The organism is Arsenophonus sp. PmNCSU2021_1, assembly GCF_036919435.1.
In the GTDB taxonomy this organism is placed as follows: domain Bacteria; phylum Pseudomonadota; class Gammaproteobacteria; order Enterobacterales; family Enterobacteriaceae; genus Arsenophonus; species Arsenophonus nilaparvatae.
Genome location: NZ_JAZHPL010000007.1, coordinates 115,344 through 230,686 on the forward strand (window position 1 = coordinate 115,344; position 115,343 = coordinate 230,686).

Genomic DNA, 115,343 nt, shown 5'->3' on the forward strand with positions numbered 1-115,343 from the left:
ATCATTACTTTTAAGCCATTTCTAGAATTTTATAGGCCTGTGCGAAACTCGTGAACTAGTCAAACAAGAGGAAATTAAAGGTGTTTTTGGTGATTATGAAGCCAATGCCGATTGGGCAGATAAACATGCAGCAAATTACCTACTTTTATCACCGACAAAACCAGGAAGAACGTTAATCGTTTCTGAAAATATTCTCAATAACATGCTACACCCTAAGCAGGACACTAAATGGGATAACATCGTTCTTTTTCAGGATGGTAAATGTTTAAGCCCGACTGAATACAATCTGACATAATGTTATCAACAAGAATTTCCGCTGTTCTCAATTCCCTTCAAAGATGGGCATTATCAGGCCCCATTGCATAAGCTGATTGAAACACTGGATTTAGGTGAACGCTTTAAGCCACTATTTCTTGATGCGCTTAATTCCAAGAGCCATAACACCAAGCTAGTAGATGATATTGTTCAACAGGAATTAAATAAAATATTTTCTCGTGTGATAGATGCCGAAGAGTATCGATTAAAAGAGCAAAATTATGACCAAATTATCAATTTATTTCATTTAACATCTAGTACCAATAGAGAAAAAGCGGAACATCTGTTCTCATTAGCCACTGTTTTTAGCCGGTATACAAGTAAGGTATTCTTTGGTACCGAAGTTAACTCCCCAATAATACTTAGATATTATGCCTACGCTTTAATGGAAAAAGCCCATCAAATTGATCCCTCTTTACTATCTGATAGGTTTGCTGAATGGAAGAAACAATTACTCGGTGTCACCGATCATGCAAAACTGATCCACTAACGATCATCTAAAACTGATCCACTTGGTATTATTCGCACATTTTTGTACGGATAATTTATGTTAACCAAGGAGATATTTGTGGATATTCATGTTCGCTTTGCACAAGGACAAAGCCTTCGAAAAATTGCCCGTGAATTGGGCATATCCCGTAACACCGTAAAACATCATTTACAACAACAGACAATGCCAACTTATGCTAAAAGAAGTCAACAACCGACTAAATTAGCACCCTTTAAACCTTATTTGCTTCATCGAATTGAACTGGCTAAACCTGATTGGATCCCTGCAACAGTCTTATTTGATGAAGTAGTTGAAAGCGGCTATCAAGGCGGTATTGCTCAATTACGCCGATTTGTTTGTCAATTTAAACCAAGCATTGTTCCCGAAGCTGTCGTCCGTTTTGAAACACAGCCAGGTCAACAAATGCAAATCGACTTCACCAGCATCCGGCGAGGTAAAAAATCACTAAAAGCGTTTGGTGCAACGCTAGGCTATTCGCGTGCGAGTTATGTAAAGTTCTTTGATAATGAACGAGCAGAATCCTGGCAACAAGGTTTACGAGAAGCTTTCGACTATTTTGGTGGTGTACCACAGGAAATATTGTGTGATAACGCAAAATCCCTCATCATCGAACGGGATGCTTATGCAGAAGGTGAACATAAATTACATGTCGAAATGCTTCAAATGTCGAAAGATTACGGGTTTAAATTGTGTGCTTGCAAGCCCTACAGGGCAAAAACTAAAGGGAAAGTAGAGCGCTTTAACCTCTATTTAAAAAACAGCTTTATCGTACCATTAAATACCGACCTTCGTGCTCATAATCTTGAACTGGATATTGAGATAGCTAATGCAAGAGTGGGGCCCTGGTTACAACGCGTTGCCCATCAGCGGATTCATGGAACAACGTTAGAGAAGCCAGCAGATAGACTAGCTAAGGAAGTTAAGTATCTTCTACCCTTACCAGCAAGGGTTTGCCAATCTATCCCGCAGACTGATACGCTTAATATCCGTATCGTACCGCCCCTTGAATCTGTCAGTTTGCAACACTCAATCAGCGTATACGAAGCATTGCTGGGAGGTGAACATGTTATTGCATGAACAAATTGAACACCTGTGTGAGTCATTGAAATTAAATTCTATTCCGACTCATTGGTCATCACTTGCCGAACAATGCATTGCCCAAGACAAAAGCTACGGAGAGTTTTTACTGTGCCTATTAAAATGTGAGCAACAACAACGAGATGAACGAACCCGTAATCTTTTGAGTCGGATGGCAGGATTCCCAGCACATAAAGAACTTAATACGTTCGATTTTAAGTTTGCAACGGGGATCCCCAAACAACACATACAGGAATTAAGCGCATTAACGTTTATTGAACGTAATGAAAATGTCGTGTTGCTTGGCCCAAGCGGTGTAGGCAAAACGCATTTAGCTATTGGGTTAGGATTAAAAGCAGTACAGGCCAAGAAGAAAACCCGCTTTACCACGGCAGCTGAACTGATGTTGCAACTCTCAACTGCCAAACGACAAAATAAGCTCAAACAATATCTATCACGTTCGGTGATGGCCCCGAAATTGTTGATTATCGATGAGATTGGATACCTGTCGTTTGGGCGAGAAGAAGCAAACCTGTTTTTCAATGTGATTACCAAGCGTTATGAGCATGGCAGTGTCATATTGACGAGTAACTTATCATTTGGGCAATGGCCAAATGCTTTTGCTGATGACGCAACATTAACTGCCGCTATGCTTGATCGTTTACTTCATCATTCGCATGTACTGCAATTAAGCGGTGAAAGCTATCGGTTGAAAGATAAGCGGCGCTCAGGAGCAATGACTGAGTAAAAGTGGATCAATTTTGATTGATCGGATTTAGCTAAAAAGTGGATCAGTTTTCGGTGATCGTTGACACTCGGAATCGGAGTAACAAACAATTCCACTTGTACCAATATTTTATCTGACAATATGACTATTTACGCAAGACAGCATTGTAATCACGAGTTTCGCAATCTCCAAAAAAGAAGTATAAATTTAAAAACAAGAAAAAATCAGGGTGTTCATATTTTGTCGGGTTATCCATGTATTAAAGATATCTATAAAACATTCTTACAAGTAAGCAGTTTAAGATACTCTGGTTTAGCGTTATCAGAAGTAAGCCCATCGCCTTTATCTCATGACACTGTTAGCCGATGGCTAAAAAGTAGATGTTTTAGACCTAAAGACCTATGGCGATTAGTTGAACCTTCTATAGACAAAAAAAGCCCTTGCGTACTAATTGCCGATGATACATTGATTGCCAAAACACGTAGTAAAAAAATAGAGATGGTCCATTATCAATATTCAGGTAATGAACATGAGGTTATTGCTGGCATAGGTTTAGTTAATTTGCTTTGGCATGATCTGACGAAGGTTGAATCAATTCCTATCAATTATCGTATTTATGATAAAGATTCTGATGGAAAAACAAAAAACACGCACTTTTCCGAAATGCTCACTCTTGCTAAAAAAAGAGGGATCATGCCAGAAGCCGTAGTGATGGATGCTTGGTATTCTAGCCTGGATAACCTGAAATCAATTCGCTCTCATGGTTGGATCTGGGTAACCACGCTGAGGAAAAATAGGATTGTTAACCATAACAAACAACTGAACAAGTTAGACATCTCAGAAGAAGGAACGTCAATACACTTGCGAGGATATGGTTGGGTAACCGTTTTCAAATTTACAGCCAAAAACGGCCGTATTGATTACATAGTAACAAACAAAGAGAATCCCACCCGTCAATACCTCAAATCTATCATGGATGCCCGTTGGTCTGTTGAAGTTTATCATCGAGAAGTTAAACAAAACTGTGGTATTGAACGCTGTCAGGCTCGCACGAGCCGAGCGCAAAGAAATCATATTTTTCTCGCTATTTCTGCGTGGTTTGAACAACATAAACGTCGTATATCTGAAAAAATAACCCTTTATCAACAAAATTGGGACGTAATCAAAAGTGCTATTACTGAGCAAATCCGTGTTTTATTAGCGTACCCAAATTAGTTTTGTGCGAAACTCGTGGTAATGACACGTTTAAAAAAATTATTCCTCCCGCCTGGCGATAATGCTATTAAAGCTAAATGCTAATGAAACACTTAATAAAAAAAGCCCCCTCATCGAGGGGGCAATCGTTAAATTTAGTCGATATATCGTTATCAATATAAATAACTGTTTATTCCATTACATTCATCAGATAGTGGCTAGCGCTAAGTGATGCCTTCGCCCCTTCTCCTGCCGCAATGATGATCTGTTTATAAGGCACAGTTGTGCAATCGCCGGCAGCAAAGATACCTTTTATATTGGTCTCACCTTTTTCATCAACCTTGATTTCACCGATTGCATTACGTGCAATTACGCCATCTAACCAATGGGTATTAGGTAGTAAACCAATTTGGACAAAAGTTCCAGCAACCTCTAAATCATGGATTGAACCATCCTGCCGATTTTTATATTGTAAGCCAGTCATTTTGATACCATCCCCTTTGACTTCGAGGGTTTCAGCCTGCAAAATAATATCCACGTTACTTAAACTCGCTAGTTTCTGTTGCAATACTGCGTCGGCTCTCATTTCTGGAGCAAATTCTAATAAAGTAACATGCTCAACAACTCCGGCAAGATCAATCGCGGCTTCAACGCCAGAATTACCTCCACCAATCACAGCAACTCGTTTACCCTTAAATAATGGCCCATCGCAATGGGGGCAATAAGTTACTCCTTTGGTACGATATTCTTTTTCGCCTGGCACATTCATATCACGCCATTTAGCCCCTGTGGCAATAATAATGCTGCGGGAACGCAAAGTAGCACCCGATACTGTTGCAATTTTATGCAACTTATCAGCCGCATCGGCGGGAATGAATTTTGCTACCATTTGTGAGTCAATAATATCAATATCATAATCATTGACATGGCCACGTAGTGCAGTAGCTAATTTGGGTCCTTCGGTTTTTGACACAGAAATATAATTTTCAATATCAATAGTATCTAAGACCTGCCCACCAAAGCGTTCGCCGATAATACCGGTACGAATACCTTTACGAGCCGCATAAATAGCGGCTGAAGCACCGGCCGGTCCGCTACCAACAATCAAGACATCATAAGGCAGTTGCTGATTTAATTTTTGGACAGTATTTTTTTCAGCATTAACATCAATTTTAGTGACAATGTCACTTAAAGTCATCCGCCCCTGCCCAAACTCTCTTTGCCATTTAGAAACACAGCAGGCACTGCCATAATATTCCGTTGCTGAACTTCAGACTGAAAAATAGGGCCATCGATGGCAGTATGCGTAATATTAGGATTCAAGACCGCCATTAGATTTAAAGCTTGAATTACATCCGGGCAATTATGACATGACAATGAATAATAGGTTTCAAAATGAAACTTTCCCTCTAATTGACGGATCTGATCTAACAATTCTACCGCTTCTTTCGCTGGATGGCCGCCAACTTGCAATAATGGCAAGCCGTAATCCGCTATCTTTACCTGGATTAGTAATTAAAAACGAGGGTTTACGTACTGTTAGATTATTGTCTTTATTAAAAGTTATTTTATCTGACAGTGTACTAATGTCCTGTAATAATGTGCTTATCTCGGTAGATTTTTCACTATCATCTAAGGTTGCTATCAACTCAACTGGCTGGGTTAATTTTTCTAAATATAGTTTAAGTTGAGATTTCATGTTGCTATCAAGCATTGCTTTATCCCCGAAAAAAACGGGTGCTAATGCACCCGAACACAGTAAAATTATTCACAAAAAATTTTAATTAAATTTTTCCTACCAAATCGAGTGAAGGTGATAAGGTTGCTTCCCCTTCTTTCCATTTAGCTGGACATACTTCCCCTGGATGGCTTGCTACATATTGCGCCGCTTTAATTTTACGTAATAAATCGGATGCATCACGCCCAATACCTTCCGCAGTAATTTCAACTGCCTGGATAATACCTTTTGGATCAACAATAAATGTGCCACGATCTGCCAATCCTAATTCTTTTTGTTCATCATTTTCTTGATATTTGCGCATCACTTCAAAATTACGCGTTAATGTCCAACTAGGATCGCCAATCATGGTATATTTAATTTTACCAATCGTGTCTGAATGACTATGCCACTCTTTATGAGTAAAATGGGTATCCGTTGAAACAGAATAAATTTCGACGCCTAGTTTTTGAAACTCGTCATAGTGATCAGCTAAATCACCTAATTCAGTTGGGCAAACAAAGGTAAAATCAGCAGGATAAAAGAAAAAAATGCTCCATTTGCCTTTAATATCTTTTTCAGATATATCGATAAATTTTCCATCTTTAAAAGCGGTATTTTGAAAAGGTTTAATTTCTGTATTAACCAAAGACATTTTGCTGCTCCCTTCTATTTGATAGGTATTTAATATATAAACATAAAAGTATTACGTCTAATTCCTTTTTACTATTAATTCAATAGGTATTACCTATTGTAAATAAATATAATATAAAAAACCGATGAATAAATCGATTTTGATTTGAGAAATAATGCATCAGATTAACTTTAAGAATATCAATTAGAACATGATAAGCGCCAGCGCAGACATGACTAATTACTGGCAAAGTTATTAGACGATTTATGTGCAGTGACCAGAATATTAAAAATGACTGCTTTGGCACATGATAAAAACTTTGAGGCTGGCTAACAGGTTGAATAACAATGTCACCGGCACGCAATAATTGCTTTTTTCCGCAGCTATTAATAAAGGTAAACGCCGATTCGGTTTCAGGTACAATAAAATAATTCATCATTTTACCGGTCGGAATAAAACGTAAATAATTGGGCTTACTTGATACGGTAACAGGATCATCATAATACTGGTGAAATTTTGCTTTTTCAACCAAATATTGCTCATTACCTGTGGCAGGACAAATATTTTCCACCACCCAATCACCCTCCTCGGCGGGCGACGATATTACCTCAGTTCCAACACCTTTAATGATTGTCTTAATAATTTCACCCGGCGCAGCAAGTCGCGCATAGACCGACTTACTTTTTTGAGCAATGCCAGTTAAACCTTTTTGTTGTGCTTGCTTGAAATAAACCACAATATCTTTAGTTGGATACTGTTCTAACGAAGCTTGTTCATCATAGGCTAAAGCTGGTAAAGGTAATAATATTAGAACTAATTTCAGGTAATTAGACTGTTTATTCATATAATTTAACCATAAATTTTTAACTACAGAGTAGCTCTCAATAAAGTGAAAATAATGCTTAAAATACCAATATTAAAAGTGTTCATTAACTAATACTAATTTACCAATTAAAGCTCCTGACTCCATAAAACGATGCGCTTTTTCTGCTTGTTCTAATGGATAAGTTTTAGCAATAATGGGTTTTATCTTACCTGAATTAATCAGCGGCCAAACCTTATTTTCTAACGCTGTTGCAATCGCTATTTTTTCCGCTAAAGTTCTTGCTCGCATTGTTGAACCAGTATGAACTAATTGTTTAACCATTAATGGCATTAAATTTAACTGCTGAGGTGCCCCACGCATCATACCAACTTGAATGATACGGCCATGTTTAGCGGCAATTTGATAATTTTTATTAACATAATCGCCACCAATCAGATCAACCACCATATCGACCTCTTTATTTTGGGTATATTCAGCTATTTTTTCAGCAAAATCTTCTGTCATATAGTTAATAACTTTATCAGCACCTAAAGAAGATGCCACCTTCATTTTTTCCACTGAACCAACAGTAGTAAATACTTTAGCACCAAAAATTTTTGCTAACATGATGGTAACACTACCAATACCAGAGGTGCCACCATGAACGAGAACAGTTTCATTTTTTTTGAGTTGACCAATTTGGAAAACATTAGCCCAAACAGTAAAAAAGTTTTCTGGCAATGCCGCCGCTTCGATATAACTAAGATCACCAACAGGTAAAGCGATTGCTTCATGTACCAGACAATATTCAGCATATCCTCCACCGGCAACTAAAGCACAAACTTTATCGCCTTTTTTCCAACGCTGACAACCTTCTCCAACACTAACTACCTGACCGGCAATTTCTAATCCTGCTATTGGAGATGCATCCGTTGGTGGTGGATAAACCCCCATACGCTGAAAAATATCAGGACGATTGACACCCGCGGCGGCAACTTTAACAAGTAAATGTGATTTTGGTGGTTTTATTAGTGGTAATTGGGTGGGACTAAGCTTTTCCGGCCCGCCAGGTTCAATAATTTCAATAGCAAGCATCGTTTTTGGTAAAGGGTCTATGAGGTGCGGCATTCAATAATAACTCCATTGCTGAGTCAATCAACTAATTATTGTACTTGAGAGCCGTAAAATTTTCCTCTAATAATTTAACCAATATTTAATATAATATTTTGGTAAAATAGAAAAATAAAACAATAGTTTGATTAGAAATACCACTGCGCAATTAAATCAAATTCAGTTAATTTATAATTAATACCATCTATTTCATTAAGAAATCTCGTCCCAAAACTAACTCTATGATTTATTTTATAATTTATATTAAATTCAATCTCCATAGCATCAAAATTTTTCATTCTATTTAATTCTTTGTGACTAGAAAACTGGCTTAAATTATTAAAATAAAATTTCTTTGTGCTATTGGTAGTAATAAAATTGCCGTTCAACTTATCATTTATATTATTTTTTTGTTGTTTTAAACTCCTTTTAGTGACGGCGTCACTTACCGAGTTACATATATTATTTATTGTTAAACTGGATAGCAGATTATATTGGTTTTTAATATCAATGAAATAACTTATATAACATTTCATTGACATGGGATTTATTTGCGTTTTTTGGTTAGTATGGAAAGTTGGCATTAGCCTTTTTTTTGACTAAAAATGTCTTTTTCATTACTACACGAGTTTCGCACAGGCGTATAAAATACTAGAAATGGCTTAAAATCGATGATTAATCTTCAAGTTACTAAAACACATAAATTTTATTAAATTACAATAAGTTGCTTTTGATTTATAAGATTTTTTCTATTTATATATTATGCTGAATTAAACTTAAAGATAGAGCGTTTATTTATTGGTGCGAAACTCGTGTACTAATCGAAGGATCAAAATTACCAGACCAGTGTTGCCGCTCTGAGAATGGACATGATATTGTTTGCGCAGAAGAAAAAAACAGCATTGCAGCATAGCAGTTGTTAATCTCACGAGTTTCGCACCAATAAATAAACGCTCTATCTTTAAGTTTAATTCAGCATAATATATAAATAGAAAAAATCTCATAAATTAAAAATAACTTATTGTAATTTAAGTAAATTTATACGTCTTAGCAAGTTACAGATTAATTATTGTTCTGAAGCCATTTCTAGAATTTTATATGCCCGTGCGAAACTCGTGAATCTGCAACACGATGATAATAGCAATGCCTAATTGCCAACCTTTCACTCTTCACTACATGCTTAGCTATTTTCTATAAAAAAATAATAAAAAACCAATAAAACTATTTCTATAAGTTATTAATTGATAAAATTTAAAAAAACGTCGGTTTTAATCATATATTGATTAATAAAATCTATCGATATCAATATGTTTTATAATAAAAAACTTTATTAAGTAATATTATTAGAAAATAAATTTTACTAAAAACAAATAAATAAAGTTTAAAGTGAAAAATAATAACATTTTTAAAACTAATTAAAATTTAATATATTATTAGACAAAATTTGATTTTATTTTTACTTTTCTATAAGTTATACAATTAGTTTAAGTAAAATAAATGACTGTCAAGTGAACTGCATATATTGATAATATTAGTTAAATAACAATATAACTAATTATTAATTCTTTTACTCAAGCTTAGAATATGTGTTAAAATTGACTAAAATCAATATTTCTTATCATAATGAGTCAAGTAATCTGATCCCAGAAAAACGCGTTGTTCGCCGAATCCAGTCTGGTGGCTGCGCTATCCATTGCCAGGACTGCAGTATTAGCCAGCTTTGTATTCCATTCACATTGAATGAACATGAACTGGATCAACTCGATAATATTATTGAACGTAAAAAACCAATCCAAAAAGGACAGACTCTATTTAAAGCAGGTGATGAGTTAAAATCACTGTATGCCATTAGATCTGGTACCATAAAAAGCTATACCATTTTACCGAGGAAGGTGATGAACAAATTACCGGTTTTCATTTAGCAGGTGATCTTGTAGGTTTTGATGCTATTATCAATCATAAACACTTAAGTTTTGCCTAAGCTCTTGAAACTTCAATGGTTTGTGAAATACCTTTTGAAACACTAGACGATCTTTCCGGTAAAATGCCTAATTTGCGACAGCAAATAATGAGGTTAATGAGCAGTGAAATTAAAGATGATCAAGAAATGATATTACTGCTTTCGAAAAAAAATGCTGAAGAAAGATTAGCTGCTTTTATTTATAATCTGTCACTCGGTTTTGCTCAACGTGGTTTTTCAGCTAAAGAATTCCGCCTAACAATGACTCGAGGTGATATTGGTAATTATCTTGGATTAACCGTTGAAACAATTAGTCGTCTGTTAGGTCGCTTCCAAAAAAATAATACTCTCAGCGTTAAAGGTAAATATATTACAATTAATGATATGTATAAGCTGACCCAAATTGAAGGTAAAACCTCAGCCTAAACAACAATATAAATGCAAGTCAGATCACATTAACATATTATTTTTTTGTGATTTGGCTATGTTACTATCTATTATCCCAACTCATATTGGTTTATATTTAGTGATATAAATGTTGCCTAGCCTCTAAGAGGAACCATTATGGCTAATTACCGTAATCTGTTAGTTGCTATTTATCCAAATCAGGATGACCAACCTGCACTTCGACGTGCTGTATATATAGTACAACGCAATGGTGGACGCATTAAGGCTTTCTTGCCCATCTATGATCTCTCTTATGATATGACAACCTTATTATCCCCTGGAGAACGCAATGCTATGCGCAAAGGCGTTATTAGTCAGCGAAAAGTATGGATAAAACAGCAAGCACACTACTATTTAGAAGCCGGTATTGATATTGAAATTAAAGTAATATGGCATAACAAACCATATGAAGCGATTATTCAAGAAGTTATTGCTGACAAACATGATTTATTATTAAAAATGGCGCATCAAAATGATCGTTTTGATGCCATGATATTCACTTCCCTTGATAGGCATCTACTTCGTAAATGCCCTTGCCCAGTCTGGATGGTAAAAGATAAAGTATGGCCTAATGATGGCGCTATTGTTGTTGCAGTTAATTTATCTAATGAAGAATCCTATCACGATAAACTTAATATTAAACTCATCAAGGAAACGGAAAATATCAGCCATCAGATTGTTAAAAATCCACATATTCATCTCGTTAGTGCCTACCCTGTCGCGCCAATAAATATCGCTATTGAATTACCAGATTTTGATCCAAATATCTATAATCAGGCTCTGCAGGCACAGCATCTTGTTGCAATGAAAAAATTAAGGCAAAAATTTACCATTGATGAAAAATATACCCATGTTGTTGAAGGGGCCGCTGAGAAAAAAATTCCTGAAACCTGTGACGAATTACATGCAGGTATTGTTGTATTGGGTATTTTAGGCAGAACAGGTATTTCAGCGGCGTTTTTAGGCAATACTGCTGAACAGATCATTGATAAGTTAAAATGTGATTTATTGGCCATTAAGCCGGATGGTTTTGTCTGTCCAATAAATCCAGCAAATAATTAACGACCCAATGGCCCATTCAAATAGGGCCATTATTAGTAAAAACTTATAAAGCGCGCAAAATAGCTTCTACGCTAACTTTGGCATCACCGAAAAGCATTTGGGTATTTTCCTTAAAAAATAACGGATTCTGAACGCCTGCATAACCGGTATTCATTGAGCGTTTAAATACAATAACATTTTGCGCTTTCCAAACCTCCAGGACGGGCATTCCCGCTATTGGGCTATTGGGATCATCTTGTGCGGCTGGGTTAACGGTATCATTTGCCCCGATCACTAATACCGTGTCTGTATTAGCAAAATCATCATTTATTTCATCGAGCTCCAACACGATGTCGTAAGGTACTTTCGCTTCAGCTAATAATACATTCATATGACCAGGCAGGCGTCCGGCAACAGGATGGATCGCAAAGCGAACATTAATCCCTTTTTCGCGTAATTTTGCCGTAATATCGTGAATCGGGTATTGAGCTTGAGCCACCGCCATACCATAACCGGGAGCAATAATTACCGAATGGGAGTTTTTTAACAACTCAGCTACTTCATCCGCTGTAGTTTCCCGATAATTTCCCAAGCTATGTTCATCATCGACTAATATCCCGTCCGTGCCAAACCCGCCGGCTATAACACTAATAAATGAGCGATTCATGGCTTTACATATAATATAAGATAAAATAGCACCTGAAGAACCCACTAGCGCGCCAGTAACAATTAGCAAGTCGTTACTTAGCATAAAGCCTGCAGCAGCAGCGGCCCATCCTGAATAAGAGTTTAGCATTGATACCACAACCGGCATATCTGCACCACCAATTGAGGAAACTAGGTGCCAGCCAAATGCTAACGCAATGATGGTCATCATTAATAAGACAAATACTTGCAAACCAGTAGCTGTCGTTTTTACGAAAATAAATAGCAAAATAAATGAAATTAATAACGCCAATAAATTAAGTTTATGACGATTAGGAAGCATTAAGGGTTTAGACGCTATTTTGCCGCATAATTTACCATAAGCAACAATTGAACCAGTAAATGTTACCGCCCCAATAAAAATACCCAGGAAAATTTCTGTCAGATGAATATTCTCCATGATCCTATCTGAGAATACATCGTGAGCAATAAAGCTATTAAAACCAACTAAAACAGCAGCCAAACCGACAAAACTATGTAAAATAGCAACCAATTCGGGCATCTCAGTCATGGCGACTTTATTTGCTAAACGCACCCCAATAAGTCCACCAATAACCATTGCAATAATAATCCAGCCAATATTATGCGCATCGGGACCTAAGATTGTTGCAATTAAAGCGATTGCCATTCCGGTAATACCTAATATATTACCCCGCTTAGAACTTTCGTGACGAGACAAACCTGCCAGGCTGAAAATAAATAAGATGGCCGCCACGATATATGCAGCTGTTACCGTTCCACTCGACATCATTTTAACTCCTTATCCTTTACGAAACATTTTCAGCATACGTTGCGTGACTGTAAATCCACCAAAAATATTGATACTGGCTATAAGTACTGCAATAAATGAGAAGAAAGTGACCCAACCTCCACTACCAATTTGCAGCAATGCGCCCACCACAATAATACCGGAAATCGCATTGGTTACTGACATAAGCGGTGTATGCAGTGAATGGCTGACGTTCCATACTACGTAGTAGCCAACAACACACGCCAGCGCAAACACGGTAAAGTGAGAAAGGAAGTCTTTAGGCGCTATACGCGCAAAACTACCAAAAAGTATAATCGCCAACAGAAGAGAAATATATTTTAACCAAGGAGAGATTTTTTTTACTGCTGGTTTTTCTTCATATTTTATCAGTTGATTTTTTGTTTGTGGTTGTTGAGATACAGGAATAGGAGGAGACGGCCAGGTAATTTCACCTTCTTTAATAACAGTGATTGTGCGTACAACAATATCATCAAAATCAATGGTTAGTTGCCCATTGTTTTCTTTACAAAGCAACTTGATTAAATTAACAATATTAGTCGCATAAAGTTGTGAGGATTGTGTCGGTAAACGGCTGGGTAAATCGGTATAGCCAATAATTTTAACCTCATGATCAGTAACAATCAGTTTATCTGCCTCGGTTAACTCACAATTACCGCCCGACTGCGCTGCTAAATCAACGATTACACTACCAGGCTTCATCGAGTCAACCATCTCTTTAGTAATCAACTTTGGTGCAGGTTTTCCTGGTATCAATGCGGTGGTAATAATAATATCCACTTCTTTTGCTTGCTTAGCAAATAAAGCCATTTCCGCTTGAATAAATGCCTCGGACATCTCTTTAGCATAACCATCACTGCGTGCCTGATCCTGTTTAAAGTCCAATTCAAGATACTCAGCCCCCATGCTTTGTACTTGTTCTTTTACTTCTGGCCTGGTATCAAATGCCCGCACAATAGCCCCTAGACTACCCGCTGCGCCTATCGCTGCTAAACCGGCAACCCCGGCGCCAATAACCATAACTTTAGCTGGCGGTACTTTGCCGGCGGCAGTAATCTGGCCAGTAAAAAAACGTCCAAATTGATAAGCAGCTTCTACCACCGCCCGATAACCTGCAATATTAGCCATAGAGCTTAAAGCATCAAGTGACTGAGCCCTGGAGATACGTGGCACTGCATCCATTGCTAATACAGTGATTTTACGAGCTGCTAATTTTTGCATTAAATCTGGCTGTTTTGCCGGCCAAATGAAGCAAATTAATATTGCACCTTCTTTAATAAGGGAAATTTCAGCTTCTAGCGGCGCATTAACTTTAAATATAATATCTGCATTCCATACAGATTGTTGCTCGACAATTTCAGCACCTGCTTGCACGAAAGCAGTATCTTCAAAACTAGCAAGCTGACCAGCTTCTCGCTCAACGATGACAGAAAAACCTAATTTTATTAGCTGCTTTATTGTTGATGGTGTTGCTGCAATACGTGTTTCATTGGTAATTCTTTCTTTTGGTACACCAATATGCATAATGATCCCTTATCTAGTCCAAAATTGCTTGATGTTTATTCCCTACTAACATAACTAATTATATTATATATATCTGTCATATTGAGTGAAAAAACATTATTGAAACCTACTGAAAATAGTAATCATGAGCCATAATCTATCGGATTCCTACGACATTAAATTAAATTTTTTTGTCAAAAAATGATATTAGTCAAATAGCTTAAGACTTGATATTAATTTATAAAAATAATTAGCAAAAGTAGTGAGTATTCAACTAAATTAATAGTTTCATAAGAAAACAATGGGACAATTGCAGTTATTACATGTAATAATTATTATCTGTATGATACGACTATTAATTCAGCATTTTGATAGTAAATTGTGTAATGCGGAAGGATTTTGTATGAAGCTGAAAATAACGGCCATCACAACTGCGGTACTTTCACTAAGCAGTATAATAACTGTGCAAGCCGCTGTAGAATTAACACCGGAACAAGCTCAAGAATTAAAGCCTTATCAAAGGATCGCTGTCACAGGCCGCTTTAATGCCATCTATGAAGCATCCGATGCAGTTTCTCGTCGAGCGGATAAAGAAGGCGCCTACTCTTACTATATTCAAAGCCTAGATGATGTAGGCGATAGTGGTAATTTACGAGTAGTTGCTGATTTGTATCGTAAAGATGCTGTAAAAGTAACCAATCCCCCCTATCGTATCTTTGCTGGCATCAAAGAATTGCCGAAAGCAGAAGCAGTAAGATTATTGCCATTTGATACTGTTACTGTCAGTGGTTTGTATAGCTCTGAAGCCGCACTTAATGAGGCGCTAGCTAAAAAAGCCAAGCAAAAAGGTGCTGCTTATTTTTATGTCGTCCGCAGTGTTGCTTTAAATGATGGCGGTAACACACTTGCTACTGCTTATATTTATGCCGCAGATGCACCAAAACGAATAGTGCAAAATGATAATGCCGTAGTACCTGCCGATATAGAAACGGGGAAAGCTTTATTAGCTAAAGGAGGTGAAGAAGCTAAAAAAGTTAAAATACCTGGTGTGGCTTCATCTTCAGCGCCAAAGGAAAACGTAGGCCGCTTTTTTGAAACGTCAATGTCAGGTCCGGGTAAAACGGACGTAACGCTACCTAGTGGATATCATATTGAAGAAGTAAATAAAGCAGCAGCTGCGCAAATGGTTCCTTTCGATTCAATTACTTTCTCCGGTTTCTATACTTCCACTCCAGAGATAAGATATCAAATTGCGAAACGTACAGAGAAAAGAGGGGCAAAATATTTTCATATCACACGTGAATGGCAAGCTAATGGTGGTAGCGTTACTATTAGTGCAGATCTCTATAAATAATAAAAAATCACAATATTATCTTATAGTTAGATAAATAAGTATTTAACGGACTCAATTGTCCGTTTTTCTTTTCAGTAAGAGATAAAATAATAAATAACTGTGCTTTAATAACCAACAAAACGAATATTTTTTTCTTTTTTATGCATATTCAACGATTGCATATCATGTTCCATAACCGTAAAATTCTGCTAAATTTTCTCTTTCTATCTAATTCAAGTCAGTTTGGTTTTTTACTATCTAAACAAGTTGTTATTAATGGCATAAACCAAATTATGGCAAATAGATTTTAGGATATTTTCTTTGAACAATAAAAAATTAAATTTGACGGCTTTAACCGCATTAGTATTAAGTTCAATGGTTGGAGCCGGTGTGTTTAGTCTGCCGCAAAATATGGCTGAAGTCGCTAGCCCCCTAGCACTTATGATAGGCTGGAGTATCACAGGTATTGGTATTCTATTTCTTGCCATATCTTTGCTATTACTTTCACGTATTAGACCGGATCTAGATGGAGGAATTTATACATACGCCAAAGAAGGTTTTGGTGAACTAGTTGGTTTTTGTTCAGCCTGGGGCTATTGGCTATGTGCTGTTATCGCTAATGTTTCCTATTTGGTGATCGTCTTTGCAGCCCTGAGTTTTTTTACTGATCACTCAGGTAATGTGGTTTTTGGTGATGGTAATACTTGGCAATCTTTGATCGGTGAGTCTATCTTACTATGGATCATTCATTGGTTAGTATTAAGAGGTACACAAACTGCCGCCGGTATCAATAAATTAGCGACTTTAGCTAAATTAATTCCCCTGAGCCTGTTTATCATCTTTGCTATTTTTGCGTTTAAGATAGATATCTTTAAATTTGATTTTAGTGGTGCTGAAATGGGCATACCAATTTGGCAACAAGTCAAAAATACCATGCTAATTACGTTATGGGTATTTATTGGTATCGAAGGGGCTGTGGTTGTTTCAGCACGCGCTCGAAGACGTAAAGATGTTGGTTTAGCAACGTTACTTGCCGTAATCTCAGCCTTAAGTATTTATATATTAGTTACCTTGCTCTCCTTAGGCATCGTTCCCAGAGCAGAACTTGCTGCAATGAAAAATCCCTCAATGGCATCACTTATCATCCATATGATGGGAAATTATGGCGAGATTATTATTGCAGCGGGTTTGATTGTTTCTGTTTGCGGTGCATATTTAAGCTGGACAATAATGGCGACAGAAATTCCTTATATTGCTTCGCTTCATGGTTCATTTCCTAAAATATTTAAATCTCAAAATAAAAATAATGCCCCCTCTTCATCTCTTTGGCTTACAAACGGTGCTGTACAATTAGCGTTAATATTAATTTGGTTGAGTGGCAGTAACTATAATATGTTATTAACGATAGCCTCAGAAATGATTTTGGTGCCTTATTTTTTAGTCGGTGCTTTCCTAATCAAAATCTCTTTTGAGCGTGCTAGCAAAGGATTACTTATTATTGGTGCAGTAACTAGTTTATATGGCTTATGGCTACTTTATGCTTCAGGAACAATCAATCTACTGTTATCTGTTATTCTATACATGCCCGGTTTATTTATCTTCCTCTATGCGCAAACCCAAAACAATAATAAAAAATCACTCAGCCGATTAGAAAGAAATGCAATAATTATAATTATTTTCTCTTCTATCCCCGCATTTCGGTATTTACTTCATATTTAATTAACGAGATTTAACAATAACCAATATAGTTGCCATTAGGTGACTATGCTGGTTTTTTTATTAATATGGTAAATTTTCAACTTAAAGCTTCTATCTTGCTGGTTAGAGAGGAGTTTATTTTTTTTATTTACAAAAGCATGTTGTAACTAAATAAAGCTTAAACTCTGATTTTGTAGGCCTTCTATTAATAACAAGCAAAATTGGCTATCTATTATAAATGGTATTAACAAAATAATTTTTTAGTAAAATTAAAATAGATTAATGTCTATCTTGCATATTTTATAAAATAACTATTGTTTAATAACTACAGAAAAAAAATAATTTTATAATTAGAAAATTAGTTTTTTAATTCAATGTATTTAATATTATTTTAATACCTTATATTCTTTATTTTACTCAGCTTAAAGAAAAAACAATTATTATTTCTATACTAAAATACCTCTTGTTTAAAATAAAAATAACAGTATTCTTAAAAAGAAAAATAGCAATGATATTTTTATTCAAAAAATAAAAGGTTAAAACTATGCGTAACTTACTAATGACTAGCTTTTTATCAATTTTTTATTTGACCCAATTTACTGCTCATGCATCAGATGGAAATATAAAATTCACCGCTGAAATTATTCAATCGTCTTGTACGTTTAAAGCACTTACTAAAGATCAAACCGTATCATTAGGCACTGTGGCAACAAATAGTTTTAAAAAAGTACATGACACAGCCTCACCAACCGTTTTTAATATTGAAATCAATAATTGCCCTAATAATAGTCAAGAGGTTTTTGTTATATTTGATGGCGTTAAAGATGAAATAAATAATGAGTTGCTAGCTATTAAGGAAGGAGATGGCTATGCAACAGGTGTTGCTATTGGAATATATAATAATAATAGTGAACGTTATATTCCGTTGAATCATAAAACTAGCGTTTATCCTATTACCGATAAAATAGCTATCTTAAAATTTATTGCAAAATATGTTGCAACAGAAAATATTGTTTTACCAGGGAAAGTAGAAGCTAATGCTAATTTTACATTAGTATATAACTAATAAAATTATCATATAGAAATAAGATTATTTTAGCATTTGCATATTTTATCATTTTATAGAATATAAACACGTTAATTTAATTCAAAAAGAAAATAATATTAAAATAAAAAATAAATAACTCAATATTAATTTACGATTAAAATTTAATGTTACTCTATCTAGCTATAATTTTATTTTCTATAATTATATTTTTTTATGAAAAATAGCATTAATCATTAAATAAAAATTGTGATCTATTAAAAAATATCTATTGTTTAAAAAAAAACATTAATATTCCCCTGATTGAAAATAATTTATTATGTTTTTACAAAATTAATTAGTTTTGTAATCATATAATATAAATCATTTAGTTGAATTATGTTTTTATTAAATAAAGGATAAGTTAATAATATGCGTAAGTTATTTATGGCATTATCATTGTCAGTGGTTTCTTTGTGCCAATTTTCTGCTTATGGCAGTGATGGCTCTATCGTTTTCAATGGAGAACTTACTGGTTCTACCTGCCAGGTCACCGCAAATAGTAAAAATCAAACAGTTATCTTAGACACACTATCAATAAATAATTTTCAAAAGAAAAATGATACATCTATTGGCAAACCTTTCAATATTGCTCTATCCAATTGCCAATCAACAGACAATATCAGTGTTATATTCCATGACGCTACACATGGTCTTACAGATGATGGGTTGATAGCCAATCAAACTGGTGATGATTATGCAAAAGGTATCGCAATTGGTGTTTATGATACTAAAAATAACCTTATCAAAATGAATGAAAAAATATTTACAGATAATAACAATAATACCCACAATTTAGCACTTATCGCAAAATACGTAGCTACAGCAGATAAAGTTGAAGCAGGACTAGTCGCTTCAGCGGTCAGCTTTACCATAACTTATTAACAAGCTAAGAGTAGGAACAATAAAAATTTTTTTATTGTTCCGATCTTACGAGATAAAAAGATGCGATATTTTTTATTATCATTAATTATGGCCATGTTTTCTTCGTTATCATTTGCTAATGTGATTATCGGAGGTACCCGCGTTATTTATCCTTCTGATATGCGTGAAGTTTCTATTGCAATAAACAATTTAGACAAAGAGACTTTATTTTTAATTCAATCATGGGTTGAAGACGAAAATGGTAATAAGGTAGATGATTTTATTATAACACCACCTTTATTCAAATTATTGCCAAAAAAAGAAAATAAAATAAGAATTATAAATTCAACGAATAAATTACCAAATGATAGAGAGACTGTCTATTGGTTAAATATAAAATCAATTCCAGCATTGAAAAAAAGCGACCAAAACCGCTTAAGCATTATATTAAAATCACGAATTAAACTTTTTTATCGTCCTAAAGAAATAATTACAGAATTGGCTGAAACATATAAAAAAATAGAGTTCAAACGACTAAACAAACAACTTATTGTTCATAATCCTACTGCATTTTATATTAATTTTAATTCGATAAAATTAGGAAACTTTAAAATTGAATCGCCTGGTATGTTGCCACCTTACAGCCAGAAAAAATGGCCAATTAAGCAACATGGTAATAACAAAATTGACTGGTCATATATCAATGATTACGGTGCTGTTATCGAAACACATACCCTATTAAATGATAATAATGATGAATATAAAAAATAGAATTAAATATTACACTTCTCCAATCTACTTTAGTCTATTATTTAATATTTCATTTAATTTGCATGCTAAAAATGATGACTATTATTTTGATTTGGAGGCAATAGAATATGATAAAAAATCGCCCATTAATCTTACTCACTTTCTGAAAGATGAAAATCAATTACCTGGTGTATATAGAGTTGATGTTTTTCTTAACAACAAAAATGTAGCCACCCAAGATATTACTTTTATCAATGATGAACAAGGTAAGCTCTACCCTGTTGTCAATAGTAGTATATTAAATAGCTGGGGAATTGATGCTAATTTTATTAAGCAAAAAATTATCGATCAATTAGCTAACGATACCATGATTGATTTTTGGCAACAAAATAAACTAGCGATTAGTGCTGAATTTGATTTTCATCAGCAAAGTTTATATCTCACTTTTCCACAAATAGCAGTTATAAAAAACCAACAGGTATCATCATTGCAATCAGGGGTGCCAGTATTTTTTGTTAATTATCGTTATCAGGGTGCCAATACATGGATAAAAAAAGTACTGATAAGCAAAATCATTTTATTGGCTTGCTCATCGGCGCTAACTGGCAAGCCTGGCAATTGCGCCATTATGGTAGCTACTCTTCTCATTATCGATGGCAAAATTATCGCACCACGCTTTCCCGTGATATTCATGCAATCCATAGCCAATTAAATCTCGGTGAAAATTATACCTCTTCAATACTGTTTGCTCGCTTTCAATTTAAAGGCTTACAATTACAAAGTGACGATAGCATGGTACCCGACAACGCCAAAGGTTACGCTCCAGTGATCCATGCTATTGCCGAAACATATGCAACTGTCACTGTATTGCAAAATAATATTCCCATCTATCAAACTTATGTGCCGCCGGGCCCTTTTGTCATTAACGATCTGCTTCCCTCTTATTCTAACGATAAACTTAAGATAATTATTGATGAAAGTAATGGTAAACAAAGAATAATTTATCAACCCTACGCAACTTTACCCAATATACTACGGGTTGGTCGTTTTCGCTATGCACTTAATCTTGGGCAATATTCCCCCTCGAAGATCAATGCCTATAAAGCCAAATTTATACAGTTTGATTATCAATATGGTTTATCAAATTACCTAACTCATTATGGTGGAATTATTATTGCCAACAATTATTGTTCAAATGCGTTAGGATTTGGTGTTAATGTCGGTCAACTGGCTGCTGTTACTTTCGATGCTAGCTATGCAAAAGCAAAGGAAGTAATAGGTTCATATGACGGAGGTTACGCCTATCGTTTTCAATACGGCAAGTATTTTTCTACCACCAGTACCCAATTAACGTTAGCAGGCTACCGATATAGTGAAAAAGACTTCTTAACATTTAGTCAAGCTAATCAACTTAAAAATGCCTCTTTTCCGCTTTATTACCACGCTAAGAAAAGCCAATTGCAATTTAATATTAGGCAATCTTTAGCTAGTTGGGGTACTCTATATTTCACGAGTTTCGCACGGGCATATAAAATTCTAGAAATGGCTTCAGAACAATAATTAATCTGTAACTTGCTAAGACGTATAAATTTACTTAAATTACAATAAGTTATTTTTAATTTATAAGGTTTTGTCTATTTATATATTATGCTGAATTAAACTTAAAAATAGAGCGTTTTTTTATTGGTGCGAAACTCGTGTATTTATCAGCTTATCAGAAAAACTATTGGAACTATGATGATAAAGAAGCAAGCTACTCGATTAATTATAGTTCTCGGATCTGGGACTTAGATTATACAATCAACTATAGCTATACTAAGTCCAGACGAGAACAATCAGCTGATCAGATCCTGTCTATCAACTTGCAAATTCCCTTTAAGCGATGGTTAAAGCGAACCTGGGGAAGCTATGGTATACAAAATAGCTTTAATCAGCGTCTTCTTCAGCAAATAAATATTCACCACTCTCCATTTGCTGATGAAAGCTTATTTTTAACCCTTCAACAAAACTATGAACGACAGTATGAAAATCATACTAATTCTATTAGTAGTGCACTTTATGGCCAATATCGAAATCAATATGCAATCCTCAATTTAGGCTACAATCACGACCCCCATCAAAACCAATTAAATTATGGTCTGCAAGGCAGCTTGGTTGCCCATCCTTATGGATTAACCTTAGCCCAACCTATCGGTGAAACAGCAGCATTAGTGATTGCAAAGGACGCAGTTGAGGTAAAACTAGAAAATCATTCAGGTATAAAAACTGACTATCAAGGTATCGCTATCATTCCCAATATTAGTAGTTATCGGACAAACCAAATTACTCTCGCAACCGAAACACTACCAGATGGTGTTGATATTGAATCTAATATACAAACAGTGACCCCTCTAATTGCCGATGATACATTGATTGCCAAAACACGTAGTAAAAAAATAGTGATGGTCCATTATCAATATTCAGGTAATGAACATGATGTTATTGCTGGCATAGGTTTAGTTAATTTGCTTTGGCATGATCTGACGAAGGTTGAATCAATTCCTATCAATTATCGTATTTATGATAAAGATTCTGATGGAAAAACAAAAAACACGCACTTTTCCGAAATGCTCACTCTTGCTAAAAAAAGAGGGATCATGCCAGAAGCCATAGTGATGGATGCTTGGTATTCTAGCCTGGATAACCTGAAATCAATTCGCTCTCATGGTTGGATCTGGGTAACCACGCTGAGGAAAAATAGGATTGTTAACCATAACAAACAACTGAACAAGTTAGACATCTCAGAAGAAGGAACGTCAATACACTTGCGAGGATATGGTTGGGTAACCGTTTTCAAATTTACAGCCAAAAACGGCCGTATTGATTACATAGTAACAAACAAAGAGAATCCCACCCGTCAATACCTCAAATCTATCATGGATGCCCGTTGGTCTGTTGAAGTTTATCATCGAGAAGTTAAACAAAACTGTGGTATTGAACGCTGTCAGGCTCGCACGAGCCGAGCGCAAAGAAATCATATTTTTCTCGCTATTTCTGCGTGGTTTGAACAACATAAACGTCGTATATCTGAAAAAATAACCCTTTATCAACAAAATTGGGACGTAATCAAAAGTGCTATTACTGAGCAAATCCGTGTTTTATTAGCGTACCCAAATTAGTTTTGTGCGAAACTCGTGTTCTATAGAATCGAAGTGCAACTGATAAAAACAGCTGAACAGGTAGAGGCCTGTGATATTCCCCAACATCAGCTCACTGAAGCAACTATTGGTAATTTACCGATAGTAAATTTCAAATTGAGAAATGTTAAAATTATCGTTCCTAAAGTAAGCTGTTTTATCAATAATAAAGCATTAGAGATAAATTTAGGTCGCCTAAAAACAACTGTTTTTAACGGCATGTATAGTACGGCGAGCAAAAAAACATTTTATCTCGAATTAAGCTGTACTCAACCATCAACAGTTGAAATAAAAATGGAAGGAGATACATTACCGTCAACTGATGATAAAATTTTAGCGTTAAATAAATATAATGCGGCAAAAGGTATTGGCTTACAGATTATATATGAAGATAACCCCATCCAATTCAACCACTGGTTTTCATTAAAAAAAGTGCCTGATATCGAAAGTATTCCACTGCCTTTTTACGCGCAGTATATCCAAGTTGCTGAACGAGTAACACCAGGTCAAGCGAACGCCCTAGTCACTTATCATATTAAATATCATTAAAAAGGGGTGGTAACACCACTTTTTTACCCTACTCTGGCAGTAATGAAATTTGCGCCATTGCCTGTAGAATACGTTTATCTGAAATAGGATAAGGGGTGCCCAGTTGTTGAGCAAATAGGCTTACCCGTAATTCTTCCATCATCCAGTATATTGCTTGTACTTCAGGCAACTTTCTTTGTACGCTAGACCACTTAGCTAACCAACCCTGCCATTGCTGTTTAATATGCTCAATACGCAGCATATGCGCGCGATCACGGTTTGGATCAGCGACTAACTTTTCCAAACGACGCTCTATCGCATTAAGATAACGAATAATATCAGGCAGTTTTTCCCAGCCATGAGATGTAACAAAACCTTTAAATATTAATCCACTAAGTTGGGTTTTAATATCAGAAAATGGCAGTGCCAAATGAATGTCGACCCGGCCTTTTAAACGCTTATTAATTGCAAATACACGAGTTAAAATCATTTCAACCTGTTTAGCTATCTCAACCACTACCTCATTAAGCTCAGCACGAACATAAATTTCCAATCGCTGATAATCTTCTGCTGTCCATATCAGCCCACCAAATTGAGCAATTAATTTATCCACTCCACAGCTGATACAATCATCAATTAGCTCAAGAACTTTGCCAAAAGGATTGAAATAAAGCCCGAGTTTGGATTTATTTGGCAATTTTTCATGCAGGTATTTTATCGGTGAAGGAATATTCAGCAGCAATAGTCGCCTTAATCCTTTATTCATCGCCTGTTGCTGCTCTAGTTGAGTTTCAAACATGCGAATTGCAACGCTATTTTTTTCATCCACCAGCGCCGGATAAGCTTTAACCAGATAACTACCACGCTTTTGTTCATAAAGCTGAGGCAAAGTACCAAAATTCCATATGTGTAACCCACTTTGCTCAATACTTTCATTAACAACCGCAGCTAATGTTTGTTGAACTTGCTGTTTTAATTGTATTTTCAACGATGTTAAATCACGGCTTGCGGCAATAGTCTGGTTATTTTCATCGACAATATGAAATGTCATTTTTAAATGATCAGGTAATTGATCCCATTGCCAGGCGTCGGCGTCAATAGTAACACCTGTCATACGACGCAATTCACGGGTTAGACAATCTAACAATTTTCCTTGCGGCGCAGGTATTCTCTCTAAAAATGCTCTAGCATAATTTGGGGTCGGCACAAAGTTACGCCGTAACACTTTAGGTAAGGATTTAATCAGCGCGATAACTAACTCTTCTCGTAATCCCGGTATTTGCCAATCAAAACCTTCATCTTTCACTTGATTGAGTACCGATAGTGGAATATGAACCGTGACGCCATCAACCGCACTACCAGGCTCAAACTGATATGTTAACTGCAATTTAAGCGCATCTTGTTGCCAATAATTGGGGTATTCTGCCAGGCTAACGTTATTAGTTGTTGCCCGCATTAACATATTTTTGTTAAATGTCAGTAGCTCAGGCTGTGTTTTACTCACCACTTTCCACCAACGATCAAAGTGACGGGAAGAGACAACCTGACTACTAATTCGCTGTAGATAAAAATCAAACAGCGTGTCATCGTCAACCACAATATCGCGGCGACGGGATTTATGCTCTAACTCTTCTACTTCAGCTAATAATTTTAAGTTTTGTTGGTAAAAGGTGTGGCTGGTTCGCCAATCACCCTCAACCAATGCATGGCGAATAAAAAGCTCACGACACAATTGCGGATCAATTTTACTGTAATTAACCTGACGGCCAATTACGATAGGTAAACCCAATAGCGTTACACTTTCCGACGCCATAACCGCACCTTGCTTTTTTGACCAGTGCGGCTCGCTGTAATGATATTTGACTAAATGCCCAGCCAGTGGCTCGATCCAGTCAGGTTCGATTATCGCCGCAGTACGTCCCCAAAGCTTATTCGTTTCAACTAATTCTGCCACCATGACCCACTTAGGTGGTTTTTTAAATAAGCCAGAAGCAGGAAAAATCATAAATCGCGCATTTCTGACAGCTAAAAACTCTGCTTTATCAACCCCTTTTTGGCCAATATGAGAAAGCAGACCTGCCAGTAGCGAAATATGAATAGCCTGATAATCAGCAGGTTCGCTATTTACCGCAATACCCAACTCTTTAATCACTTGCCGCAGCTGGCTATAGATGTCCTGCCACTCCCTTAAGCGCATAAAATTAAGTAGATCTTGTTTACATTGCTTACGAAATTGCGCATTGGATAAAATAGTTTGTTGCTGTTTAACAAAATCCCATAAATTTAAATAGGCCAGAAAGTCCGAACGTTTATCGATAAAGCGATGATGCTTTTCATCTGCTATTTGCTGTTTATCAAGTGGCCTTTCACGAGGATCCTGGATAGAAAGCGCGGAACTTATCACCATAATTTCTCGCACACATCCATGCTTTCTGGCCTCTAAAACCATACGTCCCAAACGTGGATCGAGCGGCAGTTGTGCCAACTGACGACCAATTTCAGTCAGTTGATAATCGCCAGCAGTAGCGGTTTTATTAGCAATAGCGTTTAATTCTTCGAGTAATCGAATGCCGTCTTGAATATTACGTTTATCAGGCATTTCAATAAAAGGAAATTGATTAATATCACCTACTCCAATCGCCATCATCTGCAAAATAACCGAAGCCAGATTGGTACGTAAAATTTCAGGATCGGTATACATCGGGCGGGCTAAAAAATCTTCTTCCGAGTACAAACGAATGCAGATCCCTGTAGAGACGCGGCCACAGCGCCCTTTACGCTGTTCAGCCGAAGCTTGTGAAATTGGTTCAATTGGCAAACGCTGTACTTTTGTGCGATAACTATAACGGCTAATGCGCACATAGCCGGTATCTATCACATATTTAATACCAGGAACGGTCAATGAGGTTTCTGCCACATTGGTCGCTAATACGATCCTTCTGCCTGGATGAGATTGAAAAATACGGTTTTGTTCGCTGTTAGACAAACGAGCAAAAAGCGGTAATATTTCGGTATGTTTTAAATTCAGCTTATTTAGTGCTTCGGCTGTATCCCGGATCTCACGCTCACCACTCATAAAAATCAAAATATCGCCAATAGCATGTTGACTTAATTCATCAACCGCATCGATTATGCCATCAAGCTGATCGCGATGACTATCGTTGCTGTCACCACTAATTGGCCGATATCTAACTTCTACTGGATAAGTTCTTCCTGATACCTCAACAATCGGCGCGTGATCAAAATGTTGGGAAAAACGCTCGGGATCGATGGTCGCGGAGGTGATAATAACTTTTAAATCAGGGCGTTTAGGTAATAATTGGCGTAAATAGCCCAGAATAAAATCAATATTTAAGCTGCGTTCATGCGCCTCATCAATAATTATCGTGTCATATTGCAGTAATAATTTATCATTAAGTAATTCTGCTAATAAAATTCCATCTGTCATTAATTTAATGAACGTATTATCACTTACCTGATCATTAAAACGGACTTTATAACCAACAGTACTAACTAAAGGGATATTAAGCTCCTCAGCGATCCTGTTAGCAACTGAGCGCGCAGCCAATCTACGAGGTTGGGTATGACCAATTAAGCCTTTTATCCCTCGGCCAAGCTCTAGACAAATTTTGGGGATCTGGGTTGTTTTGCCCGACCCCGTCTCACCAGCAATAATGACCACTTGATGATCACGGATCGCCTGATAAATTGCCTGTTTTTTCTCAATGACAGAGAGATTTTCTGGATAAATAATTACTGGAAGATCGCTTTGCCGCTGAGCAATTTTTTTCTGCCCGGCAGCAATATCTGTTTTAACTAATTCAATAACCGATTGGCGGGATTTTACATTTTTTATTTTCTTTATCCCTGCCAAGCGTTTTTTTAATACCAATTGATCACGCAATAATAGCTTTCCAATATCAGCATATAATGCTATTAAATCAGAGTTCACGTTTAATTAGACCTTACTGAAGGGGCATATTTGCTGAGTTGACCATCAAAACACGATGTCACTGACACATACTCTTCTTTGCCAAAATAATAGAGTGCTATAGTATCTTATTTTTGTGTCCAGCGACCATTAATACCTAATACATATTCACCTTTTTTCGCACCATCTATTAATTTTTGGCCAGCAATTTTGGCCACTTGCTCAGTTTTAAGTTGATTACTTTGCGCAATTTCAGCATATTTTTGTTCACGAGCCTGATTAATGCTGTTAACCAATGCGTTCACTTCAGCATTATCTTTTGCCACTGCTGCCAGATAACCGGTTAAGGTTTCGCCGACCAGCCCACGCTGCTTAGCTTCGCTAATTGATAAGCTCAAGGCGGAAAAACTGACAACAACACTCATCAATATCAATAAAAAAGGTAAAATATATTTTTTCATCATGTCATTTGTTATCCAAAAAGATCACTATTATTTTTTAGTAACCCCTCAACCTGGAGATCAACTTTAATTTTAATTTCATGTTCAATTTTGACATTCATATTAATATTTATTGGCTTATCGGGTGTTGCCACCTCTAACCGAACACAACTTGTTAATAAAATGCCGCTGATAAGATCAGCATATACCAAATTTGCCTTTTCATTACTGATTTTCACCTTTTTTTAGCGAAATATTTTTTTCTAACCAATCACCTAAATTATTAGCAAATTGTAGACTGCGCCACAATTGAAAGATATTTTCTTGATGGCGATAATTTAATCTAACTTGCCGATTTTTGCTTTCTAAAGGATTAACGCCATGAATTTGAGCATTGAGCGTGATATCCCCCAGATTACTCAGACTAATTTCGGTTTGGCTACGATTTATTTCCAAATAACGTAACCAGGCCATAGCAACTCTAGCAGATAAATTATTTTCACCGATAGAATCCACTAACTCTTTTCCTAATCTTAAGGTAATATTGCCTGAGTTTGCTAGCCACCCTTCTTTCACAATCCAATCCGGGTTATTCAGGAAGAAAGGTAATTGACCACTTATTTTTCCTGACATCGCAACCTGAGTCGTGGTTCTAAGGCGAGTTAATAATTGACTTAAATCTATTCGATCAATAGTGAGTATGGCTGGCTCTATTTGCGGCCAACGTAATTTAGCTAACCGAACAGCGCCGCCTAACAAATCAACATTAACTGCCCGTAACACTAAAGGGAATTTTGCGCTAGCTGGATAATAGCCATAAAGATCAGCCGTTATATTACGCATATCAAACAGACTTTTTACCTGTTTGATCCTAATTTGGATCGGTGACTTGGTCCCCAGCTGCCAGCGACTATTTTGTAAACGCCAGGGTAAAATAAAATCAACTCCATCAACACTACCATCTTTTAACCACAATCCAGCATTAGTAACCGACCAATGGCCACCAGCGATCACCCCTTGGCCTTGCGCCACAGAAAACGCAACTTGAGCATAAAAATTACCTTCTCGCAAGGTGATAGCCAAATCTGCCGGGATCAACGATTGAAATGCTAATACACTCTGATTTTGCCAACGTGCATTTCCTCTTAATCGTATACCATCCCAACGGATAAAAAATGGAATTGGACCTATTTGTTGCGCTGATAGTGCTCCGGATAATTGGAAATCTGCTGGATTGCGACCAGTTACTTTAGCTGTGATCGCGGTTGCTGGTAAAAAGCTCTCTTGACCAAACTGTATTCGATTAGTACGTAAAATAAGCTCACCAGTAAAATTAGCGCGCTTAGCATCACGTTGCCATTTTAAGGGTTTTGATAGCGTTAAACGGGGATGAAACATATTAACCATCTCATACTGAATTTTATCAAATCCGGTATTCAATCTGTTTACCACCAATAAAGAGTTAATCCAGTAACCATCACCGCTAAGATCCCAATTGGCATTAAGGGGGGGGGTAATTGTGCATGGCCCCAATAACGCCATCGCCATTGACCTTGGTCTGGTTTAAAATTATTGGCTTGTCCATCAAAATGTAATTTTACCTTACCCCAATAACTATCAGTTGTATCAGCAATTGCCTGCAAACGCCCAGTTACCCCTTGTGCCGTCAAATAAGTACCCGCTAACGGCAGACGTAATTCATCAAGCATTAATGTTTTATTTATCTTGCCATACATTCTAATTAATGATGATGGTAAAAAAGTAATACGCGGAGAGAGCAATGGACCTGAAATCAGGGTTGGGGTTCGCATATCAATAATCAGATCATTAATTTTAACCTGTCCCATTAATTGAAATGGAATATGGCTATTTAGCCAATCTAATTTACCCTGCTCAATAGTCAGCACCAAATTAGCTTTGCCTTCCCCGCCCGTCGTCAACATATTAGCGCGACCACTAATACGCATATCAGCTAAATTATCACGCCAATTAGCCAGACGAAGATCGATTTTTCCTGATAATAATTGATCACCATTTTGCCAACGCCAGTTTCCTTGCTTAATAGTCAAATACTGGTCATCTAATTGCCAGGGCAAAAAGAGTAATGGCATTTGAGACTGCTGTTCTGTTAGCTGTAAAATCCCTGAGCGATTTGCCCAATTTAATTGCGCAATCACCGGTTTAGTATAGTGATTAGTCGTAAAAATCGCGTCAATTTTTCCCTGTTGGGGAATTAATGTCGAACTCAAGGGTTGCGAGATATTACCGGTTAAATTAACCGTATCTTCATTCAGCCGAAGAAACATATGCTCTATATTGAAATAATCTGCCATGGTTGTTCGTGCCAAAAATTGCACATTTTGTCCTTGATAATCGATGTGCAAGTGATGACTTTGACTTACTTGTAACTGAAGTTTGCCTGCTAAAAATGGCCAAGGATGTAAGACGAGTTGTTCAATTGTTAATTCCATTGACGGGATTGTGGTTAAGATCTGTTTTATATCTATTTCAGATTGTGTAGCTTGATCGTCTGTTAACTGGGATAAGCAATTATTGTCACTCACTAACGATTGAGCATTAATTATCCATTTTGTTGGCCATTTAGTTGCTGAAGAAACCGTTAATTGATCCACCTTGACCCATTCACAGCTGCCTAGTGCAATTTTCATATCGGCTACAACAATCCCTTGGCCGGTGATTTTCGGTAACGTCATTGACAATGTTGCACCTTTGGGTAGCCATAATTGACTGACTCTAGGTAACCAATGCGGGATTGAAAACCAGCTGGTGATAACAATAAAAAACAAGATTATGAATAGCAAAATAATATATTTTATTAATTTAGGCACTCTACTATTCCTTTGTTTTAATTAACCTCATTAAAACCATAATAATGGATCTTTAATATTGATCCATCTTATTAATAGATTTACAACACAACTACATTAGCGATGTTATCAACAAATTTTTATCCATCGATTCATATAATCCTCTATTTGTGCCATTCTATTAACACTAAGCACATTTATCGCTATAGGTGCAAAAGTTACACTCATTTTATATTGGAGCCTCCAATGAAAGTCGTTTCTTATAGTACAAAACAATACGACCGCATTCATTTCGATCAAATCAATAAACAGGGTCATTTTAATTTTGATATCGAGTACTTTGATTTTCCACTCACCCCACAAACTGCTAAAAATGCTGCAGGTGCTGATGCGGTTTGTATATTTGTTAATGATGATGCCAGTCACGCAGTACTTAAAGAGCTTGCAAAGCTGGATGTTAAAATTTTAGCTTTACGTTGCGCCGGATTTAATAATGTCGATTTAGTTGCTGCAAAAAAATTGGCCATTCAAGTTGTGCGCGTACCTGCATATTCTCCTGAGGCTGTTGCTGAACATACAGTGGGTTTAATGCTTTGTCTAAATAGACGTATTCACCGCTCTTACCAACGTACTCGGGATGCCAATTTTTCACTGGAAGGATTAACCGGTTTTAACATGCATAATCGTACTGCTGGCATTATCGGTACCGGTAAAATCGGTTTAGCAACATTACGCATTCTTAAAGGTTTTGGCATGAAACTACTTGCCTATGATCCCTATCCCAGTGAAGCCGCATTAAAGCTTGGTACTGAGTATGTTGATTTAGATGCTTTATTAAAGCATGCCGATATTATTAGCCTCCATTGCCCATTAACAAAAGAAAATCATCATTTACTCAATGAACAATCTTTCAATAACACCAGTTTCGCAATCTCCAAAAAAGAAGTATAAATTTAAAAACAAGAAAAAATCAGGGTGTTCATATTTTGTCGGGTTATCCATGTATTAAAGATATCTATAAAACATTCTTACAAGTAAGCAGTTTAAGATACTCTGGTTTAGCGTTATCAGAAGTAAGCCCATCGCCTTTATCTCATGACACTGTTAGCCGATGGCTAAAAAGTAGATGTTTTAGACCTAAAGACCTATGGCGATTAGTTGAACCTTCTATAGACAAAAAAAGCCCTTGCGTACTAATTGCCGATGATACATTGATTGCCAAAACACGTAGTAAAAAATAGTAATGGTCCATTATCAATATTCAGGTAATGAACATGATGTTATTGCTGGCATAGGTTTAGTTAATTTGCTTTGGCATGATCTGACGAAGGTTGAATCAATTCCTATCAATTATCGTATTTATGATAAAGATTCTGATGGAAAAACAAAAAACACGCACTTTTCCGAAATGCTCACTCTTGCTAAAAAAAGAGGGATCATGCCAGAAGCCGTAGCGATGGATGCTTGGTATTCTAGCCTGGATAACCTGAAATCAATTCGCTCTCATGGTTGGATCTGGGTAAACACGCTGAGGAAAAATAGGATTGTTAACCATAACAAACAACTGAACAAGTTAGACATCTCAGAAGAAGGAACGTCAATACACTTGCGAGGATATGGTTCGGTAACCGTTTTCAAATTTACAGCCAAAAACGGCCGTATTGATTACATAGTAACAAACAAAGAGAATCCCACCCGTCAATACGTCCAATCTATCATGGATGCCCGTTGGTCTGTTGAAGTTTATCATCGAGAAGTTAAACAAAACTGTGGTATTGAACGCTGTCAGGCTCGCACGAGCCGAGCGCAAAGAAATCATATTTTTCTCGCTATTTCTGCGTGGTTTGAACAACATAAACGTCGTATATCTGAAAAAATAACCCTTTATCAACAAAATTGGGACGTAATCAAAAGTGCTATTACTGAGCAAATCCCTGTTTTATTAGCGTACCCAAATTAGTTTTGTGCGAAACTCGTGAATAAAATGAAAGATGGGGTTATGGTGATCAATACCAGCCGCGGCGGTTTAATTGATTCTAATGCAGCAATCGAAGCACTAAAACAACAAAAAGTTAGCGCCTTATGGATGGATGTATACGAAAATGAACGTGAGTTATTTTTTGAGGATAAATCGAATGATGTGATCCAAGATGACGTTTTTCGCCGCTTATCTGCCTGCCATAATGTCCTATTCACTGGACACCAAGCTTTTTTAACCGAAGAAGCGCTCAATAATATTAGCGAAACAACGCTACAAAATATTAAACAGATTGCTCAAGGAGAACCGTGTGCTAATAAAATTGAAGGTTAATCTTTAACATTAAGACAATATTTATTGCTAGGGTTTCTGGCAGCTGATTGCCATGAGTGCTTTAGGGCGCTTATTGCACAAAACTATCGCTAATTAACCAATGAATAATCCAAAATGGAATACCACCAGCAACTGCCGCCAACGGCCTAGTAACTTCCAGTTGTCGATTACTGAATATAACCGCCATAATTGCTAATTGGTTTCTTAGTTAACTTGAGTGAATTAGCCATCACAACGGATACTATTAACCAATTTTAGATGACTAATAAAATAATCAAGTTAATAATATTAATTAATCAACTTTTCCAGTCGTATTTCTCCATTTTGCAAATTTTCAACCGGCAACCAACCCAGTTTTTGATAAAAACCGCAGGCACGACTCGCAGCATCAGTCGTTAACCAAATTTTTTTATATTGTTGAAAAAGAAACGTTTCAGCTTTGGTTAATAAAATTTTGCCGAAACCTTGCCCGGCAAACTCAGGACGAACAAATAAAGCAAAAATGCTGCCTTGTTCCATATCCATCATAGAGAAACCGATAGGATTGCCAGCTATTTCCGCAATCCAGGCACAAGGTGACACAGACAAAATATCGCGTAATGCGTCAGGTGTAATTCCTTTATCAATGAGTTGTTTTTTGGAAAGGTGATTTTCTTTTACACTGGTTCGAATAGCAAAAAGTGATGCAATATCATTAACATTAGCTAATCTGACATGTTGTTCTAAATAATAGTTTTCCATTTTTTTCTCTAGGATCAAAAGGTATTAATAATATGATCTTCCCAATCCATCACCTCAATTTCTCTAACCGCAATATGCCGAACGGATATTTTAGCTTGGTGCATGGCTAATTTTGAACCGGTTTTTAATGGATGCCAGGCTGGCAGCGGTTTTCCTTCAGCAATTAAACGATAAGCACAGGTGTTAGGTAACCAACGGAAGGTAGTCAAATTATCCCTTGTCAATTTGATACAATCTGGTTCATAACGAAATCTTTCTGCATAGTTTTTGCACTGACAGCTTTTAAGATCTAATTGATCACATGCCACGTTGGTGAAATAAATTTCATCGATATCGGCATCCAGTAACTTATGCATACAGCATTGCCCACAACCGTCACATAATGATTCCCACTCTTCATCGGTCATCTGTTCTAACGTTTTGCGCTGCCAAAAAGACTCAGACATATAAAATAAAAATCCTCTTATTAGATAACTCGTGTTTTTAAAATTCGATCATTTAAATGAAGAGTAAGCTCGTCGTTCACTTCTAGTGGGCCAACACCTTTGGGTGTGCCTGTTAAAATAACATCCCCAGGGCGTAAAGTAAAAAAACGCGATATATAACTGATCAAAGGTAATATGGCTGTCAGCATATCGGCGGTGTTTCCTTCCTGCCGTATTTCGTTATTAACCAATAAACTTAAGCTCGCTTTTTGTGGGTCACCAAACTCATGAGCAGCAATAAATCCGGATATTGGGCAAGCACCATCAAAAGCTTTGGATTTTTCCCATGGCTGGCCAGATGTTTTTAATGTTTGCTGTAAATCACGTAAAGTCAAATCAAGTGCCACGGCAAACCCTTTAATTGCTGATTTAATTCTCTCTTGATCATTTTCCTGTTTCAGCGTCGTGCCAATCAAAACAGCTAACTCGATTTCATGATGTACTGTGCCTAGCCCTTTTGGCAACAAAATAGGTTGAGTGATATCACAAAGCGCAGTTTCCGGCTTAATGAAAATGACCGGCTCTTTATGCTGCTTTGCGTTCATTTCTTGCACATGTTCGGCATAATTACTGCCTACACAAACCACTTTATTAGCAGATACATCCAGCAAAGCGCCCTGCCAATCATGGTGTTGATACATAGTCTTACTCTTATTTATTGTTGCTTATACTACTCAATTTATTATATTTGTTGAGCAATACCGTCAGCCATTATACAGACAGATAATGAAAAATAGTAAGAACGATTCCAATGCATAATGGTGCGAAAATTATCGGTCCCCAGATAGATCCTGCCTTGCGGATCTTTTGGAATAATTAACCAAGTCTGTGTAGTTAACGCCAAATTAGCCATCACAGGAACTTCTATGCCAAGCTTTTTCCATTGTTCTACCGATTTTCCTTTTTTCTTTATCCCTGCGAAACCAACATCAAAACCTATTGGTAACTTAACCTGTGTGCCCCAAGGTAAATAAGTTTGCCAACCTTCATACCTAAGGTAATTGGCAATTGAAGCAAAAACATCTGCTTTATTGTGCCAGATATCAATCTGACCTTTACCACTACCATTTATAGCATATTGTAGATAAGAGGTGGGCATAAACTGAGTTTGTCCCATTGCACCGGCCCAAGAGCCTTTTAAACGCTGGTTTTTCGACACATAGCCTTTATCCATAATTTTGAGTGCGGCCATCAGTTGTTTACTAAAAAAAAGTTCTCGGCGGCCATCAAAGGACAAAGTGACTAAGGCGAAAATCACATCTTCTTGCCCTTGGATTTCACCAAATTTACTCTCTAATCCCCAAAGTGCAACAATATATTGCACCGGAATACCAAACCGCTTACTGGTTATATCCAGTTGATGCTTATTATTATGATATTGCTGTATTGCCATGCTAATACGGGATGATGGTAAAACTTTTTGTAAATAATTTTCTAAATTGACGTTAGCACGCTTTTCCGGCTGTCTACGATCTGCGGCCACAATTCGCTGAACAAAACAAATACACGAGTTTTGCACCAATAAAAAAACGCTCTATTTTTAAGTTTAATTCAGCATAATATATAAATAGAAAAAATCTCATAAATTAAAAACAACTTATTGTAATTTAAGTAAATTTATACGTCTTAGTAAGTTACAGGTTAATCATTGTTTTGAAGCCATTTCTAGAATTTTATATGCCCGTGCGAAACTCGTGAAATATTGGCAAAAGCCCTAGCGATCGTTGCTTCACTTATTCCTTGTTGCCTTGCCATTTGCTTTAAATATTGAACATAAGCTGGAAATTGCGCCAAACTACGTTTTTTATGCGGAAATACCTTACTTAAAGAAACTTCACTAGATTGCGCTGCTATTGCTTGCGGTACTGATATCAAGAAAATCACTTTAGGCATCATTGCGATGAGCAAATCACCTATCAATAAGAAACTACCAATTACTGTATAAATAAGTTTGAGTCTCATAGCGATAATCCTCAAAAATTTTTAATTCAGTATTATCTTATTTTTGCTCTGCCAGTAGTTGATTTTCCAATTTGTCAATCAGATAGCGATAATCTTCCATTATATTTTCAACCGGAGGCGGAAACTGGAGATAATAACCAACCTCGATAAGCTCCCGTTTAACCCTATCAATATCAGCATTGGCTAATTTTTTTCGATCTGTCAAACTGAGAGTCATGACAAATCGGGGAGTACCAAATTGCTGTAATAATGGTTTGGGAACGCGGGAAAAATTGTCTTTTTTTCTACAAAAAGATAAGTTTGTTCCTTCTTTGCACTACAATAAATGACACAAAACATTCAATTTAGCTCTTTTTTATTAACACTTTTGACTTGCCTGACTAATTAAGTAACTATAACATAATATTGTATTTCCTTATATCATCGTCCAAAATTCCACTATGGGTCAGTTCAACATGCTGAGTCGAATGCAGATGGCACAATCACCAATCGAACTAAAAGGCAGTAGCTTCACTCTCACCGTTCTTCATATTCATAATGAAGATACTGAAGCTATTAAAAAAGCAATTCAGGAAAAAATTGACCAAGCGCCTGATTTTTTGAGAAATGCCCCTGTTGTCTTCAATGTTGCTGGTCTATTAGATGTAAATACTATTTTATCCTGCTATAAAATTATTAGTCAGGCAGGTTTAAAGATAGTTGGTGTTAGTGGGTGTACCAATACTAAATTGCGCCAGGCTATCACTGATATTTGCCTACCTTTACTTCGTGAAGGTCAAAATCAAAAAACACAAAATAAAAAAACTGCCAATATCGCTACCACTGTACATGGTAAGACGCGTATTATTACCACCCATGTTCGTTCAGGACAACGCATATATGCCGCTAATTGTGATTTAATTGTTAACGCTAATGTTAGTGCTGGTGCTGAATTGATTGCTGATGGCAATATACATATTTATGGCATGATGCGTGGTAGAGTACTTGCTGGCGCATCTGGCGATAATGATTGTCAAATTTACTGTACACACTTACAAGCGGAATTAGTTTCTATTGCTGGACAATTTTGGTTAAGTGAACAAATTCCTGCAGATTTTATCGGGAAAGCAGCTAGACTTTGTTTGGTAAATAATGAATTGACGATTAATAATATCATTTAGACCTTATTACAGGAATGACTTCATGGCACGCATTATTGTTGTAACCTCAGGTAAAGGTGGCGTAGGCAAAACTACTTCCAGCGCAGCCATCGCTACCGGCCTGGCCCAAAGAGGAAAAAAAACCGTTGTGATCGATTTTGATATTGGTCTACGTAACCTCGATTTAATTATGGGATGCGAACGCCGGGTAGTGTATGATTTTGTGAATGTGATCCAAGGTGATACCACACTCAACCAAGCACTTATTAAAGATAAAAGGACTGAAAATCTTCATATACTTCCTGCTTCACAAACGCGTGATAAAGATGCATTAACACGCGAAGGCGTTGAAAAAGTGCTAAATGGACTGAAAAAATTAGATTTCGAATTCATTATCTGCGATTCACCCGCAGGTATCGAAAGTGGTGCATTGATGGCACTTTATTTCGCCGATGAAGCAATTATTACCACCAACCCTGAAGTCTCTTCTGTACGTGATTCAGATCGCATACTCGGTATTATCGCTTCTAAATCACGCCGTGTAGAACGTGGCGAAGAACCCGTCAAGGAGCAACTTTTGCTTACCCGTTATAATCCAGGTCGTGTCACTCATGGTGATATGCTGAGTATGGAAGACGTACTTGAAATTCTGTGTATCCCACTGATTGGTGTGATCCCTGAAGATCAATCCGTTTTACGTTCCTCTAACCAAGGAGAGCCTGTTATTCTCGATGCCAAATCTGATGCAGGCAAAGCATACAGTGACTGCGTTGATCGAATTTTAGGTAAAAACCGCCCTATTCGTTTTATTGAAGAAGAAAAAAAAGGCTTCTTAAAGCGCTTGTTTGGAGGATAAAATATGGTCTTATTAGATTTTTTCCTGTCGAAAAAAAAATCAACGGCCAATATTGCCAAGGAAAGGCTACAAATTATTGTTGCCGAACGCCGACGTAATGACTGTGGGCCGGCTTACCTACCCGCAATGAAACGTGATATTTTAAAGGTCATTTGTAAATACGTCCAAATTGATCCAGAAATGCTCACAGTACAATTTGAACAAAAAAATGATGATATCTCGGTTTTAGAGTTAAATGTAACTTTACCTGAAACGGACGAAAAAAATAAAATAGCTAATTTTTAACACCAAGTGCCCATCAATAATGATGGGCTTGTGCCATAATGACTTAAAAATAAATATTTTCATTGCTTAATTTTAACAATTCCATTTCCTTTGTTTATCATTTCACTAGTAAAAGCATTTCCATTTACAAAATCACCTGTGATTATTTTTCCCCTATTAACAATAAGATAATTTTTCCTGGCTTGCTTTAAGATCTGGTACTCACTTTTTATTTGATTATTAAATTGATAATTTTTTGTTATTCGATTAATGACTTCGCTAATATCTCTTACTTTATAAACATTAAAATAAAATAATGAATTAATATCTATCTCAGCAGCATTTCTAAATGAACCACCTGTTACATAAACATTCATTTCATTAGCACTTAATTGACTACCTTGTTTTATTTGAAATTTTGAATAACCAAAATCATCAACTAACCAAGGTTTAAAATAAGATAAATTTATATGAGCATTTTTATCATTAATATTATTATACTCTATAAAAAACGGCATATTACCTGTTCGATAAGTTATTCTATCTGCTTTAATTTGCGTGTTAGCATTAATAATATTATTATAAGCCGATACCTCAATATCTTTAATATTATTAAAATTAATATTTCCGGAAAAACTAATCGACTTATTGATTGATTTAATTTAATATTATCAATTTTTTCATATAACCCAAGATTAATTTTGCCAGCCAGCAAAGTTACCCGATCAGTGCCAGAAAATGAACAGCTTATGCAACTAATTCCCTGCTGGTTAGCAATCAGAATAGCTGCTTTTGTTCCTAGAATAGCTAATTCTCCCAACAGCCTGGTTTTTTCATTGCTATCAATTTCAGCAATAATCAATTTAGCACTGTACTCAATATTATTATTAAAATAAATCCCTTTTTTGCCTATATCCATTTTGTTAAAAAAAATATGGGATACTCCTTTATTATCAACAAGATTAATATTAATAACTGGTTTATTTTTACTAGTAGAGTCGGATAGTAACCTAACCTGAGTTCGGGATAAGAAATAAAGAGAAAGTCTTGATATTCAAATAGTTGAATGAGCCTGTTTTGTTAAAATACTCTAACAGTCTGGTTAAAGAGTAGAGCATTGTTAAACAATTATGGAAAATCTTACTGAACTTTATTGCCTGATGGATGATTTTTGCAAAGACTTCGAGCCAAAAATGCATGAATATTTGCTGACTAACGGTACTAAGCGTCGTAGACGGTCTACTCAGCTTTCGTTGGCGGAAATGATGACACTGGTTGTGTTGTTTCATCAACTCCGATTCAGGCAATTCAAGGTATTTTATCTCTATTATGTCCGCTTATATCTCCGGAAGGAATTTCCTAACTTGCCATCCTATTCACGCTGTGTAGAGTTACTTCCGCGTAGTGCCTTAGCGTTAACGGCACTGTTTGAGTCAATTAAGGGAAAATGCACGGGGCTATCGGTTGCCGATTCTACTCCGATAGCGGTGTGTGATAACTTACGGATCCGCAGACATAAAGTCTTCAATGGGATAGCTGAACGGGGAAAAAATTCAACAGGTTGGTTCTTTGGTTTCAAGCTTCATGTAATTATCAATCATTTGGGGGAAATACTCAGTTTTCGACTCACACCAGGAAACACCGATGATCGGAAACCATTGCCTGAGCTGACAAAGGATCTTTCTGGTTGTTTGTACGCAGATAAAGGGTATTTATCGGCTTCACTGAAACAGCAACTCAAAACGATGGGAATTAGCCTTATAACGAATATCAAGAAGAAAATGAAGCCTATTAAACAGACTTGTTTCGACAAAGCCATCTTGCGTCATCGTTCTGTCATTGAAACGGTATTTGATGAGTTAAAAAATCTTTGTCAAATAGAGCATACGCGACATCGCTCTCCGGCTAACTTTGTAGTGAATTTATTAGGCGGACTGGTTGCATATTGTTTAATGCCATCTAAACCAAAGATACCTGTTGCAGGTACGTATCTTCAAGTATAATTGATAATGCTTATCCCGAACTCAGGTTAACCTATTTAATTTACTATAGCTTTTATATTTAGTGATACTAGCAGTAGAATTTTTTATATTATTTTCATCAATAATGATATATGTACCATCATCTTTATATTTATTATTTATTATTGATTTTTAATTTTCCGTTGGTAACCTATCTTTTATAAGATGGAGATCATCAGCATAACTATTAAAAATTATTGTTATCGCCATTATAAATATCAGTGTTGTTTTCATTCCAGCCTCGTAATAACCTGGTTATAATAAAATAAAATTATTTATATTGTTATAAAAAATAACTTATTTAAATTAATAGAAAGAGAAACCCAGAAAGAAAAGATATTTTTAATCTCATGTCTCAAGATACAGCTTTAAATTAATTACACTATACCTCAGACAAACTAATTCAAAGATTTATTACAAATCAATGAATTAGTTCAATTAATAAAAAGATAACAAAAAATACATTTTAAAAATAAATCAGCTAACAATATAATTCCAATAATCGCTTTAAAGGAACACTTAATAATTGCCCACGCCAGCCAGCCAGCCAACAAGTCGGGCTTATAGTCTGATTTTTTCAACCCCCAATGGAACGCTAGCAGTTGATTAATCTGACGTCGAGAAGCTAATAACTCTGAATTCAACTCTGCTTGTTCACCAATTTGTTTAGTTAAAGTTTTAACCGCCTTAAATGCCTCTCGATATTGAGGATGATTGATAAGATGATAAAGCAGCTGTGGACAGGCATTTTCCTCAATATCACAACAGTTTGAGACAATTTGCAACGCATCCTGACCATGGCAGCGGATCTCCTGCCCAGTTAAACCAAGAGTATGCAGTTGTGTCAATGAATTAGGCAAATAACGCGCTATTTTCCATAGATGTTCTTATCTAACAATAAAATTGACCGCTAAATCACGCCGTCGAGCCTGATTAAGACGCCAGGCTGCTAATTGTTTAAGACAGGCAAGCTGTTGAGCCCGCAATTGCCAACTATTTTTAATACTTTTATATGCATCTGCGGGTGATAATATCTCTTGTCGACGTAACAAAATCCGCTGGCATTCATCGGTTACCGCCGGTAAATAGCCTAATTGATTAATCAACGACAGTAGTTTTTCGGCTAAAGATAATAAAAAAACACATCAGCGGCCGCATAAGCCAATCTGTTCTTGATTCACTCTTATCTAACGTAATCGTTAAATATTCATTCACTAAGCTTGCAAACCCGCTAGAAATGTGCTGCCATAATCTGGGTATCTAACATCGGCTGTGGAACACAAGCCAAATGATGTAAAAATACTTCTATATCTTCACTACCAGCATGCAAGATTTTAGTCACTTTGCCATCTGTTAATAAATTTCTAAACGGCTCCATATTAGTAATGGCAATAGGATCAATTAATGACAGTTGCTCACCGTCATATAGCTGAATAAGACCAAACTGTGGATAATAAGTTTTTACTCGTACAAATTCTGTATCTAAAGCTATTTTGTTAGCCTTCGCTGCTGCTTGACAAACTTTCTTAAGTTGAGCATCTGTGGTAATCAACTGATAATTCAAAACGTCTTTCTCTTTGTGATTTATTTTTAACAACATCACTCTTGGCCGCCATTTTAGCGATGCTGTTTATCAAAATTTACTATCTAATGTTTGTGTTACTTGATGATTTTCTGTCGCTGTCAGATATTTTTTCTGCTCTTCTTCTCTTAATTGTCGTCGTAAAATTTTACCTACATTCGATTTAGGTAACTCAGAGCGAAACTCAAAAAACTTAGGCACTTTATAGGCAGTCAAATATTGACGGCAATAAATTTTTAATTCTTCAGCAGTCAAAGCAGGATCAGTCGATACCACAAAGACTTTGACCGCTTCACCAGTATTTTCATCTACCACACCAATTGCTGCATTTTCAATGACTTTGGGATGATTAGAGATAACTTCTTCAATTTCACTCGGGTATACATTAAAACCAGAAACTAAAATCATATCTTTTTTGCGATCAACAATTTTAATAAAGCCTTTTTCATCGATCTTGGCAATATCACCGGTCGCTAACCAACCATCTCACGAGTTTCGCACCAATAAAAAAACGCTCTATTTTTAAGTTTAATTCAGCATAATATATAAATAGATAAAACCTTATAAATCAAATACAACTTATTGTAATTTAAGAAAATTCATGTGTTTTAGTAACTTGCAGATTGATCATTGCTTTTAAGCCATTTCTAGAATTTTATAGGCCTGTGCGAAACTCGTGCATCTTTCATCACTTCGTCGGTCATAGCAGGAGAGCGCCAATAACCCTTCATGACTTGAGGACCACGTACCAACATCTCACCGGGCTGGCCAATTGGAACTTCATTACCACTATTATCAATAAACTTGACTTCAGTTGAAGGCATATGCAACCCAATGCTACCATTATATTTACTTAAATTGTATGGGTTAACCGTCACTAATGGCGAACACTCAGTTAAACCATAGCCCTCCAGTAAACACTTGCCCGTCAGTTGTTGCCACTCTTCCGCTACTGTTTTTTGTACCGGCATACCACCGCCAATAGAAACATTCAAATGGGAAAAATCAAGTTTTCTAAATTCTTCATTATGCCACCAAGCATTAAATAATGTATTAACACCTGTAATGCCAGTAAAAGAATAACGCGCAAGTTCTTTAACCATTGCGGCAACATCCAGCGGATTAGTGATCAGCAAATTAGTACCGCCAATTTTAACAAATAACAAACAATTTACTGTCAAAGCAAAAATATGATACAGCGGCAACGCCGTCACAATAATTTCTTTACCTAACTGCATGGCAGGCAAATAAGTAGCTCTGCCCTGCTCAACATTTGCCAACATATTATAATGGCTAAGCATTGCGCCTTTTGCTGAGCCAGTGGTTCCGCCGGTATACTGGAGAAAAGCCAAATCTTCGCCAGAAATATCAGGTTTCACATATTGCATACGATAGCCTAATTGCATAACACGACGAAAAGAGTCGCTTGTGGCAAATAATATTTAGGTACCAGACGTTTTATATATTTAACAACAAAATCAACAATCGTCCCCTTTGGCCGAGACAGTTGATCGCCTAAACGGGTTAGAATAACATGTTTAACTTGGGTATTAAAAACGACTTTTTCTAATGTATGGGCAAAATTTGATACGATAACAATCGCAATAGCCTCACTATCACTAAGTTGATGTTCTAATTCTCTTGGGGTATAAAGCGGATTAACATTAACGACAGCCACACCTGCACGTAAAATACGAAAAAGTGCAACCGGATACTGTAATAAATTAGGTAGCATCAGCGCAATACGAGCGCCTTTTTGCAGACCTAAGCCATTTTGTAAATAGGCCGCAAACGCTCGACTACGCTCTTCCCGCTTACGATAGGTCATTATTTCACCCATATTAATGAAAGCTGGACGATCAGCATATGCTGTAACCGCATTTTCTAGTAAGTCTGCTAATGATGTTTCAGATACCGGTCCTATTTCTGCCGGTACATCAGATGGATAATTTTTTAGCCAGATTTTTTCCACTGTAACACACCTGATTTGAAACTAAGTGAAGTAACCGACAAAAATTAATTTGTTAACAAAATACTAACTCAGCATACTAGTTTGAGAACCGTTCTGTGCTAATGCTGAGATATGTATCACTATTTAATTTCAAATCTAGAATAAGTTTAAACTAAGCTAACTTATCAACTTCACGAGTTTCGCAATCTCCAAAAAAGAAGTATAAATTTAAAAACAAGAAAAAATCAGGGTGTTCATATTTTGTCGGGTTATCCATGTATTAAAGATATCTATAAAACATTCTTACAAGTAAGCAGTTTAAGATACTCTGGTTTAGCGTTATCAGAAGTAAGCCCATCGCCTTTATCTCATGACACTGTTAGCCGATGGCTAAAAAGTAGATGTTTTAGACCTAAAGACCTATGGCGATTAGTTGAACCTTCTATAGACAAAAAAAGCCCTTGCGTACTAATTGCCGATGATACATTGATTGCCAAAACACGTAGTAAAAAAATAGTGATGGTCCATTATCAATATTCAGGTAATGAACATGAGGTTATTGCTGGCATAGGTTTAGTTAATTTGCTTTGGCATGATCTGACGAAGGTTGAATCAATTCCTATCAATTATCGGATTTATGATAAAGATTCTGATGGAAAAACAAAAAACACGCACTTTTCCGAAATGCTCACTCTTGCTAAAAAAAGAGGGATCATGCCAGAAGCCGTAGTGATGGATGCTTGGTATTCTAGCCTGGATAACCTGAAATCAATTCGCTCTCATGGTTGGATCTGGGTAACCACGCTGAGGAAAAATAGGATTGTTAACCATAACAAACAACTGAACAAGTTAGACATCTCAGAAGAAGGAACGTCAATACACTTGCGAGGATATGGTTGGGTAACCGTTTTCAAATTTACAGCCAAAAACGGCCGTATTGATTACATAGTAACAAACAAAGAGAATCCCACTCGTCAATACCTCAAATCTATCATGGATGCCCGTTGGTCTGTTGAAGTTTATCATCGAGAAGTTAAACAACAACTGTGGTATTGAACGCTGTCAGGCTCGCACGAGCCGAGCGCAAAGAAATCATATTTTTCTCGCTATTTCTGCGTGGTTTGAACAACATAAACGTCGTATATCTGAAAAAATAACCCTTTATCAACAAAATTGGGACGTAATCAAAAGTGCTATTACTGAGCAAATCCGTGTTTTATTAGCGTACCCAAATTAGTTTTGTGCGAAACTCGTGAACTTCTAAATTTTGATTAATTTTCAGTTAGCTATAAAAATTAGCGTAATAATTATATATAAGATTAATTATATATCATTCGACTTTTTTTCGAAAAAACAATGCTTTTTATCATATTAGCGCATAACCGCACCTTTTAGCAGCGCAAAATCTGCTCAGCCTAAAAACCAATCAGGGTAAATATGGCAAAATATTTACCCTGACTGATTGATAAAACTAATAATTATTCGGTTAAATAAGTTCGTATTTCAGCCTCACCAACAGGATAACCCCAAGGGCCCCAATTCCAATAATAAGGCGAATTAGGATAGTTTGGATACCATGGCGATCCATATCCCCAACCTGAAGGTGGTAATACAACTGATTGCATTTGATTCCAACGTTGATAACCTGATACAACAATCTTGACATACTGGTAGGAAACTAAATCAATTTTGCCTTCTTCAATGCCAGTAATTGTCCCAACGACAGTAATATAGTGACCGCTAAAATCTGATGGCTCCAAAAAACGGCCAATATAAGCATAGATACGTCCTACCGATGGTGTATTTAACCTTGGCGCAGCGTCATATTTACTTAATGGCATCACTGCTATTTCAAGCCGAGTTTGGTTATTGTTGTTTAAAACAGAGATCACCTTACCGCCAAAGCGCCCTTCTTGACCAATATAAAGCTCAGGGGCCCCTCACTCACTGCTGATAAACTTTCAACCGGTGTTTGTGTCGTTCCCTTAATTGACGCGGGAATTGAAACACAGCCAGCTAATAAAACAACACCAGCCAACAGAGCAACCTTTATGGCAGCCTGGTAGTTTAACTTTATTTTCATAAACCACCCCTTAAAACGGCATAATAATTTTAAACAAGTATCAACGGCCGGGTAATTTTTTCCAACTAACCTCATTACGTAAATAAACCGGCTGGGCTTCTTCAGCGTCAACTGTTTTACCTTGTTGCCACTCTGGTAGAGCTAACAGCAACATATCTTGCGCATCAGGTAAAGAAATACCACTTTCCAATAAATTTAAATTTGTCGCTCTTAATATAGGATAGGCTGACCAACCTGTCCCGGCAATAGCCCATTGTCCAGTTAAGCCATTTATTTTGGCTAAAAACTGCTCTGGCTTGAGTACTACCTCACTTTCTGCACCTTGCCAAAACCCATCTGGTTTAAGTTCATAACAAGCAGAATAAATTTCGCCCATTCTGGCATCTATCGCTACCAGTACTTTTTTTGCACCTAATTGACGATAAGCTCCTTGCGCCATAGTTAACAGCGAAGAGATACCTATCATCGGTAAATTAGCCCCAAATGCCAATCCCTGAGCAATACTGACAGCAATACGAACGCCAGTAAAACTGCCTGGCCCACGCCCAAAAGCTAAAACATCGATATGTTGTAAATCCAGATGCGCATCAATAAGACACTGCTCTATCATCGGTAATATTTTTTTGGTGTGCTCCCGCGGTGAAACGGCAAATTGAGTAAAAATTTCTCCATCGCGCCATAGGGCGACAGAACACGCTTCAGTGGCGGTATCAATCGCTAATATATAGGTTGCCATATTTTAGATCCTGGCTATTTTTATGACTAAATAATTGCTAATACTAACATATTTTGTTGAATAGGAAGGTATCAATAAGAAAAAACTTATATGTTATCGCCACTATTTAATTAATTACTTAAGGACGTTTTTGCTAAAAAGTCAATCGACGCTTGCAAACTGCGTGTTCTAGGCGAAGGCGGTAAACTATTTAAAAAAATTTCACCATAAGGTCGCGATACTAATCGTTTATCACAAATAATAATAACCCCTGAATCATTAACATCACGCACAAGCCGGCCAGCCCCTTGCTTTAAATTAAGTACCGCATCAGGTAATTGGACATCATAAAATGCATTGCCGCCTTGGAGCTGACAATCTTGCATACGCGCTCGCAATAATGGTTCATCAGCCGACGTAAAAGGTAATCTATCGATACACGAGTTTCGCACCAATAAAAAAACGCTCTATTTTTAAGTTTAATTCAGCATAATATATAAATAGAAAAAATCTCATAAATTAAAAATAACTTATTGTAATTTAAGTAAATTTATACGTCTTAGCAAGTTACAGATTAATTATTGTTCTGAAGCCATTTCTAGAATTTTATATGCCCGTGCGAAACTCGTGGATAATGACACAAGAAAGAACATCGCCTTTAACATCAACACCTTCCCAAAAACTGCTGGTGGCTATTAATAATGCATTACCTGCTGCTATAAATTGTGACAACAATCGCGCTTTGCTGGTTTCTCCCTGCATCAAAACAGGTAAATTCAAACAATCGCGAAACATTGCTGTTAATTCACGCATCATATGAAGTGAGGTACATAAAAAGAAACAACGCCCCTGATTATGATCGATAACTGGCTTTAGCATGACAACTAATTGCTGAGCAAAGCCAGCTTCATTAATATCTGGCAAATAACGGGGCACACAAAGTAATGTTTGGCGCTGATAGTCAAATGGACTTGGTAAGATTAAATTATTGGCTTTCTCCAATCCTAGACGCTGGCTAAAATAACTTAATTTATCACTGATTGCTAAGGTAGCTGAAGTAAAGATCCAACTGCCTTTTTCAGTGGTTATCATATCATGAAATTTATCCTCCACCCTTAATGGTGTTAATGCTAATAAAAAATGGCGGCCAAAACTTTCAAACCAATAGCTAAACCCAGGTATTGTTGTTTCTTTTAACCGATTTAAACGATTACGATAAGTCGTTGTTCGACTCAAAAATAGCATCTAACGCGATAGAACGCCCCAGCGACAGTTTCATCATCTCATAGCTAAATTCCAATGCATCCTCAAGACGCTGCAACACACTGCTAACAGACTGTTGATTAAGTAATTGCTGCAAATTCCCTCTAAATCCATTTTCACCTAATGCTAATCGAAAATCTAAAGTAGCCTGGCTAATGCTATCGGCACACTTTTGTAATTGTCACGAGTTTCGCAATCTCCAAAAAAGAAGTATAAATTTAAAAACAAGAAAAAATCAGGGTGTTCATATTTTGTCGGGTTATCCATGTATTAAAGATATCTATAAAACATTCTTACAAGTAAGCAGTTTAAGATACTCTGGTTTAGCGTTATCAGAAGTAAGCCCATCGCCTTTATCTCATGACACTGTTAGCCAATGGCTAAAAAGTAGATGTTTTAGACCTAAAGACCTATGGCGATTAGTTGAACCTTCTATAGACAAAAAAAGCCCTTGCGTACTAATTGCCGATGATACATTGATTGCCAAAACACGTAGTAAAAAAATAGAGATGGTCCATTATCAATATTCAGGTAATGAACATGATGTTATTGCTGGCATAGGTTTAGTTAATCTGCTTTGGCATGATCTGACGAAGGTTGAATCAATTCCTATCAATTATCGTATTTATGATAAAGATTCTGATGGAAAAACAAAAAACACGCACTTTTCCGAAATGCTCACTCTTGCTAAAAAAAGAGGGATCATGCCAGAAGCCGTAGTGATGGATGCTTGGTATTCTAGCCTGGATAACCTGAAATCAATTCGCTCTCATGGTTGGACTCTGGGTAACCACGCTGAGGAAAAATAGGATTGTTAACCATAACAAACAACTGAACAAGTTAGACATCTCAGAAGAAGGAACGTCAATACACTTGCGAGGATATGGTTGGGTAACCGTTTTCAAATTTACAGCCAAAAACGGCCGTATTGATTACATACACGAGTTTCGCACAGGCCTATAAAATTCTAGAAATGGCTTAAAAGTAATGATTAATCTGCAAGTTACTGAAATGCATAAATTCACTTAATTTACAATAAGTTATATTTAATTTATAAGGTTTTATCTATTTACATATTATGCTGAATTAAACTTAAAAATAGAGCGTTTTTTTATTGGTGCGAAACTCGTGACATAGTAACAAACAAAGAGAATCCCACCCGTCAATACCTCAAATCTATCATGGATGCCCGTTGGTCTGTTGAAGTTTATCATCGAGAAGTTAAACAAAACTGTGGTATTGAACGCTGTCAGGCTCGCACGAGCCGAGCGCAAAGAAATCATATTTTTCTCGCTATTTCTGCGTGGTTTGAACAACATAAACGTCGTATATCTGAAAAAATAACCCTTTATCAACAAAATTGGGACGTAATCAAAAGTGCTATTACTGAGCAAATCCCTGTTTTATTAGCGTACCCAAATTAGTTTTGTGCGAAACTCGTGATTGTATCTGATCACGAATTTCTGTCCGATAAACGAGGGTAATATCACGTGCAAGTTCAAATAATTGACGGCTACTAAGCTGTTGGCCAAAGTATTGACTGTCAATATCGGGGATCTGATGCGCCTCATCAAAAATAACTACCTCCGCTGACGGAAGTAACTCGCCAAATCCAGTATCTTTTACCACCTTATCAGCCATAAATAGATGGTGATTGATAACCACTACATCGGCTTCTAACGCTTTTTTGCGCGCTTTAAGTACAAAACAACGCTGATAATGGGGACAATGACTGCCGATACAATTATCATTAACCTGAGTTCGGGATAAGCGTTAGTTATGAGAAAATAAAAATAGCTCATTTATCAATAAAAACCTTTTAAAATCAATAAAATGATAAAAAAGGGAATATTTTTAGTTGGTTGTAGGTTAAAAAATAAGCTATTTTCTCTGCTAAAATCATGAAAAAAGCCAAAACTTAGCACTGTTTTATGTAAAAATTTTAATTTAAGTAATTGAATATATAATGAAAAACTTTATATTCCTTATCCCGAACTCAGGTTATCATTAGTACTGGTTACTAATGGCCAAACAGCACTATCTTCGGCTACCTGATGACAATTACTGATATCACCATCTTCAGTTTCTATTGCCCAACTACGTAAGCGAACAATATCAGCAATCATTTCAGCGGCTAGTTGCTATCCAGCTAATGATTGCTGCTCAAGCCGCTCCAAACACAAATAATTAGCCCGCCCTTTTAATAAAGCGACATGACCTGAATAGGCTAAAGCCGCTTTAATAATCGGTAAATCACGATAATAGAGTTGATCCTGCAAAGTTTTTGAGCCGGTTGAGATCACGACTTTTTTGTTAGAACGTAAGGCCGGCACTAAATAAGCATAAGTTTTACCCGTTCCTGCCCCTGCTTCAACCACAAGCGTTTGTTGAGATTGAATTGCCGTCGTTATGGCGCGAGCCATTTCAATTTGCGCATCACGTGGCCGAAATCCAGGGATGGCACTAACCAATGGGCCATTAATAGAAAAATCGTCTAACACTTTAGTCTCATTATTTTAATTAGCGAAAATATTTTGCTGATGGTTACACTAGCCTAGGTAATAAAAGCTCACTTAGCATTATTCATTATTATCACGAGTTTCGCACAGGCCTATAAAATTCTAGAAATGGCTTAAAAGTAATGATTAATCTGCAAGTTACTGAAATGCATAAATTCACTTAATTTACAATAAGTTATATTTAATTTATAAGGTTTTATCTATTTACATATTATGCTGAATTAAACTTAAAAATAGAGCGTTTTTTTTATTGGTGCGAAACTCGTGTTTAATATTCTTGGCCCGCTAATCAATCCAGCTAAACCGCCAATTTCACTTATTGGTGTTTATGATCCTAAGCTAATTTTACCTATTGCTAAGACATTGCAATTAATAGGATATAAACGTGCTGCTGTTGTTCATAGTGGCGGTATGGATGAAGTTGCCTTACATGCCCCTATTCAAGTGGCTGAATTAAAACAAGATGAAATTTTAACTTACCAGCTAACGGCTCAAGATTTTGGCTTACCAACCTACTCTCTATCAGAATTAACTGGCGGCTCTGTTGATAAAAATTATCAACTTATTACCACATTGTTACAGGGTCACGGGAAGCCAGCTCATGCTAGCACCGTTGCTGCCAATGTCGCATTACTGATGAAGCTTAATAACCATGAAGATCTAAAAACCAATACCGATTTTGCTTTGCGGATTATTGGTACTGGAAAAGCCTATCAACGGTTAACCACACTAGCCAACAGGAGGAAGTTTCACTAATGCAAGCGACTATTTTACAAAAAATTATTGCAGATAAGATGACATATTTAGCGGCAAGAAAATTAAAGCAACCATTAATTAGCTTTATTGGGCAAATTACGCCAAGTGAACGCCATTTTTATACTGCTCTTTCGCAAAGCTATCCGGCATTTATTCTGGAATGTAAAAAGGCTTCACCATCGAAAGGCATTATTCGTCATCACTTTGATCCTGTACAAATTGCTAAAGATTACCAACATTATGCAACAGCAATATCAGTGTTAACTGATGAAAAATATTTTCACGGCAGTTTTGATTACTTACGCCTGGTGAGTAACACTGTGCCACAACCAATTTTGTGCAAAGACTTTATTATTGATCCCTACCAAATCTATTTAGCTCGCTTTTACCAGGCTGACGCTATCTTATTGAAGCTATCAATATTAGATGACCAAACCTATCAATCTTTAGCGGCACTGGCGAATAAATTAAAGATGGGCATTCTTACTGAAGTGAGTAACGAAGAAGAGCTAAAACGAGCGGTTAGGTTAAAAGCCAATATTGTCGGTATCAATAATCGTGATCTTCGCGATCTGTCAATTGATCTAAATCGCACTAAACAATTTGCCCCACAATTAGTCGGAAAAACATTAGTCATCAGTGAATCCGGTATTGATAGCCACCAACAAATTCGTCAACTCAGTAAACAAGTTAATGGTTTTTTGATCGGCCGCGCATTAATGGGTGAAGAAAATTTAATGTTAGCTATTCGTCGGCTAATTATTGGTGACAATAAAGTTTGTGGTCTCACTCGCCCACAAGATGCCCAAAGCGCTTATCAAGTTGGGGCGATTTATGGCGGTTTAATTTTTGCAGACAAATCGCCACGCAAAGTAACACTTGAGCAAGCAAGAGCCGTTATAACCGCAGCCCCTCTTAACTATGTTGGCGTTTTTCAACACCAGGTAAATTCATTAATCGCTGAAATTAGTCATCAGTTAAATTTATTTGCCGTCCAGTTGCATGGTTATAAAACAGCTGCTGACATTCAGCAACTTCGTTCTTTATTACCCACAAATTGCGAAATATGGCAAGCAGTTAATATGGCTCAATCACCACCTTGTTTCAACGCAAAAAATATCGATCGCTATTTACTTGATCATGGTGAAGGTGGCACAGGCAAAACTTTTGATTGATCCAAACTACCTGAGAAACATCTTGATAAAATTATGTTAGCCTGTGGATTAAATGCAGACAACTGCCAACAAGCAGCTGCGTAGGCCTTGATTTCAATTGTGCACGAGTTTCGCAATCTCCAAAAAAGAAGTATAAATTTAAAAACAAGAAAAAATCAGGGTGTTCATATTTTGTCGGGTTATCCATGTATTAAAGATATCTATAAAACATTCTTACAAGTAAGCAGTTTAAGATACTCTGGTTTAGCGTTATCAGAAGTAAGCCCATCGCCTTTATCTCATGACACTGTTAGCCGATGGCTAAAAAGTAGATGTTTTAGACCTAAAGACCTATGGCGATTAGTTGAACCTTCTATAGACAAAAAAAGCCCTTGCGTACTAATTGCCGATGATACATTGATTGCCAAAACACGTAGTAAAAAAATAGTGATGGTCCATTATCAATATTCAGGTAATGAACATGAGGTTATTGCTGGCATAGGTTTAGTTAATTTGCTTTGGCATGATCTGACGAAGGTTGAATCAATTCCTATCAATTATCTTATTTATGATAAAGATTCTGATGGAAAAACAAAAAACACGCACTTTTCCGAAATGCTCACTCTTGCTAAAAAAAGAGGGATCATGCCAGAAGCCGTAGTGATGGATGCTTGGTATTCTAGCCTGGATAACCTGAAATCAATTCGCTCTCATGGTTGGATCTGGGTAACCACGCTGAGGAAAAATAGGATTGTTAACCATAACAAACAACTGCACGAGTTTCGCACGGGCATATAAAATTCTAGAAATGGCTTCAGAACAATAATTAATCTGTAACTTGCTAAGACGTATAAATTTACTTAAATTACAATAAGTTATTTTTAATTTATGAGATTTTTTCTATTTATATATTATGCTGAATTAAACTTAAAAATAGAGCGTTTTTTTATTGGTGCGAAACTCGTGAACTGAACAAGTTAGACATCTCAGAAGAAGGAACGTCAATACACTTGCGAGGATATGGTTGGGTAACCGTTTTCAAATTTACAGCCAAAAACGGCCGTATTGATTACATAGTAACAAACAAAGAGAATCCCACCCGTCAATACCTCAAATCTATCATGGATGCCCGTTGGTCTGTTGAAGTTTATCATCGAGAAGTTAAACAAAACTGTGGTATTGAACGCTGTCAGGCTCGCACGAGCCGAGCGCAAAGAAATCATATTTTTCTCGCTATTTCTGCGTGGTTTGAACAACATAAACGTCGTATATCTGAAAAAATAACCCTTTATCAACAAAATTGGGACGTAATCAAAAGTGCTATTACTGAGCAAATCCGTGTTTTATTAGCGTACCCAAATTAGTTTTGTGCGAAACTCGTGTTCTGGTGTTGAACAGCGGCCTGGCATAAAAAGTTGCCATAAATTACAGATTACCTTTGAAAAATTGTTTGATTATTTATAAGCGTAACAATCAAATTAACAATTTAACGATCAGAACAACGGAATAAAGTAATGAGTAAATTAAATCCCTATTTTGGTCAATTTGGTGGTCAATATGTGCCTGAAATTCTTATTCCCGCACTTAACGAACTGGAACAGGCTTTCATCGAAGCCCAGCAAGATGATACGTTTCAACAACAATTTCACGATCTATTACAAAATTACGCTGGCCGTCCCACCGCCTTAACGCTATGTCGCAATTTAACCATCGGTACTAAAACTAAACTTTATCTAAAACGAGAAGATCTATTGCATGGCGGCGCACATAAAACAAATCAAGTGTTAGGCCAGGCTTTATTAGCCAAACGGATGGGCAAAACTGAAATTATTGCAGAAACTGGCGCTGGACAACATGGCGTTGCTACAGCACTGGCTTGTGCATTACTTGGGCTTAAATGTCGCATCTATAATGTCGCATCTATATGGGAGAGAAAGATGTCCAACGCCAATTGCCCAATGTATTTCGGATGCAATTATTGGGAGCTAAAGTTATTACGGTAAATAATGGCTCAGCAACCTTAAAAGACGCCTGCAATGAAGCCTTGAGAGATTGGTCAGCCAGTTATAGCAACACCCACTATTTACTTGGCACCGCAGCCGGGCCCCATCCCTATCCAACGCTAGTACGCGAGTTTCAAAGTATGATTGGCGATGAAGCCAAAGCACAAATTTTAGCTAGAGAAGGACGACTACCCGATGCCGTAATTGCTTGCGTTGGCGGAGGCTCTAACACTATCGGATTATTCACAGCGTTTAAATCAGAGCAAAATGTACGTCTAATTGGGGTTGAGCCAGCCGGTCTAGGTATCGACTCTGGCGCCCATGGTGCACCATTAAAACATGGTCGGCTTGGTATTTACTTTGGTATGAAATCTCATCTAATGCAAACCGATGAAGGCCAAATTAAAGAGTCTTATTCTATTTCTGCCGGGTTAGATTTTCCTTCAGTCGGACCAGAGCATGCTTATTTAAATAGTATTGGCCGTGCTGATTATGTCTCAATTACCGATAATGAAGCGTTATCGGCATTTAAAAAACTGGCTAATCATGAAGGTATTATCCCAGCTTTAGAGTCGTCACACGCCCTGGCTTACGCCTTAAAAATGATTGAAGCAGAACCGGAAAAAGAACAACTACTGATTGTTAATATCTCCGGCCGTGGAGATAAAGATATTTTTACTGTACAGGCTATTTTGCAAGCCAAAGGAGAGATCTAATGGAGCGTTATCAGCCCTTAAATGCTAAAAATCAGGCAGCATTCGTCCCATTCATCACCTTAGGAGATCCCAATGCAGAAATGTCATTAAAAATTATTGATACATTAATTGAAGCAAAAGCCGATGCATTAGAGATTGGTATCCCTTTTTCTGATCCATTGGCTGATGGTCCAACGATTCAAAAGGCCAATTTACGCGCACTTAATGCCAACATCACACCAACATCCTGTTTTGAGTTATTAGCACAGATCCGCAAAAAGCACCCTTTGATTCCTATTGGCTTATTAGTTTATGCAAATCTGATTTTTAACTATGATATTGATAACTTTTACGCTCAATGTCAGAATGCCGGCATCGATTCCGTTTTAATCGCCGATGTACCGATGAATGAGTCCCTGCCATTTCGCACTTCAGCGTTGCAACATAATATTGCACCAATATTTATTTGTCCTCCTAATGCTGATGACGATCTTCTACGCCAAATTGCTTTATATGGTCGTGGCTATACTTATCTACTCTCGCGTTCAGGTGTAACAGGCACAGAAAAAAAAGCCAATATTCCTGCTAGCCAGTTATTAACCAAGCTACAAGCCTACCATGCCGCCCCACCACTGTTAGGTTTTGGTATTGCTAAACCAAAACAAGTCACTGAAGCAATCAAAAATGGGGTAGTTGGCGCAATATCTGGCTCTGCGGTTGTAAAATTAACACGAGTTTCGCACAGGCATATAAAATTCTAAAAATGGCTTAAAAGCAATGATCAATCTGCAAGTTACTAAAACACATGAATTTTCTTAAATTACAATAAGTTGCATTTGATTTATAAGGTTTTATCTATTTATATATTATGCTGAATTAAACTTAAAAATAGAGCGTTTTTTTATTGGTGCGAAACTCGTGATTAATTGAAATTCATCATCAGCAATCTGATATATTACTAGCCAAATTAAAACAGTTTGTTTCACAGATGAAAATGGCTACGCAAAAATAGTCAATTTAAAGCTAGCGAAAATGGTAGTTTGTCTTGCTATTTTGTAATTACTAATTATCGATTCTAATAAACTATTGTAATTAACAAGTCGCTATCGATACCAGCTATTCATTTGTAATTTATTTATATTTCATCAATAATCAGTATATTGACTGCGATGAAATTTTCATTTAGCACTCATATACGATAAATAAAAATAACCCTCGTATTAATGGAGAATTGAATAATGAAATATCTTAAATCAATGACAGCGCTCTGTACCGTGCTATTTATGGCATTATTCCTTTCTGCTTGTGCTCCAACAGCAAAAACAGAAGGAACTGGTGGATATATTGATGATACGGTTATTACAACTAAAGTGAAGACAGCATTATTGGCAGAAAAAAACTTGAAATCAACGCAAATCAATGTTGAAACCTTTAAAGGTCGTGTGCAATTGAGCGGTTTTGTCAGTTCGCGTGCCGACGCTCAGCGTGCAATTCAAGTAACACAAGGTGTAGCAGGTGTAGAATCAGTCATTGATTCGATGAAAATACGATGATTGTTTTACTTTTCAGCCCCAATATAGGGGCTGAAATAAATATAATTTATCGCCATTGGCTCCTCAAATCAGATAATAAAATAATCGCTTTTATCACCATAAAGTCATTACTATATCAATTATTAAAACCAATCATTACATTGTTATATTCAAAATTACTATAATATAAATATCACTCTATTTTTAGTATTTTATCCTTACTTATAGAATAACCACAAAATTTACTGATATAGCAATAGCTTTACCATAGAAAAGCTATACGCTCTCTTCACTGTCAGTTACAATATACAATTAAAATGTGATGATAAAAACCAGTTATAGGAGCAGTTTTCATGTCCATTACGGCCAACTCACTTATCAGCGATAGCTTTAATTTTTTTAAAAATCAGCTGAGCGGCCTTTTTATCCTGTCATTCATTTCAGCTACCATCAGTCTAATACTTTATTATTTTCTGGTTCCCATCGATGAAATGGCAACCATTGTCAAAACCCTTGGTGGTCAAAATGACTCAACTTCACTTTTAACCTGGGTAAGTCAATTATCTGATGAAGAAAAATCGATAATGATGAGAGTCTCACTACTCTCATTGGCTGCGGTTTTTATCGGATTAATATTATTAGTTTCTTCAGTAGTTACTTATTTGTCAGAATTCAGTACCGGCAATAGCATCAGTGCAGGGCAAGCTTTTGTGCTTTCGTTACGTATATTACCTAACATGTTAATTTTGTTAGTTATATGCACAATTATAATTTATTTTGGCTTTATGCTATTCATCTTACCCGGTATCATTTTAGCTATCGGTTTTTCCTTATCACCCATCATCTTAATAACCGTCAAAAACATTATGCCGCTACGAGCCATGAGTCAAAGTTGGAAAATAGCATTTCGTCATTGGTGGTTAATTCTAGCAATTTTATTACTTTGGCTAGCATTGCAAATGTTACTCACTATGCTACTTGGACAATTTCGTTTTTTACCGAGTATGGTGAATAATATTATCTCTTTTACATTGAATAATTTATTTACCTCTTTTACATTGATCTATTTTTTCCGCCTTTACATGTTAGTTGGAAAAACAACAAATTAACCAAATAAAAATACCACGGCTATTATTTACCATTAGATGGCGTGGTAAAAATTTACTATTAACTTAAACAATTAAACATTAATTACAGAACCAACGTGCTGACTCAAAATTGCACTGTATTGGTAATAACAAGTTAATTACTTCAATATATTAATAGTGAATTTTATTGCTCAGTAGATAATTTTATTGATAAAAATATACACCTACTCACTGTGTAACATTATTATCAAATAAGGTAATATAATATAAAACAAATTGGCAATAGGATATTTTATAATTTATTAATCAAATAATTATAAAAATTCATATTTACTCGAAAAGGATCAGGATAAGCGCCCTCATGAGACAACTATTAGATTTTATTCCTCTCATTGTTTTCTTTATTGTATATAAAAAAGTAGATATTTTTTACGCATCTGGCGCATTAATGATTGCCACCGCTTTATCGATGCTAGCCATTTATCTTATCTACAAAAAAATTGAAAAAAGTTCGTTAATTACTTTAGTCATCGTGATCATTTTTGGTGGACTGACGTTGATTTTCCACAGTGATCTTTTTATTAAATGGAAAGTGACAGTTATTTACGCTATTTTTTCATTAGCACTGTTAGTCAGCCAATATTTTACCCAAAAACCATTAATCCAGAGAATGCTGGGTAAAGAGATCCATTTAGCTGATGAGATTTGGCATAAATTAAATTTATCATGGGCAATCTTTTTTGCTATCTGTGCACTAGTAAATATTTATGTTGCCTTTTGGCTACCTCAGGATGTCTGGGTTAACTTTAAAGTTTTTGGTTTGACCGCGGTCACACTAATATTTACAATACTTAGTATGGTGTATATCTATAAACATTTACCTAAAGAACAAAAGTAATTGATATGATAACAACGGATACCTACTTCCAGCAGGTATATTGTGGCAAATAACAGAAGTAAATTTTTCATGACACAACAACAATTACCACAAGGAGAATTAGTTCTCCGTACATTAGCAATGCCGGCCGATACAAATGCTAATGGTGATATATTCGGCGGATGGCTAATGTCACAAATGGATATTGGCGGTGCAATTTTAGCAAAACAAATTGCACTTGGTCGTGTTGTTACTGTCGCCGTCAATGGGAGCACGTTCCAAAAACCAGTCTCAGTCGGCGATGTAATTTGTTGTTATGCTCGCTGCATTAAAACAGGTAACACCTCTATTACCATCAATATTGAAGTTTGGGTCAAGAAAGTTTCCAGTGAGCCAGTAGGCCAACGTTATAGCCACCGAAGCCATTTTCACTTATGTTGCTGTTAATGAGGATAATTCTCCCCGTTGTTTACCTGAAGAAAAACGTCATTACCAATTATCTAACTCTGATAACGTATCTCCCAATTAATCTATTTTTAAAGGCCAATTTACCTTGGCCTTTAAGCAAGCTTTATGACTAAAGCAATTTAAGAAAGATTAATTGAACCATCGATTTTAAACAGGAATGTCTTTTTTAATCCCTTAGCCGGAATTTTTTCATAATACCAACGATTCATTGCCCGCTTAACTTCACGTTCGAACAAACCTCTAGGTGATGAATCAACTACTTCTAAGTTAACAACTCTACCATTTTCATCAATATCATATAGAACATTAACATAACCTTCTTTACCGAGTTTACGAGCGCGATCAGGGTAATCTGGATGTTGAATTCTTAATGCTCTGGGGCCATCTATAGCAATTGATGAGGAAGCCATTTGATTAGTCTGCTGATTGTTATTAACACCAACATGATCATCGCTTGCTAATTTGCTCACGACATTAGCTTGTGATTGATTTGACTGTTCGGTAATAGTTTTTTTAATATGATTTTCTACTAACTGCTTAGATTTAGAATTTTGTTTAACGATCGATTTTTTTTGCGTGACCTTTTTTTTCATAGGTAACGCCAGTTTGGCTTCAACATCAGGCTCTATTTTAGGCGCGATTTCCGTTACTGGCTGTTTAACATTTACCGACTGGTTAATATCACTAGGTGCAGCTAAAGCGACCATGGTTACTGACATAGATTCAGCTGAGGAAGCTGATAATGTAGGCTGTAATAAAAACCAAGATACCGCTAACGAAGCATGAAGGAATAATGATAAGGCAATAAATGATGCCGAACGGATCCAACGCATGAGAAAATTCTTTCTTAAAATAAGCAAATTAAATAAGCTCTATTCTAAATGCAAATAGCAATCATATTCAATAAGGATAGCCTGCTAAGTTTAAAAAAGTATCTTGTTGACAATAAAATTAGCTAATGATCTAGTTTTTTATTAATAATATCAACATAGTAATCCATAAAAGCAAACCAATTATTAACATATTTAATTTATTTAAAGTAACCAAGCTTAGCATTTGAAGTGTATAATAATAAGTGACTATTTAATCTGACAAATTAACATTCATGGATATAGCAAAAAAAATATAAAAATAATTAAAATATTCATAAAATACATTAAATTACTTTCACTTAAGCTAAAAATCGTACTTTTCATATTCATAACAAATTTTATTTTGCTATAGTGAATAACCAGATAATCAATAATATCGAACCAACTCTAAGATAGGAACATCTTTGCCTATGGCAACCCTCTATATACTATTAAACTGGGCTGTGCTTTTTCTGTACTGGCTAATGATTGCCACGGTTACTATACGCATTTTATTAAAACGCCGTCCGGTGACTTCTGCCCTAACCTGGCTATTGATTATTTACATCATCCCACTAGTTGGCGTTATTGCTTATCTGGCTTTTGGTGAGTTACACCTTGGCAAGCGACGAGTAATTAAAGCAAAGAATATGTGGCCTTCAGTCGAAACCTGGCTTGAAAAACTCAAACAATCTAAACATATTTTTTGCAAAAGTAATAGCCGAGTGGCAGAACCTTTATTTGAACTCTGCGAAAAAAGACAAGGAATTGACGGCGTTAAAGGAAATAAAATTCAACTTTTAACCAATTATCAAGACGCTTTAAATACCATTATACGCGATATTAATTCAGCCTATTACAATATCGAAATGGTATTTTATATTTGGCAAGACGGAGGGTTAGTTGATGAGGTTACCGAAGCTCTGATCAATGCAGCAAAACGTGGTGTAAAATGCCGAATTATGATTGATTCTGCCGGTAGCTGGTCTTTTTTTCACAGCCATCAACCAAAAAAAATGCGTGAAGCCGGAATAGAACTAATAGAATCACTAAAAGTAAATTTGTTCCGCTTTTTTCTACGACGAATGGATCTACGCCAACATAGAAAAATAATTATTATTGATAATTATATTTCCTATGTTGGTAGTATGAATATGGTTGACCCTCGCTTTTTTAAGCAAAATGCCGGTGTGGGACAGTGGGTAGATATTGTTGTTCGGATGGAAGGACCAGTCTCAACAACCCTTGGCATTGTTTATGCATTTGATTGGGAAATGGAAACCGGTCAACGCATTCTTCCTCCTCCTCCAGACACCAATATTATGCCGTTTGAACAAGCTACTGGACATACAACTCAAGTCATTGCTTCAGGGCCTGGCTTTCCGGAAGAATTAATCCAGCAATCTTTAATGACCGCAATTTTTTCTGCCCGCAAACAGCTGATCCTTACCACACCCTACTTTGTTCCCAGTGATGATCTCATCCATGCTATTTGCACTGCAGCGATGCGGGGTGTCGAAGTGTTAATGGTCATTCCTAATCGGAATAATTCTTTTTTAGTTCGTTGGGCAAGCCGAGCGTTTTACTCTGAATTGTTAGAAGCGGGCGTTAAGATCTATCAGTTCAATGATGGGCTTTTGCATACTAAAAGCCTATCTGTTGATGGTGAGTTAAGCTTAATTGGGTCTGTTAATCTAGACATGAGAAGCCTTTGGCTTAATTTTGAAATTACTGTTGTAATTGATGATAAAAGCTTTGGTAGCGATCTAATATTAGTTCAATATGATTACATTGCTCGCTCTACACCTTTGATGCAGAAGAATTGGAATAAACGCCCATTATGGAACCGTGTTATCGAACGTATTTGCTATTTTTTTAGTCCATTATTGTAATATTTTTATAAAATTATCAGCGCCAAAAAATTATTTTTGTTAAATTAAGCCAATACTAATAAATCAACCAATAACATTTATTTCCCATAATTGTCAGATAATGATATTCATATATACACCTTATTTATAAAAATAAGGCTAATTTTTATAAATAAGGCTGCACATAGTTAATAACAAAATTAATTCATTGAGCAGATTTCCAGCACCATAACTTGCCTTTATGTATTATAATCAAGCGGATTAGCTAACAGGAAAAATTTCAATTTTAAATTATTAATTACCCTATTAGACCATAAATTAAAATGGATATTGCTATTGCAATCCTTAGTAAAAAAGTGTTTTTTAGCCTATAGAAATTGATTTTATGATGGATTAATAATTCATAAAACTTACAATTATTAGATAAATAAATTTATTAATATAGGTTTTATGACAATATCAATATCCTAAAATTTTATGAATACGTTATAAATATCACTGAGTTATGATGTTATTGCTCGTTTAAAGTAATCCTGGGAAAACAGATTTAGTGCCTGTAATGATAAACTCAATTCCAAGTAACATTAATAATAATCCCATAATACGAGTAATAACACTAATTCCCGTTTGACCTAAATATTTAACGAGAATTGTTGCTGAGCGAAAAAGTAACCAACAACACAAAGCAAAAAAGATACACGTTAGCGATAGACCAACTAAATTTTGCCATCCTAACCAACGAGAAGACCAGACAATACATGAACTAATTGCTCCAGGCCCTGCGATTAATGGTAATGCTAAAGGAACAACTCCAATACTATCACGAATGGCAGTTTCTGATTTTTCCTGTTTATTCTGCTTATCTTCACCTATTCGACCACTAATCATAGACATAGCAATGGCTGCAATAACTATTCCGCCAGCAATACGGAAAGAATCAATAGAGATACCAAATAATTTTAAAAAAACCTCTCCCACCAATAACGAAATACATAAAATAATTGCCACAGAAAAATTAGCCACTAAATTAGTGCGGTTTCTTTCTGTCACAGATTGATAATTAGTCATACTAATAAATACAGGCAAAATTCCTATCGGATTAACTAACGCAAAAAGACCTAAAAAAAACTTAATATAATTAGGAAGATCCAGTAAAGTACCAACCACAATTGAGTCCCTCAATCAAATATTAACGCTTAGCTAAAAATTAATTATTCAAAACAAATAATGTTTAGCCTAACAGGGAAAACACTTTATCTTAGCGTAGCATACTTATCTAGCTAAAATTCAAAAACTAATTCAATAACAAAATAAGCTTCTAAATTAAATACCATACAAAATTTTGCTAACTTAATTCTTCAATATTTACTTATATTGCTAATTGAAATTATGCTTATATAACTTATTACTGAATTGATTCATTATGCACTTTTTTTGATAAAGATCACTTTAGCGCTATTTATAAATGGTAAGCTATATATCTATTGAGTTCTCATAAATATAATGAGCGTTTTTACTTATTTTTATAATGTGAATTTTTTAAGTCAATTAGCTTACTAAAAACAAATTAGCACTTATATAATATGACACTTCATATTTAATTATATTGCTCCTAATCTAGGCTAATTGACTAAAAAAATTTAACATTTATTAGGAGTAATCTTTATATCTGTAACTAATGTTACTGAACTCAATGAACTTGTCGTGCGTGTAAAAAAAGCACAACAACAATTTGCAAATTTTACCCAGGATCAAGTTGATAAAATTTTTCGTGCTGCTGCTGACTCTCGCATTCCTTTAGCAAAATTAGCAGTTGAAGAATCTGGCATGGGAATTATAGAAGATAAAGTGATTAAAAATCATTTTGCTTCGGAATATATTTATAATGCTTATAAAGATGAGAAAACTTGTGGCATTCTGTCCGAAGATCTTACTTTTGGTACTATCACTATTGCCGAACCTATTAGCTTAATTTGTGGTATTGTTCCAACAACTAATCCTACATCGACAGCCATTTTTAAATCTTTAATCAGTCTAAAAACGCGTAACGGGATTATTTTTTCCCCTCACCCTCGCGCTAAAAATGCCACTAACAACGCCGCCAAAATCGTATTACAAGCCGCTGTTGCTGCTGGTGCACCAAAAGATATCATTGGCTGGATAGATGAACCCTCGGTCGAACTTTCAAATGCATTAATGCACCACCCTGATGTTAACCTTATCTTAGCAACCGGTGGACCTGGTATGGTGAAAGCAGCTTATAGCTCAGGAAAACCTGCCATCGGTGTAGGTGCAGGTAATACACCTGTCGTGATTGACAGTTCTGCCGACATTAAACGTGCAGTTGCTTCAATTTTAATGTCAAAAACTTTTGATAATGGTGTTATTTGCGCGTCAGAGCAATCAGTTATCATTGTGGACGAAATTTACAATCAAGTGCGCGAACGTTTTGTCACTCATGGCGGTTACTTATTAAAAGGTAAAGAGCTTAAAGCAGTACAAAACATTATTTTAAAAAATGGTAATTTAAATGCGGCTATTGTTGGTCAACCAGCGGTAAAAATTGCTGAACTAGCCGGCATACAAGTGCCGTTAAACACTAAAATTTTAATCGGAGAAGTAAAAGCCACAGATGAGAGCCAACCTTTTGCCCATGAAAAACTCTCACCATTACTTGCCATGTACCATAGTAAAGATTTTGCTGATGCCGTTGGAAAAGCAGAAAAATTGGTTGAGATGGGTGGTATTGGCCATACTTCATGTCTTTATACTGATCAAGACAATCAAACTGAGCGAGTTAATTATTTCGGCGAGAAAATGAAAACCGCACGTATCTTAATTAATACTCCGGCATCACAGGGTGGGATTGGTGATCTTTATAATTTCAAATTGGCTCCTTCATTAACATTAGGATGCGGCTCGTGGGGTGGAAATTCTATCTCTGAAAACGTGGGTCCTAAGCACCTAATTAATAATAAAACAGTAGCGAAAAGAGCAGAAAATATGTTGTGGCATAAACTTCCTAGTTCTATTTATTTTCGTCGTGGTTGCCTACCATTAGCGTTGGAAGAAATTGCTACTGACGGTGCTAAACGGGCTTTTATTGTTACTGACAGTTACTTATTCAATAATGGTTATGTTGATGAAGTCGTTAATGTATTGAAGACTTTTAACGTTGAAACTGAAGTATTTTTTGAAGTTGAAGCCGATCCTACGCTGAGTATTTTCGTAAAGGTGCCGCTTTAATGCATACCTTTAAACCAGATGTGATTATCGCTTTAGGCGGTGGCTCTCCTATGGATGCAGCTAAAATCATGTGGGTAATGTATGAACATCCTGAAACCCATTTTGAAGAGCTTGCTCTACGTTTTATGGATATTCGTAAACGTATTCATAAATTCCCTAAAATGGGTGTTAAAGCCAAAATGGTTGCCATCACCACAACATCAGGTACAGGCTCAGAAGTCACGCCATTTGCTGTTGTTACTGATGATGCTACCGGCCAAAAATATCCTTTAGCCGATTATGCAATTACGCCAAATATGGCAATTGTTGATGCCAATCTTGTTATGCATATGCCGAAATCACTTACAGCATTGGGTGGACTAGATGCTATCGTCCATGCATTAGAAGCTTATGTTTCAGTTCTGGAAAGTAAATACTCTGATGGACAAGCTTTACAGGCTTTAACGTTGTTAAAAGAGTATTTGCCAACCAGTTATCTGAATGGAGCGAAAGATCCGATTGCCCGCGAACGGGTGCATAATGCAGCAACCATCGCTGGTATTGCTTTCGCTAATGCTTTTTTAGGTATTTGCCACTCAATGGCCCATAAATTAACCTGAGTTCGGGATAAGCATTATCAATTATACTTGAAGATACGTACCTGCAACAGGTATCTTTGGTTTAGATGGCATTAAACAATATGCAACCAGTCCGCCTAATAAATTCACTACAAAGTTAGCCGGAGAGCGATGTCGCGTATGCTCTATTTGACAAAGATTTTTTAACTCATCAAATACCGTTTCAATGACAGAACGATGACGCAAGATGGCTTTGTCGAAACAAGTCTGTTTAATAGGCTTCATTTTCTTCTTGATATTCGTTATAAGGCTAATTCCCATCGTTTTGAGTTGCTGTTTCAGTGAAGCCGATAAATACCCTTTATCTGCGTACAAACAACCAGAAAGATCCTTTGTCAGCTCAGGCAATGGTTTCCGATCATCGGTGTTTCCTGGTGTGAGTCGAAAACTGAGTATTTCCCCCAAATGATTGATAATTACATGAAGCTTGAAACCAAAGAACCAACCTGTTGAATTTTTTCCCCGTTCAGCTATCCCATTGAAGACTTTATGTCTGCGGATCCGTAAGTTATCACACACCGCTATCGGAGTAGAATCGGCAACACCGATAGCCCCGTGCATTTTCCCTTAATTGACTCAAACAGTGCCGTTAACGCTAAGGCACTACGCGGAAGTAACTCTACACAGCGTGAATAGGATGGCAAGTTAGGAAATTCCTTCCGGAGATATAAGCGGACATAATAGAGATAAAATACCTTGAATTGCCTGAATCGGAGTTGATGAAACAACACAACCAGTGTCATCATTTCCGCCAACGAAAGCTGAGTAGACCGTCTACGACGCTTAGTACCGTTAGTCAGCAAATATTCATGCATTTTTGGCTCGAAGTCTTTGCAAAAATCATCCATCAGGCAATAAAGTTCAGTAAGATTTTCCATAATTGTTTAACAATGCTCTACTCTTTAACCAGACTGTTAGAGTATTTTAACAAAACAGGCTCATTCAACTATTTGAATATCAAGACTTTCTCTTTATTTCTTATCCCGAACTCAGGTTAAATTAGGTTCCGAATTTCATATACCCCATGGTTTAGCCAATGCGCTGCTAATTGAAAATGTCATTCGCTATAACGCTAATGACAATCCAACAAAGCAAACCGCATTCAGCCAATATGCTCGCCCTCAAACTCGTCGTCGCTATGGTGAGATTGCCGATCACTTAGGACTAACCTCACCAGCTGATCGCACAGCTAACAAAATTGAAAAACTGCTTAATTGGTTAGCAACACTTAAAACTATGCTCGGTATCCCCAAATCTATTCGTGAAGCTGGGGTCGCAGAAAAGGATTTCTTAGCTAAAGAGGATAAGTTATCTGAAGATGCGTTTGATGATCAATGTACTGGTGCGAATCCTCGCTTTCCATTGATCGCTGAACTAAAACAAATTATGTTAGATTCATACTATGGTAACCTGAGTTCGGGATAAGAAATAAAGAGAAAGTCTTGATATTCAAATAGTTGAATGAGCCTGTTTTGTTAAAATACTCTAACAGTCTGGTTAAAGAGTAGAGCATTGTTAAACAATTATGGAAAATCTTACTGAACTTTATTGCCTGATGGATGATTTTTGCAAAGACTTCGAGCCAAAAATGCATGAATATTTGCTGACTAACGGTACTAAGCGTCGTAGACGGTCTACTCAGCTTTCGTTGGCGGAAATGATGACACTGGTTGTGTTGTTTCATCAACTCCGATTCAGGCAATTCAAGGTATTTTATCTCTATTATGTCCGCTTATATCTCCGGAAGGAATTTCCTAACTTGCCATCCTATTCACGCTGTGTAGAGTTACTTCCGCGTAGTGCCTTAGCGTTAACGGCACTGTTTGAGTCAATTAAGGGAAAATGCACGGGGCTATCGGTTGCCGATTCTACTCCGATAGCGGTGTGTGATAACTTACGGATCCGCAGACATAAAGTCTTCAATGGGATAGCTGAACGGGGAAAAAATTCAACAGGTTGGTTCTTTGGTTTCAAGCTTCATGTAATTATCAATCATTTGGGGGAAATACTCAGTTTTCGACTCACACCAGGAAACACCGATGATCGGAAACCATTGCCTGAGCTGACAAAGGATCTTTCTGGTTGTTTGTACGCAGATAAAGGGTATTTATCGGCTTCACTGAAACAGCAACTCAAAACGATGGGAATTAGCCTTATAACGAATATCAAGAAGAAAATGAAGCCTATTAAACAGACTTGTTTCGACAAAGCCATCTTGCGTCATCGTTCTGTCATTGAAACGGTATTTGATGAGTTAAAAAATCTTTGTCAAATAGAGCATACGCGACATCGCTCTCCGGCTAACTTTGTAGTGAATTTATTAGGCGGACTGGTTGCATATTGTTTAATGCCATCTAAACCAAAGATACCTGTTGCAGGTACGTATCTTCAAGTATAATTGATAATGCTTATCCCGAACTCAGGTTATGGTAATAATTTTACTGAAGAGAAAAATATATTTCTGCAAACAGAGGAAAAAAGTCATCTAGTAAAAGAATCTACTTAATAAACATTTTATTTGTAACCATTTATTTAATAATTAGCACTGAATATATATTCGGTGCTTTTTTAATCGCAAAATATTTTACCAATCCTTATTTGAAAATAATTTAAAACCAAAATAGTTATTTTACGTAATTAATTTTCATTTAAGAATAATAATCTAATATGGGGAGTTAAAAATTATTTAAATGGAACAACGGAAAAAGGTTTTTCACCCGCCTCAATACATTTTGTGTGATTGATTGCATCCATATAATGCCTACGACAGACTGAGATATATTTTTCATTACCACCAATTTCAATCTGTTCTCCCTGATAGACAGCAAGCCCATTATCATCTAATCGCAAAACCCTACTTGCTTTACGACCACAATAACAAATGGTTTTTAGTTCAATAAGTTTATCTGCCCAAGCTAACAGATAGTTACTGCCAATAAATAACTCACCACGAAAATCTGTTCTTAATCCATAACACAAAACCGGTATATTGGCATAATCAACAATTTCACAAAGCTGACTAACTTGCTCTTTAGTTAAAAAGTGACACTCATCAACAAGCACCCAATGAATTTTTTGACAGCTATTTTTTTCTTTTATTAATCTCCCCATATCTGTCTGTTGCGAAAATAATATTGCATCTGCTGCTAAACCAATTCTGGAGGTTACTTTACCTTGAACAAATCGGGTATCAATCTCAGCGGTGAAAATAAGCGTATTCATTCCCCGTTCATTATAATTATATGAAGACTGAAGTAGTGAAGTTGATTTACCAGCATTCATTGCTGAATAATAGAAATAAAACTGAGCCATTAGCCCTTTCCTCTTACCTATTTAGACAAATATTTTGAAAGTTTACCACATACATTATCAAACATTATTTTTCATTTCATTTGATTATAAATATTGATAACTAACATAACAGATTTTTTAGTAATGTTTATAGTCATGAAAAAATTCGTATGTTTAAATGTCACGCTCTACAAACAACATCTTTATTTTAACAAAGTATGTGATAAGAAAAGATTATTAATAGCTAACATTCATCAAAAAACTTAGATACCCAGTAGTGATAACTCAACAAAAGCTTAATAAGCAAACTCTTTTACACATATTAAGTAAAAATTTAGTTTATGTTACATACCATAAAGTTGAATAAAAATAAAAAACATCATCTTTACATCTGAATGAAATTCAAATATAAAAGCAGTTCTATCATTTTGGTATAGATTTTTAAGTATCCAGGGTATCTAATATAAGATATATAATATTTTTACAATGAAAGCTTATATTGCTTTTGCAAAGAAGTTTAAGTTTAAAAAAACAATAAATTTAACCTTATTTTGTAACTTCACTATTGCAGAAAATAAAATAGCATTCTATTATTAGTAGACATCAGCCAACATTCATTTTAATTCGAGACCAGGAAAATGAGCGATTCATTGAAATATTTTAAATCATTAAATAACATTCGTACCTTACGTGCGATAGCAAGAGAAATGCCGTTAGAATCATTGCAAGAAATACATGATAAATTTAATACCGTTGTAGATGAACGTCGTGAAGATGAAAATCAAGCGAGAGCACAATTAGAAGCTCATAGTCAAAAAATTGCAAAATATATTAAATTGCTGGAAGGAGAAGGACTCAGTCTAGATGATCTAGTTACTGCAAAAACTCCTTCAAAAACATCTAACCGTACTAAGCGCGCAGCAAGACCGGCTAAATTTCAATATAAAGATGAAAATGGTGAAATCAAAACCTGGACCGGCCAAGGTCGCACACCTGCTGTCATCAAAAAGGCACTAACGAATGGTAAAAATATGGATGATTTTTTAATCTAAATATCCTTTCCCTACTTTAAAAATACCCTTTATATAAAGGGTATTTTTATTACACATATCATTAACATTTATTACACAATAAATAACCAATCTTAAAGGTCTAAAATATATCAAAGCGTAAAACTCTGCTCGCTAAGATAAATACTTAATACATTTACATGCCAGCCACTTTTCACTAATAACTAACCATACCTTTTCCTATAATAAAGAAACCGACATAAAAATGTACAACTTCTATTAATATAAATATTTTGTTATCAGCGATACACCATGTAATGTAAACTTTTGTTGTCTAAACATTTCAAATTATTCCTTCAAGAAATAGTATCGTTGTTTTTTATTGCCATAAAATCATGCATTCAATGTTCATTATTAGACTTCTCTCTATTTTATTTTGTTAGAGAGGTTGTTAAATTTCATTCTATTCATTATGAAAAAATTTACTATAGAAATAATAAACAGATTACTTTATAAACAAAAAAATAAACTGCTAATCTGATACAAGCTAAATCAATTAAATATAATTACTATACTTTTTTATCATAATTATGATCAGTGTTAACGTAAATATTATTGATAGAAACTCACGCGCCAACACAAGAAATTTTAGCTAGCAACTAAAGTGATATATGATCAGCAAAATCAAATTATTATTATTTGAAATAGTTTGTAATATCTCCGTTTAAACAACATCCTTGCCTACTTATATAATTAATAAATCTCATTTTAATTTTACGCATAAATAGAACTTGTTAAAATAAATTTGTAATAACAAATAGGCAATTTTGTATAAAAATACCATGCAGATTTTTTTATTGATTTGAATCAAATTTATCGACAATTAGCAATCTAAGATATTTTTTTTACCCACGCGGAAAACTCATCACCTAAAAATTCATGCTGCATACCATATTCAACAAATGCTTTCATGTAACCCAATTTATTACCGCAATCATGGCTTTTACCTTGTAAATGATAGGCTTCAACAGGTTCTCCTTCTATTAACATTTCAATCGCGTCAGTTAACTGGATTTCATCGCCTGCCCCCATTGGTGTTTTCTCTAATAAAGGCCAAATTTTCTCTGACAATACGTAACGCCCCACGATAGATAAATTAGATGGTGCCAGTTCAATTTTAGGTTTTTCAACAACGCCTTTAATAATTTTGCTTTCACCGGCTTTTAATTGATAACTGTCACAATCTACAACACCATAATTGGATACAGACTCCTTTGGTACCGGCTCAACAAGAATTTGGCTGGCTGATGTTTCATGATAACGCTTCAGCATCGCGGTTAAATTATACTGTTTCAAATCCGAAGAATATTGTTCAATAACTACATCCGGTAAAACTACAGCAAAAGGCTCCTCTCCTACCAAGGGTTTTGCACATAAAATGGCATGTCCAAGCCCTTTTGCGATACCTTGTCTCGTTTGCATAATTGTGACATGACTTGGGCATATGGATTGTACATCATTTAATAATTGCCGTTTAACGCGCTTTTCCAAAATTGCTTCTAATTCAAAACTGGTATCAAAATGGTTTTCTATTGAGTTCTTTGAAGAATGAGTGACTAATATAATTTCATGAATACCAGCAGATATACATTCATTTACTACATACTGAATAAGTGGTTTATCCGCTAAAGGTAACATTTCTTTAGGGATCGCTTTGGTTGCCGGCAACATGCGAGTTCCTAATCCGGCGACAGGAATAACAGCTTTGCTAACTTTTTTTTCCGCTTTTTTTAATTTCATTTTTTCTACCAAGTTACCTAAATACAACACGAGTTTCGCACCAATAAAAAAACGCTCTATTTTTAAGTTTAATTCAGCATAATATGTAAATAGATAAAACCTTATAAATTAAATATAACTTATTGTAAATTAAGTAAATTTATGCATTTCAGTAACTTGCAGATTAATCATTACTTTTAAGCCATTTCTAGAATTTTATAGGCCTGTGCGAAACTCGTGTACAATATACTAATGAAATGTGATAGACAGATTTTCAACAACTTTTGTGGCGAGTATAGCAGTAAAATGTACCAAATAAATAGCAAACTAGAGAAAATTGGCCTAGGTTAACAATCATGTAAAAAGTAAATAATTATAATATTTCTACCAATGAATTAAACATTAAAGTCATTCGATGTTTATGATTCCATATTTTACATTGCCAATCTATTCCTTTTTCCATTATTTGCTGATAAGCAATTGATTGTAAGCTACCCAATGGTGCACTTGATGACAATTCGACTTCTTTATTCTCGGTTTTTAATTTTACATTAAGTCCTGCTGAAGCTAATACAATTGTTTTACTTTCAGTATGAAAATAACCTAATAAAATTGGGAATTGTCCTTTAATACCTAAATCCATTAATAAAGTGTTTATTTGCTCAAGCATTTCACTAATATTAAATAATTTGTTTGATTGGCTATTAAGATAAGTTTGCAATAATTCATTAAATGCAACTCTAAGTAATAATGCAGCCATAACGCCATCACCCGAAGAATACTCAATATCAAGGCAATAAAAACCTATTTGTTTATCAGAAAGTTCTGCCAAATCAAATAATAATCCAATTTTATTAATATCTTTTAGCTGCCGATAATTAATTTTATAATTTGCTAGTGTTTGATTTACTTTGGGTTGTAGCTCAAGTAAAACTGGCAAAATATCATGCTTTTCGTGCTGGATCATTTGCTGAATATGAGAAAGCTCAGCAGATAAACGAGTGGTTGTTTCTACAATATCTGGATACAAATTACGGATAATCGTCTCTTTAACATCATCAAAATCAACAATCGGTTTTAATAATGCATCTTTTACCCCAAGTCGCAGCATTCTATCCAAATCACTAATTCTATTTGTTCCTGAAATAACAATAACTGGAATTTCACACTTCATTTCCACCAGTTTCTGCATTAAAGTCTCACCACTCATCACAGGCATGCTTAAATCACATAAAATCAAATCAAGATGCTCAACAGCATTAATAATATCTAACGCCTCCTGCCCATTGCTGGCTGTATAAGTAATCACATCAAATGATTTAAGGTAATTTCTCAATACAGAGCGAAAAACCACCTCATCTTCTACAATTAATATTTTCTTCCCTTTCATATGCCAGCCTTACATTACATAAAATGCCATTGACGATATTATCTTTTTAGAAAATAGTACTTATGATAGAACAAATATTTTACGGATTTACACTTAAAGTTATATATTTTTTTGTATTGAAATATATAATTATTTTTCATTTATTGGAATCAATTGGTTACTTTTATACAGTTATTGTAATTAGAAATTACTTTCTTAATTTTGTTCCTTTTTTCTTTAATCAAAATTATCTTATGTTTTTTCATCCTGAATCTAACAACTAAAAAACTATTTATTACTTTATTATCAATATCTAAAATTCAAATCAGTAAACCAAAGTAGATAAATGATCAATAGCACTGAGGATGATTCAGTCACTATTGAGTAACATTATTTACCCAATTAAAAGTGAATATAAAGATAAAAATGAACCTTTGTTAAAGTTTTCAGATAAATTAATCATAAATAACTCATATTTATCTATTATAGCGCTTGTTTGCTTTTAATTAATCAATATTCCAAATGATAAAAATGTGATTTACAATAATAAAAAGATGTTTTTTTAAATAATTTTAATGAAATTTTGAAAAAACCATTGCCATAACAGTCCTAAAAGCGTCAGAATTGCCACATTTTATCGTAACAAGATTAAAATTTCCTATTTTGCGATATTTGTAACAAAAAAATTTGAAGGAAAAGACCATTAATGCAACAAGATACAAAAAAAAAATTCTTCGCACCATCTGCCCTGATGCAAAAGGGTTAATCGCTAAAATCACAAATATTTGTTATAAACATCAATTAAATATTATTCAAAATAATGAATTTGTTGACCATCAGACGAACTGCTTTTTCATGCGTACTGAACTTGAGGGTATTTTCAACGATAATACATTATTAGCTGATCTCGACGATGCTTTACCATCAGGGTCTAAACGTGAATTAAGTACAGCAAATCAACGACGCATTGTTATTATGGTAACCAAAGAAGCACACTGCTTAGGTGATCTATTAATGAAAAGCGCCTATGATGGTCTTGATGTGGAAATTGCTGCTGTAATTGGTAATCACGAGACATTAAGATCACTCGTTGAACAATTTAATATCCCATTTCACTATATTAGCCATGAAAATCTAACCCGAGAACAACATGATCATCTATTAAAAGAACAAATTGACCATTATAATCCTGATTATGTGGTTTTAGCAAAATATATGCGCGTACTTACGCCTGATTTCGTTCAACATTATCCCAATAAAATTATTAATATCCATCACTCTTTTTTGCCAGCTTTTATTGGTGCAAAACCTTATCATCAAGCTTATCAACGTGGTGTCAAAATCATTGGAGCAACGGCGCACTTTGTCAATAATGATCTCGATGAAGGCCCTATTATTACTCAGAATGTGATTAACGTTGATCATAGTTATACTGCTGAGGATATGATACGAGCAGGTAAAGACGTTGAAAAAAATGTCTTAAGCCACGCTTTATACTGGGTATTAGCACAACGCGTTTTTGTTCATGGCAACCGCACGATTATTCTTTAACCTATCCTATATTTAATAAAATAGCCTGACTTATTTTAAAGGTAATTATTATACAGAGTACATAATATTACCTTTAAACAATTATAATTATTTATCATGATAAATGATTATTTATTATTAACTATATTTAAAAAAAACTGACATCGTTATTACATTTAAATTTTACCTAATGAACTAATGAGCAAGGATAACACTTCTGACTAATCGATTAAATATCAAATAGATAGGTACTTAGAGCAGTTAACGCTTGCTCTGTCTATTCACTAGCGTAAACTCGCAAGTTACCAACCCTGTGGTTACTAGCATCAGATCAACCATAATTTTGCCCAATTTATATTTTACCTATTGATTAATATATTTTTTCAATTGCATCAATAAATCGATTCAAAATACTACCATGTGCTTTAGATTTATAAAAATAACAGCTATTTGTCATGCTAAGCTCATCTAGCGGTAAAAAAATAATGTCAGGTGTTGATTGACAGGTTTCGGGTAATTTATCGGTTAAACCGATGTAATCACCATTTTGTATTAATCCCACGAGTTTCGCACCAATAAAAAAACGCGCTATTTTTAAGTTTAATTCAGCATGATATATAAAATAGACAAAACCTTATAAATTAAATACAAATTATTGTAATTTAATAAAATTTATGTGTTTTAGTAACTTGCAGATTAACCATTGCTTTTAAGCCATTTCTAGAACTTTATATGCCTGTGCGAAACTCGTGATTATATTAAATAACCTATTACCATGACAAAAAATAGATTTTAGTAGACAATATAGCCATGACTTTATATTTAAAAAATTAGGAATAACAATGTCTATTCAATATATTGATCCAGAAAATCGCTGGTCAGAAGCTACCATATTTAACAATACCCTCTATTACACCAGCGTTCCTGAAAATCTTGAAGGTGATATTCATCAACAAACAACCAGCGCTTTGCATGCTATTGATAACATTTTAGCTCGCGTCGGTTCAAATAAAAGCCGTATCCTTGATGCGACTATCTTTCTCGCTGATAAAGCGGATCTGGCGGGCATGAACCAAGTCTGGGATAGCTGGGTTGTCGCTGGTAAAGCCCCCGTTCGCTGTACAGTACAAGCAATTTTAATGAATCCCAAATATAAAAAGTTGCCGTTACTGTCGGTTCGGTAACAACGGGCTCGCCAGGTTGGCTGGTTCCTGTCACTGTCGGTTCTGTGATAACCGGTTCGGTAGGTTGTTTGTTATCATTATCAGAAAAAACCACATCTACCACTTGATAAAAACTATTGCTGGTATCAGCAATCTGCCAAACGCCATAAATTACATGATAACCGGTACGATCTTCAGGTACTTTACAAGTCATAGTAACGTCTGATTTTGGTATTGCTCCATAATCGTATTGGGAGCAGAAAGGTCCTAAATCAAATGACAAACGTTCTAAAGGTACGCCACTATTCCAACCATTTTTAGTGATATAATAACGCCAGTTTGCTGTACTATGTCGAGCGGTAAGATGCCATAAAAAATCATTGTTTCCTACTTGCATTTCAGTTTTATGCCATCTATCTTTACCCGCTTCGTCTAATTTACTAAATCTTGCAATACCCCCACTAGCTAATTTATCATCCTTAGGGAAATTCTCGTTGTCAGGAAATCCGGTGCGTTGTTCTACACTTTGCGGTTCATATTTTATATCACCACAATTTTCATTTAATGCTTTTATTTCGTTTTTTTTCTTTACGCATTTATATGCCCGGCTTGCAGGGGATTTTATATATCCATGAGCCAATAGATTTGAAGATACAGTTAATATCAAGCACATTATAATAAATTTTTTTAATTTCATAGGTTTTTCCTATTTAAACATTAAATTAGTTAAATATATTAAATAATAATTTTTTCAAAATTATTATTTGCTAATATATTGCCTTTAAAGTTTCAAAAGAAATCCCTATAAAACACACAGCTATAAAATATTATATCTATAATAAAAATTCTATTATGGATTTTTATTTAATTTATAGAAGAAAATTTTTCCATTTAATTACATTATAGACTAATTATTTAAATCCTGATCATTAATACTATTTTTCCTAATTAAACAGTTACTATTACTAAATTTATTACTAGGTGATTGTTATTAGCGTGATAATTAGCTCGTTGATGGCATAATTAATTTATTGCATTAAATTAATTTAAATCATCTGCTGATATAATTAGTAAAATTGACAAGCTAAATAAAATAAATCCTAGCCATTATAATAACATTATACTTTATGGCCAGGATTAATTATTATGCCAATTGGTTTTTTATATTGTTATAACATTGAATATACTTATTTCATTAAAAATAAATTATCTGTTTTAACACGCTGTTATTGTCATTAAAAAATTCCAGGTAGGATCTTCATCGCTACCTTCAAACAGTGGAGCTAAATCAAGTTTAAGTCCACTATTAGTATCGTATTTGAAATCAATAATTTCAACTTTACCAGTGTTTTTATTTTTTGCAGAGGTATAGCTGCCAGTAATTAAGTTATTACCATTAGGATTATATTGTGTACTAATAGCAAAATCGAAAGATGCAGGTTTTCCGTACTCAATACTAAACAGTTTAATTTTGATTGGACCGTTATCTTTTTTGGGCTGGGCGAGGAAATCATGTCCAGGTTCATCAATACCATCTCTATGTATTTTTACGTTAAATCCTTGCCAAATATTTAAGGCATTATCATAAACTGCCATACCTACATTATAGTGTTTAAAATTATTATTGCTAAATTCTTTTACTTGCGTATATATTTTTTCCATCTTTAATATCCTATTATTCATTTATTATTAATTTTATATGTAAGTTACAGAGTAATTTAAATCGTTTATGATATTCAATTTCATTATTTAAATCACATATTAATTATATTATAAATAAAAAGTTATAAAACATATTATTGCTTATATTTTTGGAATATAAATAAAGAAAAATCTCAGCCTCATTTATAAAAAATTTTAAAATAAAACTAAATATTATAATAAAATCCCATTATTATTTTTTATAAATATTGAAATATAATCCTACAGTTAAGCATTTGGAATTAGATATAATGCTAAATATAGGTCATATATCATATTGAAATAATAGCAATTACTGTGACTAGCTATTATCATATTAAAAAAAGGTTTGTTACTAAATAGGTAGAATAAACAATATTTAAATTTGACATCTGCTGAAACATAGAAAAATATTTAGCTTAAAAAATTGGGAATAAATAATTAAAAATTATTATATCAGTAAACAATTCAAATTTTAACGATGCAATTAATATCTGACAAAACAGAAAATAGTCTATTAAATCTGCATAAATAATCGGCCTGCTGTTATCCTCTCGCAACTATGCGCCAACACTGAGTGTTAGGCATGAATTAATACAAATAACCCATCATGGATGGGGTTATTTATGGTTAAAAAAGGGTCGATACATAGAGGGCGGTAAAAATAAATCCTTTATTTTATTCTATTAGCCATTACTAATCAGTGTTATGTCCTAGCATCTGAAATACAATTATGCCAGTTTGATAACGACCATCCCGGTAATCAATAAAATAATACCGCCCCAACCTTTATAATTTAGCCGTTGATTAAACAAAATCCAACCGGCGGCAACCGTGGCTACAACACCAAAAGCCCCCCAAAGTGCATAAGCTATCGAAAGCTCAATACCTTTCACCGCTACTGCTAATGCACTAAAAGCACCTAAAACGGCAATTAAAGATAATACACCTATCCACAGTCGCTTAAATCCATTTGATAACTTTAAAAAAATATTAGCCACTATTTCTAAAATAACGGCCAGAAATAGAAAAGCACCATGCCACCATTGATATTCCGCTAACATATTATGCCTCCTTAACAACTTTAGTCATTTTATTTAATGGCCTTTTTGGCATAATTTTTTTTCCCTATTTTATCGAATGTAGTGTGCTAGTTTTTTTAGTACCCGATTTTATTAGCGCTATACCCACAATAAGTAACGCTAATCCAATAAGTTTCATTGGTGTTAATGATTCATTAAATAACAAAACACTAAATGCTGTTATAAAAATTACCCCAATACCTTCCCAGAGAGCATAAGCTACTCCAAGAGCAACTTTTTTTACTGCCATTGCCAATAATATATAAGATGAAGCAATCATAAAATACATTACCAATAAGCCAGTCATATCACCGCTGACGCTAGAATACTTCATTGATAAAGTACCAATGACCTCTGTGACAATCGCTGATGCTAAAAATATCCAATAAATCATTATATTCCCCTGTTATTGGCAATCATCAAAGCAATAGATAAATACCTAAATTGGTAATAACTAAGTGATGATTTAAATTAAAAGCCCATTTACGGTAAAACCGATTAGCAACAGGAGACGCTACAATGCACCACACCAGTGATGTTCACTAGAAATAATAGATATTTTTAATAAGAAAAGATGATAGCTACTACGTTGATTTTTGACGATTTTGGCGCTACACATGATATTTTATTCATGCATCACACGGCCAATCCGTATGATATACTATGAATCCTCACTATTGATATAATAAATACAAAGCTATTTATATCATAGCCATTGTATTTACTCAAATAATTATAATAAATTCCAGCTAAAATGCAAAAAGCTACCAAAATAAGGGTAATAAACCTAAACACATTACCCTATTACGTAGACAAAAACTATTCGAACTCATTCCATGAACGACCATCTTTGGCGATCATCACATCAGATTCCTCAGGTCCCCATGTACCCGCCTGATAAAGTTTAGGTGGCTGATCATCCTTTGCCCAAGCGTCCATAATAGAATCCACGCATTTCCAAGCTTCTTCTACTTCATCCCGACGGACAAACAGAGCTTGAATGCCACGCATAGCTTCTAGTAATAAACGTTCATATGCATCAGCCAAATGGATTTGATTAAATGTTTCAGAAAAACTCAAATCTAATCTTGTCGTCTGTAAATGATGTTTATGCTCAAGGCCCGGCGCTTTGTTTAAAATTTCAATATCAATTCCTTCATCAGGTTGTAATCGAATAGTTAATTTATTTTGTGGTAGATCCTGATAAGAATCAGAAAAAATATTTAACGCCGGTTTTTTAAAATAAATCACCACTTCAGAGTATTTTGCCGCTAATCGTTTGCCAGTTCTTAAATAAAATGGCACGCCAGCCCAACGCCAATCATCAATGTCAACTCGAATTGCTACAAAAGTTTCCGTTTTACTGGATTTATTTGCCCCTTCTTCCGCAAGATAGCCAGCCACTTTTTTGCCTTGAATAGAGCCTGATGTATATTGACCTCTGACAGTTTTTTCATGTATATTACGGTAATCAATCCGACGTAATGAGCGCAATACTTTAACTTTCTCATCTCGTATGCGATCTGCAGTTAAATCCGCAGGCGGTGACATAGCAATCATAGTCAAGATCTGTAATAAATGATTTTGGATCATATCGCGCATCTGCCCAGCTTGATCAAAGTAACCCCAGCGTCCTTCGATACCAACCTCTTCAGCAACTGTGATCTGTACATGATCAATCGTTCGATAATCCCAATTATTAATAAATAAAGAGTTGGCGAAACGTAAAGCTAATAAATTGAGTACTGTTTCTTTACCTAAATAGTGATCAATACGATAAATCTGCCTCTCTTTAAAATACTTAGCAACCTCATTATTTATATCTTGAGAAGAGACAAGATCACTGCCTAATGGTTTTTCCATAACAACCCGGTTGGGCTTTTTATTGAGGCCAGCATGGCCTAAGCCATGGCAAACCGCACCAAAAGTCGTTGGTGGCATAGCAAAATAATATATAGCGGGTTTACTATCACCCTCAAGATATTTTGCTAGTGAATTAAATTTGTTCAGATCCTGAACATCTAAATTGAAAAAATCAAGGCGCTTACTTAATTTTTGCCATAAACTGGGCTCGATTTCCTCATTTAGGAAAGTCTCTAACGCATCTTTAGTTTCTTTTATATAGGCGGCAGCATCCCATTCAGCCCGACCAATACCTATAATACGCGTATCAGGATGAATATAGCCCATTTTTTCCAATTGATAAAGGGAAGGCAATAATTTGCGGCGAGCCAAATCTCCTTTTGCGCCGAAAATAATTAAATTACATGCCTGAACAGCTTTATTAATTGCCATGATGTGGGATTCTCCTTAAATACCAATTCTATAGTGCTATGATAGCTTCAATCGAGAAAATAAATGTACCTTTTTGACTCGACCAGGTAAACAAAGCCACGATATTTTATTTTGCTCAAAAAATAATTCGCAACAAATTTGATTAGTTATATATAATTTTTAATTCTTCATATTTATTAAACTAAAATGCAAAGTAAATTAGACGCCCGTCATATTTTTAATAAAAATTCAGTTAATAACTTCCTTTTTTTCATTACTGACCTAACAACGCGTAGTATATTTTGACTTAAGTAACAAGATTCCCCCTTTGGCAATATTAGTAAAACGGGTAGCTTTTCAGTATGAACACATTAGAACAAATAAATAATAACTTTGAGTATTTCAGTAAATCAGAAAAGAAAGTTGCCAATTCAATCCTTGAAAGCCTGCAAAAAGCGATTCACCTTTGTATTGCAAGCCTAGCTAAATTGGCTAAGGTGGGCGAACCCCCTGTAAATCGTTTTTGCCGTAGAATAAATACCAAGGGTTTTCCTGATTTTCAATTACAATTAGCACAAAGCCTCGTCAATGGAGCATCCTATGTTAATCGTTTGGTTGATCAAGATGATACTGTCAGTTGCCATACGCAAAAAGTTTTTGATTCTGCCATCGCGCAATTAGGTATTGTAAAAGATAACCTAAATACCACAAACATTAATCGTGCTATCGATCTATTAACCCAAGCAAAGAAGATCCCTTTCTTTGGTTTAGCTTCTTCAGCAGCAGTTACCCATGTAGCTATGAGTAAATTTTTTCGTTTTTATATCCCAGTGCTCTATTTCGTTGATGTCATGATGCAACACATATATTGTATTAACTATCGCTATGGTAACCTTGTGATTTGCATTTTGCCTACTGGGCGCACGCAAAACTTGGTTGAACAAGCTAAAGTTGCTAAAGCCAATGATGCTATAATCATTACTATTATTACCGCTAATTCCTCTCTGGCACAAATCGCTTCCTTATCTATCGCAATTACTGTACCTGAATATACCAATATTTACATGCCGATGGTATCACGACTAGCACAGTTGACATTAATAAATGTGCTAGCAACTGGCTTTATTTTAACCTGAGTTCGGGATAAGAAATAAAGAGAAAGTCTTGATATTCAAATAGTTGAATGAGCCTGTTTTGTTAAAATACTCTAACAGTCTGGTTAAAGAGTAGAGCATTGTTAAACAATTATGGAAAATCTTACTGAACTTTATTGCCTGATGGATGATTTTTGCAAAGACTTCGAGCCAAAAATGCATGAATATTTGCTGACTAACGGTACTAAGCGTCGTAGACGGTCTACTCAGCTTTCGTTGGCGGAAATGATGACACTGGTTGTGTTGTTTCATCAACTCCGATTCAGGCAATTCAAGGTATTTTATCTCTATTATGTCCGCTTATATCTCCGGAAGGAATTTCCTAACTTGCCATCCTATTCACGCTGTGTAGAGTTACTTCCGCGTAGTGCCTTAGCGTTAACGGCACTGTTTGAGTCAATTAAGGGAAAATGCACGGGGCTATCGGTTGCCGATTCTACTCCGATAGCGGTGTGTGATAACTTACGGATCCGCAGACATAAAGTCTTCAATGGGATAGCTGAACGGGGAAAAAATTCAACAGGTTGGTTCTTTGGTTTCAAGCTTCATGTAATTATCAATCATTTGGGGGAAATACTCAGTTTTCGACTCACACCAGGAAACACCGATGATCGGAAACCATTGCCTGAGCTGACAAAGGATCTTTCTGGTTGTTTGTACGCAGATAAAGGGTATTTATCGGCTTCACTGAAACAGCAACTCAAAACGATGGGAATTAGCCTTATAACGAATATCAAGAAGAAAATGAAGCCTATTAAACAGACTTGTTTCGACAAAGCCATCTTGCGTCATCGTTCTGTCATTGAAACGGTATTTGATGAGTTAAAAAATCTTTGTCAAATAGAGCATACGCGACATCGCTCTCCGGCTAACTTTGTAGTGAATTTATTAGGCGGACTGGTTGCATATTGTTTAATGCCATCTAAACCAAAGATACCTGTTGCAGGTACGTATCTTCAAGTATAATTGATAATGCTTATCCCGAACTCAGGTTATTTTACGTCGAGGGCAAAATTTTAGAGATAACTTAAAGCGCGTAAAAGATATATTACATGATGTATATCCTGATAAACTCTAGTGCTATTTACCTTTAGCAAACAGATCAATATCAGCAAACTATAGATCCGTTCGTTTTACTGCAAAAAATATTCTCTCTAGCTAAGGCATTTAAATGATACAACAGCACACTTTACTAAAGGGATTAATTTCATTTCTATGTAATAACCTATCAACCAACACCAATTTTAATAAGTAACGGAGTCATAAATGTCGAGACGACTTAGAAGAACGAAAATTGTTACTACTCTCGGTCCCGCGACTGATCGTGATAATAACCTGGAAAAAGTGATTAAAGCCGGCGCAAACGTTGTTCGTCTAAACTTTTCTCATGGCTCAGCAGAAGATCACATACAACGCGCAACAAAAGTACGTGAACTTGCGAAATCATTAGCACAACATGTGGCTATTCTTGGTGATCTACAAGGACCTAAAATTCGCGTTTCAACATTTAAAGAAGGAAAAATTTTTCTTCATATCGGCGATAAATTTATCTTAGATGCCAATTTAGCCAAAGGTGAAGGTAATCAAGAAAAAGTCGGCATTGACTATCAAGGTTTACCCAATGATGTGGCATCAGGTGATATTCTGTTACTCGATGATGGACGCGTTCAATTAAAAGTACTTACGGTAAGAGATCAGCAAATTCTTACTGAAGTAACTGTTGGCGGACAACTATCAAACAACAAAGGGATCAATAAGCTTGGTGGTGGTCTATCCGCAGAAGCACTAACAGATAAAGACAAAGCCGATATCTTGCTCGCAGCTCAGATCGGTGTCGATTTTTTAGCAGTTTCTTTCCCCCGCTCAGCAGAAGATCTAAATTATGCCCGACGCCTGGCTCGTGAAGCGGGTTGTGATTGTCAAATTGTCGCTAAAGTAGAGCGAGCTGAAGCGGTTGCCAATGACAAAGTTATTGACGAAATTATTTTAGCCTCAGATGTGGTCATGGTTGCTCGAGGTGATCTAGGTGTTGAGATTGGCTACCCTGAGCTGGTCGGCGTACAAAAAAAACTAATACGCCGGGCACGCCAACTAAACCGTATTGCCATCACTGCCACCCAAATGATGGAATCGATGATCACTAATCCGATGCCTACCCGAGCTGAAGTAATGGACGTTGCTAATGCTGTGCTGGATGGCACTGACGCCGTTATGTTATCAGCCGAGACAGCAGCAGGCCAATATCCTGCTGAAACCGTTGAAGCCATGGCTCAGGTTTGCCTTGGAGCAGAAAAAATGGCTGGCATAAATATTGCCAAACATCAGCTCGATGTTATATTTGACAGCGTTGAAGAAGCGATTTCGATGTCAGCTATGTATGTCGCCAATCACTTAAAAAGAGTAAAAGCGATTATTGCTATGACAGAATCAGGCCGTACCGCTTGTATGATGTCTCGGATCAGTTCAGGTTTACCAATATTTTCTATCTCATATCATGAAAAGACATTAAATCAGTGTGCTCTATACCGTGGCGTAACCCCGATTTATTGTAATAAAGAGACTAATACGATTAATGCTGTTAAAAATGCCATTCAATGCCTGCTGGAAAAAAATTATATTGAGCTAGCTGATTTAGTCTTAGTCACCCAGGGCGATCAAATGGGTCAGATTGGTAGCACCAATACCTGCCGAATATTAAAAGTCGAATAATTTCACATCATAAATACATTTAACCCCGTTATATACACGGGGTTTTTAATTACCTAAAATATTACTATCATTTTTTACCTCTTTTTTTTATGACCCAGTCATTATTCTTTCTAATAAATGAATTAGAAAAAAATAATATAAATTAATTGAATATTAAATTAATTAAACTAATAAAATTTAGATTTTAATTGACAAAATATCTAACTTTTTTTACTTTTCTTCCCAGTAAAGAAAAAGAGATTCTTTAGCATTTATTTATTAAAGGGTTTGGTATGCATAAAAAAAATAATTTCAGCTACTGTTTATTAGCTCTTAGTTTATTATCAGCACCAACATTAGCAATTAATCAAGGAATAAAATATAACGGAATAATAATTGATTCTACAATAGAAAAAAACAAATTAAATAAGTTTACAATATCTGATCAAGGTGAAGTTAATATCGACATTAAAGCACCTGATAATAATGCTATATCATATAATCAATATCGGTGATTTAATACTAATAAAGGCGTAATAGTACAACTTAATAACGATGCAAATAAAAATATGCTTGCTCAAGGCGCACAATCAGCAAAATTAATTATTAATCAAATTAATTCTAGCGAAAAAACAAATTTACATGGTTTGCTAAATATAAAAGGAGCTCCAGCAAAAGTTATTATTGCCAATCCTAATGGTATTACCTGCGATGACTGCCAGTTTAGCAATACAACCGGAGTTGATTTGGTTGCTGGCAAAATGAATTATACCAATAACACAATAAACTACCAGACTGATAAAGGAAAAATAATTTTTACTGGTTTAGGAATATGGGGGAATGGAGGTTCGTCAATAAATGAAAAGAACAAATTTTTATCCAACCTAGCTGTATACGCAGGTAAAGTGCGCTTTAATAATGGCGCCAAAGTTAATGTCGCTAAGCAATATTATACTATTGGCAATGTTGAAACTGAAATCGATGCTTGTCATTATGGTAATAGAAAAATTTTAGAATTGGCAGAAGAGAAAACAACATTTTCACTTGCAAAAAATAGCCAAATTTACGCGAATCAACTAATAATTTTTACGAGTAAAGGCACATATTTAAATAATAAAGGTACAATTGCCGTTGCTGCTAATAAGTGTGATATAGGTAATATGTCGATTAAAGCAGAACGTATCTCTAATAAACATACAATTGCAGCTTATGCCGCTATTGAAGATGATGAATATACTATTCCATCTGCAATAAACATTACCACTAAACATTTAATTAACCACCAGGATGCAGGATGCAGGCATTAAAGCATCCGAAGGGATCGTCACACTTGAGACTTATAAAGGAAAAGGTTATTTTAACGAAAATATAAAACAATATTTTCATAAAGTTAATTAATTAGTTGCTTAGCCATAATTTAACTGACTAACAAAATATCTAATTGTTTTTATTAATAGGTCTTATTTCATCAAAAATATTATTTTTTTATTACATTCATTATGAAATAAAAAAAGTAAAAATATATTATAAATAATTTTATTGCTATCTTACGCCGCTTGATTAGCTATCAAGCGGTATTTTTTATCAATAAAGATCATCGCGGCAATAAGGTTCTATCTCGCCGGTTTTGCGCGTTTTTAATAATTTTAATATCCAGGTATATTGTGCCAGATAAGGTTTAACTAAATATTCCAACTCTTCGTTCATGCGCCTGGCAATATAGTGATTACTTTGCCCAGCAATATCAGCCATTGGCTCACGAATATAGATATGTAATTGGTGAGTTTTATAGTCATAAACCGGAAATAATGGCACAATATCCGCTTTACAAACCTTCATCAACCGCCCTACTGCCGGTAAGGTTGCTTTATAAGTTGCAAAAAAATCAACAAACTCACTATGTTCTTCACCATGATCTTGATCTGGTAAATAAAATCCCCAATAACCTTGCCTGACACTAGTAATAAAAGGTTTAATGCCCGCTTCACGAGAATGTAAACGACCACCAAAATGATGACGCGCTTTGTTCCATAAATAATCAGCCACAGGATCCTTTTGATGATGAAACATGGCTGCCATTTTTTGGCCTCGAGCCGCTAATAACATGGCTGGAATATCAACCGCCCAACCATGAGGTACCATAAAAATAATATTACGCTGTTGCTCTTTTAATTGTTCAATAATTTGTTCATTATGCCAATGAGTTCGTGTTAAAGTTTTATCTACGCCGCGTAAAACTAATTCGGCTAATATTGCAAAAGATTGCGGTGCTACAGCAAACATTTCATCAACATATTTCTCTCTTTGCTGCTCCGTCAATTCTGGAAAACAATAAAGCAAATTAAATTTTGCCCGCCTACGCGAGCCTTTTGCTAACTTACCAATTAACTTACCCATTTTTGCCAGTAACAGATCGCGTAACTTAATAGGCAAATAAGCTGTTCCAGCTAATAGCAATGCACCAACCCACATCCCCCAATATCTGGGATGTAGGTAAATACGGTGAAAGGTAGGAATATAACCAAGTTTACTATCTGTATCCTGTTCTTTATTCATTAGTACACTCAAATACAACGTATAAAAATCTAAGATACATTATAATATTAACCTTATGATTTACAGAAAATAATTATGGCAGTAAATAAAATGCTAGTTCACAACCTAATTAGCTAACAAAAATCATATTAATCGCTTGCCAGCTTCGATTTATTCTCTTTAACGGATGCCAGAAAGAGTTGACGATCTTTACCTGTTAATCCACCTGAGTGAGGTAAATTAGCTGTTAATGGGTTAACTGCGCGCTGATTAAACCATAACTCATAATGAAGATGAGGGCCGGTAGTACGTCCAGTATTACCTGATAATGCTATGCGTTCACCTCTTTTTACTTTCTGACCTGGTTTAACCAATAATTTACGTAGATGCATATAACGAGTGGTATACTGACGCCCATGACGAATAGCAATAAAATTACCGGCCGCTCCACTATATTTCGCCACAATAACTTCACCATCACCAACCGCTAATATTGGTGTCCCGACGGGCATAGAAAAATCAGCTCCCTGATGAGGAGCTGGACGCCCTGTTACCGGATTTATACGACGCAAACTAAAAGGAGAAGAGACTCTAAAGGTTTTGGCTGTAGGATAACGTAAGAAACCGCGCTCTAAGCCATTATTAGCTTCACTATCATAATAGCGACCATTTTCAGCTCGAAAGGCATAGTAATTCTTACCATTAGTTAATAAATGAACCCCCAACAAACGACTCTGTTCACTGTGACCATCAAGCATTTCACGACTTAACAAGACCGAAAATTTATCACCTGACTTTAGCTTACGCAAATCGATCTGCCATTGTAGAGCTTTAGACACTTCACGTGCTTCGTTATATGTTAAGCCTGAATTAACTGCACTAGAGGTAAAATTACCGTTTATTTTACCTTGGATAACCTTATCAGCCCAAACACCTTGACGAATTTGCTTCTCTTCATTAAAAGTACTAGAGGCACCTTGGCGAGTATAAACACGTGTTTCACGCTGTGAAATAATCCATGTCAGTGTCTGTAATTCTCCATCTTTATTCAATTCCCAGCTTAACGTTTGCCCTATTTGCAAATTCCTTAACGCTCGGTGTTGATTAGAAAGAGCGGCCACATCACCAGCATCTAAACCATACTGAGTTAAAATACTAGTCAGATTATCACCGTTTGAAACAACATGTTCATCAGGTGTATCAGCTCCCTTTTCATCAGTTACCCCTTCATCAGGTAACTGTTCGCTGCTATCGGTGATAATATCATCAGTATCCGAGTTATCTACTTGGCTGGTATTAGTTTCACTTTTATCTTTACTACCAAGAATAATACCTGGTTTTATTGGCGATGATTCTTGAGAAATATTTTCATCTTTATCATCGGGTTGAACAGGCCGCCAAATTGCGACAGCCAATGTTGCTATGGTTAATGTGCCTAGCATAATTTTATGCGGTTTAGGCAAATTGCCATATACCTGAACGATAGTCTTCGCCATCTGCTGCACGTATTAAATTCCTTCTAGTTCTTATCCAAGCAGCTTTTAAATTGATTAGATAACGCTGTTAAAAATTCCACATAGCTATCCTTACTTAATCCGATGCCGCTCCCTAATGGATCTAATGTCTCCATATATACATCGGTATCTTTTATAACAGCTTTAATCACCGCTGGCCTGAATTGTGGTTCAGCAAAAACACAAACTGCTTTTTTCTGAGCCAACATTGTTCTTATTTGATATAGTCTTTGGGCGCCAGGCTGAATGATAGGATTAATAGTAAAATAACCTAATGAGGCTAAATGATAGCGTTTTTCAAAGTAACCATAAGCATCATGAAAAACAAAATATCGCTTATCTCCAACCGACTGTAACATCTTAGCAATATTTTGATCAGTTTGCGTCAATTTCTCATCGAATTTACGAAGGTTTACGTCCAACTGTTTTTTATATTTAGGATATAAAGCGACTAATCGGTGGTGGATAATGTTAGCAGCAATACGTGCAATGTCTGGTGACAACCAGATGTGCATATTATACTCACCATGTGAATGATGCTCATGATGATGACCATGAGAATTTTTATTATTTACCGCTGTGCTATCTTCGCTGCTTTTCAGTAAGCGTGCTTTTATAGCTGGATCTTCAGCTAATGTGATCCGTTTTTCAGTGGGTAATTGTGCTAATGGTTTCTCTAAAAAAGTTTCTAAATTTGAGCCAACCCAAATGAAAAGATCAGCAGTTTTGATTTTTTCCAGATCGGAAGGTTTTAAAGCATAATCATGGGGTGAAGCACCATCAGGTAATAATATTTGTACCTCAGTAACACCATTAGTAATGGCTGCGGCAATAAAACCTAACGGACGAATTGACGTAACTACATCAGCTTGAGTAGTAGATATGAAACTGAGTAATAGTCCAGCAAGAATGTATTTTTTTCCCATAATTTTTTGAACAATTTTTTTTGTTTTGTGTAACATAGAATAGTTTCCATAGACTAATTTTAATAATGTTATATTATAACATTTTAACCATCCTGCAAGAATTATTTACCATGCAAACGCTATTAAGCTTAAAAAATATTGCTGTTAGTTTTGGTTCACGCCAAATTGTCGAAAACATCTCCTTTGATCTATATGCTGGAGAAATATTAACACTATTGGGGCCAAATGGTGCTGGTAAATCTACGCTAGCTAAAATACTCCTCGGCCTAATTACCCCTAGTGAAGGAGAAATAATTTACCAAGCCAAATTGCGCATCGGTTATGTGCCACAGAAATTATCGCTGGATATGACAATGCCTTTGACCGTTAAACGTTTTATGACATTAAAACCTGGGGTAAAAACTACTAATATTATTCCTGCTTTAATACGTGTCGGCGCCGATCATCTTATCGAGCAACAAATGCAAAAACTATCAGGCGGGGAAACTCAACGTGTTCTACTTGCTCGTGCTTTACTGAATCAACCACAATTACTTGTTTTAGATGAACCTACACAAGGCGTAGACATCAATGGTCAAGTCGCTTTATATAATCTAATCGATAATATTCGTACCGAATCAAATTGTGCTGTTTTTATGATTTCACATGATCTCCACCTTGTGATGGCAAAAACTGATAAAGTACTCTGTATTAATAAACAAATATGCTGCTCTGGCCGGCCAGAGGATGTGGCTTTAGATCCCGAATTTATTGCTATGTTCGGCCATCGTGGGATAGAACAGATCGGTATCTATCTCCACCATCATCATAATCATCAATGCGATTTAAATAATGAGATTGATGATAAACCTACAGGGAACTGTCATCATGATTGAACTATTACTACCTGGGTGGTTATCTGGTATGCTGTTAGCCATTGCCGCAGGACCACTAGGCTCTTTCGTTGTCTGGCGGCGTATGTCATATTTTGGTGATACTCTCGCTCATGCTTCATTACTTGGTATCGCTTTTGGTTTATTACTCAATGTTAATCTGTTTTATGCCGTTATTGCTATCACCCTTCTTCTTGCCATTTTATTAGCCTGGCTAGAAAAGCGCCCACATCTGGCCATCGATACCCTATTAGGCATAATGGCGCATAGTGCCCTATCACTTGGATTAGTCGTCGTCAGTTTAATGGACAATGTTCGTATGGATTTGATGGCTTATTTATTTGGTGATCTATTATCGGTAACTAACGAGGATGTTTTTTCAATCGCGATAGGTGTTGCTATTGTTTGTTCAATAATTGTCTGGCAATGGCGTAATTTACTGTCAATAACAGTTAATCAGGATTTAGCTTTTGTTGATGGCGTAAAAATACAGCAGCTTAAGGTATTATTAATGTTGGTTACTACCCTTACCATAGGTATTGCCATGAAATTTGTTGGGGCTTTAATTATTACATCATTATTAATTATTCCTGCCGCTACTGGTAGACGATTTGCCAAAACACCTGAGCAAATGGCAGTAGTTGCTATTATTATCGGTATGTTTGCGGTGACGGCTGGACTTGCTCTGTCTGCCTATTACGATACACCAGCAGGGCCCTCGGTTGTGATCTGTGCCAGTGCTTTATTTGTATTAAGTTTATTTATTAAAATAAAAAACTAATCTATTCATACGATAAAATAAATTATTTTTAAAATTAGCTAAACACCCTATTCCCTCACTACAAATCCATCAATTATGACTTGTAGTGAGTTTTTATTTTGCTAATCAAATTAGAACCGGTAACCGACACCAAGCATCCATGTGCCGACTTTTATATTTTTTAAATTAGTATGTTCGAAAGATAATTTGGTATGTTCATATGTAACATCAATAGCTAAATTCTCCACCGGATTAATTTGTAAACCCGCACCATAAACTAATTCAATTTCAGTGTCTTTAAAAGCATTTGCGAATGGTGATTTTGCCTCAACTCTACCACGTGCCGCTCCAATTAAGCCATAGAGACTAATATTGCGATTAAAACGATAGCTAGGACCAAAACTTAATGAAGAATAAATTATATCTACATTAGCAACTTTAATATCATAAATTTTCAAATAATCTTCTTGATTAGTATAAGTCAACGAACCAATAAAACCCCAGTGATTATCAATTTCATAACGATATTTAATATTAATACCCTTTGGTTTATCCTGAAATTCTTCATCTTTAACTAGTCCCTTCTATCGCTTCTGAGTGTGAGCGTATCTGGCATGTAACGGAAGAGCTTCAAGATAAAATAGCCGATGCAGAGAAATTAGCAATTAAACAGATTATCCGCAAACGCGAAAATGCAGATAGAGTTATTGCTGAGATAGAAACTTTGTTATCTCAGACTACACAGGATACCAGTTAATGCTAAATGGTGCCCTTTCAAACTGGCATAAAGCGGAATTGACCCATTTCCTCCAACGCTGCTAATAGGATGCCCCTTGAATGGGGTAATTGAGAAAAGATAAAAGTCCTCAGCGTTTTTCTGGGGACTGTAGTAAAAACCTGAATATAACACGAGTTTCGCACCAATAAATAAACGCTCTATCTTTAAGTTTAATCCAGCATAATATATAAATAGACAGAATCTTATAAATCAAAAGCAACTTATTGTAATTTAATAAAATTTATGTGTTTTAGTAACTTGAAGATTAATCATCGATTTTAAGCCATTTCTAGTATTTTATACGCCTGTGCGAAACTCGTGTATAATTAAAACTCGAAATTAAATGACGCGTTATACATCACATGATTACCGCCAGAATAAGCAACCCCCGCTTTAACGGCGGCATTTTCAGTGATACGGTAACCTGTACCAACAGCCAGGGCCTGAGAAGCTCCATACCCCCCAATACTTGCCGTGAAATTCACTTTACCGACCCCATAAGGCTGGAAAAGTCCGGTCAGCGCCGCAGAGGTCGCGAGTCCTCGTTCAATTTTCGTGTTAGTTTTCGATAACTTATCCTCAAGATGATTTATCCGTGAGCTGTTTTTTTGCGCCAGTTGGCTTGCATAATTGGCAGTGGTTCTGACCGTGTTTAATTGAGAAACATTCACTGCATCACTGTTTCTTGCACCACTAGCCACACCGCTTATCACTCTGTCACCCTGCTTGCCAGAGACAAAAATTTGACTGCCTTCTAACTCCTTGCCAATATACATTGTCCCATCGGAACTCTGAGTAATTTCCCCGTCTACCAATGATGCCTCTCTTTTTAGTCGTTTAACGATTAAATTAGCTCTAGATTAACCTGAGTTCGGGATAAGAAATAAAGAGAAAGTCTTGATATTCAAATAGTTGAATGAGCCTGTTTTGTTAAAATACTCTAACAGTCTGGTTAAAGAGTAGAGCATTGTTAAACAATTATGGAAAATCTTACTGAACTTTATTGCCTGATGGATGATTTTTGCAAAGACTTCGAGCCAAAAATGCATGAATATTTGCTGACTAACGGTACTAAGCGTCGTAGACGGTCTACTCAGCTTTCGTTGGCGGAAATGATGACACTGATTGTGTTGTTTCATCAACTCCGATTCAGGCAATTCAAGGTATTTTATCTCTATTATGTCCGCTTATATCTCCGGAAGGAATTTCCTAACTTGCCATCCTATTCACGCTGTGTAGAGTTACTTCCGCGTAGTGCCTTAGCGTTAACGGCACTGTTTGAGTCAATTAAGGGAAAATGCACGGGGCTATCGGTTGCCGATTCTACTCCGATAGCGGTGTGTGATAACTTACGGATCCGCAGACATAAAGTCTTCAATGGGATAGCTGAACGGGGAAAAAATTCAACAGGTTGGTTCTTTGGTTTCAAGCTTCATGTAATTATCAATCATTTGGGGGAAATACTCAGTTTTCGACTCACACCAGGAAACACCGATGATCGGAAACCATTGCCTGAGCTGACAAAGGATCTTTCTGGTTGTTTGTACGCAGATAAAGGGTATTTATCGGCTTCACTGAAACAGCAACTCAAAACGATGGGAATTAGCCTTATAACGAATATCAAGAAGAAAATGAAGCCTATTAAACAGACTTGTTTCGACAAAGCCATCTTGCGTCATCGTTCTGTCATTGAAACGGTATTTGATGAGTTAAAAAATCTTTGTCAAATAGAGCATACGCGACATCGCTCTCCGGCTAACTTTGTAGTGAATTTATTAGGCGGACTGGTTGCATATTGTTTAATGCCATCTAAACCAAAGATACCTGTTGCAGGTACGTATCTTCAAGTATAATTGATAATGCTTATCCCGAACTCAGGTTAGATTAGCCTTATCACGATATCCTGTAGTTTCTGTTAGCGCTACATTGGCATTATCACGGTGCGTCTGAGTTTCGGTTAATGCTGTTTTAGCCATTTCAGATGCACTATTGGCGTTATCACGGTGTTTCTCAGTTTCCTTTAGCGCTAGATTAGCATTATCACGGTGTTGGGCTGTTGCCTCAGATGCAACCTTAGCGTTATCTCGATGCGTCTGAGTTTCTGTTAGCGCTGCATTAGCATTATCACGGTGTTGAGTTGTTACATCCAATGCATCCTTAGCACCATTTTCGAATTGTTCTACCTTATTTTTGGTCGTTTTGATTTTGTCTACTTCGCCGATTCTCTCATCAACGTCCCGTTTTACTTTATTTAATTGATAAAGATTAACCGCATCAGTGTCTTCAGTACCTGGTACAACATGAGTAATTTGACTCAATCACGAGTTTCGCACAGGCCTATAAAATTCTAGAAATGGCTTAAAAGTAATGATTAATCTGCAAGTTACTGAAATGCAAAAATTTACTTAATTTACAATAAGTTATATTTAATTTATAAGGTTTTATCTATTTACATATTATGCTGAATTAAACTTAAAAATAGAGCGTTTTTTTATTGGTGCGAAACTCGTGTCAATATTACATTCGTGCCAGCAGTGCTACTCTTATTATCTTGAACAACAGAACCCATAGAGAACTCCCTAATTAATGCATCTTTATCACGAGTTTCGCAATCTCCAAAAAAGAAGTATAAATTTAAAAACAAGAAAAAATCAGGGTGTTCATATTTTGTCGGGTTATCCATGTATTAAAGATATCTATAAAACATTCTTACAAGTAAGCAGTTTAAGATACTCTGGTTTAGCGTTATCAGAAGTAAGCCCATCGCCTTTATCTCATGACACTGTTAGCCGATGGCTAAAAAGTAGATGTTTTAGACCTAAAGACCTATGGCGATTAGTTGAACCTTCTATAGACAAAAAAAGCCCTTGCGTACTAATTGCCGATGATACATTGATTGCCAAAACACGTAGTAAAAAAATAGAGATGGTCCATTATCAATATTCAGGTAATGAACATGATGTTATTGCTGGCATAGGTTTAGTTAATTTGCTTTGGCATGATCTGACGAAGGTTGAATCAATTCCTATCAATTATCGGATTTATGATAAAGATTCTGATGGAAAAACAAAAAACACGCACTTTTCCGAAATGCTCACTCTTGCTAAAAAAAGAGGGATCATGCCAGAAGCCGTAGTGATGGATGCTTGGTATTCTAGCCTGGATAACCTGAAATCAATTCGCTCTCATGGTTGGATCTGGGTAACCACGCTGAGGAAAAATAGGATTGTTAACCATAACAAACAACTGAACAAGTTAGACATCTCAGAAGAAGGAACGTCAATACACTTGCGAGGATATGGTTGGGTAACCGTTTTCAAATTTACAGCCAAAAACGGCCGTATTGATTACATAGTAACAAACAAAGAGAATCCCACCCGTCAATACCTCAAATCTATCATGGATGCCCGTTGGTCTGTTGAAGTTTATCATCGAGAAGTTAAACAAAACTGTGGTATTGAACGCTGTCAGGCTCGCACGAGCCGAGCGCAAAGAAATCATATTTTTCTCGCTATTTCTGCGTGGTTTGAACAACATAAACGTCGTATATCTGAAAAAATAACCCTTTATCAACAAAATTGGGACGTAATCAAAAATGCTATTACTGAGCAAATCCGTGTTTTATTAGCGTACCCAAATTAGTTTTGTGCGAAACTCGTGTAATTTTTTTATTGCGGTTCTTTGTTCGTTGTGTGTTAATCCGGTTTCTTCTTCAAACTCATCACGGGTTTTATATATACCTAATTCAGAAGTTGCTTTGTCTTGCCAGTAAAAAATCTGGGAAAAAATAATCGCTGAAGTTAATCCGCCAAGTGGCTTAGCTAAGTTTGGATAATACGCATGAGGTTTACCTATTAACCTCAATGTTTCGGCACGCTTCATTTTAATTCCCCCATGATTGATTTTTACGATGATTAAGCTTTGATTTGGCATCTTCAAATGCGGCTTTTAGCTTCTTGGCGGCTAACTCCGTGAAAGAGCGATTGACTCTCTCTCGAATAATGTTTTTATGAATATTTGACTGGTAAAATCGGCGATTTTTTGGCATAATGACCTCGCTGAAATTGAAAGAAAAAAGGGAAATTCGACTTTCCCTTCTAATTAAACTTGCTGAAATATTAATCAAAAGCAAAGCTCGATCTGACATTTAGAGGCTTCATTGTTTTTTAACTCTGAAGCTTCTTTTTTTGGCAATCTCAAATGCTCTAGCATGTCAATCAGCTTGCGTATTTCTTCACCTGAGATATTCGTAATAACAACTCCCTGTGATGATGAATCAGGCACACTCACCACATGCCTTGGCAAGCCGTATTCTGAAACGACCTGACAGGCTAATTTAAATATTCTGGTTTTATCCCGACTCGCTGTTGAGGGGTGGATCCCTAGTGATTTAGCAAACCCGTTATTACCCCCTTCTGATGACCTCTTCTGGTAGAAGTAAGATTCTAAATGCTCTGGTTTGCAGGTGATTTTGATAGTATTTGAATATTCCATGGTTATAATCCTTAAGTAATAAAATTCCCTACCTCGATATTCCTATGAGGTTTGTGAAAAAATAATAGATAGAGTGAGATTGTGAGTGATTAAGTGGGTTTTGCCGCTTCAGCCATTTAGCAGAGTGCTATCCGGTCGCCCGATGGTATACCGCATCGTTCGGTGAAATATAGATATATTATTCAATTTGAAAGAAGATTTTTCTTACTCAAATTAAGTAAATCTTCTGCTTTGTATTTTCCATCGGATATTGTTTGTATCGTTTGGGCATAATTCGTTTTACCAAAAAATTCTGTTTTAGGTAAAAATCCGTTTTTTAACCACTTATAAACAGCTCTATCACTAACACCGCATGCATTAGCAACTCTAGATATACCTATATTCTTAATTGGGTCATATAGATTGTTCATATGACATTCTCCTTATGTACTTACAGTACGCATATTATCGTACTGATAGTTTTTTGCAAGAGGTTTATATTGTACCTATGGTACAGAGTGAAAAAGTGCGTAAAGAATTTGCCCAGAGGCTAGCACAAGCCTGTGAACAAGCTGGGTTAAGCCAACACGGTAGAGGTGCAGCTATAGTTAAAGCTATAGGTGTCACTTCTAAGGCTGTTAGTAAATGGTTCAATGCAGAGTCTTTGCCAAGACAAGATAAAATTTATGCTCTTGCTAATTTTTTAAACTGTGATCCTATTTGGTTGCAACATGGTAAAATAAACCCTGCTTCACATATCATCTTTGATAAAAATCTAAAATCATTTCAAGAAACTTTAACTCCAGAACATATTGAATTAATCCACGAGTTTCGCACCAATAAAAAAACGCTCTATTTTTAAGTTTAATTCAGCATAATATGTAAATAGATAAAACCTTATAAATTAAATATAACTTATTGTAAATTAAGTGAATTTATGCATTTCAGTAACTTGCAGATTAATCATTACTTTTAAGCCATTTCTAGAATTTTATAGGCCTGTGCGAAACTCGTGTAATCGAATTATTTAATGATCTTCCAGAAGAAAAAGCTTTATATTTCCTTGAAGAAATGAGAAAGCAAAAAAATATTTTGATTCTGTTTTCAATGAAATGTTAAAAAAGAAAAGAAATAATCCTTTATAAATCAAAAATATAATCTTCCTTAAAAATTTTTACCAAAATAATGTACTTTTGGTATTTGAATTTATTGTACTTATAGCTCAATACAGTGTTCATCAAAGGCAAACAGCCAGAGATTGAAAAAAGTGAACGGCGCACTCTAACGCACGGGCGGACGGCGTATCTCTTAAGAGACAATGTACCGAAGTGGCAGAACACATTTTCCATTACAAACAGGACTATTTATTCATCTAAATTTGTTAAGGAAAAATATTATGAAGAAAACATCTGCTATATGCCCTATATGTTCTAAACGTTTCAATCCGAATAAATCTTACGAGCACATTAACGAATTTCACCCTACAGCAAGTGATTATCAATTAGCTATTATTCGTGATGCTCGCCGTAAGTGTTATGGACAGAGTAAGCCAGTAAAACATAAAAATGCGGCTCTACTTCCTCAAACATCAATCTTTGCAGTATCACGGACAAGAGCTACTAAATTAAGAATTGCGTAATGATTTGATAGTCTTTGCAGCAATCTTATCTTACACTTAATTCCATAAGTTTCAGATAATAGTTATCCCTCCCGATAGGCTGGGAATTTGAAATCTCCCAATTTCAGGGAGGCCAGGTTGTTAAAGAGCGATGGTCCTAATTTGTGCTAGTTTTTAAAGTAGTAAAAACTAATAATTCTTTTTTTACGGGTAAGTAATTAAAATGCTTAGTTGCTAATTCGATTTGCTCAGCTTTTTTGGGAGATGCCCTGCGGTAGCCATAAGCTACTAGATTTAAGTAACCGACACTTGTCCCTGCTAGTCGAGCAAGACGTACCCAATCATCTTGGGTAGATTCTTTTCTCCAACGGAGTAAATCGTTTGTCATACAATTTACCTTTAAAGTTAAATAAAACAAGATTGATTTATCTTAAAGATAAACAAATGACAAGAGTAATTTACCAATTTGTATATTTATCAAATTGATAAAAGATGCCAATATGTAAATATGGAAACAAAAGACATTAGACGTGCTAATTTGCATGCCTTGATTCAGGATTTCACTGTATCAGGAAAAAATAAGAAATCTCAGTTAGCTGATAAAATTGGCATACCTGCTGCTCAACTTAGTCAGATTAGCGGTAATAATCCAGTACGTAATATCGGCGATAAAATTGCCCGTCGTATTGAAAAATCATTAAACCTTCCTATTGGGTGGATGGATGTTATTCATACCAAGACTTTAAATCCATCTAAAAAAGATAATAGTTTTATTTTGCAAAATACCTCAAAGAACTATACTGATCATATATACAGGATAAGCCATTACGACATAGAGTATAGCTGTGGGGGAGGTAGAGTGCATAGTGAGTATCCAGATATTATAAAGGCAGTTGAAATAAATCCAGATCATGCCTTGAAAATGTTTGGAGAAAGACCGTCTAAATCATTAGCTATTATTACAGCTGTAGGTGATAGCATGTTGGGTACAATAGATCCTGGTTCACTTGTAGTTATTGACAAAACGATTAAACAATATATAGGCGATGGAATATATGCATTCACTTTTGGTGAAAATATGCATATAAAACGACTGCAATTAGCTGGGGATAAATTATTAGTGATAACAGCCTGTATGAAAAATGGGAAATAAACTTCAATAACGAGGAGCTATTGAGTATAAATGGATTTGTAATAGGTAAATGGAATATAAATTACTCTAGGCTAGGGTAGCGGCTTATACACACTTATACAACAATCACCCACAACCAACGCCAGCTAAATAGCTGGCTTTTTTATGATAAAATTTTTAACATTCAACTTCCATTTATTATTCAATGGCTTAAGATTCCATTATCTTTTTTGATAAATTATTTATCAATTTTACGTTGACTTTAGCTTATCATTAAGATAAATCAACTCACTGCAACAGGCAAACGCCAGACAAGACTCCGAGTTATCTGAAACTTTGCCAGACGTTGCTAAGTAGCCAGCCCGAGGCGTATGAACATGAAGGCAAGTGACAACAGTTAAGAAGTACCGCTCTTTAACACTCTTTCGCTGAAAAAGCGTAACCATAAAACACCCAAACAGTTGGTTTTGGGGTGTGTGAAATAACCAAAATACAGTCATTAAGTTAAAAACCAACACCAGGGTACTACCAATATGACTGTAAATATAATCCGGATACCTCCGACACACACCCCAAAACCCATTGTAGGAGGTAATATGTGTAACTTTCATGGTTATGATAATGCTCGCCGTCGAAGACAAGAGCGTAGAAAAGCTAAACAAGCAGCCTATAACTATAACAAAGCGCTTAATATGGCATTGAAAGCAGCGTTAAATCCAAGCAAACCCTCTCAGCAACAAGAAAAACCTAAACGCCCTGTTCTTTCACTAAAAAGAAAAGTGATGAGTCGTGTACACGAGTTTCGCACAAAACTAATTTGGGTACGCTAATAAAACACGGATTTGCTCAGTAATAGCACTTTTGATTACGTCCCAATTTTGTTGATAAAGGGTTATTTTTTCAGATATACGACGTTTATGTTGTTCAAACCACGCAGAAATAGCGAGAAAAATATGATTTCTTTGCGCTCGGCTCGTGCGAGCCTGACAGCGTTCAATACCACAGTTTTATTTAACTTCTCGATGATAAACTTCAACAGACCAACGGGCATCCATGATAGATTTGAGGTATTGACGGGTGGGATTCTCTTTGTTTGTTACTATGTAATCAATACGGCCGTTTTTGGCTGTAAAGTTGAAAACGGTTACCCAACCATATCCTCGCAAGTGTATTGACGTTCCTTCTTCTGAGATGTCTAACTTGTTCAGTTGTTTTGTTATGGTTAACAATCCTATTTTTCCTCAGCGTGGTTACCCAGATCCAACCATGAGAGCGAATTGATTTCAGGTTATCCAGGCTAGAATACCAAGCATCCATCACTACGGCTTCTGGCATGATCCCTCTTTTTTTAGCAAGAGTGAGCATTTCGGAAAAGTGCGTGTTTTTTGTTTTTCCATCAGAATCTTTATCATAAATACGATAATTGATAGGAATTGATTCAACCTTCGTCAGATCATGCCAAAGCAAATTAACTAAACCTATGCCAGCAATAACCTCATGTTCATTACCTGAATATTGATAATGGACCATCTCTATTTTTTTACTACGTGTTTTGGCAATCAATGTATCATCGGCAATTAGTACGCAAGGGCTTTTTTTGTCTATAGAAGGTTCAACTAATCGCCATAGGTCTTTAGGTCACGAGTTTCGCACAGGCCTATAAAATTCTAGAAATGGCTTAAAAGTAATGATTAATCTGCAAGTTACTGAAATGCATAAATTCACTTAATTTACAATAAGTTATATTTAATTTATAAGGTTTTATCTATTTACATATTATGCTGAATTAAACTTAAAAATAGAGCGTTTTTTTATTGGTGCGAAACTCGTGTAGGTCTAAAACATCTACTTTTTAGCCATCGGCTAACAGTGTCATGAGATAAAGGCGATGGGCTTACTTCTGATAACGCTAAACCAGAGTATCTTAAACTGCTTACTTGTAAGAATGTTTTATAGATATCTTTAATACATGGATAACCCGACAAAATATGAACACCCTGATTTTTTCTTGTTTTTAAATTTATACTTCTTTTTTGGAGATTGCGAAACTCGTGTCTTGTTGGGTAGATAGAGTTGCATCAATACAGAGACCTCACCTTTAAATTTTTGACAGTCAGATTTCTGGCGCATCTCGTTGACAATTTTTGCCGTTGTTGCTTTAAATGCTTTAGCTTTATCACTTAAGTAGGGGCGTTTTGAATTATGTCGCCAATAGGTATTAACGCTGAGCGGGAAAGGGAGTTCGATTATCATGTTTTCATTCAAACCTTACTGGGAAATATTTATCTAAGAATGTTTGCAGTAATGAAAGGAGCTTTTCAGCCTTGGCTTCCCATCTACCAATAAAAAAACTCAAATCAGTATTTTGAACTACACCCAGGTAAAAAATGATTGGGAGAGCAAGGATAATAAATAAAAACCGGATAAAAATGTTGATATATTTACTCATGCTTCACGCTCTTTTTAATAGTTTTTTTCTTTGGACATATGTCATTCTGCACCCAAGTCTTCTCCACGGTCGCCAGATAAATAACACACTGCCCTTGCTATTGCCCGCCTTTCCTTCCTTCCCTGTTTCAGCAGAGATGAATGACAATCGACCCTCTGTAAAACGAGCCTGTACATAAATTTGTGGAATTGCCTGATTTTGATATGTTCAATCCAGCATCAAATGAAGCTTAATTTATGGACGAAAAACAATTGCAGGCTCTGGCTAATAAATTGGCCAAAAATCTCAAAACCCCTGACGATCTCAGCCAGTTCGATCGTCTGCTGAAGAAAATCAGCGTTGAGGCGGCTCTCAACGCCGAAATGTCCCACCATCTGGGCTACGATAAAAATCAGCCCAAACCGGGTGCCAACTCCCGCAACGGCTATTCCACAAAGACCGTTACCACCGGCGATGGTCCTCTGGAACTACGCACTCCGCGCGATCGTGACGGTTCTTTCGAACCGCAACTGGTGAAGAAAAACCAGACCCGGATCACCGAGATGGATAACCAGATTTTATCGTTGTACGCCAAAGGGATGACCACCCGCGAGATAGCGGCTGCGTTCAAAGAACTGTATGACGCGGATGTCTCACCGGCGCTGGTCTCGAAGGTCACCGATTCCGTGATGGAGCAGGTTACCGAATGGCAAAATCGCCCACTGGATGCAGTCTATCCTATTGTTTATCTTGACTGTATCGTCCTGAAGGTCCGGCAGGACAGTCGCGTCATCAATAAATCCGTGTTTCTGGCCCTGGGTATCAACATCGAAGGTCAGAAAGAACTGTTGGGTATGTGGCTGGCCGAAAACGAGGGCGCGAAGTTCTGGCTCAGTGTGCTGACAGAACTAAAAAACCGTGGTCTGAACGATATCCTCATCGCCTGTGTCGACGGTCTGAAAGGCTTTCCGGACGCCATCAACACCGTGTATCCGGAAGCCCGCATTCAGCTGTGCATCGTGCATATGGTGCGTAACAGCCTGCGGTTCGTCTCCTGGAAGGACTACAAAGCCGTCACACGCGACCTGAAAGCCATCTATCAGGCTTCCACGGAAGAAGCAGGCCAGCAGGCGCTGGAAGCGTTCGCCAGCGCATGGGACAGCCGCTACCCGCAGATAAGCCGGAGCTGGCAGACAAACTGGGCCAACCTGGCGACGTTCTTCGCTTACCCGGCAGACATCCGCAAGGTGATCTACACAACGAATGCCATAGAGTCGCTGAACAGCGTGATCCGGCATGCCATCAAAAAGCGTAAGGTGTTCCCGACGGATGACGCAGTGAAAAAGGTGGTGTGGCTGGCAATCCAGGCGGCGTCACAGAAATGGACAATGCCGCTGAGGGACTGGCGTATGGCGATGAGCCGCTTTATTATCGAGTTCGGTGACCGCCTGGACGGTCACTACTGAGAAAAGGCATTTACACAGAATCGTGTACAGGGTCTGATAACGCACTTCATCAGATGTTTTTAAGGCCTCATAAAACCATGCTGTAGAAGTATCGGAAGGCAGTAGCATTACAATCGTTTTTTTCTGTTTCCGGTATTGTTCGGCGGCTTTTTTAACCCAGGGCATAATCTTGCTGTATGGTGGATTGCAGAAAATGGCCCCCTCGCTATTCCATTCGCAGGTCAGTGCGTCGTGCTTTTCTGTTAAAAAGGCTTTGCATAGCGCTTTGCTTTCATCGGCGGCGACATCCAGTTTAAAGCCAAATTCTGCATCCAGCGCTTTAAATACTTCAATAGGCGTACGCCACCTGTCTTTGACACGAGTTTCGCACAGGCATATAAAATTCTAGAAATGGCTTAAAAGCAATGATCAATCTGCAAGTTACTAAAACACATTAATTTTCTTAAATTACAATAAGTTGCATTTGATTTATAAGGTTTTATCTATTTATATATTATGCTGAATTAAACTTAAAAATAGAGCGTTTTTTTATTGGTGCGAAACTTGTGGTGTAGAAAAAGCAATATCAATTCGTCCTACTAAAGTGTATGACACATTTAATAACTGCTGTCTTCCTATTGCAGCTTTATACACTTCCAGACGGGTTAACAAAAAACCAAAATCACATTTTGGAGTAACCGCTAACTGTTAAAGGTATTAAAATGATTTTGAAATTCAATAACAAGCACGAGGTCAAACATGGAAAACAACGAACCTGAATTAATGGGGAGTCAAAATACTGACGACCGATTAGATTTTCGTATTTATGCGCTAACTTTTTTCAATAACAAATTGACTTTATCAACCAATGACCGAAAAGATTTTTGGCTAGAAATCGCTCCCACCATTGGCTGGATAAAGTTTGAAAAACACAGCACGGAGGATGAATTTATCCCAAATGGAGCACTGTTTGTAGCCACTGAATTGCGTTCGGCATGTGATTTTACCCCTTACCCAATAATTCAAGCACGATGTGTTTTGTGGCGTCAGCGGGAAGCTGTTTTATCTGCTGTAAAAACAGCTTTTTTTTCTTCCGAATCGTTAATATTTTGATGAATAAATTTTCGAATAACCGCTAGAGATTCATTATGGAGTTTTACGGTAACGATCTTTAAAGAGGCTGAAATACTACCCTCCTCAGTAAGAAGGTTTATGGCGTCTTTGGTTGCTTTAATCAGATGTATTGCAGGTTCTTTTCCTGAAAGGCATTCAAGAATTCCTCCCTTAACCAGTCCTTCTTCTTGCAAATAAGCGATGTTTTGAAGAAGCTTTTTCTTATCAACTAAACGTGAATGATCAGGAATATTTTCTGTTTCAATAACATCGGGATAATCGTACACCGCTAACTCAAGCAGTTCAAATTATAAATTTCTATCGAAATTAGCTAATGAATCATTCATTACTCTACCTCTTGGTTGTTGTGGAAAACACCAAGTGTACCACTGCCGCCTGAGGTGGCTAAATAATCAGGCAATCAAATAAATTAAGAGTTAAATTGACTTTTAGCTAATTCAGAAAGAACTTTAGTCACTGTACCAGCATTAGCAAACAAAGTATCAACGCATTTGCCTACAACAGATTCTGCGCCTTTTTCTTTCACTAGTGTCAACGATCACCGAAAACTGATCCACTTTTTAGCTAAATCCGATCAATCAAAATTGATCCACTTTTACTCAGTCATTGCTCCTGAGCGCCGCTTATCTTTCAATCGATAGCTTTCACCGCTTAATTGCAGTACATGCGAATGATGAAGTAAACGATCAAGCATAGCGGCAGTTAATGTTGCGTCATCAGCAAAAGCATTTGGCCATTGCCCAAATGATAAGTTACTCGTCAATATGACACTGCCATGCTCATAACGCTTGGCAATCACATTGAAAAACAGGTTTGCTTCTTCTCGCCCAAACGGCAGGTATCCAATCTCATCGATAATCAACAATTTCGGGGCCATCACCGAACGTGATAGATATTGTTTGAGCTTATTTTGTCGTTTGGCAGTTGAGAGTTGCAACATCAGTTCAGCTGCCGTGGTAAAGCGGGTTTTCTTCTTGGCCTGTACTGCTTTTAATCCTAACCCAATAGCTAAATGCGTTTTGCCTACACCGCTTGGGCCAAGCAACACGACATTTTCATTACGTTCAATAAACGTTAATGCGCTTAATTCCTGTATGTGTTGTTTGGGGATCCCCGTTGCAAACTTAAAATCGAACGTATTAAGTTCTTTATGTGCTGGGAATCCTGCCATCCGACTCAAAAGATTACGGGTTCGTTCATCTCGTTGTTGTTGCTCACATTTTAATAGGGACAGTAAAAACTCTCCGTAGCTTTTGTCTTGGGCAATGCATTGTTCGGCAAGTGATGACCAATGAGTCGGAATAGAATTTAATTTCAATGACTCACACAGGTGTTCAATTTGTTCATGCAATAACATGTTCACCTCCCAGCAATGCTTCGTATACGCTGATTGAGTGTTGCAAACTGACAGATTCAAGGGGCGGTACGATACGGATATTAAGCGTATCAGTCTGCGGGATAGATTGGCAAACCCTTGCTGGTAAGGGTAGAAGATACTTAACTTCCTTAGCTAGTCTATCTGCTGGCTTCTCTAACGTTGTTCCATGAATCCGCTGATGGGCAACGCGTTGTAACCAGGGCCCCACTCTTGCATTAGCTATCTCAATATCCAGTTCAAGATTATGAGCACGAAGGTCGGTATTTAATGGTACGATAAAGCTGTTTTTTAAATAGTGGTTAAAGCGCTCTACTTTCCCTTTAGTTTTTGCCCTGTAGGGCTTGCAAGCACACAATTTAAACCCGTAATCTTTCGACATTTGAAGCATTTCGACATGTAATTTAACCTGAGTTCGGGATAAGCATTATCAATTATACTTGAAGATACGTACCTGCAACAGGTATCTTTGGTTTAGATGGCATTAAACAATATGCAACCAGTCCGCCTAATAAATTCACTACAAAGTTAGCCGGAGAGCGATGTCGCGTATGCTCTATTTGACAAAGATTTTTTAACTCATCAAATACCGTTTCAATGACAGAACGATGACGCAAGATGGCTTTGTCGAAACAAGTCTGTTTAATAGGCTTCATTTTCTTCTTGATATTCGTTATAAGGCTAATTCCCATCGTTTTGAGTTGCTGTTTCAGTGAAGCCGATAAATACCCTTTATCTGCGTACAAACAACCAGAAAGATCCTTTGTCAGCTCAGGCAATGGTTTCCGATCATCGGTGTTTCCTGGTGTGAGTCGAAAACTGAGTATTTCCCCCAAATGATTGATAATTACATGAAGCTTGAAACCAAAGAACCAACCTGTTGAATTTTTTCCCCGTTCAGCTATCCCATTGAAGACTTTATGTCTGCGGATCCGTAAGTTATCACACACCGCTATCGGAGTAGAATCGGCAACCGATAGCCCCGTGCATTTTCCCTTAATTGACTCAAACAGTGCCGTTAACGCTAAGGCACTACGCGGAAGTAACTCTACACAGCGTGAATAGGATGGCAAGTTAGGAAATTCCTTCCGGAGATATAAGCGGACATAATAGAGATAAAATACCTTGAATTGCCTGAATCGGAGTTGATGAAACAACACAACCAGTGTCATCATTTCCGCCAACGAAAGCTGAGTAGACCGTCTACGACGCTTAGTACCGTTAGTCAGCAAATATTCATGCATTTTTGGCTCGAAGTCTTTGCAAAAATCATCCATCAGGCAATAAAGTTCAGTAAGATTTTCCATAATTGTTTAACAATGCTCTACTCTTTAACCAGACTGTTAGAGTATTTTAACAAAACAGGCTCATTCAACTATTTGAATATCAAGACTTTCTCTTTATTTCTTATCCCGAACTCAGGTTTCAATAGCTAAATATAGTTTGATTGCGTTTACCCGTCCGTGATGACTGTAATCGGACACCAAGTGGCACTTGGCACACATCCTATCTTTTCAGCAAATGTTAACAAGGAGTACACATGATGAGATTGGATAATCCACGCATTGTAACAGCAAAGCATCTCAATATGGGTAATTTGGTTGGAGTAACTAATGGCAGTCGTGATTTGAGCGATGCGAAATACTTAAGCAGCATTGATATATGGAATGACGACGACATGGAAACAAGAACTTTCAAAGAAATTATACAGTGCTTAACAAAAGAAAATAAGCGTCTTAAAAAAGAGAATCGAAGACTCATGAAGATATACCGTGAAATTGGTGGGCTGTGCAGGGCTTGAACCTGCGTTGAAGGAATAAATTATGGAAATGAAATTGCGTTCTGTTGACCCTTTTGCAGATAGAAAAGATATTATTTATTTTGGTATCAAATTTTCAGTGATTCGTATTCATAAATATATGGCTACAGATAAGAAAGGATGGGTTTGCACTTTTCGTGAAAAACCAAACTCAACAAGGGATGAGTGGGTATGCGGGCCTAATGTATATTACTATCGTGATTATGCTGGAATAGTCGATTTAAACGGCATTGATTGGAAAAATACCCTAAAAATGATTAAAGAGTGCGAAATTAAATAGGAAATAAGTAAACATCTAATCTATATCAAATGCTCCATCCATTAAGCTAACAGCCCTATGGTAATTATAGTGCAATAATTAGAAGAATTTGAGTATTGCTGTTGCAGCACTAACAATCCCTAACATGACAGCACTTAGCTTTATAAGGAGACTATTAGTTAAAGCTTCAACATCTTTTCGGACTAATGCTATATCAGAAGATAAATCTTTGCGAACATTAGAAATTTCAGCAGATAAATCTTTACGGACATCTGCAATTTGAGCATCAGTTTTTTCGAAACGTAAATTCATCTCAGCTGACAAGTCTTTGCGAACATCAGCGATTTGAGCTTCGTTTTTTTCGAAACGCGCAGCCATATCTTTACGTACATCTTCTAAATCTCTTTTGGTGGCTACATCAGCAACCTCATGTGACTTACGTACAGCAATAGAAATCGCTTTAGCCTGCTCTTTTGGCAAACCTGCATTCTCTAATGTTTCGACAAATTCTTGTGTATCAAATGCAACCTGACCCATAACCATACCTCCTTTTTATGGAAGTATAACACAACCATTTTCATTGTGAACTCAGTGAGAAATCATCGCTGACTGAAAGGAGTGTGAATCCCAACAGCCAGCTAACCCTAAACCTATCCTAATTAACCTGAGTTCGGGATAAGAAATAAAGAGAAAGTCTTGATATTCAAATAGTTGAATGAGCCTGTTTTGTTAAAATACTCTAACAGTCTGGTTAAAGAGTAGAGCATTGTTAAACAATTATGGAAAATCTTACTGAACTTTATTGCCTGATGGATGATTTTTGCAAAGACTTCGAGCCAAAAATGCATGAATATTTGCTGACTAACGGTACTAAGCGTCGTAGACGGTCTACTCAGCTTTCGTTGGCGGAAATGATGACACTGGTTGTGTTGTTTCATCAACTCCGATTCAGGCAATTCAAGGTATTTTATCTCTATTATGTCCGCTTATATCTCCGGAAGGAATTTCCTAACTTGCCATCCTATTCACGCTGTGTAGAGTTACTTCCGCGTAGTGCCTTAGCGTTAACGGCACTGTTTGAGTCAATTAAGGGAAAATGCACGGGGCTATCGGTTGCCGATTCTACTCCGATAGCGGTGTGTGATAACTTACGGATCCGCAGACATAAAGTCTTCAATGGGATAGCTGAACGGGGAAAAAATTCAACAGGTTGGTTCTTTGGTTTCAAGCTTCATGTAATTATCAATCATTTGGGGGAAATACTCAGTTTTCGACTCACACCAGGAAACACCGATGATCGGAAACCATTGCCTGAGCTGACAAAGGATCTTTCTGGTTGTTTGTACGCAGATAAAGGGTATTTATCGGCTTCACTGAAACAGCAACTCAAAACGATGGGAATTAGCCTTATAACGAATATCAAGAAGAAAATGAAGCCTATTAAACAGACTTGTTTCGACAAAGCCATCTTGCGTCATCGTTCTGTCATTGAAACGGTATTTGATGAGTTAAAAAATCTTTGTCAAATAGAGCATACGCGACATCGCTCTCCGGCTAACTTTGTAGTGAATTTATTAGGCGGACTGGTTGCATATTGTTTAATGCCATCTAAACCAAAGATACCTGTTGCAGGTACGTATCTTCAAGTATAATTGATAATGCTTATCCCGAACTCAGGTTAATTAGGAGTAAGGCTAATGAAAAAGTCTAGATTTCCTGTGCCCATTTGTGAAGCACAATCGTTAATATCACATGCTAATGTCTGTATACAATGGAAGGTATCGCATGAGAATTATTGACCCTACCCAATATCCAGAATTACGTAATCTTTTTCCAGAGTTAACCCCTGTTGAATTTGAAACATCATTACTCTTTGCTTTTGGTATTCCGCAAAAGCAAATTTCAGTGTTACGTTCAGTCAACTACCGATTGGTTCAGCGCGATATCGCAGCAGCTAAATTAAAGTTTGAAACAAATTCATTGAATCAATTATTGACCGTATTTCATATTCGTTTGATGTTATTTGCACTATATGGAGGTAAAAGAAAATAATTGAATGCAATAGAATATTGAGAATGCCTAGATCCCATTAAGCGATCTATTTTGGATTATTGATTGAGATAATAATACTTTCACAGATAAAACAAGCCATACCCTTTTAGCTTCATCATTAATCATAAAAATAGATTCCAACACCAGGGAAACCTAAGCCAGCCAGTAGAGCTGGCATTTTAGTTTCCAAAATACCCATTGACGAAAGAAGAAATCATGCGCTATAGTTTCCATCAGGTGCTGAACACACCTTTTGATATAGCGGATACCGCTCCCGAAAGTAATGCGGTTTTTTTACGTCCATAGACTGTTATGGTCGTGTAGCGAACAGTATATACAACACCCTATTGGGGAAAACTGTTGGCCGTCTATATCCGGTGTCCAAGTACCCGACCGCCCATCCGAACAATGGGTCATATTGAACAATTGATATAGGATGTAAAAATGAATACTCAACTCAGATCATTTTATTTTAACAGTATCTACGATGTACGTGTTCAGCTTATTAATTCTGAACCATGGTTCTGCCTTAATGACGTTTGTAAAGCTTTAACAGTCATAAACTCAAGTGATTTGCTTTCAAAACAGTTAGATAAAGCTGGGGTAGAAAAAATCTACCTTAGGTCCGATGGGCAAAGGCGGCAATTTGCTTTTGTAAACGAGCCCAACCTTTATCGTGTTATTTTCCGCAGTAATAAGCCTGAACCAAAACAATTTCAAGATTGGGTATTTAACGAAGTTTTACCATCCATCCGCAAAACTGGCAAATATGAGCATCCACAACCCAGACCCGAAGCACCTGAACTCTTAAACGATAACGACACACGCAATCTGGCTCATTTGGTTTGGAGCATGGCTAACGGACACGAGTTTCGCACCAATAAAAAAACGCGCTATTTTTAAGTTTAATTCAGCATAATATATAAATAGAAAAAATCTCATAAATTAAAAATAACTTATTGTAATTTAAGTAAATTTATACGTCTTAGCAAGTTACAGATTAATTATTGTTCTGAAGCCATTTCTAGAATTTTATATGCCCGTGCGAAACTCGTGACGGATTCAGATTTGAGAAAGCATGGACGCAAGGTATCTGGTATGCGACAGGAGTTGCATCCCCTCAACATTTTGAAGTTAATCAAATATCGATAATCTCAGAAGAATGCCGACGAATTTACGGCATGACCAGTACGCTCAAATCCGCTATTTTTGATGCTGAAAAACAAGTTATCCGTCGTCTACTCCGCCATAAGGAAAATGTCGAGACGGTACTTCGTGAAATGCAACAACTGTTAGAAGCCAGTACTCACGAACACGATAGCGTCATGAGCCAATCACTTGAAAAGTGGCAACAGGCGAACATCAATCGTTTCCTCCAACGTAACTAAATAATCCTAACGCCCCTTTTTACAGGGGCAATCATTCATCAATTTAACTATTGAGAGATACCCTTATGCAAAATTTAATTAATATCGACACGAGTTTCGCACCAATAAAAAAACGCGCTATTTTTAAGTTTAATTCAGCATGATATATAAATAGACAAAACCTTATAAATTAAATACAAATTATTGTAATTTAATAAAATTTATGTGTTTTAGTAACTTGCAGATTAACCATTGCTTTTAAGCCATTTCTAGAACTTTATATGCCTGTGCGAAACTCATGTAGACAAAAAAAGCCCTTGCGTACTAATTGCCGATGATACATTGATTGCCAAAACACGTAGTAAAAAAATAGTGATGGTCCATTATCAATATTCAGGTAATGAACATGATGTTATTGCTGGCATAGGTTTAGTTAATTTGCTTTGGCATGATCTGACGAAGGTTGAATCAATTCCTATCAATTATCGGATTTATGATAAAGATTCTGATGGAAAAACAAAAAACACGCACTTTTCCGAAATGCTCACTCTTGCTAAAAAAAGAGGGATCATGCCAGAAGCCGTAGTGATGGATGCTTGGTATTCTAGCCTGGATAACCTGAAATCAATTCGCTCTCATGGTTGGATCTGGGTAACCACGCTGAGGAAAAATAGGATTGTTAACCATAACAAACAACTGAACAAGTTAGACATCTCAGAAGAAGGAACGTCAATACACTTGCGAGGATATGGTTGGGTAACCGTTTTCAAATTTACAGCCAAAAACGGCCGTATTGATTACATAGTAACAAACAAAGAGAATCCCACCCGTCAATACCTCAAATCTATCATGGATGCCCGTTGGTCTGTTGAAGTTTATCATCGAGAAGTTAAACAAAACTGTGGTATTGAACGCTGTCAGGCTCGCACGAGCCGAGCGCAAAGAAATCATATTTTTCTCGCTATTTCTGCGTGGTTTGAACAACATAAACGTCGTATATCTGAAAAAATAACCCTTTATCAACAAAATTGGGACGTAATCAAAAGTGCTATTACTGAGCAAATCCGTGTTTTATTAGCGTACCCAAATTAGTTTTGTGCGAAACTCGTGATCGAAACAAAAAATATCAATGATGAATTAATCCAAACGGTAAATGCTCGTGATTTGCATGCGTTTTTGAAAATTACTACACGATTTAATGATTGGATAAATAGGCGTATAGCAGAATATGGTTTTGAAGAGAACATTGACTATATTATTGTTGAAAATTTGAGCTACTCAAATTTGAGTAGTGCAAAATCTCGCCAACGTATGATGAAAGACTACTATATCAGCATCGATATGGCGAAAGAACTATCCATGGTTGAACGCAATGAAAAAGGGAAACAGGCCAGACAGTATTTTATTGAATGCGAAAGACGGGTTTTACAACCTCAAACATTGCTACCAACAACCAAAGAACTGGCACTCATGGTTGTTCGGGCTGAGGAAGATAAAGAAAAGCTATTACTAGAAAACAAGAACCTCACAACAGAAATCGATAGCCTAAAAAACCTGTTTCAGGTTGGCATGACACCCGTTCAGTTTTGCAAACAACTTAATGGCGTAAATATTAACCAGGTTAACCTTTTTCTAGAATCGCGTCATTTTCTCTACGATGCAGAAAAGGATATCAGCAAGGCTCATGTCTGGCATGTTCATTCTTATGCAAGAGATAAATATTTAACCGAATCACCCTTCATCATGACAAACGATTACGGGCAACGTCAGTGTTACAAAATCGTTCTGCTAAAAAAGGGCGCCTCATGGCTATATAACCAATACCTCAAAAGTAAGCTACCGATGAAGAAAGAGTGGAATGGTGAATTCACCCACGACAAATATAGTCAGGTGGCATAAGGGCTAACTATGAACAAAGACAACATCCTGCTAGCACTGGCAAGACAGGCAGCAAAGTTAGCGATTGATACACATCGACAAGATATATGGCTAATCGCTTTATCATTGCAACTAAAGGCTTATGGGAAAAATCATCATGCCACTTAAATCAGAAACGGCGAAAAAACGTCATATTAAAGAAAAAATTATCACCCTGCTACTGAACTCACACTTTTCACAAAATGAAATCGAGTTATTAGTTGCAGAGATTAAAACCAGAAAAAACAGGATGCTATTTCAGTTCGAGGAGGTCAAATGAACCCTTACGCCATGGAAGATTACTGGTACGAACAACAGCAAGAAATTGCTTATTGGGAGGACAGGCTGGACGACGAAATCAGCGAACTTGTCCAGCCTGTTTATGACTGCCTGCCTTCCTCAGTGATGCGAAAACTCAGTATTGAGGATTTTGACGATATCTGGAAGGCACTGTTTGACCATTTCAAAAATGAGAATATCCATCAGTACAAAGCACTTCGAGCGCCTAAGAGGAAATATCTATGAGCGAAACACAACATACCGAAAAAGAGAGCAGTTTTCAACAACAGGTTTGGGAAACGCTGTCGGCGATTAATGTTAACGATAAAGTTGAAAAGAAAAGCGGCCTTTCTTATCTCTCATGGGCGTGGGCGTGGGGCGTATTAATGGCACATTACCCAGAATCCTACTATGTCATTGATGCCGTTAGCTATAACAATGATGGCAGTGCGATGGTGTCATTAACCCTCACCGTCAAACAGGGTAATAACGAATGTCCCCGCAAAATGTGGTTACCCGTTATGGATTACCGGAATCAGGCTATTTCCAATCCTAACGCCGTTGATATCAACAAAGCGCTGATGCGCTGCCTCACTAAAGCCATTTCGATGTTTGGATTAGGATTTTATATCTATGCGGGTGAAGATTTACCTGAGCAGGAAAAAGTTGTGATGCAGAAAGAAGAAGCCCAACAAAAGGCTCGTTACAATCAATTAATCAAGGAATTAGAAATAGCAGCAAAAGGCGGTGTTGAATCAATGAAATCCCATTGGCTGCAATTAAAACCAGAAGAGACGGATATCATTGGCGAAGAAAATAAAATGGCTATTTATCGCAACATTGCAATGAAAAATGAGGCTAATCATGAAGCAGAGAACGGACGAGTGGTTTCAGGCAAGACTTGGGAAAGTCACCGCCAGCAATTTACACAAGGTGTTATCCAAAGGCAAGGGAACAACACAACGAAATTACCTCATGCAATTAGTCTGTGAAACGCTCACCGGACGACGAGAAGAAATTAAAACCAATCAGGCCATTGAACGGGGCATTGCCCTTGAACCTACAGCCAGAGCACGATATTGCCTCAATGAGTTTGATGTCACAGTTACCGAAGTGGGCTTTATTCCCCACCCGACTATTGCGCTATTTGGTGCCAGTCCTGACGGTTTGGTGAATGATGATGGACTTATCGAAATAAAATGCCCCAACACCACTACCCACATTGAAACCATTATCACAGGAAAACCCAAACACGAATACCTGTTACAAATGCATGAGCAAATGATGTGTACAGGGAGAAACTGGTGCGATTTTGTCAGCTATGATGACAGACTCCCCCTAACCTGGCCTACTACAAAATCCGAATTATCAAGGATGACAATTTAATTAACGAGATTGAACAGGCTGTTCAGGCATTTATTGAAAAATTGAAATCAGAAATCA

At 36.3% G+C, this 115,343-nt stretch carries 103 protein-coding genes and 32 pseudogenes; 71 read left to right on the plus strand and 64 right to left on the minus strand.

Annotated elements, in window-relative coordinates:
* Positions 1 to 358 precede the first annotated feature (358 nt).
* The 4 genes from V3224_RS18035 (at position 359) to V3224_RS18050 (ending at position 3,845) form a co-directional block, all read left to right on the plus strand.
* Positions 359 to 805 (plus strand): hypothetical protein, encoded by a 447-nt coding sequence (locus tag V3224_RS18035; RefSeq protein WP_334472145.1) that lies wholly within the window; start codon positions 359 to 361, stop codon positions 803 to 805.
* Positions 806 to 862: 57 nt separating this feature from the next.
* Complete coding sequence (istA, locus tag V3224_RS18040) at positions 863 to 1,903, plus strand: IS21 family transposase (RefSeq protein WP_334472146.1); 1,041 nt, start codon at positions 863 to 865, stop codon at positions 1,901 to 1,903.
* Entirely contained in the window at positions 1,890 to 2,651 is a 762-nt protein-coding gene (gene istB, locus V3224_RS18045; RefSeq protein WP_334472147.1) for an IS21-like element helper ATPase IstB, read from the plus strand. The genes istA and istB (V3224_RS18045) overlap by 14 nt, the downstream gene beginning before the upstream one ends.
* Before the next feature lie 219 nt (positions 2,652 to 2,870).
* Complete coding sequence (locus V3224_RS18050) at positions 2,871 to 3,845, plus strand: IS701 family transposase (RefSeq protein WP_334468125.1); 975 nt, start codon at positions 2,871 to 2,873, stop codon at positions 3,843 to 3,845.
* Between the two features lie 169 nt (positions 3,846 to 4,014).
* Here V3224_RS18050 and ahpF read toward each other — a convergent pair.
* The 4 genes and pseudogenes from ahpF to V3224_RS18070 all read right to left on the minus strand — a co-directional run bounded on the left by ahpF (position 4,015) and on the right by V3224_RS18070 (position 8,108).
* Positions 4,015 to 5,538 (minus strand): annotated as a pseudogene (gene ahpF / locus V3224_RS18055) (alkyl hydroperoxide reductase subunit F).
* 70 nt (positions 5,539 to 5,608) lie between these two features.
* A complete protein-coding gene (ahpC, locus tag V3224_RS18060; protein ID WP_032115864.1) occupies positions 5,609 to 6,196 on the minus strand; it encodes an alkyl hydroperoxide reductase subunit C in 588 nt (195 codons plus the stop codon).
* A gap of 79 nt (positions 6,197 to 6,275) precedes the next feature.
* Complete coding sequence (locus V3224_RS18065) at positions 6,276 to 7,019, minus strand: hypothetical protein (RefSeq protein WP_334472148.1); 744 nt, start codon at positions 7,017 to 7,019, stop codon at positions 6,276 to 6,278.
* A 72-nt stretch (positions 7,020 to 7,091) separates the two neighbouring features.
* Positions 7,092 to 8,108 (minus strand): NAD(P)H-quinone oxidoreductase, encoded by a 1,017-nt coding sequence (locus tag V3224_RS18070; protein WP_334472149.1) that lies wholly within the window; start codon positions 8,106 to 8,108, stop codon positions 7,092 to 7,094.
* Positions 8,109 to 9,727: 1,619 nt separating this feature from the next.
* Between V3224_RS18070 and V3224_RS18075 the strand changes: the two are divergent.
* Positions 9,728 to 10,476 (plus strand): annotated as a pseudogene (locus tag V3224_RS18075) (FNR family transcription factor).
* A 138-nt stretch (positions 10,477 to 10,614) separates the two neighbouring features.
* On the plus strand, positions 10,615 to 11,559 hold the full coding sequence (uspE, locus tag V3224_RS18080; protein WP_334472150.1) for a universal stress protein UspE: 945 nt from the start codon (positions 10,615 to 10,617) through the stop codon (positions 11,557 to 11,559).
* Positions 11,560 to 11,602: 43 nt separating this feature from the next.
* On the opposite strand, the gene pntB is transcribed toward uspE, so the two are convergent.
* Positions 11,603 to 12,991 (minus strand): Re/Si-specific NAD(P)(+) transhydrogenase subunit beta, encoded by a 1,389-nt coding sequence (gene pntB / locus V3224_RS18085; RefSeq protein WP_334472151.1) that lies wholly within the window; start codon positions 12,989 to 12,991, stop codon positions 11,603 to 11,605.
* A 12-nt stretch (positions 12,992 to 13,003) separates the two neighbouring features.
* Entirely contained in the window at positions 13,004 to 14,536 is a 1,533-nt protein-coding gene (gene pntA / locus V3224_RS18090; RefSeq protein WP_334472152.1) for a Re/Si-specific NAD(P)(+) transhydrogenase subunit alpha, read from the minus strand.
* A 382-nt stretch (positions 14,537 to 14,918) separates the two neighbouring features.
* On the opposite strand from pntA, the gene ydgH reads away from it, so the two are divergent.
* The 10 genes and pseudogenes from ydgH (at position 14,919) to V3224_RS18135 (ending at position 23,969) form a co-directional block, all read left to right on the plus strand.
* A complete protein-coding gene (gene ydgH, locus V3224_RS18095; protein WP_334472153.1) occupies positions 14,919 to 15,869 on the plus strand; it encodes a DUF1471 family protein YdgH in 951 nt (316 codons plus the stop codon).
* Positions 15,870 to 16,223: 354 nt separating this feature from the next.
* Complete coding sequence (locus V3224_RS18100) at positions 16,224 to 17,567, plus strand: basic amino acid/polyamine antiporter (protein ID WP_442890714.1); 1,344 nt, start codon at positions 16,224 to 16,226, stop codon at positions 17,565 to 17,567.
* A gap of 523 nt (positions 17,568 to 18,090) precedes the next feature.
* Complete coding sequence (locus tag V3224_RS18105; protein WP_334472156.1) at positions 18,091 to 18,612, plus strand: fimbrial protein; 522 nt, start codon at positions 18,091 to 18,093, stop codon at positions 18,610 to 18,612.
* A gap of 390 nt (positions 18,613 to 19,002) precedes the next feature.
* Complete coding sequence (locus V3224_RS18110) at positions 19,003 to 19,515, plus strand: fimbrial protein (RefSeq protein ID WP_334472157.1); 513 nt, start codon at positions 19,003 to 19,005, stop codon at positions 19,513 to 19,515.
* Positions 19,516 to 19,575: 60 nt separating this feature from the next.
* Complete coding sequence (locus V3224_RS18115; RefSeq protein WP_334472158.1) at positions 19,576 to 20,265, plus strand: fimbrial biogenesis chaperone; 690 nt, start codon at positions 19,576 to 19,578, stop codon at positions 20,263 to 20,265.
* Entirely contained in the window at positions 20,249 to 20,956 is a 708-nt protein-coding gene (locus V3224_RS18120; protein WP_334472159.1) for a FimD/PapC N-terminal domain-containing protein, read from the plus strand. Before V3224_RS18115 ends, V3224_RS18120 begins: the two co-directional genes overlap by 17 nt.
* Positions 20,863 to 21,804, plus strand: coding sequence for a fimbria/pilus outer membrane usher protein (locus tag V3224_RS18125; protein WP_334472279.1), 942 nt, complete (start codon positions 20,863 to 20,865; stop codon positions 21,802 to 21,804). Before V3224_RS18120 ends, V3224_RS18125 begins: the two co-directional genes overlap by 94 nt.
* A 137-nt stretch (positions 21,805 to 21,941) precedes the next feature.
* Positions 21,942 to 22,622 (plus strand): annotated as a pseudogene (locus V3224_RS30155) (fimbria/pilus outer membrane usher protein); the annotation flags it as partial.
* 9 nt (positions 22,623 to 22,631) lie between these two features.
* Positions 22,632 to 23,402: pseudogene (locus V3224_RS30160) on the plus strand (IS701 family transposase); the annotation flags it as partial.
* Positions 23,403 to 23,417: 15 nt separating this feature from the next.
* Positions 23,418 to 23,969 carry a fimbrial protein gene (locus tag V3224_RS18135; protein ID WP_334472161.1) on the plus strand — a complete coding sequence of 184 codons (552 nt, stop codon included), beginning with the start codon at positions 23,418 to 23,420 and terminating at the stop codon, positions 23,967 to 23,969.
* 28 nt (positions 23,970 to 23,997) lie between these two features.
* Here the strand turns inward: V3224_RS18135 and hrpA are convergent, their stop codons facing one another.
* The 5 genes from hrpA to V3224_RS18160 form a co-directional block, all read right to left on the minus strand.
* A complete protein-coding gene (gene hrpA / locus V3224_RS18140) occupies positions 23,998 to 27,900 on the minus strand; it encodes an ATP-dependent RNA helicase HrpA (protein ID WP_334472162.1) in 3,903 nt (1,300 codons plus the stop codon).
* Between the two features lie 107 nt (positions 27,901 to 28,007).
* A complete protein-coding gene (locus tag V3224_RS18145; protein WP_334472280.1) occupies positions 28,008 to 28,340 on the minus strand; it encodes a YdbL family protein in 333 nt (110 codons plus the stop codon).
* 11 nt (positions 28,341 to 28,351) lie between these two features.
* On the minus strand, positions 28,352 to 28,552 hold the full coding sequence (locus V3224_RS18150) for a YnbE family lipoprotein (protein ID WP_442890717.1): 201 nt from the start codon (positions 28,550 to 28,552) through the stop codon (positions 28,352 to 28,354).
* On the minus strand, positions 28,545 to 29,867 hold the full coding sequence (locus V3224_RS18155) for an intermembrane phospholipid transport protein YdbH family protein (RefSeq protein ID WP_442890674.1): 1,323 nt from the start codon (positions 29,865 to 29,867) through the stop codon (positions 28,545 to 28,547). The genes V3224_RS18150 and V3224_RS18155 overlap by 8 nt, the downstream gene beginning before the upstream one ends.
* Positions 29,765 to 31,141 (minus strand): intermembrane phospholipid transport protein YdbH family protein, encoded by a 1,377-nt coding sequence (locus V3224_RS18160; RefSeq protein WP_334472165.1) that lies wholly within the window; start codon positions 31,139 to 31,141, stop codon positions 29,765 to 29,767. The genes V3224_RS18155 and V3224_RS18160 overlap by 103 nt, the downstream gene beginning before the upstream one ends.
* A 252-nt stretch (positions 31,142 to 31,393) precedes the next feature.
* On the opposite strand from V3224_RS18160, the pseudogene V3224_RS18165 reads away from it, so the two are divergent.
* The 3 pseudogenes from V3224_RS18165 to V3224_RS18180 all read left to right on the plus strand — a co-directional run.
* Positions 31,394 to 32,062: pseudogene (locus V3224_RS18165) on the plus strand (NAD(P)-dependent oxidoreductase); the annotation flags it as partial.
* A gap of 71 nt (positions 32,063 to 32,133) precedes the next feature.
* Positions 32,134 to 33,107: pseudogene (locus V3224_RS18175) on the plus strand (IS701 family transposase).
* Between the two features lie 18 nt (positions 33,108 to 33,125).
* A pseudogene (locus V3224_RS18180) lies at positions 33,126 to 33,458 on the plus strand (NAD(P)-dependent oxidoreductase); the annotation flags it as partial.
* A 288-nt stretch (positions 33,459 to 33,746) separates the two neighbouring features.
* Here the strand turns inward: V3224_RS18180 and V3224_RS18185 are convergent.
* The 6 genes and pseudogenes from V3224_RS18185 to V3224_RS18210 form a co-directional block, all read right to left on the minus strand.
* Positions 33,747 to 34,199 carry a GNAT family N-acetyltransferase gene (locus V3224_RS18185; RefSeq protein ID WP_334472167.1) on the minus strand — a complete coding sequence of 151 codons (453 nt, stop codon included), beginning with the start codon at positions 34,197 to 34,199 and terminating at the stop codon, positions 33,747 to 33,749.
* A gap of 14 nt (positions 34,200 to 34,213) precedes the next feature.
* The gene (locus tag V3224_RS18190) at positions 34,214 to 34,645 is read right to left on the minus strand and encodes a YcgN family cysteine cluster protein (RefSeq protein WP_334472168.1); all 432 of its coding nucleotides are present in this window, start codon (positions 34,643 to 34,645) and stop codon (positions 34,214 to 34,216) included.
* A gap of 20 nt (positions 34,646 to 34,665) precedes the next feature.
* The gene (locus V3224_RS18195) at positions 34,666 to 35,325 is read right to left on the minus strand and encodes a fumarylacetoacetate hydrolase family protein (protein WP_032115882.1); all 660 of its coding nucleotides are present in this window, start codon (positions 35,323 to 35,325) and stop codon (positions 34,666 to 34,668) included.
* 41 nt (positions 35,326 to 35,366) lie between these two features.
* On the minus strand, positions 35,367 to 36,203 hold the full coding sequence (locus tag V3224_RS18200) for a lytic murein transglycosylase (protein ID WP_334472169.1): 837 nt from the start codon (positions 36,201 to 36,203) through the stop codon (positions 35,367 to 35,369).
* Positions 36,204 to 36,349: 146 nt separating this feature from the next.
* On the minus strand, positions 36,350 to 36,646 hold the full coding sequence (locus V3224_RS30165) for a hypothetical protein (RefSeq protein ID WP_442890677.1): 297 nt from the start codon (positions 36,644 to 36,646) through the stop codon (positions 36,350 to 36,352).
* Positions 36,647 to 36,683: 37 nt separating this feature from the next.
* Positions 36,684 to 36,985 (minus strand): annotated as a pseudogene (locus V3224_RS18210) (YcgL domain-containing protein).
* A 134-nt stretch (positions 36,986 to 37,119) separates the two neighbouring features.
* Here V3224_RS18210 and minC point away from each other — a divergent pair.
* Genes minC through minE form a run of 3 tightly spaced genes read left to right on the plus strand, consistent with a single transcriptional unit; the run spans position 37,120 to position 38,926 of the window.
* The gene (gene minC, locus V3224_RS18215; protein ID WP_334472281.1) at positions 37,120 to 37,806 is read left to right on the plus strand and encodes a septum site-determining protein MinC; all 687 of its coding nucleotides are present in this window, start codon (positions 37,120 to 37,122) and stop codon (positions 37,804 to 37,806) included.
* Between the two features lie 22 nt (positions 37,807 to 37,828).
* Complete coding sequence (gene minD / locus V3224_RS18220) at positions 37,829 to 38,641, plus strand: septum site-determining protein MinD (protein WP_334472170.1); 813 nt, start codon at positions 37,829 to 37,831, stop codon at positions 38,639 to 38,641.
* Between the two features lie 3 nt (positions 38,642 to 38,644).
* Positions 38,645 to 38,926 carry a cell division topological specificity factor MinE gene (gene minE, locus V3224_RS18225; RefSeq protein WP_334472171.1) on the plus strand — a complete coding sequence of 94 codons (282 nt, stop codon included), beginning with the start codon at positions 38,645 to 38,647 and terminating at the stop codon, positions 38,924 to 38,926.
* 59 nt (positions 38,927 to 38,985) lie between these two features.
* On the opposite strand, the gene V3224_RS18230 is transcribed toward minE, so the two are convergent.
* Both V3224_RS18230 and V3224_RS18235 read right to left on the minus strand, forming a co-directional pair.
* Positions 38,986 to 39,423 carry a hypothetical protein gene (locus tag V3224_RS18230; protein WP_334472172.1) on the minus strand — a complete coding sequence of 146 codons (438 nt, stop codon included), beginning with the start codon at positions 39,421 to 39,423 and terminating at the stop codon, positions 38,986 to 38,988.
* A gap of 17 nt (positions 39,424 to 39,440) precedes the next feature.
* Complete coding sequence (locus tag V3224_RS18235; RefSeq protein ID WP_334472282.1) at positions 39,441 to 39,959, minus strand: two-partner secretion domain-containing protein; 519 nt, start codon at positions 39,957 to 39,959, stop codon at positions 39,441 to 39,443.
* Positions 39,960 to 40,035: 76 nt separating this feature from the next.
* On the opposite strand from V3224_RS18235, the gene V3224_RS18240 reads away from it, so the two are divergent.
* Complete coding sequence (locus V3224_RS18240) at positions 40,036 to 40,908, plus strand: IS982 family transposase (protein WP_334467716.1); 873 nt, start codon at positions 40,036 to 40,038, stop codon at positions 40,906 to 40,908.
* A 452-nt stretch (positions 40,909 to 41,360) separates the two neighbouring features.
* Here V3224_RS18240 and rnd read toward each other — a convergent pair.
* The 3 genes and pseudogenes from rnd to V3224_RS18255 form a co-directional block, all read right to left on the minus strand.
* A pseudogene (gene rnd / locus V3224_RS18245) lies at positions 41,361 to 42,490 on the minus strand (ribonuclease D).
* A gap of 69 nt (positions 42,491 to 42,559) precedes the next feature.
* Positions 42,560 to 42,916 (minus strand): AMP-binding enzyme, encoded by a 357-nt coding sequence (locus V3224_RS18250; RefSeq protein WP_442890680.1) that lies wholly within the window; start codon positions 42,914 to 42,916, stop codon positions 42,560 to 42,562.
* Positions 42,917 to 43,188: 272 nt separating this feature from the next.
* Positions 43,189 to 44,480: pseudogene (locus tag V3224_RS18255) on the minus strand (AMP-binding protein); the annotation flags it as partial.
* Between the two features lie 240 nt (positions 44,481 to 44,720).
* Here V3224_RS18255 and V3224_RS18260 point away from each other — a divergent pair.
* A pseudogene (locus tag V3224_RS18260) lies at positions 44,721 to 45,696 on the plus strand (IS701 family transposase).
* A 241-nt stretch (positions 45,697 to 45,937) separates the two neighbouring features.
* Here the strand turns inward: V3224_RS18260 and V3224_RS18270 are convergent.
* From V3224_RS18270 to V3224_RS18290, 5 genes and pseudogenes are all read right to left on the minus strand, one after another.
* A complete protein-coding gene (locus V3224_RS18270; RefSeq protein WP_334472175.1) occupies positions 45,938 to 46,351 on the minus strand; it encodes a Slp family lipoprotein in 414 nt (137 codons plus the stop codon).
* The gene (locus V3224_RS18275; protein ID WP_334472176.1) at positions 46,348 to 46,542 is read right to left on the minus strand and encodes a hypothetical protein; all 195 of its coding nucleotides are present in this window, start codon (positions 46,540 to 46,542) and stop codon (positions 46,348 to 46,350) included. The genes V3224_RS18270 and V3224_RS18275 overlap by 4 nt, the downstream gene beginning before the upstream one ends.
* Positions 46,543 to 46,582: 40 nt before the next feature.
* Positions 46,583 to 47,278: a tRNA (adenosine(37)-N6)-threonylcarbamoyltransferase complex dimerization subunit type 1 TsaB gene (gene tsaB / locus V3224_RS18280; RefSeq protein ID WP_334472177.1), complete on the minus strand. Its 696-nt coding sequence runs from the start codon at positions 47,276 to 47,278 to the stop codon at positions 46,583 to 46,585.
* Between the two features lie 110 nt (positions 47,279 to 47,388).
* Entirely contained in the window at positions 47,389 to 47,709 is a 321-nt protein-coding gene (locus V3224_RS18285; protein ID WP_442890682.1) for a helicase C-terminal domain-containing protein, read from the minus strand.
* 178 nt (positions 47,710 to 47,887) lie between these two features.
* Positions 47,888 to 48,701: pseudogene (locus V3224_RS18290) on the minus strand (ATP-dependent DNA helicase); the annotation flags it as partial.
* 70 nt (positions 48,702 to 48,771) lie between these two features.
* On the opposite strand from V3224_RS18290, the pseudogene V3224_RS18295 reads away from it, so the two are divergent.
* A pseudogene (locus tag V3224_RS18295) lies at positions 48,772 to 49,456 on the plus strand (IS701 family transposase); the annotation flags it as partial.
* 197 nt (positions 49,457 to 49,653) lie between these two features.
* A pseudogene (locus tag V3224_RS18305) lies at positions 49,654 to 49,944 on the plus strand (transposase); the annotation flags it as partial.
* 19 nt (positions 49,945 to 49,963) lie between these two features.
* On the opposite strand, the pseudogene V3224_RS18310 reads toward V3224_RS18305, so the two are convergent.
* A pseudogene (locus V3224_RS18310) lies at positions 49,964 to 50,281 on the minus strand (ATP-dependent DNA helicase); the annotation flags it as partial.
* 239 nt (positions 50,282 to 50,520) lie between these two features.
* Positions 50,521 to 51,021 (minus strand): annotated as a pseudogene (locus V3224_RS18315) (ATP-dependent DNA helicase); the annotation flags it as partial.
* 276 nt (positions 51,022 to 51,297) lie between these two features.
* Between V3224_RS18315 and V3224_RS18320 the strand changes: the two are divergent.
* From V3224_RS18320 to yciA, 10 genes and pseudogenes are all read left to right on the plus strand, one after another.
* A pseudogene (locus V3224_RS18320) lies at positions 51,298 to 51,795 on the plus strand (anthranilate phosphoribosyltransferase); the annotation flags it as partial.
* Complete coding sequence (trpCF, locus tag V3224_RS18325) at positions 51,795 to 52,970, plus strand: bifunctional indole-3-glycerol-phosphate synthase TrpC/phosphoribosylanthranilate isomerase TrpF (protein ID WP_334472079.1); 1,176 nt, start codon at positions 51,795 to 51,797, stop codon at positions 52,968 to 52,970. The pseudogene V3224_RS18320 and the gene trpCF, both read left to right, overlap by 1 nt.
* A 171-nt stretch (positions 52,971 to 53,141) precedes the next feature.
* A pseudogene (locus V3224_RS18330) lies at positions 53,142 to 53,720 on the plus strand (transposase); the annotation flags it as partial.
* Positions 53,721 to 53,917: 197 nt separating this feature from the next.
* Positions 53,918 to 54,313, plus strand: a pseudogene (locus V3224_RS18335) (transposase); the annotation flags it as partial.
* 150 nt (positions 54,314 to 54,463) lie between these two features.
* Positions 54,464 to 55,668: pseudogene (gene trpB, locus V3224_RS18340) on the plus strand (tryptophan synthase subunit beta).
* Positions 55,668 to 56,408, plus strand: a complete 741-nt coding sequence (trpA, locus tag V3224_RS18345) for a tryptophan synthase subunit alpha (RefSeq protein WP_334472076.1) — start codon at positions 55,668 to 55,670, stop codon at positions 56,406 to 56,408. Before trpB ends, trpA begins: the two are co-directional and overlap by 1 nt.
* A 477-nt stretch (positions 56,409 to 56,885) precedes the next feature.
* A complete protein-coding gene (locus tag V3224_RS18350) occupies positions 56,886 to 57,200 on the plus strand; it encodes a BON domain-containing protein (RefSeq protein ID WP_334472075.1) in 315 nt (104 codons plus the stop codon).
* Positions 57,201 to 57,532: 332 nt separating this feature from the next.
* Positions 57,533 to 58,288 (plus strand): YciC family protein, encoded by a 756-nt coding sequence (locus V3224_RS18355; RefSeq protein ID WP_334472074.1) that lies wholly within the window; start codon positions 57,533 to 57,535, stop codon positions 58,286 to 58,288.
* Positions 58,289 to 58,628: 340 nt separating this feature from the next.
* Positions 58,629 to 59,165, plus strand: coding sequence for a septation protein A (locus tag V3224_RS18360; protein WP_032114988.1), 537 nt, complete (start codon positions 58,629 to 58,631; stop codon positions 59,163 to 59,165).
* 69 nt (positions 59,166 to 59,234) lie between these two features.
* A pseudogene (gene yciA / locus V3224_RS18365) lies at positions 59,235 to 59,673 on the plus strand (acyl-CoA thioester hydrolase YciA).
* 58 nt (positions 59,674 to 59,731) lie between these two features.
* On the opposite strand, the gene V3224_RS18370 reads toward yciA, so the two are convergent.
* Positions 59,732 to 60,445, minus strand: a complete 714-nt coding sequence (locus V3224_RS18370; RefSeq protein WP_334472180.1) for a TonB family protein — start codon at positions 60,443 to 60,445, stop codon at positions 59,732 to 59,734.
* A gap of 449 nt (positions 60,446 to 60,894) precedes the next feature.
* Here V3224_RS18370 and cls point away from each other — a divergent pair, with 449 nt between their 5' ends.
* A complete protein-coding gene (gene cls / locus V3224_RS18375; RefSeq protein ID WP_334472181.1) occupies positions 60,895 to 62,355 on the plus strand; it encodes a cardiolipin synthase in 1,461 nt (486 codons plus the stop codon).
* A gap of 501 nt (positions 62,356 to 62,856) precedes the next feature.
* On the opposite strand, the gene V3224_RS18380 is transcribed toward cls, so the two are convergent.
* The gene (locus V3224_RS18380; protein WP_334472182.1) at positions 62,857 to 63,501 is read right to left on the minus strand and encodes a YchE family NAAT transporter; all 645 of its coding nucleotides are present in this window, start codon (positions 63,499 to 63,501) and stop codon (positions 62,857 to 62,859) included.
* A 498-nt stretch (positions 63,502 to 63,999) separates the two neighbouring features.
* Between V3224_RS18380 and adhE the strand changes: the two are divergent.
* Positions 64,000 to 66,173: pseudogene (gene adhE / locus V3224_RS18385) on the plus strand (bifunctional acetaldehyde-CoA/alcohol dehydrogenase); the annotation flags it as partial.
* Between the two features lie 27 nt (positions 66,174 to 66,200).
* Here adhE and V3224_RS18390 read toward each other — a convergent pair.
* Positions 66,201 to 67,075 (minus strand): annotated as a pseudogene (locus V3224_RS18390) (IS982 family transposase).
* 118 nt (positions 67,076 to 67,193) lie between these two features.
* Between V3224_RS18390 and V3224_RS18395 the strand changes: the two are divergent.
* Positions 67,194 to 67,604, plus strand: a pseudogene (locus tag V3224_RS18395) (bifunctional acetaldehyde-CoA/alcohol dehydrogenase); the annotation flags it as partial.
* A 118-nt stretch (positions 67,605 to 67,722) separates the two neighbouring features.
* Positions 67,723 to 68,595: an IS982 family transposase gene (locus V3224_RS18400; RefSeq protein ID WP_334467716.1), complete on the plus strand. Its 873-nt coding sequence runs from the start codon at positions 67,723 to 67,725 to the stop codon at positions 68,593 to 68,595.
* 284 nt (positions 68,596 to 68,879) lie between these two features.
* Here the strand turns inward: V3224_RS18400 and V3224_RS18405 are convergent, their stop codons facing one another.
* Positions 68,880 to 69,509, minus strand: a complete 630-nt coding sequence (locus V3224_RS18405) for a thymidine kinase (RefSeq protein ID WP_334472183.1) — start codon at positions 69,507 to 69,509, stop codon at positions 68,880 to 68,882.
* A 617-nt stretch (positions 69,510 to 70,126) separates the two neighbouring features.
* Between V3224_RS18405 and V3224_RS18410 the strand changes: the two genes are divergently transcribed.
* The gene (locus tag V3224_RS18410; RefSeq protein ID WP_334472184.1) at positions 70,127 to 70,540 is read left to right on the plus strand and encodes an H-NS family histone-like protein; all 414 of its coding nucleotides are present in this window, start codon (positions 70,127 to 70,129) and stop codon (positions 70,538 to 70,540) included.
* An 849-nt stretch (positions 70,541 to 71,389) separates the two neighbouring features.
* On the opposite strand, the gene galU is transcribed toward V3224_RS18410, so the two are convergent.
* Both galU and rssB read right to left on the minus strand, forming a co-directional pair.
* Positions 71,390 to 72,298, minus strand: a complete 909-nt coding sequence (gene galU / locus V3224_RS18415; protein ID WP_334472285.1) for a UTP--glucose-1-phosphate uridylyltransferase GalU — start codon at positions 72,296 to 72,298, stop codon at positions 71,390 to 71,392.
* 352 nt (positions 72,299 to 72,650) lie between these two features.
* Positions 72,651 to 73,667 (minus strand): two-component system response regulator RssB, encoded by a 1,017-nt coding sequence (gene rssB, locus V3224_RS18420; protein WP_310510858.1) that lies wholly within the window; start codon positions 73,665 to 73,667, stop codon positions 72,651 to 72,653.
* Positions 73,668 to 74,348: 681 nt separating this feature from the next.
* On the opposite strand from rssB, the gene purU reads away from it, so the two are divergent.
* Positions 74,349 to 75,197, plus strand: coding sequence for a formyltetrahydrofolate deformylase (purU, locus tag V3224_RS18425; protein ID WP_334472286.1), 849 nt, complete (start codon positions 74,349 to 74,351; stop codon positions 75,195 to 75,197).
* A gap of 349 nt (positions 75,198 to 75,546) precedes the next feature.
* Here the strand turns inward: purU and V3224_RS18430 are convergent, their stop codons facing one another.
* Positions 75,547 to 75,738 (minus strand): hypothetical protein, encoded by a 192-nt coding sequence (locus tag V3224_RS18430; protein WP_334472185.1) that lies wholly within the window; start codon positions 75,736 to 75,738, stop codon positions 75,547 to 75,549.
* A gap of 280 nt (positions 75,739 to 76,018) precedes the next feature.
* Between V3224_RS18430 and V3224_RS18435 the strand changes: the two genes are divergently transcribed.
* Entirely contained in the window at positions 76,019 to 76,360 is a 342-nt protein-coding gene (locus V3224_RS18435; protein ID WP_334472186.1) for a RidA family protein, read from the plus strand.
* A 103-nt stretch (positions 76,361 to 76,463) separates the two neighbouring features.
* Here V3224_RS18435 and V3224_RS18440 read toward each other — a convergent pair.
* From V3224_RS18440 to zwf, 5 genes and pseudogenes are all read right to left on the minus strand, one after another.
* Positions 76,464 to 77,036 (minus strand): annotated as a pseudogene (locus V3224_RS18440) (lytic polysaccharide monooxygenase); the annotation flags it as partial.
* A gap of 518 nt (positions 77,037 to 77,554) precedes the next feature.
* The gene (locus V3224_RS18445) at positions 77,555 to 78,001 is read right to left on the minus strand and encodes a hypothetical protein (RefSeq protein ID WP_334472187.1); all 447 of its coding nucleotides are present in this window, start codon (positions 77,999 to 78,001) and stop codon (positions 77,555 to 77,557) included.
* A 749-nt stretch (positions 78,002 to 78,750) separates the two neighbouring features.
* Complete coding sequence (gene mdtI, locus V3224_RS18450) at positions 78,751 to 79,083, minus strand: multidrug/spermidine efflux SMR transporter subunit MdtI (protein ID WP_063655586.1); 333 nt, start codon at positions 79,081 to 79,083, stop codon at positions 78,751 to 78,753.
* Between the two features lie 64 nt (positions 79,084 to 79,147).
* Positions 79,148 to 79,495, minus strand: coding sequence for a multidrug/spermidine efflux SMR transporter subunit MdtJ (gene mdtJ / locus V3224_RS18455; protein WP_334472188.1), 348 nt, complete (start codon positions 79,493 to 79,495; stop codon positions 79,148 to 79,150).
* A gap of 425 nt (positions 79,496 to 79,920) precedes the next feature.
* Entirely contained in the window at positions 79,921 to 81,396 is a 1,476-nt protein-coding gene (gene zwf, locus V3224_RS18460; protein WP_334472189.1) for a glucose-6-phosphate dehydrogenase, read from the minus strand.
* Positions 81,397 to 81,737: 341 nt separating this feature from the next.
* Here zwf and hexR point away from each other — a divergent pair.
* The 5 genes and pseudogenes from hexR to V3224_RS18485 form a co-directional block, all read left to right on the plus strand.
* A pseudogene (hexR, locus tag V3224_RS18465) lies at positions 81,738 to 82,505 on the plus strand (transcriptional regulator HexR); the annotation flags it as partial.
* A gap of 117 nt (positions 82,506 to 82,622) precedes the next feature.
* On the plus strand, positions 82,623 to 83,495 hold the full coding sequence (locus tag V3224_RS18470; protein ID WP_334467716.1) for an IS982 family transposase: 873 nt from the start codon (positions 82,623 to 82,625) through the stop codon (positions 83,493 to 83,495).
* Between the two features lie 300 nt (positions 83,496 to 83,795).
* Complete coding sequence (gene pyk / locus V3224_RS18475; RefSeq protein WP_334472190.1) at positions 83,796 to 85,238, plus strand: pyruvate kinase; 1,443 nt, start codon at positions 83,796 to 83,798, stop codon at positions 85,236 to 85,238.
* A gap of 272 nt (positions 85,239 to 85,510) precedes the next feature.
* A complete protein-coding gene (locus V3224_RS18480) occupies positions 85,511 to 85,732 on the plus strand; it encodes a hypothetical protein (RefSeq protein ID WP_334472191.1) in 222 nt (73 codons plus the stop codon).
* A gap of 21 nt (positions 85,733 to 85,753) precedes the next feature.
* The gene (locus V3224_RS18485; protein WP_334472287.1) at positions 85,754 to 86,524 is read left to right on the plus strand and encodes a two-partner secretion domain-containing protein; all 771 of its coding nucleotides are present in this window, start codon (positions 85,754 to 85,756) and stop codon (positions 86,522 to 86,524) included.
* A 277-nt stretch (positions 86,525 to 86,801) separates the two neighbouring features.
* On the opposite strand, the gene lpxM is transcribed toward V3224_RS18485, so the two are convergent.
* The 3 genes from lpxM to znuA all read right to left on the minus strand — a co-directional run bounded on the left by lpxM (position 86,802) and on the right by znuA (position 90,228).
* On the minus strand, positions 86,802 to 87,773 hold the full coding sequence (lpxM, locus tag V3224_RS18490) for a lauroyl-Kdo(2)-lipid IV(A) myristoyltransferase (protein WP_334472192.1): 972 nt from the start codon (positions 87,771 to 87,773) through the stop codon (positions 86,802 to 86,804).
* A 128-nt stretch (positions 87,774 to 87,901) separates the two neighbouring features.
* Complete coding sequence (mepM, locus tag V3224_RS18495; protein WP_334472193.1) at positions 87,902 to 89,248, minus strand: murein DD-endopeptidase MepM; 1,347 nt, start codon at positions 89,246 to 89,248, stop codon at positions 87,902 to 87,904.
* A 23-nt stretch (positions 89,249 to 89,271) separates the two neighbouring features.
* On the minus strand, positions 89,272 to 90,228 hold the full coding sequence (gene znuA / locus V3224_RS18500) for a zinc ABC transporter substrate-binding protein ZnuA (RefSeq protein WP_334472194.1): 957 nt from the start codon (positions 90,226 to 90,228) through the stop codon (positions 89,272 to 89,274).
* A gap of 74 nt (positions 90,229 to 90,302) precedes the next feature.
* On the opposite strand from znuA, the gene znuC reads away from it, so the two are divergent.
* Together znuC and znuB are read left to right on the plus strand one after the other, a co-directional pair.
* Complete coding sequence (gene znuC, locus V3224_RS18505) at positions 90,303 to 91,067, plus strand: zinc ABC transporter ATP-binding protein ZnuC (protein ID WP_334472195.1); 765 nt, start codon at positions 90,303 to 90,305, stop codon at positions 91,065 to 91,067.
* Complete coding sequence (gene znuB / locus V3224_RS18510; RefSeq protein ID WP_334472196.1) at positions 91,060 to 91,845, plus strand: zinc ABC transporter permease subunit ZnuB; 786 nt, start codon at positions 91,060 to 91,062, stop codon at positions 91,843 to 91,845. Before znuC ends, znuB begins: the two co-directional genes overlap by 8 nt.
* A gap of 110 nt (positions 91,846 to 91,955) precedes the next feature.
* Here the strand turns inward: znuB and V3224_RS18515 are convergent.
* From V3224_RS18515 to V3224_RS18525, 3 genes and pseudogenes are all read right to left on the minus strand, one after another.
* Positions 91,956 to 92,381 (minus strand): annotated as a pseudogene (locus V3224_RS18515) (Ail/Lom family outer membrane beta-barrel protein); the annotation flags it as partial.
* Positions 92,382 to 92,598: 217 nt separating this feature from the next.
* Positions 92,599 to 92,745, minus strand: coding sequence for a hypothetical protein (locus tag V3224_RS18520; protein ID WP_334472197.1), 147 nt, complete (start codon positions 92,743 to 92,745; stop codon positions 92,599 to 92,601).
* A 183-nt stretch (positions 92,746 to 92,928) separates the two neighbouring features.
* Complete coding sequence (locus V3224_RS18525) at positions 92,929 to 93,417, minus strand: YadA C-terminal domain-containing protein (RefSeq protein ID WP_334472198.1); 489 nt, start codon at positions 93,415 to 93,417, stop codon at positions 92,929 to 92,931.
* A gap of 165 nt (positions 93,418 to 93,582) precedes the next feature.
* On the opposite strand from V3224_RS18525, the gene V3224_RS18530 reads away from it, so the two are divergent.
* A complete protein-coding gene (locus V3224_RS18530; RefSeq protein WP_334472199.1) occupies positions 93,583 to 94,455 on the plus strand; it encodes an IS982 family transposase in 873 nt (290 codons plus the stop codon).
* A 21-nt stretch (positions 94,456 to 94,476) separates the two neighbouring features.
* On the opposite strand, the gene V3224_RS18535 is transcribed toward V3224_RS18530, so the two are convergent.
* Positions 94,477 to 94,920, minus strand: coding sequence for a hypothetical protein (locus tag V3224_RS18535; protein WP_334472200.1), 444 nt, complete (start codon positions 94,918 to 94,920; stop codon positions 94,477 to 94,479).
* A 349-nt stretch (positions 94,921 to 95,269) separates the two neighbouring features.
* On the opposite strand from V3224_RS18535, the gene V3224_RS18540 reads away from it, so the two are divergent.
* Positions 95,270 to 96,244, plus strand: coding sequence for an IS701 family transposase (locus V3224_RS18540; RefSeq protein WP_334472201.1), 975 nt, complete (start codon positions 95,270 to 95,272; stop codon positions 96,242 to 96,244).
* On the opposite strand, the gene V3224_RS18545 is transcribed toward V3224_RS18540, so the two are convergent.
* From V3224_RS18545 to V3224_RS18560, 4 genes are all read right to left on the minus strand, one after another.
* On the minus strand, positions 96,227 to 96,484 hold the full coding sequence (locus tag V3224_RS18545) for a hypothetical protein (RefSeq protein ID WP_334472202.1): 258 nt from the start codon (positions 96,482 to 96,484) through the stop codon (positions 96,227 to 96,229). The genes V3224_RS18540 and V3224_RS18545 overlap by 18 nt on opposite strands.
* Position 96,485: 1 nt before the next feature.
* On the minus strand, positions 96,486 to 96,650 hold the full coding sequence (locus V3224_RS18550) for a hypothetical protein (protein ID WP_334472203.1): 165 nt from the start codon (positions 96,648 to 96,650) through the stop codon (positions 96,486 to 96,488).
* Between the two features lie 74 nt (positions 96,651 to 96,724).
* Positions 96,725 to 97,096 carry a hypothetical protein gene (locus tag V3224_RS18555; protein WP_334472204.1) on the minus strand — a complete coding sequence of 124 codons (372 nt, stop codon included), beginning with the start codon at positions 97,094 to 97,096 and terminating at the stop codon, positions 96,725 to 96,727.
* Positions 97,097 to 97,278: 182 nt separating this feature from the next.
* Positions 97,279 to 97,506, minus strand: a complete 228-nt coding sequence (locus V3224_RS18560; protein ID WP_334472205.1) for a DNA-binding protein — start codon at positions 97,504 to 97,506, stop codon at positions 97,279 to 97,281.
* 77 nt (positions 97,507 to 97,583) lie between these two features.
* Here V3224_RS18560 and V3224_RS18565 point away from each other — a divergent pair.
* A pseudogene (locus V3224_RS18565) lies at positions 97,584 to 97,811 on the plus strand (helix-turn-helix domain-containing protein); the annotation flags it as partial.
* Between the two features lie 660 nt (positions 97,812 to 98,471).
* A complete protein-coding gene (locus tag V3224_RS18570; RefSeq protein WP_334472206.1) occupies positions 98,472 to 98,714 on the plus strand; it encodes a hypothetical protein in 243 nt (80 codons plus the stop codon).
* Positions 98,715 to 98,850: 136 nt separating this feature from the next.
* Here V3224_RS18570 and V3224_RS18575 read toward each other — a convergent pair whose 3' ends face one another.
* A complete protein-coding gene (locus V3224_RS18575) occupies positions 98,851 to 99,081 on the minus strand; it encodes a transcriptional regulator (protein ID WP_334472207.1) in 231 nt (76 codons plus the stop codon).
* 78 nt (positions 99,082 to 99,159) lie between these two features.
* Here V3224_RS18575 and V3224_RS18580 point away from each other — a divergent pair, with 78 nt between their 5' ends.
* Both V3224_RS18580 and V3224_RS18585 read left to right on the plus strand, forming a co-directional pair.
* Positions 99,160 to 99,846, plus strand: a complete 687-nt coding sequence (locus V3224_RS18580) for a S24 family peptidase (RefSeq protein WP_334472208.1) — start codon at positions 99,160 to 99,162, stop codon at positions 99,844 to 99,846.
* Positions 99,847 to 100,421: 575 nt separating this feature from the next.
* Positions 100,422 to 100,655, plus strand: a complete 234-nt coding sequence (locus V3224_RS18585) for a hypothetical protein (protein WP_334472209.1) — start codon at positions 100,422 to 100,424, stop codon at positions 100,653 to 100,655.
* On the opposite strand, the pseudogene V3224_RS30170 reads toward V3224_RS18585, so the two are convergent.
* The 5 genes and pseudogenes from V3224_RS30170 to V3224_RS18615 form a co-directional block, all read right to left on the minus strand.
* Positions 100,638 to 101,463: pseudogene (locus V3224_RS30170) on the minus strand (IS701 family transposase); the annotation flags it as partial. The gene V3224_RS18585 and the pseudogene V3224_RS30170 overlap by 18 nt on opposite strands.
* 173 nt (positions 101,464 to 101,636) lie before the next feature.
* Positions 101,637 to 101,810 (minus strand): hypothetical protein, encoded by a 174-nt coding sequence (locus V3224_RS18600; protein WP_334469286.1) that lies wholly within the window; start codon positions 101,808 to 101,810, stop codon positions 101,637 to 101,639.
* Positions 101,788 to 102,078, minus strand: coding sequence for a RusA family crossover junction endodeoxyribonuclease (locus V3224_RS18605; protein WP_334472211.1), 291 nt, complete (start codon positions 102,076 to 102,078; stop codon positions 101,788 to 101,790). The genes V3224_RS18600 and V3224_RS18605 overlap by 23 nt, the downstream gene beginning before the upstream one ends.
* A 4-nt stretch (positions 102,079 to 102,082) precedes the next feature.
* Positions 102,083 to 102,274 carry a hypothetical protein gene (locus V3224_RS18610; protein ID WP_334472212.1) on the minus strand — a complete coding sequence of 64 codons (192 nt, stop codon included), beginning with the start codon at positions 102,272 to 102,274 and terminating at the stop codon, positions 102,083 to 102,085.
* 3 nt (positions 102,275 to 102,277) lie between these two features.
* Positions 102,278 to 102,421: a DNA N-6-adenine-methyltransferase gene (locus tag V3224_RS18615; RefSeq protein WP_334472213.1), complete on the minus strand. Its 144-nt coding sequence runs from the start codon at positions 102,419 to 102,421 to the stop codon at positions 102,278 to 102,280.
* Between the two features lie 89 nt (positions 102,422 to 102,510).
* Between V3224_RS18615 and V3224_RS18620 the strand changes: the two genes are divergently transcribed.
* Positions 102,511 to 103,719, plus strand: a complete 1,209-nt coding sequence (locus tag V3224_RS18620) for an IS256 family transposase (protein WP_334472214.1) — start codon at positions 102,511 to 102,513, stop codon at positions 103,717 to 103,719.
* Between the two features lie 30 nt (positions 103,720 to 103,749).
* Here V3224_RS18620 and V3224_RS18625 read toward each other — a convergent pair.
* Positions 103,750 to 104,097, minus strand: a pseudogene (locus tag V3224_RS18625) (phage N-6-adenine-methyltransferase); the annotation flags it as partial.
* A 360-nt stretch (positions 104,098 to 104,457) separates the two neighbouring features.
* Between V3224_RS18625 and V3224_RS18630 the strand changes: the two are divergent.
* Entirely contained in the window at positions 104,458 to 104,811 is a 354-nt protein-coding gene (locus tag V3224_RS18630; RefSeq protein WP_334472215.1) for a hypothetical protein, read from the plus strand.
* On the opposite strand, the gene V3224_RS18635 is transcribed toward V3224_RS18630, so the two are convergent.
* From V3224_RS18635 to V3224_RS18650, 4 genes are all read right to left on the minus strand, one after another.
* Positions 104,745 to 105,098 carry a hypothetical protein gene (locus tag V3224_RS18635; RefSeq protein ID WP_334472216.1) on the minus strand — a complete coding sequence of 118 codons (354 nt, stop codon included), beginning with the start codon at positions 105,096 to 105,098 and terminating at the stop codon, positions 104,745 to 104,747. The genes V3224_RS18630 and V3224_RS18635 overlap by 67 nt on opposite strands.
* A gap of 329 nt (positions 105,099 to 105,427) precedes the next feature.
* Entirely contained in the window at positions 105,428 to 106,189 is a 762-nt protein-coding gene (gene istB / locus V3224_RS18640; RefSeq protein WP_334467780.1) for an IS21-like element helper ATPase IstB, read from the minus strand.
* Entirely contained in the window at positions 106,176 to 106,589 is a 414-nt protein-coding gene (locus tag V3224_RS18645; RefSeq protein ID WP_334472217.1) for a hypothetical protein, read from the minus strand. Before V3224_RS18645 ends, istB (V3224_RS18640) begins: the two co-directional genes overlap by 14 nt.
* Positions 106,590 to 106,641: 52 nt before the next feature.
* Positions 106,642 to 107,514, minus strand: coding sequence for an IS982 family transposase (locus tag V3224_RS18650; RefSeq protein WP_334467716.1), 873 nt, complete (start codon positions 107,512 to 107,514; stop codon positions 106,642 to 106,644).
* A 233-nt stretch (positions 107,515 to 107,747) separates the two neighbouring features.
* Here V3224_RS18650 and V3224_RS18655 point away from each other — a divergent pair, with 233 nt between their 5' ends.
* Positions 107,748 to 108,008, plus strand: coding sequence for a hypothetical protein (locus tag V3224_RS18655; protein WP_334472218.1), 261 nt, complete (start codon positions 107,748 to 107,750; stop codon positions 108,006 to 108,008).
* A gap of 28 nt (positions 108,009 to 108,036) precedes the next feature.
* Positions 108,037 to 108,306, plus strand: coding sequence for a hypothetical protein (locus tag V3224_RS18660; RefSeq protein WP_334472219.1), 270 nt, complete (start codon positions 108,037 to 108,039; stop codon positions 108,304 to 108,306).
* Between the two features lie 78 nt (positions 108,307 to 108,384).
* On the opposite strand, the gene V3224_RS18665 is transcribed toward V3224_RS18660, so the two are convergent.
* Complete coding sequence (locus V3224_RS18665; protein ID WP_334472220.1) at positions 108,385 to 108,822, minus strand: hypothetical protein; 438 nt, start codon at positions 108,820 to 108,822, stop codon at positions 108,385 to 108,387.
* A gap of 242 nt (positions 108,823 to 109,064) precedes the next feature.
* On the opposite strand from V3224_RS18665, the gene V3224_RS18670 reads away from it, so the two are divergent.
* The 11 genes and pseudogenes from V3224_RS18670 to V3224_RS18720 all read left to right on the plus strand — a co-directional run bounded on the left by V3224_RS18670 (position 109,065) and on the right by V3224_RS18720 (position 115,286).
* Positions 109,065 to 109,937, plus strand: a complete 873-nt coding sequence (locus V3224_RS18670) for an IS982 family transposase (protein ID WP_334467716.1) — start codon at positions 109,065 to 109,067, stop codon at positions 109,935 to 109,937.
* A gap of 133 nt (positions 109,938 to 110,070) precedes the next feature.
* Entirely contained in the window at positions 110,071 to 110,337 is a 267-nt protein-coding gene (locus V3224_RS18675; protein WP_334469653.1) for a transcriptional regulator, read from the plus strand.
* Positions 110,338 to 110,781: 444 nt separating this feature from the next.
* Positions 110,782 to 111,240, plus strand: a complete 459-nt coding sequence (locus V3224_RS18680; protein ID WP_334472221.1) for a BRO-N domain-containing protein — start codon at positions 110,782 to 110,784, stop codon at positions 111,238 to 111,240.
* Positions 111,241 to 111,518: 278 nt separating this feature from the next.
* Positions 111,519 to 111,725 (plus strand): hypothetical protein, encoded by a 207-nt coding sequence (locus V3224_RS18685; RefSeq protein WP_334472222.1) that lies wholly within the window; start codon positions 111,519 to 111,521, stop codon positions 111,723 to 111,725.
* A 279-nt stretch (positions 111,726 to 112,004) separates the two neighbouring features.
* Positions 112,005 to 112,796 (plus strand): annotated as a pseudogene (locus V3224_RS18690) (IS701 family transposase); the annotation flags it as partial.
* 15 nt (positions 112,797 to 112,811) lie between these two features.
* The gene (locus tag V3224_RS18695) at positions 112,812 to 113,603 is read left to right on the plus strand and encodes an antA/AntB antirepressor family protein (protein WP_334472223.1); all 792 of its coding nucleotides are present in this window, start codon (positions 112,812 to 112,814) and stop codon (positions 113,601 to 113,603) included.
* 9 nt (positions 113,604 to 113,612) lie between these two features.
* On the plus strand, positions 113,613 to 113,750 hold the full coding sequence (locus tag V3224_RS18700; protein WP_155847027.1) for a hypothetical protein: 138 nt from the start codon (positions 113,613 to 113,615) through the stop codon (positions 113,748 to 113,750).
* Positions 113,740 to 113,901 carry a hypothetical protein gene (locus tag V3224_RS18705; RefSeq protein ID WP_334472224.1) on the plus strand — a complete coding sequence of 54 codons (162 nt, stop codon included), beginning with the start codon at positions 113,740 to 113,742 and terminating at the stop codon, positions 113,899 to 113,901. The genes V3224_RS18700 and V3224_RS18705 overlap by 11 nt, the downstream gene beginning before the upstream one ends.
* On the plus strand, positions 113,898 to 114,146 hold the full coding sequence (locus V3224_RS18710; protein WP_334467955.1) for a hypothetical protein: 249 nt from the start codon (positions 113,898 to 113,900) through the stop codon (positions 114,144 to 114,146). The genes V3224_RS18705 and V3224_RS18710 overlap by 4 nt, the downstream gene beginning before the upstream one ends.
* Positions 114,143 to 114,601 (plus strand): annotated as a pseudogene (locus V3224_RS18715) (Sak single strand annealing protein); the annotation flags it as partial. The gene V3224_RS18710 and the pseudogene V3224_RS18715, both read left to right, overlap by 4 nt.
* Positions 114,602 to 114,764: 163 nt before the next feature.
* A complete protein-coding gene (locus tag V3224_RS18720) occupies positions 114,765 to 115,286 on the plus strand; it encodes a lambda exonuclease family protein (protein WP_334472225.1) in 522 nt (173 codons plus the stop codon).
* Positions 115,287 to 115,343: the final 57 nt, after the last annotated feature.

Coding starts and splice junctions, on each gene's coding strand:
- V3224_RS18105 (WP_334472156.1), top strand. CDS start 18,091: ATGCGTAACTTACTAATGACTAGCTTTTTATCAATTTTTTATTTGACC.
- V3224_RS18655 (WP_334472218.1), top strand. CDS start 107,748: ATGATGAGATTGGATAATCCACGCATTGTAACAGCAAAGCATCTCAAT.
- zwf (WP_334472189.1), bottom strand. CDS start 81,396: ATGGCAATTAATAAAGCTGTTCAGGCATGTAATTTAATTATTTTCGGC.
- znuA (WP_334472194.1), bottom strand. CDS start 90,228: ATGTTACACAAAACAAAAAAAATTGTTCAAAAAATTATGGGAAAAAAA.
- V3224_RS18620 (WP_334472214.1), top strand. CDS start 102,511: ATGGACGAAAAACAATTGCAGGCTCTGGCTAATAAATTGGCCAAAAAT.
- V3224_RS18645 (WP_334472217.1), bottom strand. CDS start 106,589: ATGTCGAAAGATTACGGGTTTAAATTGTGTGCTTGCAAGCCCTACAGG.
- V3224_RS18370 (WP_334472180.1), bottom strand. CDS start 60,445: ATGCGTTGGATCCGTTCGGCATCATTTATTGCCTTATCATTATTCCTT.
- V3224_RS18185 (WP_334472167.1), bottom strand. CDS start 34,199: ATGGAAAACTATTATTTAGAACAACATGTCAGATTAGCTAATGTTAAT.
- V3224_RS18575 (WP_334472207.1), bottom strand. CDS start 99,081: ATGACAAACGATTTACTCCGTTGGAGAAAAGAATCTACCCAAGATGAT.
- istB (WP_334467780.1), bottom strand. CDS start 106,189: ATGTTATTGCATGAACAAATTGAACACCTGTGTGAGTCATTGAAATTA.
- V3224_RS18120 (WP_334472159.1), top strand. CDS start 20,249: ATGAATATAAAAAATAGAATTAAATATTACACTTCTCCAATCTACTTT.
- cls (WP_334472181.1), top strand. CDS start 60,895: ATGGCAACCCTCTATATACTATTAAACTGGGCTGTGCTTTTTCTGTAC.
- V3224_RS18350 (WP_334472075.1), top strand. CDS start 56,886: ATGAAATATCTTAAATCAATGACAGCGCTCTGTACCGTGCTATTTATG.
- znuB (WP_334472196.1), top strand. CDS start 91,060: ATGATTGAACTATTACTACCTGGGTGGTTATCTGGTATGCTGTTAGCC.
- V3224_RS18190 (WP_334472168.1), bottom strand. CDS start 34,645: ATGTCTGAGTCTTTTTGGCAGCGCAAAACGTTAGAACAGATGACCGAT.
- V3224_RS18665 (WP_334472220.1), bottom strand. CDS start 108,822: ATGGGTCAGGTTGCATTTGATACACAAGAATTTGTCGAAACATTAGAG.
- V3224_RS18355 (WP_334472074.1), top strand. CDS start 57,533: ATGTCCATTACGGCCAACTCACTTATCAGCGATAGCTTTAATTTTTTT.
- V3224_RS18360 (WP_032114988.1), top strand. CDS start 58,629: ATGAGACAACTATTAGATTTTATTCCTCTCATTGTTTTCTTTATTGTA.
- istB (WP_334472147.1), top strand. CDS start 1,890: ATGTTATTGCATGAACAAATTGAACACCTGTGTGAGTCATTGAAATTA.
- V3224_RS18570 (WP_334472206.1), top strand. CDS start 98,472: ATGAAGAAAACATCTGCTATATGCCCTATATGTTCTAAACGTTTCAAT.
- V3224_RS18115 (WP_334472158.1), top strand. CDS start 19,576: ATGCGATATTTTTTATTATCATTAATTATGGCCATGTTTTCTTCGTTA.
- V3224_RS18065 (WP_334472148.1), bottom strand. CDS start 7,019: ATGAATAAACAGTCTAATTACCTGAAATTAGTTCTAATATTATTACCT.
- uspE (WP_334472150.1), top strand. CDS start 10,615: ATGGCTAATTACCGTAATCTGTTAGTTGCTATTTATCCAAATCAGGAT.
- istA (WP_334472146.1), top strand. CDS start 863: ATGTTAACCAAGGAGATATTTGTGGATATTCATGTTCGCTTTGCACAA.
- minE (WP_334472171.1), top strand. CDS start 38,645: ATGGTCTTATTAGATTTTTTCCTGTCGAAAAAAAAATCAACGGCCAAT.
- trpCF (WP_334472079.1), top strand. CDS start 51,795: ATGCAAGCGACTATTTTACAAAAAATTATTGCAGATAAGATGACATAT.
- V3224_RS18240 (WP_334467716.1), top strand. CDS start 40,036: ATGGAAAATCTTACTGAACTTTATTGCCTGATGGATGATTTTTGCAAA.
- V3224_RS18070 (WP_334472149.1), bottom strand. CDS start 8,108: ATGCCGCACCTCATAGACCCTTTACCAAAAACGATGCTTGCTATTGAA.
- tsaB (WP_334472177.1), bottom strand. CDS start 47,278: ATGGCAACCTATATATTAGCGATTGATACCGCCACTGAAGCGTGTTCT.
- V3224_RS18445 (WP_334472187.1), bottom strand. CDS start 78,001: ATGGAAAAAATATATACGCAAGTAAAAGAATTTAGCAATAATAATTTT.
- V3224_RS18700 (WP_155847027.1), top strand. CDS start 113,613: ATGAACAAAGACAACATCCTGCTAGCACTGGCAAGACAGGCAGCAAAG.
- V3224_RS18585 (WP_334472209.1), top strand. CDS start 100,422: ATGTGTAACTTTCATGGTTATGATAATGCTCGCCGTCGAAGACAAGAG.
- V3224_RS18710 (WP_334467955.1), top strand. CDS start 113,898: ATGAACCCTTACGCCATGGAAGATTACTGGTACGAACAACAGCAAGAA.
- V3224_RS18250 (WP_442890680.1), bottom strand. CDS start 42,916: ATGATTTTAGTTTCTGGTTTTAATGTATACCCGAGTGAAATTGAAGAA.
- V3224_RS18145 (WP_334472280.1), bottom strand. CDS start 28,340: ATGAAAAAATATATTTTACCTTTTTTATTGATATTGATGAGTGTTGTT.
- V3224_RS18155 (WP_442890674.1), bottom strand. CDS start 29,867: ATGGCGATGGCGTTATTGGGGCCATGCACAATTACCCCCCCCCTTAAT.
- V3224_RS18705 (WP_334472224.1), top strand. CDS start 113,740: ATGCCACTTAAATCAGAAACGGCGAAAAAACGTCATATTAAAGAAAAA.
- V3224_RS18405 (WP_334472183.1), bottom strand. CDS start 69,509: ATGGCTCAGTTTTATTTCTATTATTCAGCAATGAATGCTGGTAAATCA.
- V3224_RS18410 (WP_334472184.1), top strand. CDS start 70,127: ATGAGCGATTCATTGAAATATTTTAAATCATTAAATAACATTCGTACC.
- galU (WP_334472285.1), bottom strand. CDS start 72,298: ATGAAATTAAAAAAAGCGGAAAAAAAAGTTAGCAAAGCTGTTATTCCT.
- V3224_RS18470 (WP_334467716.1), top strand. CDS start 82,623: ATGGAAAATCTTACTGAACTTTATTGCCTGATGGATGATTTTTGCAAA.
- V3224_RS18195 (WP_032115882.1), bottom strand. CDS start 35,325: ATGTATCAACACCATGATTGGCAGGGCGCTTTGCTGGATGTATCTGCT.
- V3224_RS18530 (WP_334472199.1), top strand. CDS start 93,583: ATGGAAAATCTTACTGAACTTTATTGCCTGATGGATGATTTTTGCAAA.
- V3224_RS18275 (WP_334472176.1), bottom strand. CDS start 46,542: ATGAAAATAAAGTTAAACTACCAGGCTGCCATAAAGGTTGCTCTGTTG.
- V3224_RS18110 (WP_334472157.1), top strand. CDS start 19,003: ATGCGTAAGTTATTTATGGCATTATCATTGTCAGTGGTTTCTTTGTGC.
- V3224_RS18650 (WP_334467716.1), bottom strand. CDS start 107,514: ATGGAAAATCTTACTGAACTTTATTGCCTGATGGATGATTTTTGCAAA.
- ydgH (WP_334472153.1), top strand. CDS start 14,919: ATGAAGCTGAAAATAACGGCCATCACAACTGCGGTACTTTCACTAAGC.
- mepM (WP_334472193.1), bottom strand. CDS start 89,248: ATGGCGAAGACTATCGTTCAGGTATATGGCAATTTGCCTAAACCGCAT.
- V3224_RS18660 (WP_334472219.1), top strand. CDS start 108,037: ATGAAATTGCGTTCTGTTGACCCTTTTGCAGATAGAAAAGATATTATT.
- pntB (WP_334472151.1), bottom strand. CDS start 12,991: ATGTCGAGTGGAACGGTAACAGCTGCATATATCGTGGCGGCCATCTTA.
- V3224_RS18230 (WP_334472172.1), bottom strand. CDS start 39,423: ATGCCGTTTTTTATAGAGTATAATAATATTAATGATAAAAATGCTCAT.
- V3224_RS18480 (WP_334472191.1), top strand. CDS start 85,511: ATGCATAAAAAAAATAATTTCAGCTACTGTTTATTAGCTCTTAGTTTA.
- V3224_RS18630 (WP_334472215.1), top strand. CDS start 104,458: ATGGAAAACAACGAACCTGAATTAATGGGGAGTCAAAATACTGACGAC.
- V3224_RS18605 (WP_334472211.1), bottom strand. CDS start 102,078: ATGATAATCGAACTCCCTTTCCCGCTCAGCGTTAATACCTATTGGCGA.
- V3224_RS18720 (WP_334472225.1), top strand. CDS start 114,765: ATGAAGCAGAGAACGGACGAGTGGTTTCAGGCAAGACTTGGGAAAGTC.
- V3224_RS18680 (WP_334472221.1), top strand. CDS start 110,782: ATGAATACTCAACTCAGATCATTTTATTTTAACAGTATCTACGATGTA.
- trpA (WP_334472076.1), top strand. CDS start 55,668: ATGGAGCGTTATCAGCCCTTAAATGCTAAAAATCAGGCAGCATTCGTC.
- V3224_RS18545 (WP_334472202.1), bottom strand. CDS start 96,484: ATGAAGCGTGCCGAAACATTGAGGTTAATAGGTAAACCTCATGCGTAT.
- pntA (WP_334472152.1), bottom strand. CDS start 14,536: ATGCATATTGGTGTACCAAAAGAAAGAATTACCAATGAAACACGTATT.
- V3224_RS18435 (WP_334472186.1), top strand. CDS start 76,019: ATGTCTATTCAATATATTGATCCAGAAAATCGCTGGTCAGAAGCTACC.
- znuC (WP_334472195.1), top strand. CDS start 90,303: ATGCAAACGCTATTAAGCTTAAAAAATATTGCTGTTAGTTTTGGTTCA.
- ahpC (WP_032115864.1), bottom strand. CDS start 6,196: ATGTCTTTGGTTAATACAGAAATTAAACCTTTTCAAAATACCGCTTTT.
- V3224_RS18675 (WP_334469653.1), top strand. CDS start 110,071: ATGAGAATTATTGACCCTACCCAATATCCAGAATTACGTAATCTTTTT.
- mdtJ (WP_334472188.1), bottom strand. CDS start 79,495: ATGATTTATTGGATATTTTTAGCATCAGCGATTGTCACAGAGGTCATT.
- mdtI (WP_063655586.1), bottom strand. CDS start 79,083: ATGTTAGCGGAATATCAATGGTGGCATGGTGCTTTTCTATTTCTGGCC.
- minC (WP_334472281.1), top strand. CDS start 37,120: ATGGCACAATCACCAATCGAACTAAAAGGCAGTAGCTTCACTCTCACC.
- V3224_RS18550 (WP_334472203.1), bottom strand. CDS start 96,650: ATGCCAAAAAATCGCCGATTTTACCAGTCAAATATTCATAAAAACATT.
- lpxM (WP_334472192.1), bottom strand. CDS start 87,773: ATGAATAAAGAACAGGATACAGATAGTAAACTTGGTTATATTCCTACC.
- V3224_RS18400 (WP_334467716.1), top strand. CDS start 67,723: ATGGAAAATCTTACTGAACTTTATTGCCTGATGGATGATTTTTGCAAA.
- minD (WP_334472170.1), top strand. CDS start 37,829: ATGGCACGCATTATTGTTGTAACCTCAGGTAAAGGTGGCGTAGGCAAA.
- pyk (WP_334472190.1), top strand. CDS start 83,796: ATGTCGAGACGACTTAGAAGAACGAAAATTGTTACTACTCTCGGTCCC.
- V3224_RS18100 (WP_442890714.1), top strand. CDS start 16,224: ATGGTTGGAGCCGGTGTGTTTAGTCTGCCGCAAAATATGGCTGAAGTC.
- V3224_RS18560 (WP_334472205.1), bottom strand. CDS start 97,506: ATGAACAATCTATATGACCCAATTAAGAATATAGGTATATCTAGAGTT.
- V3224_RS30165 (WP_442890677.1), bottom strand. CDS start 36,646: ATGAGACTCAAACTTATTTATACAGTAATTGGTAGTTTCTTATTGATA.
- rssB (WP_310510858.1), bottom strand. CDS start 73,667: ATGAAAGGGAAGAAAATATTAATTGTAGAAGATGAGGTGGTTTTTCGC.
- V3224_RS18555 (WP_334472204.1), bottom strand. CDS start 97,096: ATGGAATATTCAAATACTATCAAAATCACCTGCAAACCAGAGCATTTA.
- V3224_RS18610 (WP_334472212.1), bottom strand. CDS start 102,274: ATGAGTAAATATATCAACATTTTTATCCGGTTTTTATTTATTATCCTT.
- V3224_RS18685 (WP_334472222.1), top strand. CDS start 111,519: ATGACCAGTACGCTCAAATCCGCTATTTTTGATGCTGAAAAACAAGTT.
- V3224_RS18670 (WP_334467716.1), top strand. CDS start 109,065: ATGGAAAATCTTACTGAACTTTATTGCCTGATGGATGATTTTTGCAAA.